General features: G+C 39.5%; 121 protein-coding genes, 2 tRNA genes and 6 pseudogenes (1 of these 129 only partly in view). 76 read left to right on the top strand and 53 right to left on the bottom strand.

The features are described 5' to 3' along the window. Positions 1-209 precede the first annotated feature (209 nt). On the bottom strand, positions 210-2,204 hold the full coding sequence (locus tag NG743_RS25535) for an AAA-like domain-containing protein (RefSeq protein ID WP_257121140.1): 1,995 nt from the start codon (positions 2,202-2,204) through the stop codon (positions 210-212). A gap of 328 nt (positions 2,205-2,532) precedes the next feature. Between NG743_RS25535 and NG743_RS25530 the strand changes: the two genes are divergently transcribed. From NG743_RS25530 to NG743_RS25520, 3 genes are all read left to right on the top strand, one after another. After that, on the top strand, positions 2,533-3,420 hold the full coding sequence (locus NG743_RS25530; RefSeq protein WP_168634808.1) for an IS982 family transposase: 888 nt from the start codon (positions 2,533-2,535) through the stop codon (positions 3,418-3,420). 823 nt (positions 3,421-4,243) lie between these two features. Beyond that, complete coding sequence (locus tag NG743_RS25525; RefSeq protein WP_193963680.1) at positions 4,244-5,587, top strand: LLM class flavin-dependent oxidoreductase; 1,344 nt, start codon at positions 4,244-4,246, stop codon at positions 5,585-5,587. A 245-nt stretch (positions 5,588-5,832) separates the two neighbouring features. Next, on the top strand, positions 5,833-7,197 hold the full coding sequence (locus tag NG743_RS25520; RefSeq protein WP_027401261.1) for an LLM class flavin-dependent oxidoreductase: 1,365 nt from the start codon (positions 5,833-5,835) through the stop codon (positions 7,195-7,197). A gap of 269 nt (positions 7,198-7,466) precedes the next feature. Here NG743_RS25520 and NG743_RS25515 read toward each other — a convergent pair whose 3' ends face one another. After that, positions 7,467-7,589: a histone H1 gene (locus tag NG743_RS25515; RefSeq protein WP_027400631.1), complete on the bottom strand. Its 123-nt coding sequence runs from the start codon at positions 7,587-7,589 to the stop codon at positions 7,467-7,469. A gap of 131 nt (positions 7,590-7,720) precedes the next feature. On the opposite strand from NG743_RS25515, the gene NG743_RS25510 reads away from it, so the two are divergent. From NG743_RS25510 to NG743_RS27030, 4 genes are all read left to right on the top strand, one after another. Further along, positions 7,721-9,196, top strand: a complete 1,476-nt coding sequence (locus NG743_RS25510) for an RNA-guided endonuclease InsQ/TnpB family protein (protein WP_052149947.1) — start codon at positions 7,721-7,723, stop codon at positions 9,194-9,196. A 103-nt stretch (positions 9,197-9,299) separates the two neighbouring features. Continuing rightward, positions 9,300-10,838 carry an amidohydrolase family protein gene (locus NG743_RS25505; RefSeq protein WP_257121139.1) on the top strand — a complete coding sequence of 513 codons (1,539 nt, stop codon included), beginning with the start codon at positions 9,300-9,302 and terminating at the stop codon, positions 10,836-10,838. Positions 10,839-10,999: 161 nt separating this feature from the next. Beyond that, entirely contained in the window at positions 11,000-11,662 is a 663-nt protein-coding gene (locus tag NG743_RS25500) for a carboxylesterase family protein (RefSeq protein ID WP_257121138.1), read from the top strand. A gap of 237 nt (positions 11,663-11,899) precedes the next feature. Next, positions 11,900-12,166, top strand: a complete 267-nt coding sequence (locus tag NG743_RS27030) for an aldo/keto reductase (protein WP_228044050.1) — start codon at positions 11,900-11,902, stop codon at positions 12,164-12,166. Here NG743_RS27030 and NG743_RS25490 read toward each other — a convergent pair. Further along, entirely contained in the window at positions 12,105-13,580 is a 1,476-nt protein-coding gene (locus NG743_RS25490) for an RNA-guided endonuclease InsQ/TnpB family protein (protein WP_052149947.1), read from the bottom strand. The genes NG743_RS27030 and NG743_RS25490 overlap by 62 nt on opposite strands. 131 nt (positions 13,581-13,711) lie before the next feature. On the opposite strand from NG743_RS25490, the gene NG743_RS25485 reads away from it, so the two are divergent. From NG743_RS25485 to iscB, 4 genes are all read left to right on the top strand, one after another. Beyond that, positions 13,712-13,834 carry a histone H1 gene (locus NG743_RS25485; protein WP_027400631.1) on the top strand — a complete coding sequence of 41 codons (123 nt, stop codon included), beginning with the start codon at positions 13,712-13,714 and terminating at the stop codon, positions 13,832-13,834. Positions 13,835-14,125: 291 nt separating this feature from the next. Then, complete coding sequence (locus NG743_RS25480) at positions 14,126-14,413, top strand: type II toxin-antitoxin system TacA family antitoxin (protein WP_027401264.1); 288 nt, start codon at positions 14,126-14,128, stop codon at positions 14,411-14,413. Beyond that, positions 14,413-14,922, top strand: coding sequence for a GNAT family N-acetyltransferase (locus NG743_RS25475; protein ID WP_257121136.1), 510 nt, complete (start codon positions 14,413-14,415; stop codon positions 14,920-14,922). The genes NG743_RS25480 and NG743_RS25475 overlap by 1 nt, the downstream gene beginning before the upstream one ends. A gap of 270 nt (positions 14,923-15,192) precedes the next feature. Continuing rightward, positions 15,193-16,488 (top strand): RNA-guided endonuclease IscB, encoded by a 1,296-nt coding sequence (iscB, locus tag NG743_RS25470; protein ID WP_257121135.1) that lies wholly within the window; start codon positions 15,193-15,195, stop codon positions 16,486-16,488. A gap of 203 nt (positions 16,489-16,691) precedes the next feature. Here the strand turns inward: iscB and NG743_RS25465 are convergent, their stop codons facing one another. From NG743_RS25465 to NG743_RS25435, 7 genes are all read right to left on the bottom strand, one after another. After that, positions 16,692-17,090, bottom strand: a complete 399-nt coding sequence (locus tag NG743_RS25465) for a helix-turn-helix domain-containing protein (RefSeq protein WP_193964778.1) — start codon at positions 17,088-17,090, stop codon at positions 16,692-16,694. A gap of 12 nt (positions 17,091-17,102) precedes the next feature. Further along, on the bottom strand, positions 17,103-17,402 hold the full coding sequence (locus NG743_RS25460; protein ID WP_027401267.1) for a type II toxin-antitoxin system HigB family toxin: 300 nt from the start codon (positions 17,400-17,402) through the stop codon (positions 17,103-17,105). Between the two features lie 150 nt (positions 17,403-17,552). Further along, positions 17,553-18,002 carry an HNH endonuclease gene (locus NG743_RS25455; RefSeq protein WP_051424234.1) on the bottom strand — a complete coding sequence of 150 codons (450 nt, stop codon included), beginning with the start codon at positions 18,000-18,002 and terminating at the stop codon, positions 17,553-17,555. Next, the gene (locus tag NG743_RS25450) at positions 18,003-18,212 is read right to left on the bottom strand and encodes a hypothetical protein (protein ID WP_257121134.1); all 210 of its coding nucleotides are present in this window, start codon (positions 18,210-18,212) and stop codon (positions 18,003-18,005) included. 43 nt (positions 18,213-18,255) lie between these two features. After that, on the bottom strand, positions 18,256-18,708 hold the full coding sequence (locus NG743_RS25445) for a PIN domain-containing protein (protein WP_027401269.1): 453 nt from the start codon (positions 18,706-18,708) through the stop codon (positions 18,256-18,258). After that, positions 18,705-18,989, bottom strand: a complete 285-nt coding sequence (locus tag NG743_RS25440; protein ID WP_027401270.1) for a hypothetical protein — start codon at positions 18,987-18,989, stop codon at positions 18,705-18,707. The genes NG743_RS25445 and NG743_RS25440 overlap by 4 nt, the downstream gene beginning before the upstream one ends. Positions 18,990-19,156: 167 nt before the next feature. Next, on the bottom strand, positions 19,157-19,936 hold the full coding sequence (locus NG743_RS25435) for a sulfite exporter TauE/SafE family protein (RefSeq protein WP_027401271.1): 780 nt from the start codon (positions 19,934-19,936) through the stop codon (positions 19,157-19,159). Positions 19,937-20,189: 253 nt separating this feature from the next. On the opposite strand from NG743_RS25435, the gene NG743_RS25430 reads away from it, so the two are divergent. The 3 genes from NG743_RS25430 (at position 20,190) to NG743_RS25420 (ending at position 22,164) form a co-directional block, all read left to right on the top strand. After that, the gene (locus tag NG743_RS25430) at positions 20,190-20,861 is read left to right on the top strand and encodes a glutathione S-transferase family protein (protein WP_257121132.1); all 672 of its coding nucleotides are present in this window, start codon (positions 20,190-20,192) and stop codon (positions 20,859-20,861) included. A gap of 92 nt (positions 20,862-20,953) precedes the next feature. Further along, positions 20,954-21,913 carry a sulfurtransferase gene (locus NG743_RS25425; protein ID WP_027401273.1) on the top strand — a complete coding sequence of 320 codons (960 nt, stop codon included), beginning with the start codon at positions 20,954-20,956 and terminating at the stop codon, positions 21,911-21,913. A 95-nt stretch (positions 21,914-22,008) separates the two neighbouring features. After that, on the top strand, positions 22,009-22,164 hold the full coding sequence (locus NG743_RS25420) for a hypothetical protein (protein ID WP_193963285.1): 156 nt from the start codon (positions 22,009-22,011) through the stop codon (positions 22,162-22,164). A gap of 37 nt (positions 22,165-22,201) precedes the next feature. On the opposite strand, the gene NG743_RS25415 is transcribed toward NG743_RS25420, so the two are convergent. Next, positions 22,202-22,357 carry a hypothetical protein gene (locus NG743_RS25415; protein WP_257121131.1) on the bottom strand — a complete coding sequence of 52 codons (156 nt, stop codon included), beginning with the start codon at positions 22,355-22,357 and terminating at the stop codon, positions 22,202-22,204. 13 nt (positions 22,358-22,370) lie between these two features. Then, positions 22,371-24,134, bottom strand: coding sequence for a group II intron reverse transcriptase/maturase (locus tag NG743_RS25410; RefSeq protein WP_257120998.1), 1,764 nt, complete (start codon positions 24,132-24,134; stop codon positions 22,371-22,373). A 742-nt stretch (positions 24,135-24,876) separates the two neighbouring features. On the opposite strand from NG743_RS25410, the gene NG743_RS25405 reads away from it, so the two are divergent. The 4 genes from NG743_RS25405 to NG743_RS25390 all read left to right on the top strand — a co-directional run bounded on the left by NG743_RS25405 (position 24,877) and on the right by NG743_RS25390 (position 29,229). Next, positions 24,877-25,734, top strand: coding sequence for a formylglycine-generating enzyme family protein (locus NG743_RS25405; protein ID WP_257121130.1), 858 nt, complete (start codon positions 24,877-24,879; stop codon positions 25,732-25,734). A gap of 132 nt (positions 25,735-25,866) precedes the next feature. Continuing rightward, a complete protein-coding gene (locus NG743_RS25400; RefSeq protein WP_257121129.1) occupies positions 25,867-28,206 on the top strand; it encodes an arylsulfatase in 2,340 nt (779 codons plus the stop codon). A gap of 3 nt (positions 28,207-28,209) precedes the next feature. After that, complete coding sequence (locus NG743_RS25395) at positions 28,210-28,344, top strand: hypothetical protein (protein ID WP_255549976.1); 135 nt, start codon at positions 28,210-28,212, stop codon at positions 28,342-28,344. A 6-nt stretch (positions 28,345-28,350) separates the two neighbouring features. After that, a complete protein-coding gene (locus NG743_RS25390) occupies positions 28,351-29,229 on the top strand; it encodes a bile acid:sodium symporter family protein (protein ID WP_027401276.1) in 879 nt (292 codons plus the stop codon). A gap of 52 nt (positions 29,230-29,281) precedes the next feature. On the opposite strand, the gene NG743_RS25385 is transcribed toward NG743_RS25390, so the two are convergent. Next, positions 29,282-29,355: transfer RNA gene (locus NG743_RS25385), tRNA-Arg, on the bottom strand. 164 nt (positions 29,356-29,519) lie between these two features. Here NG743_RS25385 and NG743_RS25380 point away from each other — a divergent pair. The 6 genes and pseudogenes from NG743_RS25380 (at position 29,520) to sir (ending at position 35,264) form a co-directional block, all read left to right on the top strand. Continuing rightward, positions 29,520-30,377 (top strand): annotated as a pseudogene (locus NG743_RS25380) (hypothetical protein). Positions 30,378-30,395: 18 nt separating this feature from the next. After that, a complete protein-coding gene (locus NG743_RS25375) occupies positions 30,396-31,451 on the top strand; it encodes a hypothetical protein (RefSeq protein ID WP_027401277.1) in 1,056 nt (351 codons plus the stop codon). Between the two features lie 543 nt (positions 31,452-31,994). Next, the gene (locus NG743_RS25370) at positions 31,995-32,273 is read left to right on the top strand and encodes a hypothetical protein (protein WP_035081351.1); all 279 of its coding nucleotides are present in this window, start codon (positions 31,995-31,997) and stop codon (positions 32,271-32,273) included. Next, positions 32,263-32,694: a type II toxin-antitoxin system VapC family toxin gene (locus tag NG743_RS25365; protein WP_027401278.1), complete on the top strand. Its 432-nt coding sequence runs from the start codon at positions 32,263-32,265 to the stop codon at positions 32,692-32,694. Before NG743_RS25370 ends, NG743_RS25365 begins: the two co-directional genes overlap by 11 nt. 233 nt (positions 32,695-32,927) lie before the next feature. Beyond that, positions 32,928-33,107: pseudogene (locus NG743_RS25360) on the top strand (IS4 family transposase); the annotation flags it as partial. A gap of 243 nt (positions 33,108-33,350) precedes the next feature. Beyond that, positions 33,351-35,264, top strand: a complete 1,914-nt coding sequence (gene sir, locus NG743_RS25355; RefSeq protein WP_027401279.1) for a sulfite reductase, ferredoxin dependent — start codon at positions 33,351-33,353, stop codon at positions 35,262-35,264. Between the two features lie 94 nt (positions 35,265-35,358). Here the strand turns inward: sir and NG743_RS25350 are convergent, their stop codons facing one another. Both NG743_RS25350 and pyrF read right to left on the bottom strand, forming a co-directional pair. Then, on the bottom strand, positions 35,359-36,000 hold the full coding sequence (locus NG743_RS25350) for a hypothetical protein (protein WP_257121128.1): 642 nt from the start codon (positions 35,998-36,000) through the stop codon (positions 35,359-35,361). A 212-nt stretch (positions 36,001-36,212) separates the two neighbouring features. Further along, entirely contained in the window at positions 36,213-36,926 is a 714-nt protein-coding gene (pyrF, locus tag NG743_RS25345) for an orotidine-5'-phosphate decarboxylase (protein WP_193962864.1), read from the bottom strand. Between pyrF and NG743_RS25340 the strand changes: the two genes are divergently transcribed. After that, the gene (locus NG743_RS25340; protein WP_257121127.1) at positions 36,920-37,189 is read left to right on the top strand and encodes a hypothetical protein; all 270 of its coding nucleotides are present in this window, start codon (positions 36,920-36,922) and stop codon (positions 37,187-37,189) included. The genes pyrF and NG743_RS25340 overlap by 7 nt on opposite strands. On the opposite strand, the gene tyrS is transcribed toward NG743_RS25340, so the two are convergent. After that, positions 37,175-38,374, bottom strand: coding sequence for a tyrosine--tRNA ligase (tyrS, locus tag NG743_RS25335; RefSeq protein WP_027401281.1), 1,200 nt, complete (start codon positions 38,372-38,374; stop codon positions 37,175-37,177). The genes NG743_RS25340 and tyrS overlap by 15 nt on opposite strands. 173 nt (positions 38,375-38,547) lie before the next feature. On the opposite strand from tyrS, the gene NG743_RS25330 reads away from it, so the two are divergent. Next, entirely contained in the window at positions 38,548-40,470 is a 1,923-nt protein-coding gene (locus NG743_RS25330) for a transglycosylase domain-containing protein (protein WP_027401282.1), read from the top strand. Positions 40,471-40,590: 120 nt separating this feature from the next. On the opposite strand, the gene NG743_RS25325 is transcribed toward NG743_RS25330, so the two are convergent. Next, on the bottom strand, positions 40,591-40,914 hold the full coding sequence (locus tag NG743_RS25325) for a DUF1825 family protein (protein ID WP_027401283.1): 324 nt from the start codon (positions 40,912-40,914) through the stop codon (positions 40,591-40,593). Between the two features lie 349 nt (positions 40,915-41,263). Here NG743_RS25325 and NG743_RS25320 point away from each other — a divergent pair, with 349 nt between their 5' ends. Then, on the top strand, positions 41,264-41,635 hold the full coding sequence (locus tag NG743_RS25320; RefSeq protein ID WP_257122179.1) for an NINE protein: 372 nt from the start codon (positions 41,264-41,266) through the stop codon (positions 41,633-41,635). A 127-nt stretch (positions 41,636-41,762) separates the two neighbouring features. On the opposite strand, the pseudogene NG743_RS25315 reads toward NG743_RS25320, so the two are convergent. Continuing rightward, positions 41,763-41,948, bottom strand: a pseudogene (locus NG743_RS25315) (transposase); the annotation flags it as partial. A 204-nt stretch (positions 41,949-42,152) separates the two neighbouring features. Here NG743_RS25315 and NG743_RS25310 point away from each other — a divergent pair. Together NG743_RS25310 and NG743_RS25305 are read left to right on the top strand one after the other, a co-directional pair. Then, positions 42,153-43,358: an RNA-guided endonuclease InsQ/TnpB family protein gene (locus NG743_RS25310; RefSeq protein WP_193962866.1), complete on the top strand. Its 1,206-nt coding sequence runs from the start codon at positions 42,153-42,155 to the stop codon at positions 43,356-43,358. A gap of 51 nt (positions 43,359-43,409) precedes the next feature. After that, a complete protein-coding gene (locus NG743_RS25305) occupies positions 43,410-43,943 on the top strand; it encodes a ComEA family DNA-binding protein (protein WP_193962861.1) in 534 nt (177 codons plus the stop codon). Between the two features lie 45 nt (positions 43,944-43,988). Here the strand turns inward: NG743_RS25305 and lepB are convergent, their stop codons facing one another. The 7 genes and pseudogenes from lepB to NG743_RS25270 form a co-directional block, all read right to left on the bottom strand. Next, entirely contained in the window at positions 43,989-44,561 is a 573-nt protein-coding gene (gene lepB, locus NG743_RS25300) for a signal peptidase I (protein ID WP_027401287.1), read from the bottom strand. Positions 44,562-44,806: 245 nt separating this feature from the next. Beyond that, positions 44,807-45,313: a nucleotide exchange factor GrpE gene (locus NG743_RS25295; RefSeq protein ID WP_027401288.1), complete on the bottom strand. Its 507-nt coding sequence runs from the start codon at positions 45,311-45,313 to the stop codon at positions 44,807-44,809. A 783-nt stretch (positions 45,314-46,096) separates the two neighbouring features. Further along, complete coding sequence (locus NG743_RS25290) at positions 46,097-46,585, bottom strand: LysM peptidoglycan-binding domain-containing protein (protein ID WP_257121125.1); 489 nt, start codon at positions 46,583-46,585, stop codon at positions 46,097-46,099. A gap of 227 nt (positions 46,586-46,812) precedes the next feature. Further along, a complete protein-coding gene (locus NG743_RS25285) occupies positions 46,813-46,989 on the bottom strand; it encodes a hypothetical protein (RefSeq protein WP_160170596.1) in 177 nt (58 codons plus the stop codon). A gap of 109 nt (positions 46,990-47,098) precedes the next feature. Further along, positions 47,099-47,500 (bottom strand): annotated as a pseudogene (locus NG743_RS25280) (TerD family protein). Between the two features lie 252 nt (positions 47,501-47,752). Continuing rightward, positions 47,753-48,223, bottom strand: coding sequence for a zinc ribbon domain-containing protein (locus NG743_RS25275; RefSeq protein ID WP_257121122.1), 471 nt, complete (start codon positions 48,221-48,223; stop codon positions 47,753-47,755). Between the two features lie 3 nt (positions 48,224-48,226). After that, positions 48,227-49,228, bottom strand: a complete 1,002-nt coding sequence (locus NG743_RS25270) for an RNA-guided endonuclease InsQ/TnpB family protein (protein ID WP_257121121.1) — start codon at positions 49,226-49,228, stop codon at positions 48,227-48,229. A gap of 131 nt (positions 49,229-49,359) precedes the next feature. Here NG743_RS25270 and NG743_RS25265 point away from each other — a divergent pair, with 131 nt between their 5' ends. Beyond that, positions 49,360-49,482 (top strand): histone H1, encoded by a 123-nt coding sequence (locus NG743_RS25265; protein WP_027400631.1) that lies wholly within the window; start codon positions 49,360-49,362, stop codon positions 49,480-49,482. Between the two features lie 340 nt (positions 49,483-49,822). On the opposite strand, the gene NG743_RS25260 is transcribed toward NG743_RS25265, so the two are convergent. Beyond that, on the bottom strand, positions 49,823-49,966 hold the full coding sequence (locus NG743_RS25260) for a hypothetical protein (RefSeq protein WP_193963973.1): 144 nt from the start codon (positions 49,964-49,966) through the stop codon (positions 49,823-49,825). On the opposite strand from NG743_RS25260, the gene psbB reads away from it, so the two are divergent. The 5 genes from psbB to NG743_RS25235 all read left to right on the top strand — a co-directional run bounded on the left by psbB (position 49,966) and on the right by NG743_RS25235 (position 54,800). Beyond that, the gene (gene psbB / locus NG743_RS25255) at positions 49,966-51,492 is read left to right on the top strand and encodes a photosystem II chlorophyll-binding protein CP47 (protein ID WP_027401292.1); all 1,527 of its coding nucleotides are present in this window, start codon (positions 49,966-49,968) and stop codon (positions 51,490-51,492) included. The two genes, NG743_RS25260 and psbB, sit on opposite strands and share 1 nt — an antisense overlap. A 97-nt stretch (positions 51,493-51,589) precedes the next feature. Then, complete coding sequence (locus NG743_RS25250; protein WP_027401293.1) at positions 51,590-51,694, top strand: photosystem II reaction center protein T; 105 nt, start codon at positions 51,590-51,592, stop codon at positions 51,692-51,694. Positions 51,695-52,039: 345 nt separating this feature from the next. After that, a complete protein-coding gene (locus tag NG743_RS25245; RefSeq protein ID WP_027401294.1) occupies positions 52,040-53,095 on the top strand; it encodes a 30S ribosomal protein S1 in 1,056 nt (351 codons plus the stop codon). Between the two features lie 236 nt (positions 53,096-53,331). Next, on the top strand, positions 53,332-54,063 hold the full coding sequence (locus NG743_RS25240) for an HAD family hydrolase (RefSeq protein WP_257121120.1): 732 nt from the start codon (positions 53,332-53,334) through the stop codon (positions 54,061-54,063). A gap of 71 nt (positions 54,064-54,134) precedes the next feature. Further along, on the top strand, positions 54,135-54,800 hold the full coding sequence (locus tag NG743_RS25235; protein ID WP_027401296.1) for a nitroreductase family protein: 666 nt from the start codon (positions 54,135-54,137) through the stop codon (positions 54,798-54,800). An 87-nt stretch (positions 54,801-54,887) separates the two neighbouring features. On the opposite strand, the gene NG743_RS25230 is transcribed toward NG743_RS25235, so the two are convergent. After that, entirely contained in the window at positions 54,888-55,025 is a 138-nt protein-coding gene (locus NG743_RS25230) for a hypothetical protein (protein ID WP_168465765.1), read from the bottom strand. A gap of 61 nt (positions 55,026-55,086) precedes the next feature. Between NG743_RS25230 and NG743_RS25225 the strand changes: the two genes are divergently transcribed. The 6 genes from NG743_RS25225 to NG743_RS25200 all read left to right on the top strand — a co-directional run bounded on the left by NG743_RS25225 (position 55,087) and on the right by NG743_RS25200 (position 60,987). Continuing rightward, complete coding sequence (locus tag NG743_RS25225) at positions 55,087-55,515, top strand: RNA-guided endonuclease InsQ/TnpB family protein (RefSeq protein ID WP_027401297.1); 429 nt, start codon at positions 55,087-55,089, stop codon at positions 55,513-55,515. A gap of 764 nt (positions 55,516-56,279) precedes the next feature. Further along, a complete protein-coding gene (locus NG743_RS25220) occupies positions 56,280-56,780 on the top strand; it encodes a DUF2231 domain-containing protein (protein WP_027401298.1) in 501 nt (166 codons plus the stop codon). Next, entirely contained in the window at positions 56,777-57,388 is a 612-nt protein-coding gene (locus NG743_RS25215; protein ID WP_027401299.1) for a DUF2231 domain-containing protein, read from the top strand. Before NG743_RS25220 ends, NG743_RS25215 begins: the two co-directional genes overlap by 4 nt. A 75-nt stretch (positions 57,389-57,463) precedes the next feature. Next, positions 57,464-58,390, top strand: a complete 927-nt coding sequence (locus tag NG743_RS25210) for a cytochrome c oxidase subunit II (protein WP_193964020.1) — start codon at positions 57,464-57,466, stop codon at positions 58,388-58,390. A 163-nt stretch (positions 58,391-58,553) separates the two neighbouring features. After that, positions 58,554-60,206 carry a cytochrome c oxidase subunit I gene (ctaD, locus tag NG743_RS25205; protein WP_027401301.1) on the top strand — a complete coding sequence of 551 codons (1,653 nt, stop codon included), beginning with the start codon at positions 58,554-58,556 and terminating at the stop codon, positions 60,204-60,206. Positions 60,207-60,390: 184 nt separating this feature from the next. Beyond that, positions 60,391-60,987: a cytochrome c oxidase subunit 3 gene (locus NG743_RS25200; RefSeq protein ID WP_257121118.1), complete on the top strand. Its 597-nt coding sequence runs from the start codon at positions 60,391-60,393 to the stop codon at positions 60,985-60,987. A gap of 91 nt (positions 60,988-61,078) precedes the next feature. On the opposite strand, the gene NG743_RS25195 is transcribed toward NG743_RS25200, so the two are convergent. Further along, positions 61,079-61,351, bottom strand: coding sequence for a type II toxin-antitoxin system RelE family toxin (locus tag NG743_RS25195; RefSeq protein ID WP_257121117.1), 273 nt, complete (start codon positions 61,349-61,351; stop codon positions 61,079-61,081). Further along, the gene (locus NG743_RS25190; RefSeq protein WP_027401304.1) at positions 61,348-61,551 is read right to left on the bottom strand and encodes a RelB antitoxin-like protein; all 204 of its coding nucleotides are present in this window, start codon (positions 61,549-61,551) and stop codon (positions 61,348-61,350) included. The genes NG743_RS25195 and NG743_RS25190 overlap by 4 nt, the downstream gene beginning before the upstream one ends. Positions 61,552-61,902: 351 nt before the next feature. Here NG743_RS25190 and NG743_RS25185 point away from each other — a divergent pair, with 351 nt between their 5' ends. Next, complete coding sequence (locus tag NG743_RS25185; RefSeq protein ID WP_257121116.1) at positions 61,903-63,270, top strand: tellurite resistance TerB family protein; 1,368 nt, start codon at positions 61,903-61,905, stop codon at positions 63,268-63,270. Between the two features lie 109 nt (positions 63,271-63,379). Further along, positions 63,380-63,829 carry a hypothetical protein gene (locus tag NG743_RS25180; protein WP_152540413.1) on the top strand — a complete coding sequence of 150 codons (450 nt, stop codon included), beginning with the start codon at positions 63,380-63,382 and terminating at the stop codon, positions 63,827-63,829. 141 nt (positions 63,830-63,970) lie between these two features. On the opposite strand, the gene NG743_RS25175 is transcribed toward NG743_RS25180, so the two are convergent. Both NG743_RS25175 and NG743_RS25170 read right to left on the bottom strand, forming a co-directional pair. Next, positions 63,971-64,111 (bottom strand): hypothetical protein, encoded by a 141-nt coding sequence (locus NG743_RS25175; protein WP_257121115.1) that lies wholly within the window; start codon positions 64,109-64,111, stop codon positions 63,971-63,973. A 19-nt stretch (positions 64,112-64,130) separates the two neighbouring features. Continuing rightward, on the bottom strand, positions 64,131-64,997 hold the full coding sequence (locus NG743_RS25170; protein WP_193962210.1) for a shikimate dehydrogenase: 867 nt from the start codon (positions 64,995-64,997) through the stop codon (positions 64,131-64,133). Between the two features lie 98 nt (positions 64,998-65,095). On the opposite strand from NG743_RS25170, the gene NG743_RS25165 reads away from it, so the two are divergent. After that, on the top strand, positions 65,096-65,998 hold the full coding sequence (locus NG743_RS25165; RefSeq protein ID WP_257121113.1) for an alpha/beta fold hydrolase: 903 nt from the start codon (positions 65,096-65,098) through the stop codon (positions 65,996-65,998). Positions 65,999-66,124: 126 nt separating this feature from the next. On the opposite strand, the gene NG743_RS25160 is transcribed toward NG743_RS25165, so the two are convergent. Together NG743_RS25160 and NG743_RS25155 are read right to left on the bottom strand one after the other, a co-directional pair. Next, positions 66,125-68,848 (bottom strand): cation-translocating P-type ATPase, encoded by a 2,724-nt coding sequence (locus tag NG743_RS25160; protein WP_027401309.1) that lies wholly within the window; start codon positions 68,846-68,848, stop codon positions 66,125-66,127. Between the two features lie 362 nt (positions 68,849-69,210). Beyond that, positions 69,211-70,170 carry an IS110 family RNA-guided transposase gene (locus tag NG743_RS25155; RefSeq protein WP_193965010.1) on the bottom strand — a complete coding sequence of 320 codons (960 nt, stop codon included), beginning with the start codon at positions 70,168-70,170 and terminating at the stop codon, positions 69,211-69,213. Positions 70,171-71,044: 874 nt separating this feature from the next. On the opposite strand from NG743_RS25155, the gene NG743_RS25150 reads away from it, so the two are divergent. Beyond that, positions 71,045-71,506, top strand: a complete 462-nt coding sequence (locus NG743_RS25150) for a pyridoxamine 5'-phosphate oxidase family protein (protein ID WP_027401310.1) — start codon at positions 71,045-71,047, stop codon at positions 71,504-71,506. A gap of 40 nt (positions 71,507-71,546) precedes the next feature. Here the strand turns inward: NG743_RS25150 and ilvA are convergent, their stop codons facing one another. Beyond that, the gene (gene ilvA / locus NG743_RS25145) at positions 71,547-73,058 is read right to left on the bottom strand and encodes a threonine ammonia-lyase, biosynthetic (RefSeq protein ID WP_193962212.1); all 1,512 of its coding nucleotides are present in this window, start codon (positions 73,056-73,058) and stop codon (positions 71,547-71,549) included. 204 nt (positions 73,059-73,262) lie between these two features. Between ilvA and NG743_RS25140 the strand changes: the two genes are divergently transcribed. Then, positions 73,263-74,279, top strand: a complete 1,017-nt coding sequence (locus NG743_RS25140; protein ID WP_027401312.1) for a sulfate/molybdate ABC transporter ATP-binding protein — start codon at positions 73,263-73,265, stop codon at positions 74,277-74,279. A 54-nt stretch (positions 74,280-74,333) separates the two neighbouring features. On the opposite strand, the gene NG743_RS25135 is transcribed toward NG743_RS25140, so the two are convergent. Beyond that, the gene (locus NG743_RS25135; protein WP_027401313.1) at positions 74,334-75,329 is read right to left on the bottom strand and encodes a protochlorophyllide reductase; all 996 of its coding nucleotides are present in this window, start codon (positions 75,327-75,329) and stop codon (positions 74,334-74,336) included. Between the two features lie 445 nt (positions 75,330-75,774). Here NG743_RS25135 and NG743_RS25130 point away from each other — a divergent pair. Further along, a pseudogene (locus NG743_RS25130) lies at positions 75,775-76,037 on the top strand (WecB/TagA/CpsF family glycosyltransferase); the annotation flags it as partial. 109 nt (positions 76,038-76,146) lie between these two features. On the opposite strand, the gene NG743_RS25125 reads toward NG743_RS25130, so the two are convergent. Continuing rightward, entirely contained in the window at positions 76,147-76,422 is a 276-nt protein-coding gene (locus NG743_RS25125) for a type II toxin-antitoxin system RelE family toxin (RefSeq protein WP_027401315.1), read from the bottom strand. After that, a complete protein-coding gene (locus NG743_RS25120) occupies positions 76,415-76,666 on the bottom strand; it encodes a type II toxin-antitoxin system Phd/YefM family antitoxin (RefSeq protein ID WP_027401316.1) in 252 nt (83 codons plus the stop codon). The genes NG743_RS25125 and NG743_RS25120 overlap by 8 nt, the downstream gene beginning before the upstream one ends. Before the next feature lie 1,391 nt (positions 76,667-78,057). On the opposite strand from NG743_RS25120, the gene NG743_RS25115 reads away from it, so the two are divergent. The 11 genes from NG743_RS25115 to NG743_RS25065 all read left to right on the top strand — a co-directional run bounded on the left by NG743_RS25115 (position 78,058) and on the right by NG743_RS25065 (position 84,262). After that, complete coding sequence (locus NG743_RS25115; protein WP_257121110.1) at positions 78,058-78,837, top strand: AbrB/MazE/SpoVT family DNA-binding domain-containing protein; 780 nt, start codon at positions 78,058-78,060, stop codon at positions 78,835-78,837. Further along, positions 78,791-79,183: a type II toxin-antitoxin system PemK/MazF family toxin gene (locus tag NG743_RS25110; RefSeq protein WP_051424235.1), complete on the top strand. Its 393-nt coding sequence runs from the start codon at positions 78,791-78,793 to the stop codon at positions 79,181-79,183. Before NG743_RS25115 ends, NG743_RS25110 begins: the two co-directional genes overlap by 47 nt. A gap of 227 nt (positions 79,184-79,410) precedes the next feature. Then, a complete protein-coding gene (locus NG743_RS25105; RefSeq protein ID WP_027401318.1) occupies positions 79,411-79,701 on the top strand; it encodes a hypothetical protein in 291 nt (96 codons plus the stop codon). Continuing rightward, complete coding sequence (locus tag NG743_RS25100; protein ID WP_027401319.1) at positions 79,698-80,138, top strand: type II toxin-antitoxin system VapC family toxin; 441 nt, start codon at positions 79,698-79,700, stop codon at positions 80,136-80,138. The genes NG743_RS25105 and NG743_RS25100 overlap by 4 nt, the downstream gene beginning before the upstream one ends. Before the next feature lie 167 nt (positions 80,139-80,305). After that, on the top strand, positions 80,306-80,608 hold the full coding sequence (locus NG743_RS25095; RefSeq protein WP_035081365.1) for a hypothetical protein: 303 nt from the start codon (positions 80,306-80,308) through the stop codon (positions 80,606-80,608). A gap of 12 nt (positions 80,609-80,620) precedes the next feature. Next, positions 80,621-81,022 carry a type II toxin-antitoxin system tRNA(fMet)-specific endonuclease VapC gene (gene vapC / locus NG743_RS25090; RefSeq protein WP_027401320.1) on the top strand — a complete coding sequence of 134 codons (402 nt, stop codon included), beginning with the start codon at positions 80,621-80,623 and terminating at the stop codon, positions 81,020-81,022. A gap of 387 nt (positions 81,023-81,409) precedes the next feature. Next, a complete protein-coding gene (locus NG743_RS25085; protein WP_027401321.1) occupies positions 81,410-81,739 on the top strand; it encodes a hypothetical protein in 330 nt (109 codons plus the stop codon). Between the two features lie 6 nt (positions 81,740-81,745). After that, positions 81,746-82,195 carry a type II toxin-antitoxin system VapC family toxin gene (locus NG743_RS25080; RefSeq protein WP_027401322.1) on the top strand — a complete coding sequence of 150 codons (450 nt, stop codon included), beginning with the start codon at positions 81,746-81,748 and terminating at the stop codon, positions 82,193-82,195. Further along, a complete protein-coding gene (locus tag NG743_RS25075; RefSeq protein ID WP_257121108.1) occupies positions 82,180-82,632 on the top strand; it encodes a hypothetical protein in 453 nt (150 codons plus the stop codon). Before NG743_RS25080 ends, NG743_RS25075 begins: the two co-directional genes overlap by 16 nt. Positions 82,633-82,978: 346 nt before the next feature. Continuing rightward, complete coding sequence (locus tag NG743_RS25070; protein ID WP_027401326.1) at positions 82,979-83,788, top strand: DUF3800 domain-containing protein; 810 nt, start codon at positions 82,979-82,981, stop codon at positions 83,786-83,788. Between the two features lie 204 nt (positions 83,789-83,992). Then, entirely contained in the window at positions 83,993-84,262 is a 270-nt protein-coding gene (locus NG743_RS25065) for a hypothetical protein (protein WP_257121107.1), read from the top strand. Positions 84,263-84,359: 97 nt separating this feature from the next. Here NG743_RS25065 and NG743_RS25060 read toward each other — a convergent pair whose 3' ends face one another. Both NG743_RS25060 and NG743_RS25055 read right to left on the bottom strand, forming a co-directional pair. Beyond that, positions 84,360-85,103 (bottom strand): hypothetical protein, encoded by a 744-nt coding sequence (locus NG743_RS25060; protein WP_193962214.1) that lies wholly within the window; start codon positions 85,101-85,103, stop codon positions 84,360-84,362. Positions 85,104-86,040: 937 nt separating this feature from the next. Then, a complete protein-coding gene (locus NG743_RS25055; protein WP_257121106.1) occupies positions 86,041-87,084 on the bottom strand; it encodes a Re/Si-specific NAD(P)(+) transhydrogenase subunit alpha in 1,044 nt (347 codons plus the stop codon). A 641-nt stretch (positions 87,085-87,725) separates the two neighbouring features. Here NG743_RS25055 and NG743_RS25050 point away from each other — a divergent pair. The 14 genes from NG743_RS25050 to NG743_RS24985 all read left to right on the top strand — a co-directional run bounded on the left by NG743_RS25050 (position 87,726) and on the right by NG743_RS24985 (position 97,545). Next, complete coding sequence (locus NG743_RS25050; RefSeq protein WP_027401332.1) at positions 87,726-88,232, top strand: DUF2808 domain-containing protein; 507 nt, start codon at positions 87,726-87,728, stop codon at positions 88,230-88,232. Continuing rightward, entirely contained in the window at positions 88,204-88,377 is a 174-nt protein-coding gene (locus NG743_RS25045; protein ID WP_257121105.1) for a hypothetical protein, read from the top strand. Before NG743_RS25050 ends, NG743_RS25045 begins: the two co-directional genes overlap by 29 nt. Positions 88,378-88,469: 92 nt before the next feature. Continuing rightward, the gene (gene rpmH, locus NG743_RS25040) at positions 88,470-88,604 is read left to right on the top strand and encodes a 50S ribosomal protein L34 (RefSeq protein ID WP_015209090.1); all 135 of its coding nucleotides are present in this window, start codon (positions 88,470-88,472) and stop codon (positions 88,602-88,604) included. A 30-nt stretch (positions 88,605-88,634) separates the two neighbouring features. Beyond that, positions 88,635-89,024: a ribonuclease P protein component gene (rnpA, locus tag NG743_RS25035; protein WP_027401333.1), complete on the top strand. Its 390-nt coding sequence runs from the start codon at positions 88,635-88,637 to the stop codon at positions 89,022-89,024. Beyond that, the gene (locus NG743_RS25030) at positions 89,011-89,397 is read left to right on the top strand and encodes a PH domain-containing protein (protein WP_027401334.1); all 387 of its coding nucleotides are present in this window, start codon (positions 89,011-89,013) and stop codon (positions 89,395-89,397) included. Before rnpA ends, NG743_RS25030 begins: the two co-directional genes overlap by 14 nt. A gap of 438 nt (positions 89,398-89,835) precedes the next feature. Beyond that, positions 89,836-90,981: a membrane protein insertase YidC gene (gene yidC, locus NG743_RS25025; RefSeq protein ID WP_027401335.1), complete on the top strand. Its 1,146-nt coding sequence runs from the start codon at positions 89,836-89,838 to the stop codon at positions 90,979-90,981. 2 nt (positions 90,982-90,983) lie between these two features. Next, the gene (locus NG743_RS25020) at positions 90,984-91,499 is read left to right on the top strand and encodes a Jag family protein (RefSeq protein WP_027401336.1); all 516 of its coding nucleotides are present in this window, start codon (positions 90,984-90,986) and stop codon (positions 91,497-91,499) included. 128 nt (positions 91,500-91,627) lie between these two features. Continuing rightward, complete coding sequence (locus tag NG743_RS25015) at positions 91,628-92,131, top strand: YceD family protein (protein ID WP_039199522.1); 504 nt, start codon at positions 91,628-91,630, stop codon at positions 92,129-92,131. Between the two features lie 294 nt (positions 92,132-92,425). Next, positions 92,426-92,725: a type II toxin-antitoxin system HigB family toxin gene (locus NG743_RS25010; protein ID WP_193962582.1), complete on the top strand. Its 300-nt coding sequence runs from the start codon at positions 92,426-92,428 to the stop codon at positions 92,723-92,725. Then, the gene (locus tag NG743_RS25005) at positions 92,709-93,110 is read left to right on the top strand and encodes a helix-turn-helix domain-containing protein (RefSeq protein ID WP_193962581.1); all 402 of its coding nucleotides are present in this window, start codon (positions 92,709-92,711) and stop codon (positions 93,108-93,110) included. The genes NG743_RS25010 and NG743_RS25005 overlap by 17 nt, the downstream gene beginning before the upstream one ends. Positions 93,111-93,684: 574 nt before the next feature. Next, positions 93,685-95,841 (top strand): polyribonucleotide nucleotidyltransferase, encoded by a 2,157-nt coding sequence (locus tag NG743_RS25000; protein WP_027401340.1) that lies wholly within the window; start codon positions 93,685-93,687, stop codon positions 95,839-95,841. A gap of 198 nt (positions 95,842-96,039) precedes the next feature. Beyond that, positions 96,040-96,372 (top strand): hypothetical protein, encoded by a 333-nt coding sequence (locus tag NG743_RS24995; protein ID WP_027401341.1) that lies wholly within the window; start codon positions 96,040-96,042, stop codon positions 96,370-96,372. Beyond that, positions 96,336-96,737: a hypothetical protein gene (locus NG743_RS24990; protein ID WP_027401342.1), complete on the top strand. Its 402-nt coding sequence runs from the start codon at positions 96,336-96,338 to the stop codon at positions 96,735-96,737. The genes NG743_RS24995 and NG743_RS24990 overlap by 37 nt, the downstream gene beginning before the upstream one ends. Before the next feature lie 634 nt (positions 96,738-97,371). Then, on the top strand, positions 97,372-97,545 hold the full coding sequence (locus NG743_RS24985; RefSeq protein ID WP_168465616.1) for an Asl3888 family RNA-binding protein: 174 nt from the start codon (positions 97,372-97,374) through the stop codon (positions 97,543-97,545). 236 nt (positions 97,546-97,781) lie between these two features. Here the strand turns inward: NG743_RS24985 and argH are convergent, their stop codons facing one another. The 8 genes from argH to trmD form a co-directional block, all read right to left on the bottom strand. After that, positions 97,782-99,170: an argininosuccinate lyase gene (gene argH, locus NG743_RS24980; RefSeq protein WP_027401343.1), complete on the bottom strand. Its 1,389-nt coding sequence runs from the start codon at positions 99,168-99,170 to the stop codon at positions 97,782-97,784. Positions 99,171-99,499: 329 nt separating this feature from the next. Further along, a complete protein-coding gene (locus tag NG743_RS24975) occupies positions 99,500-99,712 on the bottom strand; it encodes a hypothetical protein (protein WP_027401344.1) in 213 nt (70 codons plus the stop codon). Between the two features lie 501 nt (positions 99,713-100,213). Further along, positions 100,214-101,023: a nickel pincer cofactor biosynthesis protein LarB gene (larB, locus tag NG743_RS24970; protein WP_193962580.1), complete on the bottom strand. Its 810-nt coding sequence runs from the start codon at positions 101,021-101,023 to the stop codon at positions 100,214-100,216. Positions 101,024-101,080: 57 nt separating this feature from the next. Continuing rightward, positions 101,081-102,865, bottom strand: coding sequence for an ABC transporter substrate-binding protein (locus tag NG743_RS24965; protein ID WP_027401346.1), 1,785 nt, complete (start codon positions 102,863-102,865; stop codon positions 101,081-101,083). Positions 102,866-102,888: 23 nt separating this feature from the next. Continuing rightward, on the bottom strand, positions 102,889-103,251 hold the full coding sequence (locus tag NG743_RS24960; RefSeq protein WP_236630480.1) for a hypothetical protein: 363 nt from the start codon (positions 103,249-103,251) through the stop codon (positions 102,889-102,891). A 49-nt stretch (positions 103,252-103,300) separates the two neighbouring features. Continuing rightward, positions 103,301-103,846 carry a hypothetical protein gene (locus NG743_RS24955; protein WP_257121103.1) on the bottom strand — a complete coding sequence of 182 codons (546 nt, stop codon included), beginning with the start codon at positions 103,844-103,846 and terminating at the stop codon, positions 103,301-103,303. Positions 103,847-103,868: 22 nt separating this feature from the next. After that, a complete protein-coding gene (gene ispF, locus NG743_RS24950) occupies positions 103,869-104,351 on the bottom strand; it encodes a 2-C-methyl-D-erythritol 2,4-cyclodiphosphate synthase (RefSeq protein ID WP_027401348.1) in 483 nt (160 codons plus the stop codon). 132 nt (positions 104,352-104,483) lie between these two features. After that, positions 104,484-105,191 carry a tRNA (guanosine(37)-N1)-methyltransferase TrmD gene (gene trmD, locus NG743_RS24945; protein WP_027401349.1) on the bottom strand — a complete coding sequence of 236 codons (708 nt, stop codon included), beginning with the start codon at positions 105,189-105,191 and terminating at the stop codon, positions 104,484-104,486. 626 nt (positions 105,192-105,817) lie between these two features. On the opposite strand from trmD, the gene NG743_RS24940 reads away from it, so the two are divergent. Continuing rightward, positions 105,818-106,681, top strand: coding sequence for a cyanophycinase (locus tag NG743_RS24940; protein WP_027401350.1), 864 nt, complete (start codon positions 105,818-105,820; stop codon positions 106,679-106,681). Between the two features lie 178 nt (positions 106,682-106,859). Further along, positions 106,860-109,556, top strand: a complete 2,697-nt coding sequence (cphA, locus tag NG743_RS24935) for a cyanophycin synthetase (protein WP_257122178.1) — start codon at positions 106,860-106,862, stop codon at positions 109,554-109,556. A gap of 639 nt (positions 109,557-110,195) precedes the next feature. Here the strand turns inward: cphA and NG743_RS24930 are convergent. Then, positions 110,196-110,624, bottom strand: a complete 429-nt coding sequence (locus NG743_RS24930; protein ID WP_053538779.1) for a type II toxin-antitoxin system VapC family toxin — start codon at positions 110,622-110,624, stop codon at positions 110,196-110,198. Next, a complete protein-coding gene (locus NG743_RS24925; RefSeq protein ID WP_257121102.1) occupies positions 110,621-110,869 on the bottom strand; it encodes a FitA-like ribbon-helix-helix domain-containing protein in 249 nt (82 codons plus the stop codon). Before NG743_RS24925 ends, NG743_RS24930 begins: the two co-directional genes overlap by 4 nt. A gap of 154 nt (positions 110,870-111,023) precedes the next feature. Here NG743_RS24925 and NG743_RS24920 point away from each other — a divergent pair. Further along, a pseudogene (locus NG743_RS24920) lies at positions 111,024-111,407 on the top strand (ISL3 family transposase); the annotation flags it as partial. Between the two features lie 59 nt (positions 111,408-111,466). On the opposite strand, the gene NG743_RS24915 reads toward NG743_RS24920, so the two are convergent. Both NG743_RS24915 and NG743_RS24910 read right to left on the bottom strand, forming a co-directional pair. After that, positions 111,467-111,551 (bottom strand) — tRNA-Ser (locus tag NG743_RS24915). A 58-nt stretch (positions 111,552-111,609) separates the two neighbouring features. Further along, positions 111,610-112,539, bottom strand: coding sequence for a TIGR04168 family protein (locus NG743_RS24910; RefSeq protein ID WP_027401354.1), 930 nt, complete (start codon positions 112,537-112,539; stop codon positions 111,610-111,612). 325 nt (positions 112,540-112,864) lie between these two features. Between NG743_RS24910 and nadA the strand changes: the two genes are divergently transcribed. Beyond that, on the top strand, positions 112,865-113,827 hold the full coding sequence (gene nadA / locus NG743_RS24905; protein ID WP_027401355.1) for a quinolinate synthase NadA: 963 nt from the start codon (positions 112,865-112,867) through the stop codon (positions 113,825-113,827). A 304-nt stretch (positions 113,828-114,131) separates the two neighbouring features. Here the strand turns inward: nadA and NG743_RS24900 are convergent, their stop codons facing one another. Both NG743_RS24900 and NG743_RS24895 read right to left on the bottom strand, forming a co-directional pair. Continuing rightward, on the bottom strand, positions 114,132-115,022 hold the full coding sequence (locus tag NG743_RS24900; RefSeq protein WP_193963948.1) for a hypothetical protein: 891 nt from the start codon (positions 115,020-115,022) through the stop codon (positions 114,132-114,134). 227 nt (positions 115,023-115,249) lie between these two features. After that, on the bottom strand, positions 115,250-115,343 hold the 3' end of the coding sequence (locus NG743_RS24895; protein WP_257121101.1) for an SGNH/GDSL hydrolase family protein. 1,040 nt of this gene lie beyond the right edge of the window; only the last 94 of its 1,134 coding nucleotides appear in the window; its start codon lies beyond the right edge, outside the window — the gene reads right to left on this strand; the stop codon is at positions 115,250-115,252.

The raw sequence follows: 115,343 nt of genomic DNA, 5'->3' as shown, positions 1-115,343 counted from the left end.
TAAGCAGATCGCCTTCATGATATCATTGGAGCTAAGAAAAATAATATTGCTTCAATTGGTGTGACTTATGGTTATGGAAGCTAGGGAGGAATTGGAAACTCATAAAGCTGATTTAATTGCTGATTGTCCAGATGAGATTCCTACATTATTGCCTTTTATATAAACAATAAAGTAGGAGGCTTTTCGCGTTGCAATAAAATATCCTACTACTATAAAAACTCTTCCAAATCTTTCTCTATTTTGCTCATACAAATACGAAAGTAGGCAAATTCTTCATCTGTAATGTCTTTTGCGTGTGCATCTACTCTGGATTGATTTATAAAATCTAATCCTTTAAATGTTTCTCGCTTTGAATTAGAAAAAATATTTTTGAAGACATCCCATTCTTTGCTAATAATTTTAGCTAAATCCAGGAAATATATTTCACTGTGATTAGGGTTGAATAAGTCATTATAATCTGACCCCGCAAGTTCAGACTTTCTCTTACCCCCGAAGATATCTAGAATAATTTGCTTGGCATCATCTGAACCTTTCACTGCTTTCAGTTGCATTCTGACAATTTTTCTTAGTTTTATTTCTACTAAATTCCTTCTTTCCGATATCTCTTGCCACTTCTCGGAAAGCGTTTTAGTAAGTTTTTTATATTTACTTTTTTGAAGGAGATATTCTTGGATAGAATCTATTTTGAAGTCATATCCAGAGGTACTTTTCTGAATTAAACCATAGCCTAGAAGATGTTCTGTAAAAGAATGATTGTGTTCTGCGAATTCGTTAAAGGTTGTATTATCACCATTGGCAAGAAAAGTTAGCATTTCAAATTCGTCTGGATAAAATTCTGTAAGAACAACCAGAATCATATCAAGATAGTTACTATTATTACGAATAAACTTATTTTTTGCATTCTGGTATAATAGCCTATCAACTCTAACTGGTCTATCTAAACTAGCTAATTCTTTACTTAAAAGACTACAAACGTGACGAATGAGAAATGGATGGCCACCAAAGTCTTCAGTTAATTTTGCATAGACTGTTTCATCAAAGTTGAGTCCCATTCCACTACCCAACCTGTTAACCATTTCCTTAGTGTCTTTGAAATCAAAACCAGGTATATACAAAGGAGTAAAATGATTAAAGATAGGATTATCTATTTTTTCTATTTTAGGTCTTTCAATACAGGATGGATTTGTACCAACAATTAAATATGAGATCAAATTCTCTCCTTTCTGGAAAATAGACCTCAATGTCTGCCAAAAAAGAACAAAATCAATTCCTTGACTCCAGTGTAAAGCAGGAGATGTTACCAGAGAAATATTTTCGATTTCATCAAAAATGAGGAATAGTGGCCAATTTACTTGTTTTCTACATCTTTTAAAAAAAGTTTCAGCATGAATTGATGCGTTTTTTTCAGTGAAGTCACTTTCTTGTGGAAGCTTAACATTTAAACCGAGTTTATCTTTAGTTGCTTTGCAAACATAATATAAAGATTCAAACCATCTTCTTTGATTGAAAGCAGTGTTCTGACAGTCTATAAATATTGAAGTAATATCTTCTCTACCCAAAGATCGTTCAATACCATAGATTACAGACGTTTTTCCGGTTTTTCTTAAACCAAATAAACCCGAATTTTCCCCACTTTTGTATCTATTAATTATTGTTTGAATTAAATCATTTCTTCCAAAAAAATATATGTCTTTTCTTAGTGGTGATTGAAACGCAAAAAGGTCTCTACTGTAGAAATATTTACGAAATCTGTTTCTAATGAAGAATGTGTCTAAATTGCCTTGTAATTCATTGTAATTGAAAGGAATAATAATTTGCGATTCTGGTTCATTTTTAGTTAGATTTGGTAAAGAGGTTTCAATATCAGGATCTTTGCTCACTAAAATTCCACAAATCTTTTCTAATCTTAATGCTGAAAACCTCTCACTTATCTTATCAAATACATCTAAAGTTCTAGCTTGTAAGGTTGTATAAGGACTGAAAACAACAACAATCTCTTTATTAAGGTTAAATAAATCTGTGTAAATAGATGTTGGTTCTACCACAATAAATTCATATTCGCTACTATAACCTAGAAACAGCCTATCACCATTATTAGTTAGAAAAAATTCATTACTTAGAACTTTCAAGATTCCTTGAATTTCTTGAGAAAATCTTGATGAGGAAAACATTGGGTGAATTCCTGGGGATGTTTTTATACTCATAAATTTCTGATCCCAAAACTTTATTTTTGCTATTTACAAAACAGGGATCTACCACTTCCTTTATAGAATCGAATAACAACCTGAGTTCGATGTAAGAAAACCAGCTAAAAATGAGTATTCAAAAGGGTTAGAGGCTTTTCTGGAAAGAGCCTATGTTCTCAATAAGCCTTAATTATTGAGAATTAATAGGAACCAGCTTAGATTTAAGTAAATTCTCATAACAAAATCTAAATTTATATTACGAATACTATTTGAATACAAACTCAAAGTACCTCAGATTAGGGACAATAGAAGAGGTTTAATTAAAGAAAATTAGTGATTATAACTCATGGAATTAGAAACTATTTTCTGTGAAATTGATGATTTTTGTACCTATTTTGAGCCAATATTTCAAGCTCAACTTATCCCATCCCAAATAAAAAAAAGAATTAGACCCAGCCGATTATGTCTAAGTGAAATTATGACAATAATTGTGTATTTTCATCGCTCTAGTTACCGCAATTTTAAAGATTATTACCTGAAACATATCTTCAAATATTGCCAAGGTGAATTTCCCAATTTAGTGAGTTATCAAAGATTTGTTGAATTAATGCCAAATGCTTTAATTCCCTTAATGTATTATCTGAATACACGAAAAGGACTCAATACAGGTATAAGTTTTATTGATAGTACCTCTATTCCCATTTGTCATTCTAAAAGAGCCAAGACAAATAAGGTCTTTAAAGATTTAGCTGGCTGGGGGAAAAGTTCTATTTGTTGGTATTTTGGGTTTAAACTTCATTTGATTATTAATGATCAAGGAGAGTTACTTGCGTTTCAAATTACTCCTGGAAATACAGATGACCGAAAACCTGTTCCCACTTTGACTAAGAACTTATTTGGGAAAATATTTGGAGACAAAGGATATATTTCTCAAAAACTCTGGCTTGAACTTTGGTCTAATGGACTCAAATTAATCACTCCTTTCAAGAAAAATATGCGGAATAAGCTCTTGTCCCTGGAGGAGAAATTAATGCTCCGAAAACGCTCTTTAATTGAAACTGTTAATGACCAACTCAAAAATATTTCACAACTTGCTCATTCTCGACATCGAAGTGTTACTAATTTCATGGTTAATGTTGTTGCTGCAATAATAGCTTATACTTGGCAACCTAAAAAACCTTCTTTAAGATTTGATGAAAATGAAATTGAAACCTTACCAGTTTTATTAGCTTAATTACCAATTAAATATCAATATTACCTAATAGTAAATACATTTCAAAAAATTAATTTTTTGAGAACTTTTTGGCGTGGGCTTTAATTCTCAATAACCAATACTTATTGACAGAACTATTGCTGTTACGTACTTTTAGACTTTTTATTTACATCGAACTCAGGTAATAACAAGTATACCGATTTATAGCCTTTATTGCTTACGGAGAATGATTAATAAGGTTTTAATATTCCCTACAAACCTTTAATACTCCCACAGCATAATGGGAGAGGTAGAAGCCAGAATAGTTACTTTAATAACATAACATAAACTTTTGCTAAGAGTCATATGTAATACATAAAGAATTAATCAGTAACTAATTTACCAGTATAAAATATTAAGTAATGTATATTTTTTGACTTAATTTTATTTGATATATTTTGCAGAAGGCTTTTAAATATAGCTTATTCTACAACATTTTAGCCAATTTACCAGGGTGAGATAGTAAATTTGTTCATCGCCCACCCTAGAGTCATCAAATACTTAGAATATCTAACAATTAGCTGGCAATAAATTTAGTTCACCATATTTTTTCTAAAAAGGTACTTGCTTTTTCATGAGAGTTATGAGATTCTACTATTAATCTACGATAAATCAGTCGAGATACAGTAGTTTTATCGGCAACCCACCACTAACGCTAATGCCTACAACTATGGCTAAGGAGTTGAAAAAGCTTTCCAAATCAATAAATATGCGGTAGTCACATTGATATATATGACAACTGCCAGACCAGAAAATTTTTATCATCCTATATTCATTTAGTAAAAAATATTACTTTGAGTCTAATATGAGCAAACAACAAAAACAACTAAGACTAGGTGCATTTTTACCCGGAGCAGGTCAGCACGTAGCAGCTTGGCGACATCCTCAAGCACAGAGTAATGGCGCTCTTAACCTTGAGCATTATAAACAGATAGCCCAGACAGCCGAGCGCGGTAAATTTGACGCATTTTTTCTCGCTGACGGTTTAGCCTTACAACAACGCCGTGGTGCGGAAGGACGCACAGCCTTCGGTGGAGACTTTGAACCTGTCACCCTCTTCTCAGCCTTGTCTGCGGTGACAGAACGCATTGGTTTTATCGCCACAGCCTCTACCACCTATGAAGATCCGTATATTCTCGCACGCAAATTTGCTTCCTTAGATCATATTTCTGGAGGGCGAGCGGGCTGGAATGTAGTCACAACTGGTAGTAGTGAAACAGCCGGTAATTTCGGTTTAGAAAACCATCCTATTCACGCAGATCGTTATATTCGCGCCCACGAATTTATTGATGTAGTCAAAGGTTTGTGGGATAGCTGGGAAGACGACGCTTTTGTCCGTGATAAGGAAACAGCTTTTTATTACGACCCCAATAAAATACATGAACTTAACCATAAAGGCAGATTTTTTTCCGTGCGTGGACCATTGAACATCGCCCGTCCGCCCCAAGGATATCCTGTAATTGTGCAAGCAGGTTCTTCTGAAGATGGTAAAGAATTGGCGGGTAGGACTGCGGAAGTTATATTTACTGCTCAACAAACTCTAGAAGATGCTCAAGCCTTCTATGCAGATGTTAAAGGTAGATTAGCAAAATATGGACGCACACCAGACCAACTCAAGGTTATGCCCGGAGTCTTTCCCGTAGTTGGTATCACAGAGGCAGAGGCAAAAGCCAAGTATCAGGAACTACAGGATTTAATTCATCCTCAAGTTGGTTTGGCTCTATTACAGGGACTTATAGGCACGGATCTTTCCTCTTATCCCCTTGATGAACCACTGCCAGATTTACCAGAAACCAATGATAACAAAAGCCGCCAAGCATTATTAATTGATATTGCTCGCAAACACAATTTTACCATTCGGGAACTTTATCAATGGATTGCGGGAGCGCGTGGTCATTGGACAATTATCGGTACACCAGTACAAATTGCAGATCAACTAGAAAGCTGGTTTCTCAATGATGCTGCTGATGGCTTCAATATTATGCCACCTTATCTTCCTGGTGGACTCGATGACTTTGTTGACTTAGTAATTCCTGAGTTACAACGGCGGGGATTATTTCGCAATGAGTATGAAGGAACAACTCTGCGGGAAAATCTGGGTTTATCTCGTCCGGTTAATCAATATCAAAAGGTATTAGCAGCAGTCTAAGTAATTGCCATTACACAAAAATTTCAGGACTTACGCAAAATATCTCTCAAAACCTCATTTCTCTGTGAACTCTGTGCCTCTGTGGTATGGCTAACGCCACGCTCCGCGAACGTTTTTCAGTGACTTGTGCGTAAGTCCTAAATTTATTACTTTCGGTTCTTCAGAAGAAAACTGAATTGATTGAACCACGAAGGAACGTTCGCGTAGCGTTCCGAAGGAATAGGACACGAAGGAAGAAAAAATATATGAGCGCAAAACGTAAGTTTCGGTTAGGTGCATTTATTCAAGCTACTGGACATCATATTTCTGCATGGCGACATCCCAATACACAAATAGATGCAGGTCTGAATTTTGAGCATTATAAAGAAATTACTCAAACTGCGGAACGTGGATTATTTGATGCAGTATTTCTAGCAGATAGTCCAGGAATTTGGGGTGGTTCTCCTGAAACTCAGATTCGTAACGGTAAAATTGCTCATTTTGAACCTGTGACGCTTTTTTCGGCTTTATCCTCCGTCACCAAAAACATCGGTTTTATTTCCACTGCTTCCACTACCTACGAAGATCCTTACACATTGGCACGGAAGTTTGCTTCCTTGGATCACTTGAGTAATGGCCGTGCAGGGTGGAATGTAGTCACCACAGGGAATGAAAATGCGGCGGCTAATTTCGGACTGGAACATCATCCAGAACACAGCCAACGCTATGAACGGGCTGAAGAGTTTGTGGAAGTGGTGCAAGGATTGTGGGATAGTTGGGAAGATGATGCCTTCATTCGTGATCGAGAATCTGGTGTTTATTTCGATGCCGACAAACTGCACACATTGAATCATAAGGGCAAACATTTTTCTGTTAGGGGTCCTTTAAATGTTAGCCGTCCACCCCAAGGTTATCCAGTCATTGTTCAAGCTGGTGCTTCTGAACCAGGGAGAGATTTAGCTGCTCGTACTGCTGAGGTAATTTTTACAGCTAATCAAACTTTAGCTGATGCTCAAGCATTCTATACAGATGTCAAAGGAAGGTTAGCAAAATATGGACGTTCCCCAGATGATCTTAAAATCATGCCTGGTGCTTTCCCCATCATTGGACGAACTGAAGAAGAAGCTCAAGAGAAATACGAGTTTTTGCAATCTTTAATTCATCCCGATGTAGCTTGGGGAATCCTCAAAAATTATTACAAAGGTGTGGATTTATCACAATACTCTTTTGATGATTTAGCACCGGAATTACCCAGCGATACTAACAATAATAAGAGTCGCTTGAAACTGGTGACAGACTTAGCTAATCGCGGTGGTTTTACCCTACGTCAGTTGTATCTATCTTTGGCGACTGCACGGGGTCATCGGACTATTTTGGGTACTCCTGAAACCATTGCTGACCAATTAGAAGAATGGTTTATCAATGGTGCTGCTGATGGTTTCAATATTATGCCTCCTATTCTGCCTACAGGGTTGGATGAGTTTGTAAATTTAGTTGTTCCTGTTCTGCAAAAACGTGGACTATTCCGTACTAAATACGAGGGTAGCACGTTGCGTGAAAATCTTGGTTTACGTCGTCCAGTTAATCGTTTTGCTATTAAACAGGAAAACAAAACATTGGTGCTGGCGTAAATAAAAAAGTATGGTGTGTCAGCACAGACGTTAAAAGCCTACCGGGCTTTTTCGGGAAGTTATGCTTGTCAAAAATGATTCAGCCAGCAATGGTATAGGTCATCTGAACAAGAATCTTACAGCAGTTTTCAAGAATTTAGACCACCAGGGGATCGCGGGAAGGCTGGGAGCCGCGTCTCTTTAGAGCGCGGGGGAAAGCCTACCCGTGCGGTTTTAACCGCTGCCAATATTCTCGATCATGATGCGGGTCATTAAATCTTTTCAACATTTTATTTCTCTCTAACTAATCTTTTTAAGGCTGACGAAAGACTCATTCCCCAACCTTGGGCGATATCCTCAAGTTTCTTTCTTTCAGTTTCATCTAGGTACACCGCTAGAGGTTTTTTCTTCATATACAATATTGGGTTGACATTACTGTAATACTGCCATATAATAGTTATATCGTCAATCACATCAACAAAATAAACCTGTGCAAATACGCTGGAGATTCAAGCTACAACCATCTATTGGGCAACAAGCCTTAATGTCTGAGTGGCTTGTTACTTTACGGAAACACAGAAATTATTGTTTGGCAGAACGTCAGCGCGGATTTGAAACTAATAACCAGAAATCAGACGAGTCAGTAATTTACCAATATGGTGCATTTTCAGACTTAGATACTCGTATTGAATATGGCTCTTATTGCCCTTTGACCTGCCCCGTCGTTAAGCATGGTGTAATGTCCTCTGGGTTAACAAAAAATAGTAAGAAGCATGGTTTAACCTGGGGTAGTGCGACTGATATTCAAGGCAAGAGAACAACTGAACTACGTTCTGAGTCTGAATGGTATAGCCGAATTAATTCAGATGTTTTACAAGGCAATTTAGCTAAATTAGATATTGCTTATAACGGATTTTTTCAACACAAAAGGGGTTTCCCTGCGTTTCGTAAAGCAGCCAACTTTAAAACATTTCAATTCAAGCCAGGACAAGTAAAATTAACTGTTAATCGTGAATCTAATCAGCCCCGATGCTATTCCCATGCCTACTTTCCTGGACTGGGGACTATGCGCTATTTTGATAGTCGGACTATTCCAATAGATGCTGATATTAGAACGGTGACAGTGATTAAAGAAGCTGACGGCTGGTACATGAGTGTATTACTCGAGTTACCTGAATCCCTACCTGAAGTTACAGAAATTGAAACCGTCAAATCAGCAGTAGGTATTGATGTAGGAATTAATAAATTAATTTCTTTGTCGGATGGTTCGTTTATTGAAAATCCTCAATTTGCAACTAATAAAAAAGTCCGCCGTCAATTAAGAATCAGACAGCGCCGAGTTAACCGCAAAATCAAGGGTTCTAATAATCGCAAAAAAGCAGGGAAAATAGTTGCCAAGCTACATAAAAAGATTGCAGATAAGCGAAATGATCATCAATGGAAAGCAGCCAATAAAGTTGTTAACACCGCTGAGGCAATTGTCCAAGAGGATCTAAATGTTAAGGCTATGAAGTCCCGTTGCCAACCCAAAAAGCAGCAAGGACGATTTATGGCTAATGGTCAGGCTGCAAAACGTGGATTAAATCGCTCTATTTCTGATGCCAGTTGGGGCGAATTATTTTCTAAGATTGCTTGGCTGGCATTGAAGTCTGGTAAGCCAGTATTATCCGTTAATTCTAAATTTACTTCTCAAGAATGTTCGGCTTGTCATCATATTAGTAAAGCTAATAGAGATGGCGAAAAGTTCATTTGTGAAAACTGTGGTCATATTGACCATGCTGATACTCAGGCTTCTCGGACAATTTTACGAAGAGCTAATTTGAAATTCGTCAGCAACAGACGTAAAAAGCCGACGCACCAATCGTTAGTGCCTACTCCTGGACTGGGAGAAAGTAACGCCCTTTTATGCAACGATGCCGCCAGAAATGGCAAACGGCATCAGGCGGGGAACCGTACATCTAAGGTAATACCTGAAAAGCGGATATTATTCGAGCAGTTGTGTTTGCAATTATTCGATTAAGAATCCCCGTGTCTTTAGACCGGGGAGTGTCAAACTCTTAAATCTCTCCGCGCCTTGAGCGTCTCTGCGTGAAACAAAATCTTGTAACCTTTTTAAGGAAAATATGACTAAATATAGCAAATTGAAAAGCTCCCCATCCGCCGCAGTCAGAGCCAATCTGGATTATCCTGTCATTGATACTGATGTTCACACTAATGACTTTACTCCTGCCCTTGAGGATTATATTGCTCACTACGGCGGTGTGAAACTGGTAGATGAATTACGCAAGGCTGAATCCTCCCGTCTCAATCCCAAGAGTGAAGGTAAGGACTGGTATCAACAAACTCCAGAAGAACGCCAATATAATCGGACATTGCGATCGCCTTGGTGGGCTAGAGTAACTCGTAATACCTTAGATTTGGCTACCTATACCCTCCCTGCACTCCTCTATGAACGTCAAGCAGAGCAAGGATCAGATTATTCGGTGTTATTTCCCAATAATGCCTTAGCTGCGGCTGGTGCAAGTAAAGAGAATCGGCAATTATTGCAACGGGCGATTAATCACTATCATGCTGATATTTACCGCCCATATAGCGATCGCTTAACTGTGGTAGCTGGTATCCCCATGACTACTCCTCAAGAAGCAATTGAGGAGTTAGAATTTGCAGTAAAAACACTGGGACTAAAAGTTGCAAATATTCCTGGTGGTGTAAAAAGACCAATTAAAGCGATCGCAGATAAATACCCAGCCGATCAATTCCCAGAAATTGGCAAATATGCCTCTTACATTGACTTTTTCGGTCTAGATAGTGAATACGACTATGATCCCTTCTGGGCTAAAGCCGTCGAATTAGGCGTACCTCTCACCACTCATTACGGTAGCCAAGGATGGACTGGACGCTCCTCCATTAGTAACTACATGAACAACCACATCGGTCACTTTGCCGATGGTTCACAAGCGTTTGCCAAAGCCTTGTTTTTTGGTGGTGTAACTAGACGCTTCCCACAATTGCGTGTTGGGATGCTAGAAGGTGGTGCAGATTGGGGCGCTCACGTCTACATTCATTTAGTGGATCGTTTCTCCAAACGGAGTTTAGAAGGACTGCAAAACTACAACCCAGATTTAGCTAATGCTGATGAGTTGTTTGAGTTGTTTGCACAGTATGGTGGGGAAATTACTCAAGGACATTCCCTCAGCAAAGAAGAGTTAACTAAGAGTGTATTGGGAGCTTCCTTCAACCGTCACAGTCGTTCACCTGTGGGTAGTGAATTGGAAGATTTTGGTGCAGCAGGTATTCAGTCAATTGAAGATATCCGCGATCTTTGGGTGAACAGTTTCTTCTTTGGTTCTGAATCTGATGATCGTACCATTGCAGCCGCATTCAACGACAAAGCCAACCCCTTGGGAGTCAAGCTTAACGCCATTTACTCCTCCGATGTTGGTCACTGGGATGTACCCGATCTCACCGCACCTTTAGCTGAAAGCTGGGATTTGGTCAGAGAAGGGGTGATTTCTGAAGCTGACTTCAAAGCTTATGTATTCGGCAATCCTCATAAATTCTACACCCAAGCTAACCCCGATTTCTTCAAAGATACAGCAGTAGAATCCAAACTACCTAAGACCGAATCTCAAACTGAGAACAAAACGTTGGTAGGTGTGTAAATGACTTTGTGAGTAGCTATAGAGACGTTATATATAACGTCTCTACATCAAATAAATGAAGAAAACGAACCACAGAGGCGCAGAGGACGCGGAGAAATTAAGAAGAGAGAAGATTAGTTGTTGTCAAATATTTGTAAACGCACATTTGAGGATTTAAAACTATGCCAGTTGAACAAAGATCCCACGATACCAGCAATGGTTCATTACCTTATATTTTTTCCCCAGCTAATACCAACAAACCCGCTCCTCTCGTATTATTTCTACATGGTGCAAAGGACAGAGGAACAGATATTAATGTTTTACTAAAATGGGGTTTCCCTCTTTTTGTAGATTCATCAGCATCCTTACCTTACTTCTTTGTTGCACCTCAACTTCCTGAAGGACAGACTTGGGTAGATAGAGTAGATGATGTAATTACTTTACTTGATCATATCATTGCCACCCAACCTATAGATCCATCCAGTGTGATCATATCTGGATTCAGCTTGGGAACTGCTGGAGCTTGGCATATCGCCGCTTCCTATCCTGGACGCTTTGCTGGTTTGGTAGCTACATCAGGTCGTGTACCCCAAATATTAGAAGCAACCCAATTAGCTGCACTCAAAGAAATTTCTATCCAAATATTCCAAGGTGCAAAAGACGAAAAACTTTCAATTGAGAGTACACAAAATGTTGTTAATACCCTCCGTGAAGCAGGAGCAAAAGTAGATTTTACCATATTCCCTGAAGGCGATCATTTCATTGCTGATGAAGTTTACAGTAACCCGACATTGCAACAATGGTTGGTTTCACAAAGCCTTCGTCAAGCTGCTGTAGTAAGTTGAATCAGAGAATAATAAGCCAATTTTATGTGAGGCTGCACAGAATTATAAAATCAATAAATTTATCCCTCTTTATCCGCGTTAATTTGCGTTTATCTGCGGTCAATTATTATTGATATCTTATTTTATGCAGTTTCAGATTAATTTGGTACATATATTTTAGACCATACTCTTGCATCTCTATTCCTTTGCGCCTCTGCGCCTGGAGCGTGAGATAAAAATTCTACAACTAATATTTTCATGACATTACCAACAACTAAACTTGGTCAAACCGGACTCACTGTTTCCCGGCTCGTTCTCGGGACAATGACCTTCGGACTACAAACCGACGAAGAAACGTCTATAAAAATCCTCGATACCGCAGCCGAAGCAGGAATCAACTTTCTCGATACAGCCGATGTTTATCCTCTTGTTGACACTCCCCGGTCTAAAGACACGGGGATTCTTAATCGAATAATTGCAAACACAACTGCTCGAATAATATCCGCTTTTCAGGTATTACCTTAGATGTACGGTTCCCCGCCTGATGCCGTTTGCCATTTCTGGCGGCATCGTTGCATAAAAGGGCGTTACTTTCTCCCAGTCCAGGAGTAGGCACTAACGATTGGTGCGTCGGCTTTTTACGTCTGTTGCTGACGAATTTCAAATTAGCTCTTCGTAAAATTGTCCGAGAAGCCTGAGTATCAGCATGGTCAATATGACCACAGTTTTCACAAATGAACTTTTCGCCATCTCTATTAGCTTTACTAATATGATGACAAGCCGAACATTCTTGAGAAGTAAATTTAGAATTAACGGATAATACTGGCTTACCAGACTTCAATGCCAGCCAAGCAATCTTAGAAAATAATTCGCCCCAACTGGCATCAGAAATAGAGCGATTTAATCCACGTTTTGCAGCCTGACCATTAGCCATAAATCGTCCTTGCTGCTTTTTGGGTTGGCAACGGGACTTCATAGCCTTAACATTTAGATCCTCTTGGACAATTGCCTCAGCGGTGTTAACAACTTTATTGGCTGCTTTCCATTGATGATCATTTCGCTTATCTGCAATCTTTTTATGTAGCTTGGCAACTATTTTCCCTGCTTTTTTGCGATTATTAGAACCCTTGATTTTGCGGTTAACTCGGCGCTGTCTGATTCTTAATTGACGGCGGACTTTTTTATTAGTTGCAAATTGAGGATTTTCAATAAACGAACCATCCGACAAAGAAATTAATTTATTAATTCCTACATCAATACCTACTGCTGATTTGACGGTTTCAATTTCTGTAACTTCAGGTAGGGATTCAGGTAACTCGAGTAATACACTCATGTACCAGCCGTCAGCTTCTTTAATCACTGTCACCGTTCTAATATCAGCATCTATTGGAATAGTCCGACTATCAAAATAGCGCATAGTCCCCAGTCCAGGAAAGTAGGCATGGGAATAGCATCGGGGCTGATTAGATTCACGATTAACAGTTAATTTTACTTGTCCTGGCTTGAATTGAAATGTTTTAAAGTTGGCTGCTTTACGAAACGCAGGGAAACCCCTTTTGTGTTGAAAAAATCCGTTATAAGCAATATCTAATTTAGCTAAATTGCCTTGTAAAACATCTGAATTAATTCGGCTATACCATTCAGACTCAGAACGTAGTTCAGTTGTTCTCTTGCCTTGAATATCAGTCGCACTACCCCAGGTTAAACCATGCTTCTTACTATTTTTTGTTAACCCAGAGGACATTACACCATGCTTAACGACGGGGCAGGTCAAAGGGCAATAAGAGCCATATTCAATACGAGTATCTAAGTCTGAAAATGCACCATATTGGTAAATTACTGACTCGTCTGATTTCTGGTTATTAGTTTCAAATCCGCGCTGACGTTCTGCCAAACAATAATTTCTGTGTTTCCGTAAAGTAACAAGCCACTCAGACATTAAGGCTTGTTGCCCAATAGATGGTTGTAGCTTGAATCTCCAGCGTATTTGCACAGGTTTATTTTGTTGATGTGATTGACGATATAACTATTATATGGCAGTATTACAGTAATGTCAACCCAATATTGTATATGAAGAAAAAACCTCTAGCGGTGTACCTAGATGAAACTGAAAGAAAGAAACTTGAGGATATCGCCCAAGGTTGGGGAATGAGTCTTTCGTCAGCCTTAAAAAGATTAGTTAGAGAGAAATAAAATGTTGAAAAGATTTAATGACCCGCATCATGATCGAGAATATTGGAAGCGGTTAAAACCGCACGGGTAGGCTTTCCCCCGCGCTCTAAAGAGACGCGGCTCCCAGCCTTCCCGCGATCCCCTGGTGGATTTTTACCAGTATCAGCTATAGCAGGTGACAGTTGACAGAGTTAAAGAGATTTTAGTGTAAGACTTTTTAGAATACAAAAATATGGATTCCGCAATTGTTTGACATACGGCATATTGCCGTATATAATTATAGTTTAAAAGTCCATCTAACACTATATTGATATGGATGTTGCACCTATTCCAAAACAGATAGCGAGACTTGAAGCTCGTATGACTCCAGAAACTAAAGCTTTGTTGCAGAAAGCAGCGGATCTGGAAGGACGCACTTTAACTGATTTTGTGATTGCGAGTGTTCAGGCAGAGGCTTTGCGAGTCATTGAACGACACCAAACCCTCAAGCTGAGTATGGGCGATGCTGAAGCTTTTGTGGATGCTTTACTCAATCCTCCCCAGCCGAATGATGCTCTGAAAGCAGCGGCATTAAGATATAAACAAGTAATTACAGTGTAATGGTTCTCAAGATCGAGCTTCTAGATAGTAGTAGGCATATCCGCACTGAATTTTGCTGTGGGAAAGATAGTTTAGATAATTATCTATATAAACAAGCATCTCAGGATCTCAAAAAAAGAGTTGCAACTGTATTTGTTTTGATTGATGAGCCTGATTCCCATGTTTTAGCTTACTACACGCTCTCTGCATATACTGTTGATATTACAGTTCTGGATGAGGCTTTTGCGAAACGATTACCTCGTTATCCATATCTACCAGCTACGCTGTTAGGTCGTCTTGCTGTTGATAATAGACAAAAAGGGCAAGGATTTGGTGAGCTAATGTTGGTGGATGCTCTGAAAAGGGCGTTTAATGCCTCTAGACAGGTTGGTTCTCTAGCTGTGATAGCTGAAGCCTTAGATGAGGAGGTTGTAAATTTTTATATCAAGTATGGATTTAAGGAATTTAAGCAAAATTCGATGAAACTTTATATTCCCATGCAATCAGTTGAAGAGCTTGTTCAGGATTAGAACTTAAATACAAGTTGTCAACCACCCATCACTTCCCTTCGGGTAAGTGAGGGCTTGTAAAAGCCTAGTTGACCAGACTCAGTTCTTAACCGAACTACGTTAGAGGTAAGAGTTAAAGACCTACCAGAGGATGCGTAGCTAGTTCCCTGCTCTAGAACTTAAAAGTTAAACAGGCTTAAGGGTTAAACCAGTGCTTTTAAGATAGTTACCGACCTCTAACATTGTCGAAGCTAACATTACCCGCAAGGAGGCTCTTTGGAGCAAAATATTATGTCCAAAGTATTTGTTTTAGACACTGAAAAAAGACCACTAGACCCAATTAATCCAGCACAGGCTAGACAACTATTAAGAAACAAAAAAGCAGCAATATTTAGACAGTTTCCGTTCACAATTATTCTCAAAAAATCCTGTCCTGACTCCCCAGTATCGTCCCTAAGACTAAAGATTGATCCTGGTGCAAAATTCACGGGAATGGCATTAATTAATGATGCAACTGGCGAAGTAGTATTTGCTGCTGAATTAAAACATAGAGGCTTTGCAATTAGAGATGCTTTAACTTCTAGAAGTCAATTAAGACGTTCTAGACGTGCCAGAAAAACTCGTTACAGACAACCAAGATTCTTAAACAGAAACTTCCCAGAAGGATGGTTAGCACCGAGCTTACAAAGTCGGGTTGAGAATATTAAAACTTGGGTTGAAAGATTGCGTAAACTCGCACCAATTAGGGCAATTAGTCAAGAATTAGTCAGGTTTGATATGCAGTTAATGGCTAATCCTGATATTCAAGGTAAGGAATATCAACAGGGAACTTTAGCTGGTTACGAAAGCAGAGAATACTTACTAGAAAAGTGGGGTAGACAATGTGCCTACTGTGGAGTGAAAGACGTTCCTTTTCAAGTAGAGCATATTCATCCACGAGCCAAGGGTGGTAGTAATTCAATTACAAATCTCACTTTAAGTTGTGAAAAATGTAACACTAAAAAAGGCACGAAAGACATCAAAGATTTTCTCAAAAAAGACCCTTCAAAGTTAGAAAAAATCTTGAAGCAAGCTAAAAGACCACTGGCTGATGCAGCAGCAGTAAACACAACTCGCTTGGCATTACTATTCGTTGTCAAAGCGACTGGATTACCTGTAGAAACAGGTTCAGGAGGGTTAACAAAGTTCAATAGAAGTCAGCAAAATCTGGAGAAAACGCACTGGATTGATGCAGCTTGTGTTGGTCAGTCAACTCCAATTCTCAATATCAAAGGCGTTAAGCCATTGCTAATTACAGCTAATGGTCACGGCACTAGACAATCTTGCCGAACTGACAAGTACGGTTTTCCTTCTAGATATGTCCCCAGGTTCAAATTTGTTAATGGTTTTCAAACCGGAGACATTGTGAAAGCTGTTGTCACAAAAGGTAAAAAGATTGGGGCATATATCGGACGAGTAGCGGTGAGGACTAGCGGTAGTTTCAATATCTCAACAATATCTGGACTGATTCAAGGTATCTCTTACAAATACTGTAAATCAATTCACAAAAAGGACGGTTACGAATATGGAAAATCAAAGATTTGTTAATTGCTCAACTGTCCCTTTCATTGTTTGTGCTGGCGCACAAAATTACTCAAGGGACGTTTCACAATTAACCCTCCATTCCTCCCATCACCAAACTGAGTACAGTTTTGGTGGGGGTCTCCTGGAGGTTTAGATGAAATAATGAACTACGGAGAGATAAAGGACACCTTATTTATCCAGAGAGAAGCTAATAGCGAGTTTTACTATTAAATAAACAATGCTGGAGAAACATTAAAAAATTCTCCTAAAGCTTTTGCTTGAGCTTTACTAATTGCTCTTTTCCTATTCACTACCTCAAAAACCACACCTTTAGAACCAATAATTCCTACTAAATCAGATTGTTTAATTCCCCTAGCATCCATTAAATGTTCTAATATTGCATGGGGTGATGATGGTTCAATAGGGTAGTGTTTAGTTTCAAATTCTTCAATGAGAGTGACTAATAATTGTAAGATGGCAGTTTGTTCTGGTGTACGTTGTTGTTCAGCCATTAATTTTTCCACAGTTTCTAATGCTTGATCATATTCTGCTTCGGTTGTGATAACTTTGGGTTGATATTCTACTAATAATTGACTGTAGGTGGTTTTATCTAAGGAAATGGTCATGGTTAACTCCTGTTAAAAGAAAGGGTCATTTTTCCATTTTTCTTTATCATACTCAGCATGGGTTAAAAAATATTTGTAGTAGACTGTTTGGATTGCATAATCAATACTAACAATTAAACGATAAGAATTACCTTTGATGTTGAATACAATAAAATTGCCTACTGCATTTGCTGTGGGATAAAATTGTCTAAGTTCATTAAAATTTTGCCATGATGCAGATTTTATCATTCGATACCAGGAGTTAACCGATTCTACTGCATCTGGGTATTTATCAGCATCAGCACGTAAATTACGAATGCTGATTAGGTGCATATTTTGTTTTTTATCTGGAAATACAAATGTTGATTTTATATATGTTCTCATTTAGAAAACGATTTGTCAATATTATCCAAATCCCCAACTTCTGAGTATTAATTCATAGTTTATTGATCTCATCAAATAAAATGATGAAAAAGGTGCAACTCACAGACTAGCAAGATGTGGGTTGTTTTCACGAAGGTTTTGTAGTTGGACTCCATTCAGTTTAACTGCTGCATACTTAAAAAGCCAATCATAAAGATTGAGTACACGAGAATCTAAAAGTAACGGTTTAGAGCTAAAACCTGAACGCAGACCTTGACGCACTTCATTAATAGTTAGTCCCTCATTAATCAAAAATGGCAGAATATCAATCAAATTTTGCTCACTATCTTGCGGTTGGAAACTCTGTTTTGGATCTGCTTTACGCAGTGAACATGAAACACAAGCAAGAGCTAAATTATCAGATGTTGTTGCACCACCAGCCACAACCGGAATAATATGATCTATATGAAATGTTGCAGCTTGTCCTGCTTGAGACAAACAACAATATTCACACCTATCTTTTGCACACTGGATAACTAATTGACGTAGCGAATTTGGAATTTTCCCCATTTATCCTGCCCGCATGATACGCTGAGAACGCAAAGAAAGCAAAGATAAAAATTCCGCCAAATCAACTAAACCTCCTGCTTCATTTCTTTCTGCTACACTCAATTCTTCCCCAGCATCTTGACGATCTAATAAACATTGTAACCGCGCTTGCACAGCTTCAGGAAGTTGGAAATAAGTTAAATTAACGGGTATCTCAATTACATCAGTCATATAATATTTCCCTACAGTTTAGAAAAATCTTCTACAATGTTATTCAGTTTATGTGAATATTTTGCCATAAATCAGCAGTAACAAACCTTGATAAATGACCAACATTAGTTGTGGCAATCAGAAAATCTGCAACATTTAAAGTTACAGCTTGAGCTACTAAAATTATATCTCCATCAATGGTTTTATCTCCTGCTGTTGGTTGTCCTTGTTGTCGAGCTTGCGCCCAAAAAAAAGCAGCTTGACGCATTACAGTTGTTGTAATTGGTAGATATTCTACCAGTTGAGTTAATTCATCTAAACGAGCAATACCTTTAAATTTATTGGCTCTTAATAATTCTCGTCGCACTTCATAATCAGCAATTTCAGGAATGATAACTCTACTACCTGAAAAAATTAGCATTTGTAGCCATTTAGCGCAAGCAAGGCTTTCATCTGACAATTTTGGATTTGTGATTAAACCTATAGGTCCAGCATCTAATAAAATAACTCGATTCACCAACTGACACCTTTTAATTCTTGCGGAAATAATTGACGATTAGATAACCGGTTTTCATCTAAAGCATTAATTAAATATTCTCCTGTTTCTTGCTGTTCTTGTTCATCACTTTCATCTATCCAAGACTGAAGCACATTAACTATTTTCAATTGTTTTTCTTTTTGCAGAATAGATTTTTGGATAAGTTCCAATGTATAAGTTTCCACAGAAAGTCCTTGCTGTTGTGATTCCTGTATTAAATACTGTTCTAATTCTGGTGGTAAACTGAGGGTTAGTGTCATAAATCTATTGTGAGTCACTTTATATATATATTATAAACCTGGAAAAACAAAAAATTAACTCCAATTTTAATTTTACATGATTTGTTATCATCCTCAAAGCCGATATGAAAAGCCAGAATGCTTATCAGGACGATAACTCCAATCATAGCTGACGATAGTTATCAATTTTATCCCCGAATAAAAAAGTAAGTAGTCATACTAAAACCAACAACAATCACAAATATCCGCACAAAGCGAGGGTCTAATCTCCGCGCATAATGAGCGCACAAATAACCACCAAGAGAACCACCCACAGCCATTAAAATAGCTTGATACCAAGCAATTAAACCAGCGAACATAAAAGGAAAAATAGCGATACCGTTAATACAACTACCAAGAAAAGATTTAAAAGCATTCATAGTGTGAATATTTTTAATACCTAAAAAACTTAAAGTTGCTAACATTAAAATTCCTAAACCTGCACCAAAGAAACCACCATAGATAGATATTGCTAATTGTGCAATCACGAGAATTAATAAAGGTGGAGATTGAGATTCTGATGATTTCTTGCTTTGAAATTGTAACCACATTTTCAAGGGTTCGCTAAATGTAAATATCAGCGTTGCTGAAAGTAACAGATAAGGAAGTAGCTGTTTAAACATATCCGCTGATGTATATAGCAAAATAACAGAGCCAATTCCCCCACCAATTAAACTGGTAATACATAGTATCAAAAGCTGTCGTCGCGGGATGTGCAAATTGTGACGATATGCTCCTGCACTGGCCATAGCTGCAATCCATAAAGCAGTATTATTTGTGGCATTAGCTGTAATTGGCGATATACCAGTAAATATCAAGGTGGGAAATGTAATAAAACTACCACCACCCGCTACAGCATTAAGCGATCCGGCAATGAACGCGGTACTGAAGAGAAGCAAGCTATGGACAAGTGTTAAATTGTTGGGCATTTTGGCTCTGCATTTTGAGAAGAATGTTTGCTAAAAGACTTGTTTTTTAGTAAAAACTATGGAATACTTCTAAATATAATACGCTAATTCGACCAATAAACCGTAGTTAATTAAAAACCCTGGTAGTTTGCCAGTTAAAAAATGTAAGTTGTAGGAGTGAAATTGCTTCACTTCTATCTTTGGCTGTCATTCAACTTGTAATTTTTGCAATTAACCAAAAATTCAAACAAATCTCAATCAAGGAAGGAACTAAATGAGTAACATTCAACTTTATTACACTAAAGGTTCTACTTTCTCCCAAAGAACCCGTGTAGTGTTGCTAGAAAAGGGAATTGATTTTACACCCATTGAAATTGATTTACAGAATAAACCAGAAGCTTTTACCCAAGTTTCTCGCTATGGTAAAGTTCCAGCCATCAAACATGGAGATGTGGAAATATATGAATCTACAATTATCAATGAATATTTAGAGGAAGTATTTTCCAAACCAGCTTTGTTACCTCATGATCCTGCTAAAAAAGCAGTTGCCAGAATTTGGATTGACTATGCTAATACTCGTTTAGTCCCAGCCTTTAATAAATTGCTGCGTGGTAAAGATACACAGGAACAAGAACTGGGACGGAGAGAGTTTTTAGAGTCTCTTTTGTATATTGAGGAAGAAGGATTAGGTAAGCTATCTGGCAATGGTCCTTACTGGTTAGGAGAAAATCTGAGTTTAGTTGATATTAGCTTCTATCCTTGGTTTGAAAGATTACCAGTTTTAGAAAAATTCCGTAATTTTACATTGCCATCAGAAACACCCCATTTGCATCAATGGTGGGAGAATTTACGACAACGGGAATCCATTCAACAAGTTGCTAATCCTACAGAATTTTATGCAGAAAGATTTGCTAAAATTCTTGGTTTAACAGTCATAACGGCGTAAAATGCAGTTTTTGAAATTACTTTAATATTACTGTTAATTAAAGTAAGTTCACTAATAATGAATAGTTTGATTAAATACAAAGAAGGGTAAAAATGACGTTTAAAAGTTTCTCTTTCAAAAGTTTAAAAAAACCTAAGTTATTTGCTTTGGTGACAGTATTTTTTGCCTTTGTAGTAAGTATTCCCTTATTACCTTTGCCAGTATTATCAGCTAATTCTGGTGCTAACATTCAGTTTGTTTCGCCAAATTGGGTAGCTGAAAACGCCAAAGATCCCAACCTCAGAATTTTAGATGTGCGTAATTTTCCTCTCGACTATATAGAAGGACATCTTCCCAATGCTGTAAACATTGCTGATATGGCTTTTAGAGGTCCAAAAGAAGGATTACCAGTACAATATTGGGACAATCAAAAACTAGGCGAAATATTTGCCAATTCAGGAGTAACAAATAATAGTCGTGTACTCGTATATTCAGATGGTAGAGATGTTTTAGGTGCGACAATGGTTGCTTATTTACTAGAACGTTCTGGATTGAAAGATATTGCCGTATTAGATGGTGGTTATACTGGTTATAAAACTGATCAAGTTGTCACAAAAGAATTTCCTAAATACTCAGTCAGTAAATTCACAGTTCGGGATAACCCTTCAGTGCGTGTGAGTTTAAATGATGTGAGAAAATTTATTGGTAAGCCAGGAGTTACCTTTATTGATCCTAGACCAGAAAAATTGTTCCGGGGTGAAGAAAATATTTGGATACGCAATGGACATATTCCTGGTGCGCGGAATATTCCTTGGGTAACATTTACAGATGCTAAAAATCCTCACAAATTAAAGTCATTAGATGAGATTAAGAAAATTCTGGCAGATAAAAAGATTACTCCTGGAAACGACATTATTGTTTCTTGTAGTACAGGACGGGAAGCTACATTACAATATGTGGTTTTAAAGCATCTGCTTAATTATCCCAAAGTCAGAATCTATGAAGGTTCTTGGACAGAATATAGCACTCATAAAGATTTACCAGTGGCTACAGGAGAAGAGAAAATAAGTTAGAAGAAGACAAGTTAAAAGTCTTTTAACATGAACTCATAATCAATGTTAATTTCTGCCTCTTTTCCACAAAATTTTGAAAAATAAATCCATGAGCTATGCAAGTAATTTTGCTAATCACTGCTGCAATTTTCATCTTTAGTCCAGTATATGTATTTGCTGCTAATAATCTTGATCAAGATAACTTGGTCAGTTGTAGAAGTAGTAAAGACGAACCTCCCAGTGATTCTAAAAGCGATAGCTCAGGAGCTTAATACGGTGTAAAATGCGGTTTTTAATATTGCTACTAATTCAAGTAGTTACACTCATATCGCTATTCACCAATTCACCAGCATTTGCCGTTAATACTTGCCCTCCAGGAATGGTAATGATTTCTGGAGGGGTAGAGTCGAGGGGAATGTTGCCACTCCACCCCTCTCTTCCGAAACCGTGCTTGCGATTATTCACCGCACACGGCTACTCAATGTGCAATCCTATTGTCATTAACAGACTTCTGACTACCATCAAGGGCAGTTTTTTCATCATGGCAATGTCGATGTAATAGTTGAAGATTAACCCACTCGTCTTTTCCTCCAATGGATTGTGGGATTTTATGGTCAACTTCCATTACATCTTGTTCGCGAAAGTATAATCCGCACGCCCGACATTTACCCTGTTGTTGTTTTAACAATATTGCCTTTCTATTTGGCAATTCAGGATGTCTGCCTAGTCTTGTACTCCAATAAACCAAATCGCCATCATAGGGACTTTTACCACTTTTAACTAGCACATATCTATTGCTACTACTAGCAAATTCTGTGTGCGAGATTAATCGTATAAGGTTATCTCCATTTTTTGTAACAAAGACCAATTTTCTGTTACCAATGGGTCGCCAGTATATGCGATGGGCTTTCTTGGCGTTTCCAGTCCGGCGTTTTCCCCATCTCCGAAGTTTTAGATATACCAAATTATCTTGTTTGGAGAAGTCTCCCGATGTTCCACTATCTGAGGCTTTATAATAAGCACTCCATCCCCTAATTACGGGATTGAGGTCTTTAATAAGTGCCGATTGTGGCGATAATCTGTGCAATTTAATGATGTCAGCAATTTCTCGCTGATGTGTCTTAATTGCTTTCTTTGATGGGGTAATGAGTGTGTCAAAACCCAATTTTCTACCGTGGTTATCTTCATCACTTCGATATTTACCCCTTGGGAATTGCTGAATATGATGACCGAGAAAGTCAAATCCAGCAATACCATCTTCACTCTTATTGGGTTCGAGTGTGTGAGCAACACGGGTTTTGGAGGGCTTTAACTGTAAGCCAATACCAGCTAACCATTCAGAAATTACAGCCATACACCCGGAAATTACGGACTTGTTTTCGTGCAAAAGTACGAAATCATCGGCGTATCGGATGACACCAATAGAACGGCGTTTCTCCATTCTACTTAGCTTTTTGAAGGTTAAGTTTTCAACGTAATCCTTAACAACCGTTTCTAATCCGTGCAAGGCGATATTCGCTAAAAGTGGTGATAAAATTCCGCCTTGTGGCGTACCACTTGATGTAGCTGTAAATACTCCCTTGTCTATCACCCCAGATTTCAACCAGGCTTTTATTTGTCGCCTGAGTGATGGAAAGGTGTTCACTTTTCGGAGTAATTCGTGATGATTAATACAATCAAAGCACTTGGCTACGTCCGCATCTAATACGTATTTAGCCTTTGTTTGTATACAATTTTTAATGTGCTTGATTGCGTCTTGGCACGACCTGCCAGGTCTAAAGCCGTAGCTTCCCGGCTCGAAGAGGGCTTCCCACTCTGGTTCGAGTACCGCTTTGACTACAGCTTGGAGGGCGCGGCTTTCAATTGTGGGTATTGATAAGGGGCGTTTTTCGTTGCTCCCAGGCTTAGGTATCCATATCCTACGTGTAGGTTTGGATTTTCCTGTAAGCTTTAATTGCCCTGCTAGTTTAAGACGCGCTGCTGGGGATAATGATTTTATACCATCCACTCCTGCGGTCTTTTTTCCTTGGTTTTCAACTGTTACCCGTCGAACCGCTAGTATCCTATTAGACCAAGATCTCATTAACGTTTTCTGGAGTTTGCGGAGTCGTTTGACATCACCACAGCGTGAAGCAGCATAGATGCGTTTTTGCAACTTGAAAATGTATTTCTCAGCTTTTCGCCAATTAATCGTCTTCCATCCCTCTGTATTCGATATCGAATCAGATTTAGGCTTATTCATTGCTACTTGTACCTCTAGCTTTTTGGCACATTGCGGTTCACGTCAGCATATCCCGGACATTACTCCATCCGTTTTCAGGCTTTGACCGTTAATTCGGTCTGGGCATTAGCTTCTTAAACCATCCTTTCCTCAGTAAAATTTGTAGCCTGACCGCTTACCTGTTAATCGACCGTAACGGGAATTTACATGAGGGTTACTTCGTTCCTGATATCCATTGGTTAGAGACTTTAGGGTATGCCTTTCCACCGGGGGTCTAGGTAGTGCGCTAACTCGGTACGTAGATACTGTTAGACCTTACCCAAGCCGGATATTCCCAACCCAGGGTGTGACCGAATCACAAGCTTATATCCCCTGGCTATTTTTAACGGTGGCTCAACGACATTTAGCCTGCTCTACCCCACGATTCTCCAGCACAATTGTGTTGGCTCGCTTATAGACCTCTTGCTTGCGGAGGATGTTTTCAGCAATTGCCATCTTTATCCGCTTTCGTCCCCGCTTTACGGATTTGATAGTCAGTCTCTTCCGTAGGGGCTACCAGTTTTCTGGTAATTTACGTGCTTTCAGCCCCGCACCAGGGCGGTAAGATTTGGTTTTCTAGGTTACTCACCTCACTTACATGGATATCAAGTTATCATCGGTGGAGGATAAAAGTGCGAACTCAACCCAATAAGAGTTACTCTACCGAAGCCTGGAATCCCCCCAACATCTGGGTTTCTCCAGAACGAATCGCACTACATTCAAAATGGGAGCGGATGATTCTGGTTTTGTAGAAGAGCGAGGGGCTGAGAATGTAACAGTTAGTTCCTTCTGCATTGATAAATATGAGGTGACAAACGCCCAATTTGCTGAGTTTGTCAAAGCCACAAAGTATGTAACAGTTGCAGAACGTCCGTTATCAAAAGAACAGTTTCCCGACTTACCAGAGGAGCAGAGATTACCAGGTTCACTGGTATTTCAAATGCCAAAACAAGGCGTTAAGCAAGTTCAGCTTCTCAGTTGGTGGCATTGGACACCCGGTGCTAATTGGCAGCATCCTTTTGGGACTGATAGCAGCATTACGGAGAAAGAAAACTATCCAGTGGTGCATATTGCTTACGAAGATGCTCTAGCCTACGCAAAATGGGCAGGAAAATCATTACCAACAGAAGCACAGTGGGAATATGCCGCTCGTGGTGGGTTGGATGGAGCAGTTTATACCTGGGGTAATGAATATTCTGCCAAAAAAGCCAATACTTGGCAGGGAATCTTTCCCTTTTTTAATACCAAAACTGATGGTTATGTAGGAACGGCAAAAGTAGGCTCTTTTCCAGCCAATGGTTATGGACTTTACGACATGACCGGCAACGTTTGGGAATGGACTTCCGACTGGTTCAGCATAGGACAGGATAACAAAGCCCACAATGTCAACCCCACTGGACCAAATAAAAGTTTTGACCCCAAAAAACCCACAGAAACTGCTCTCCATGTCATCAAAGGCGGCTCTTACCTATGTGCGCCAAACTATTGTAGCCGCTACCGTCCAGCAGCACGAGAATCAGAATCTCCCGATACCGGAACAACCCATATCGGCTTTCGATTAGTGAAGAACTTACAAGACTAACGCAAAATATCTCTCTAACCCTCTTTCCTCCGTGTCCTCTGTGCCTCTGTGGTTCGTTAAAAGTTAAAAGATTAAGCCTCACGCAAAGACGCAAAGGCGCAAAGTTGCAGATTTTTTATACAAGGTTATTGTATGTCACATTCAATTATACAGGTGCTGTCTCTATCTTTCCTCATCACATGGTTGATGGTAACAAGCCCCGCCCTAGCAGATACAGGAAAAGTATTACCGATTAATCCACCGTCTTTTAAAGGTAAAATCGGTATAACTTACAAAGAGTCAACACCGGATTTTCCCGCACCAATTAAAGCCCCGGAAAAAGCCCCCAATGTACTATTAGTATTATTGGATGATGTAGGTTTTGGGCAAGCGAGTACATTTGGTGGTGCTATAGAAACTCCGAATTTGACTCATTTGGCTGAAAAAGGATTACGTTACAACCAATTCCACACTACAGCCCTTTGTTCACCTACCAGAGCAGCTTTATTAACTGGACGCAATCATCATTCAGTGGGTACAGGTGTAGTTGCAGAGTTAGCATCAGGCTTTCCCGGTTACACAACTATTTTACCCAAGAGCGCTGCTACTGTAGCGGAAGTATTACGGCAGAATGGTTATAACACAGCAGCTTTCGGTAAATGGCACAATACACCAGATTATGAAACCAGTGCGGCTGGTCCATTTGACCGCTGGCCGACAGGGTTGGGATTTGAGTATTTTTACGGTTTCTTAGGTGGTGATACTAACCAATGGAGTCCGGCTTTGGTAGAAAATACCCAGCGGATTGCACCACCAACCAATAATCCTGATTACCATTTGACTCCAGATTTAGTAGATCATGCGATCGCCTGGATTCATTCTCAACAGTCTATAGCCCCCGATAAGCCTTTCTTTACCTATTTGGCTACCGGTGCTACCCATGCACCTCATCACGCCCCCAAAGTCTGGATAGACAAGTATCAAGGCAAATTTGATCAAGGCTGGGATAAATTACGAGCAGAAACCTTTGCGCGTCAGAAACAACTGGGTGTAATTCCTGCTAATGCCCAACTTACTCCCCGTCCCAAAGAATTACCAGCGTGGGATTCCTTATCTCCAGATGATCAAAAAATCTATGCCCATGAAATGGAAGTATTTGCGGGATTTTTAGCATATACAGACCATGAAGTAGGAAGATTAATTAATGCCATTGACCAAATCGGGGAATTAGACAATACCTTAGTTTTCTACATTGTTGGTGATAACGGTGCTAGTGCAGAAGGTGGTTTAGCAGGTAGCGTCAATGAATTAAAAGTTTTTAATAAAGTACCCGAAAGTCGAGAACAACTATTAGCTTCTTTAAATGACTTAGGTAGTCCCAAAACCTTTAATCATTATCATGCAGCTTGGGCATGGGCAGGTACAACACCCTTTCAATGGACAAAACAAATAGCCTCTCACTTTGGTGGCACTCGTAACCCCTTAATTATTGCATGGGGCGATCGCATTAAAGATCAAGGCGGACTTCGTAGCCAATTCCATCATGTTATTGATATTACGCCAACTATTTTTGAAGCTGTGGGAATTACTGCACCTACTAAAGTTAACGGGGTAAAACAACAGAAACTAGAAGGTACTAGCCTAGTTTACACATTTGATAGTTCTGATGCTCCTTCTGAGCGTAAAACCCAGTATTTCGAGATGTTCGGAAACCGCGCTATTTATGATGAGGGATGGGTAGCTGCGGCTCGTCATCCTCGATTACCTTGGCAAGGTACAATTAATGCTGACTTCGAGAAAGATCCTTGGGAACTATACAACATTGAGGAAGATTTCAGCGAAGCGAATAATCTAGCAACTGAAAATCCAGAAAAACTGCAAAAACTGCAAAAACTGTTTTTATCAGAAGCCCGTAAACACAAAGTTCTACCATTAGATGATCGCCTTTCTGAACGTTTTGATGTTCAAAGTCGTCCTTCCCCGGCCGCAGGACGCACAACTTTTACTTACTATTCTAGTGGAGTCAGTATTCCCGAAGGTAGCGCCCCAAGTTTAAAAAATAGATCATTTAGTATTACCGCTGATGTGGAAATTCCCGAAAGTGGTGCAGAAGGTGTTCTCTTAACTCAAGGTGGACGTTTTGCTGGTTGGGGATTTTTCCTCGAAGATAGTAAACCAACTTACGTTTACAACTTTGTAAATTCGGAACGCTACATTATTCAATCTCCTGAAAAATTACCCCCAGGTAAATCAACAATCAGATTTAATTTTGATTATGACGGTGGTGAAGTTGGTGCTGGTGGAAATGGGAAGTTATTTATTAATGATCAACAGGTAGCTGAGGGTCGGATTGAAAAAACTTTACCCTACCGTTTGGCTTTAAATGAAACTTTTGATGTTGGTAGAGATACAGGTACTCCGATTGTGGAAACTTATCAAGTACCGTTTGCATTCACAGGTAATTTACAGAAAGTTACTTTGAATTTGAAGTAATTTTTGTCTCACGCAAATGTAGGTTGGGTTGTTCGCGTCAGCGTTGCGGAGCAATGGAACGAAACCCAACGTTTACCGACGTTTGTTGGGTTGCGCTATCGCTTAACCCAACCTACAGATTTATTGAAAGTGAAATAAAAAATTATGAACGAAATTATCCCTATCCTTGACAAAATTGCATTTTTGGCTTTTGTTGTTGCTACTATGTTTGGTACAGGTTTAAAGTTAACTTTACAGCAGATTTGGCAACCTCTTCGTAATATCCGTTTGGTTTTTTTATCGCTATTAACAAATTTTGTTCTAGTGCCACTTTTTGTATATTTGTTGCTGCAAGTAATACCTGTTAATGAACCTGTGAAAGATGGTTTTATTATCATGGCATTAGCATCAGGTCCTCCAGCATTACCTAAACTTGCCCAAATAGTGAAGGGGAATTTAGCTTTTTCTACAGGGTTGATGATGATGTTAATGTTCGGCACTATTTTTTATATGCCGATTGTATTACCATTAGTTTTGCAAGGTGTAGAAGTCAATTCTTGGGATATTGCTAAACCTTTAATATTAATGATGCTAACACCATTGGGAATTGGATTATTAATTAAGGCAAAATATCAAGATATCGCTTTAAATCTCCAAACAATTACTTTCAAAATATCTAATTTTGGATTGCTTTTAGGTTTAGGAGTGAGGTTGATAGTACACTTCAATGAAATTCTTGTTTTATTGAAAACTGGAGTGATCTTTATTTGTGCTATTTTTATTATCTTCTCTTTTACTGTGGGTTATTTGTTGGGTGGTCCTGGTATTGATACTCAAAGAGTTTTAGGAGTAGGAACTGCACAACGTAATTTTGCCGCAGCATTGTTAATAGGTACGAGCAATTTTGATAATCCGAATGTGATCAGTGTGATTATGGTGACGAGTTTATTAATGATGGTTTCAGTTCTAATTTTGGGTAAAAATCTAACAGAATTAGATCAAGAAGAAGGTATGGGTGCGGAAATAAAGCAGCTTGAAGTTTAGTAATGACATTAAAATGATTGTATCCCTCGCAGTTGCAAGGGTTTTAAGTTAATGGGTACGACAGGACTCGAACCTGTGACCGTCCGCTTAGAAGGCGGATGCTCTATCCAACTGAGCTACGTACCCATGAAACCTTTACCATTATATCTAAAATTGTCTAAATAGGCAAGAGGAAATTAAAAGTTTCCTAGTTTCGTAATAAACTGCAAGTGATATTGATCTGCCATCTGCTATATTTTATTCAATGTGCAAAAAATATTACATTCAGAGCATTTACTTAGTTAGTCTCTATGAGTAGATATTACGATAATTCATCTGCCGTTAAGTCCCTATCAACTACTCAAAATCTTGTTTTAGCTGGTGTTAGCTGGGCTTTCTTAGCATTGTTATACTTTTTGTTGTTTAGTACCAAAATCCCCGACCCAGTGCAAAGAGGAATAGAAGTCCACGCTCAGTGGTATGTAATTGGCACAAATATTTTTAAAGCTGTGGCTTATTTGGTCGCAAGTCTCTTATGCTGGAGGAACTAGCGGAGTACCCAAATGGTTAGTAGTGGAAAAGTCTGGCTGTCAATCGGGTTAGGAATGTTTGCCTATTTTATAGGTGGACTCGTTTTCGGCTATACAGAAATCGTCCTAAAACAAGATCCAGATGTATCTATTGCTGATATATTTTTTGTCCTCACATATTTATGTTTAGGGAATGGTATGGCTTTAGCCTTGGTTTCTCGCCGAATTAACCTGGAAGCACGGCAGTGGCTAATTGTGGCGGCAGTTGGAGCATTAGGCAGTTTTCTAGCTTGGTTGATTTCTCAAAAGGAAAAAGCATCAACTGAACAAATTGCCTTTTTGCTGAATTTGTTTTACATAGTTAGCGATGTGGCGTTACTAATGATTGCCACAACTATGCTACTGGCTTTTTGGGTAGGTACAGTCTCCTTGTCTTGGCGAATGACTGCCGCAGCCGCATTTTCGCTCTACATTGCAGATATGTGGTTTAAATTCGCTCAAAGACCGGATTATCAAAGTGGAGACATACTAGAAGTATTCTGGGTGTTTAGTGGAGTGTTATTCGGTCTGGGTGCTGTCCTAGAATATGACGCATCATTGAGTCTTAAACGCCGAGACCGTGGACGCAAACGAACTTAACAAATTTTGGTGTCTACCGTGAGAAAATTAACAGATTCTGACAAACAAGAAATTCTCAAGCTATATCGAGAAACTGCCGAAACAACCTCGACTTTGGCAGAACGCTATGGTGTGAGTAATTCCACAATTAGCCGACTGCTCAAAAGTACCTTACCAGAAGAAGAGTATGAATTTCTCGTTTCTTTAAAACGTGCTGCTAGAACCCCTGAAGGCAGAGCGCAGGTAAGTTATGAGCAGTTACCGCTGTTGAATCAACCACCATTGACAGTGGAAATTTCTAGCACTGCTGATACGGTGGAGAGGTTATCTGATCTAGAACTAGAACAGCCGACAATAGCAGCAGAACCAGAACCAGAACTAAAACCAGAACCAGAACCAGAACCAGAACCAGAACCAGAAGGTGATTCTGATTTTACTCACCCTATTCCAGTTATTAGACGGGTAAAAACACGCTCCTCAGCCGTGGAAAAACCCAAACTTCCCGTTATTAAGGAAACTCCTGTTGTCAAAGAATTAGAAATTGTCAGACACAAGCCGACAGAAACACCAATTGTCCCCAAATCTAAGATAGATGTAGAATCTCCATATTCACAGCCCAATTTGTTTGCGGAAATCTTGGATGAGGATTTGCTGGATGAACCTGATGATTTGGATGACGATTTAGATGATGATTTGTATGAGGATGAGGAGGATTTTGAGGACGAAGACTATGAAGCCCCAAAACCCCTAGTTACCAGACGCGGAAATGGGGAAGTATCTGTTCAGGTTTTACCATTGTCGGTTGCCCATTTACCAAAAACTTGCTATTTGGTAATTGATCGCTCTGCGGAGTTAATTACCCGTCCACTCAAGGACTTTGGTGATTTGGGTCTGATTCCGAGTCTGGAAAATCAACAGAAAACACTGCCGATTTTTGATAATCATCGTGTGGCTAAACGCTTTTCTACTAAGCGCGATCGCGTGATTAAAGTCCCCGATAGTCAAATGCTCCATAAGGCTAGTAGCCATTTACAAGCTAAGGGGATTACCAGACTGTTAATTGATGGTCAAGTCTACTCTTTGTCTCTAGTCTAAAGGTCATGCAGGTACTTGCTGGTTAGAGTAGTTCACTACTCTAACCACTAGCTCATAAAAATAATGCAAAACGACTAGTACCGCAAGGCGGAAGTCAAAAGTCAAAAGTCAAAAGTCAAAATGAAGACAGTATAGGCTTTTGGAGGATTTAGAATTCCTTGAGGGGGAGATAATGAGTAGTCGAAAATCGTCCCTTTTTATTCTCAATCAGGGTGAGTGGTTATTATTTTTGGCTCTTGCAGATTGGTTATAACCCGCTTCTATTAAATGGGGAATCACAAAAATAATTTCTAATTTTGAAATATAGATGTGATAAAGGTTTGAACTTTTTATTAATAACAAAATATGGCGAACATTTTAAAACATTAATAAATCGGGTTCTACTGTTCCTTTGTATCTTTGGAATCTAGAACAAATTGACGCACCCAAGCAAATCGAACGAGTATTAAAAGCAATGAATTATGAATCTTGAAATAAATTTCAGGCTCAAAGCGAAAACCTGTTTTAACAGGTTATAATTTAATAGATGTTATAGAGGTTATTATGTCTAACTTATCCTTAGAACACAATCAACTTAAACAAACCCTTAAAGAAGCAATAATAGAGATTTTTTCTGAAAATAAAGAGGAATTTTCAGCTATACTTACAGAAATAATTAAAGATATTGCCTTATCAAAATCTTTTGAACCAAGAGAATTAACAGATAGAGAAAAAATAGAAGATCCATTATTAAGTGTTATTGGTATTCTTTCAGGAGAACCAATATCAACAGATAATATTGATGAAGAACTATATGGTTTGGGTGATCATAATGAAATATAAGTCTATTTTTATTGATACTTGGGGATGGTTAGCTTTAGGACATCGTAGAGATAATTATCATCAATCCGTCAAAGAACTCTATTGTCAATTAAAACAACAAAAAACTTTGATATATACCAGTGATTATGTTTTAGATGAATTAATTTCTTTATTATTTAAAAGAGAAAACTTTCAGGAGGCTACAACTTTTATTGAAGGTATCATGCAATCCGCCGAATTAGGTAATTTGCAAATTGAACAGGTGACAACTGATAAATTTCAACTAGCTTATGAATTAAGAAAAAAATTAAACGATAAACCTTATATATCATTTACAGATTTAACTTCTATGATAATTATGGAACAATTAAAAATTCAATATATTCTGACTCAAGATGATCATTTTCTACAATGTGGTATGGGATTTATTAAAATTTTGTAATAAGCGCAAGTAAGTCAATGAATTCATCCCCAAGACCAAAGACATCTTTCAGGTATTATGGGATTACCAAAAAATAAATTACCCAATTTTGTGGGATGGGCATCCTGCCTGTCCTTGGTAATTAGCGGGCAAGACTTGTGCTGAGCTTGTCGTTCGCGTAGCGTGGCGTTAGCCATAGTATGCCCGCACCACAAGAAACTTTTGGGGATTTTTTTAATTGGAAGTCCCTATGTGAAAATGTAGCGGCAGTTTTACAAGCTCAGAGTGCCTGTCTAAGTCATTGGTTGCCCTATTTGAGTCATTGATACTGCAAAGCCCGCAGCCACGTGGAGCGCTTAAACCACTTCATCCACAATCCCAAAATCAACGCCGAAACCTTCTATTTCCCATTGTTAGAGCAGTTTCTGACAGCATAGGAGGGAATATCAAGGACGTTGACACTCGATACCAGCGTGTTATGGTATGAGTATATTAAATATTAATCTCAGTGTCAACTAAAATGATAAGCTACATCATGAATCAAGCTGGCCTCTCACCATGTTAAAATTAAAATATTATTCATAATTCCGACCGATTTTTCGGGGTTTGCATCCGTCTCTTACCCCTTTTACCTGCTTCAACTTACGCCTTATTTTTTGACACAAGTATCTACTGTAATGGTTAACTCTGCTGCTTCTCCTGTAACTAATCGTAAGCCTTCTAAAGTTGAAGGTATCAAAGAAAATAGTAATTTTTTGCGTGAACCTGTGGCGACGGAAATCCTCCAAGACACCACCCACTTTACTGAAGACGCAATTCAGATTCTCAAGTTTCACGGTTCTTATCAACAGGATAACCGTGATAACCGCGTCAAGGGTCAGGAAAAAGATTACCAAATGATGCTGCGGACAAAAAATCCCGGCGGGTTAGTACCCCCAGAGCTATATTTGGCTTTGGATAAATTGGCTGATGAATATGGTAATCATACCCTCAGAGCTACTACTCGCCAAGGCTTTCAACTACATGGTATCCTGAAAAAGAACCTGAAAGCGGCGATCGCTACAATTGTCGAAAATCTCGGTTCAACTTTGGGCGCTTGTGGTGACATTAACCGCAACGTCATGGCTCCGCCAGCCCCCTTTAAAAATCGCTCAGAATATCAGTATGCTTGGGAATATGCCCAAAATATCGCTGATTTACTTTCTCCCCAAACCGGTGCTTATTACGAAATTTGGTTAGACGGGGAAAAAGCCGTTAGCGCCGAAGAACATCCAGATGTTAAAGCAGCCCGACACAGCAACGGTAATGGTACTATTGTTCATGATTCCGTAGAACCTATCTATGGAACTCACTATATGCCTCGCAAATTTAAAATTTGCGTCACAGTTCCGGGAGATAATTCTGTTGATTTATATTCCCAAGATTTGACTTTGGTAGTGATTACCAATAAAAAAGGCACATTAGCAGGATTTAATATTTTTGCTGGTGGTGGTTTGGGGAGAACTCATAATAAGGAAGAAACCTTTGCTAGAGCGGCTGATCCTATCGGTTATGTAGCCAAAGCTGATGTATATAATCTTGTAAAAGCTATAGTTGCGACACAACGAGATTATGGCGATCGCACCGACAGACGACACGCGAGATTAAAATACTTAATTAATGATTGGGGTGTAGATAAATTCCGCACTCAAGTAGAAGAATACCTTGGCAAAAAACTCGAACCATTTAAACCCCTAATCCAGTTTAAATATAAGGACTTTTTGGGCTGGAATGAACAGGGAGACGGTAAACTCTTCTTAGGTATTTCTATTGATAACGGGCGTGTCAAAGATGATGGCACATTTCAACTCAAAACCGCCCTGCGGACAATTGTTGAACAATTTAACCTGCCAATTCGCCTCACAGGTAATCAAAACCTGCTGTTTTACGACATCGCACCAGAAGACAAAGCAGCCATTCAAGAGATTTTGGATAACTGCGGCGTTGTTGCTGACCCTGATCAAATAGCACCATTAACCCGCTATGCTATGGCTTGTCCGGCTTTACCTACCTGTGGTTTAGCAATCACGGAATCAGAACGAGCAATACCGGGTATTTTAGAGAGAATTAGGGCTTTATTAGATAAACTGGGGTTACAAAATCAACATTTTGTGGTCAGAATGACTGGTTGCCCTAACGGTTGCGCTCGTCCTTATATGGCAGAATTGGGTTTAGTGGGTAGTGCGCCAGAATCCTATCAAGTTTGGTTGGGTGGTTCACCACATCAAACCCGGTTAGCACAACCTTTTACAGAAAAATTGCACCATGATGATATTGAAAGTTTCCTAGAACCGATTTTTGTCTTCTTTAAAAAGTTCCGCACACCAAAAGAAAGTTTTGGGGATTTTTGCGACAGATTGGGTTTTGATGCGATTCGGGAATTTGTGGCTGAATACACCCCAGGAGACTCTACCAGCAGTGGTAAATCCCGTCACCGTGTCAGTCTGCGGGATGATTTTTACGCTCAACTCAAGGAAACGGCGGAAAAACAAGAACGACCGATGACTGATTTGGTACATGAGGCTTTGGAGAAGTATTTCCAAACTCTTTAACAATCTCAGCGGCTAAAGCCGCTGAGATTCTTTATCCTATCGGTAGGGATTTAGCTTAAGTTGACACCAATAAGCACTGCTAAATCCCTACACATCAAACGCCTGAATCCTGATTGGGCGCAAGCCCTGCGCCCCTACTCCTGAATTTTCCTGTGTCAATTGTTTGACAATCTCGTAACCACAGTTTAACACTTTGAGCGATCGCACTATTACTACTATCCCTGGGTGGTGCAATAGGTGGTTTGACTGGATAACTACTAGTTTGGGAAAACATCATTACCACAGTCCAGCCAATATTAGTTTTTGTTAAAAATAGCCGATGGAATTCTTGTAATTCTACAGCTTTTTTATGAATATATTTCCGTTCTAATGTAGTAAAAAAAACCTGTCTTACACCCTCCATATTATACTTGTCTCCATTATCAATACCTGGATTTAATGGTAAAGATTTAAACTCTGGTTTACCCGCAGCCAATATATAGGAAAAAGTATCAACACTCCGTTTAAGACGACGAGAACGTTGAATCACCCGGTTAGTATAGCTAGGTAAATCCAGCATCATCTGCGTTGTTAAAGTTTCCAACCTTTGCTCAGAACAGGAATTACTAATTTCGGGATTTATAGGTTGAGAAGGAATATTTTTAGCAATTACTGGGGAGTGAAAATAACTACAGATTATCAACCACGAAAACCACAAAGCAGTGGAGAAATATACCTTTTTTTGAGGGTCTAGCATTGCTCATTAGTGTCAACTGAAAGTAAAACCTATATCCCGCAAGGAACTCAAGTTCCTTGCTAATAGCGAAAGTTGTCTTTTGATGACTAAATATTTGGAAAATTTATTAGTCCGTTTTAACGGACTTGAGCTATGAGACAGGGAATTTATTCCCTGGCGTGTCTATTGAGCATTACTAAACCGTTTCTACCCCCTACAGACTCCTTTGTTCATCACACTGTTTTTAACTCCTCAACAATCTGATTCCAGGCTAACTCAGGTTCAGCCGCCGCTGTAATGGGACGACCGATAACTAGATAATCTGCACCGGCTGTGATAGCTTGGGAGGGAGTGAGCGATCGCTTTTGATCTCCTTTCTCAGCCCAAATTGGTCGTATTCCTGGACAAACCAGTAAAAAATCCTTTTCACAACTTGTTCTTAATTGTTGGACCTCTTGGGGAGAACAAACGACCCCATTTAAACCAGAATTTTGAGCCAATAGTGCCATTTCTAAAGCAAATTCTGGCAATTCGAGGGGAATTTTTAAATCAAACGCCAATTGTCGCGCCGAAATACTGGTTAACAACGTAATAGCGATTAATTTCGGTGGTTTTGTTCCCGCTTTTTCCGCCCCAATTTGCACAGCTTCCGCCGCCGCTTTTAAAGCATCTTTACCACAAGTTGCGTGAATTGTCAATAAATCCACCCCATAACTAGCCGCAGCCCGACAAGCACCAGCAACAGTATTGGGGATATCGTGAAATTTCAAATCGAGGAAAATCCGCTTTTCTTGAGATTTGAGGATATCCAGAATCTTGGGACCTGTGCTAGTAAACAACTCCAAACCAACTTTCCAGAAAGTGACTTGAGGAAGTTTATCAACAAGAGCGATCGCACTATCTAAATCTGGTACATCTAAAGGAACAATAATTTTGTCAGTTGTCATTGGTCATTGGTCATTGGTCATTGGGAAGCATCTTCTTTCTGTCACCTGTCACCTGTCACCTGTCACCTGTCACCTGTCACCTGTCACCTGTCACCTGTCACCTGTCACCTGTCACCTGTCACCTGTCACCTGTCACCTGTCACCTGTCACCTGTCACCTGTCACCTGTCACCTGTCACCTGTCACCTGTCACCTGTCACCTGTCACCTGTCACCTGTCACCTGTCACCTGTCACCTGTTCTCTGTTCCCTATCCTGCCACTAAACGCACAAACTTATTTTTACCAACTTGTAAAACTTTACCGTTTAATTCGCTAGGTTGTGAAAAAGAGGTATCAATATCAGTAATTTTATTTCCATCTAGGCGCACACCACCTTCTTGGATTTTGCGTTTTCCTTCGCCACCGCTTTTACATAAACCGGTAGCACCAAGAATAAAAGCTAATTTAGCAGGAAATTGAGGAATAGCAGCCAGAGAAAATTCCGGTAACGTTCCCTCCTTACCACCACTTTTCGCAGCTTCCTTCGCCTCATTAGCCACCTGTTCACCATGATACTGACAGACAATTTCCCAAGCTAAAAATTCTTGGGCGTGGCGCGGGTTTTCTGGCAAACTATCCAAAGGTAAATCCGTCAGCAATTCAAAATACTGTGACAGTAAATTATCCGGTACACCTTGAAATTTTTGATACTTTTGGGAAGGATGTTCCCCCAACCCCACATAATTACCTAAAGACTTAGACATCTTTTGGACACCATCAGTACCAATAAGAATTGGCAATAACAATCCAAACTGAGGCTTCAGACCAAAATGGCGTTGTAAATCTCGTCCCACAGCAATGTTAAATTTTTGATCAGTCCCTCCCAGTTCTACATCAGCCTCCACAGCCACAGAATCATAACCTTGCATCAGTGGATACAGGAACTCATGAAGAAAAATCGGACTCTCTTGTTTATAACGTTCCGCAAAACCTTCCTTGGCTAACATCTGTCCTACGGTCATCGTTGAAAGTAACTCCAAAGTTTTCCCCAAATCTAGACGAGAAAGCCATTCTGAGTTATAACGTACCTCAAGTCTACCAGGTGTATCAAAATCTAAAATAGGACGGACTTGGTCAAGATAAGTTTGGGCATTTTGTGCTACATCAGCTTCTGTCAACTGACGACGCACCTCAGATTTACCAGTAGGATCACCAATGCGGGCTGTAAAATCACCAATAATGAGAACTGCTGTGTGACCAGCATCTTGAAACGCCCGTAACTTTCGTACAGGTATGCTGTGACCAAAATGAATATCTGCTCCCGTAGGGTCAATACCCAGTTTAATTCTTAAAGGGCGGTCAGAATTGAGTAATCGCTTTTCCAAACTTTCCGTATCATTATCACCAACATGGGGTTGCGGAAAAATTTCTGCCACACCACGATGCAACCAAGAGAAATTTTGCGTCATACTAAGAAATTCACTATTAACTATACTTTCCACACTAAAAGTTAAGTTTATTATGTTCACAAACCAATTATTTGTCCTTTCTTCTGCCAGATTACTATAATTGCAAAAAATTAACTGCCTTTTTCCATTTAATGAATTACATTTAAATTTACAAGTGAGGAAGTGAGATCGCCGTGTCGTCTAGGACTTTTGCAAACAAACAACCACAAGAGCAGGCTTCATCTGGATTTGAGTTCTTTAAGGGAGTAGGTCAGATAACTGGCGGTACTTTGCTATCTATAACACTCCTAACAAGCTCTATTGTTGCGGGAACACTAGTAGGTTTAGCCATTAGTTTCCGTAATTTACCAGATGTTAGACAAATAAAAAACTTTTTCCCCTCGGAAACAACTTACATATACGATATAAAAGGCAAACTTTTAACTGGTATCCACGGGGAAGCTAACCGAGAAGTAGTACCCCTCAATAAAGTTTCCCCCAACCTCAAACGCGCCGTCTTAGCCAGTGAAGATGGTCACTTTTACGATCATCATGGGATTAACCCCACTGGTGTTGGTCGTGCCATAGTAGTTAATATGGTAGCGGGAGGTGTGAAAGAAGGTGGTTCTACCATCACCATGCAATTAGTTAAAAACCTATTTTTATCTCAAAAACGGGCTTTTACGCGGAAATTGGCAGAAGCTGTCCTAGCAATTCGTTTAGAGCAAATCCTCAGTAAAGACGAAATTCTAGAAATGTACCTCAATCAAGTTTATTGGGGTCATAACAATTACGGTGTGCAAACAGCAGCCCGCAGTTATTTTAATAAATCAGCAGAATATTTAACTTTGGGTGAATCAGCTATGATGGCAGGTTTAATCCAAGCTCCAGAAGAGTTTAGCCCTTTTGCGAGTATGAAACTTGCCAAACAGAAACAAAAAGAAGTTCTGGGGCGGATGGTAGAGTTAAATTGGATCACCAAAAAAGAATATGATGATGCCCTGAAACAACCAATTAAACTGGGTAAGATCAGGTCTTTTCAGGGTAGTGCCTCACCTTACATCACCAATACTGTAGCTCAAGAGCTGGCGAAGAAATTTGGTCGTGATTCCTTGCTTAAAGGCGGAATGCGCGTCCAAACCACTGTTGATGCTAAATTCCAAACAATGGCTGAAGAAACCGTCAAAGAATGGCACGAAAAGCTTCAGTCCCAAGGGTTATCTAAGAATCAAATGGCGCTAGTGTCAATTGACCCTCGCACTCACTTCGTGAAAGCCCTTGTCGGTGGTGTAGATTATAAACTCAGTGAATTTAACCGAGCCACCCAAGCCCAACGCCAACCAGGTTCGGCTTTTAAACCTTTTGTTTATTATGCCGCCTTTGCTACTGGTAAATATACACCTGATACCACAGTCATAGATGCTCCAGTTAGTTATCAAGATGGTAATGGTTGGTACTATCCAAAAAACTACGATGGTAGTTTCGCTGGAGCAATGTCAATTCGCACAGCCCTTGCCCAGTCTCGCAACATTCCGGTGATTAAACTTGGTAAAACGGTGGGGATGAATAAAGTCATTGAAACCTGCCGGAATTTGGGCATTATGAGTCCAATGGAACCAGTTACTTCTCTACCTTTGGGAGCTATTGGTGTTACTCCCTTAGAAATGACTAGTGCTTATGCTACATTGGCTAATTATGGTTGGCAGTCACCACCCACAGTAATTGTTCGTATTACCGATAGTGCTGGTAATGTGATTCTCGATAATACACCCAAACCAAAACAAGTTTTAGATCCTTGGGCTTCAGCAGCTACTATTGATATTATGACTTCAGTAATGACTGAAGGTACAGGTAAAAATGCTGCAATAGGTCGCCCTGCTGCTGGTAAGACAGGAACTACATCCTCAGAAAAGGATATTTGGTTTATCGGTACTGTACCGCAGTTAACTACTGCTGTGTGGGTAGGGAGAGACGATAGCAAACAACTGGCACGTGGAGCAACTGGTGGGGTCATGGTAGCCCCTATATGGCGGGACTTTATGACAAAGGCGCTCAAGGGTGTACCTGTAGAAAAGTTTAAGTCTACTTCTCAGTTTCCACGTCCTAAATCAAATTAAGAGGGAACAGGGAACAGGGAACAGGGAACAGGGAACAGGGAACAGGGAACAGGGAACAGGGAACAGGGAACAGTCAAAAGTTCTCTATCCTCCCCTACTGTCACTGCTTCCAGTTCTCAGTCATTTTGTTTTTTCCAATTCCGCTTTCATCCTTTCTAAGGTCACGTTCATTTGCTCAAACATTTGTTGTGGAGTTACGCCAAACTGACCTAGTTGAGTTTTTAGTTGCTGCATGGTCATTTGTGCCATGAAATCCTCTGATAGCTCGAAACGCTTCATGAAGACGCGGTATCTATCCATCATGGATTCCATTTGCTCAATAAACAGCTTCTTGCCCTCGCGGTCAAATTTGCCGTAGTTGTTGCCAAGTTGAACCAGTGCTTGATAGTCTTCAAACAATTGCTTGGCTTCTTGCTGCACTATTTCAGAGTCGAAGAATCCCATTTTGCTTTTCTTTAACTTAATGCTATTAGTTGAGTAGCTCCGAATTTTGCCTCTATGTCTTATTTTATTGTAGAAGATTCATCTGGGGAAACTACTTCGGTTAAAGTAGGGGTTTTTACCCGAATTTCACTACTTGACTTCAAGTATAGAGTTCGTTGACACTCTCCGGTCTAAAGACGCGGAGATTATTTTTTGTAGGTTGGATGAAGCAACAGCGCAACCCGACGTATTTGTTGGGTCATGGCTAACGCTTCCCGTCAGGGATACGTACCTCAACCCAACCTACTACTAATCTATGTAACTTGACCCATTAGTTGACGAATTGAGTAGAACGGTTATAGATAAAATGATATTCACTAAACGAAAAAGCCGTACTATTGCTGCTATTCTAGCATTTTCCGGCACATTAACGATTTCGGGTTTACATAAATTTTACTTGGGACAGCCACTTTGGGGAATTCTATATGTTTTGTTGTCTTGGACACCTATTCCCAAGGTGGCTTGTGCTATTGAAGGGGTTTGGTATTTAACTCAAGAGGAAGAAACTTTTGATCGATATTTTAATTTGGGTGAGTCGGTAACGAGAGTACCACCACCAGTTGGTAATCAAGTGGAATCGGTTGCTAATGCTTTGCGTGAGTTAGAAGCACTCCGTCAAGATGGATTAATTTCTGAGTATGAGTTTGAGCAAAAACGTCGTCAGATGTTGGATCAGATTTAGCTATCCCGACAGAAGCCCCACGTCTCACTCTTAGGAGCGTGGGATGAATGGCGCGTGAGTCGACGACAGTTCCCTGACTAATGTGCGTAGCACGAAGGAAGGGAACAGGTCGGAAATGAACACTTTCTTATTCTTCCGGTGAATTTTGGTTTTCAATATATTTTCGTAATGTTGAGATAGTTACCCCGCCACAACTAGCAACAAAATAAGACCCGTTCCAAAAAACATCTTTCCAGTAAATTTTTGCTAAATGTTCTGAGAACTCTTGGCGTAATTTCCTGGAAGAAACTGATTTAAGATTATTTATGGTTCTTCAGTACTTGTTATGCTAAAGTGAGAAGTTGAGAGAAGGGAACAGGGAACTCTTAACTCTTAACAGGGAACTCTTAACTGGGAACAGGAAGAGAGTTTTGAGTGATTTTACTTTTCTTCACATACCTTTAAATTTTTCTGTTCACCTACTTAATTGGTGTATACTGAAATAGTAACACCAACATCAGGAAAAGGCAATAAGCAGGTGCGGATATCATACCAATACCGAATGAAACCGACAAAAGAGCAAGCAAAAAAGATTGATGAAACGCTAGAAAAATTGCGTTATCAATACAATTATTTGCTGGCTCAACGGTTTAATTGGTATGAACAAAACCGTTCTCCTATTAATAGATGTTCTCTTGTTGTTTGTCATTTACCAGAATTAAAAGAACAACCTAATTATTACAGTCAAAAAGCATCATTGACTCAACTTAAAAAAGACCGTCCTTGGTACAAAGAAATCCATTCTCAAGTGCTACAGGAAGTTTCTAAAAAAGTTGAATTAGCTTTTGATAGATGGTTGAAAGGTGATAGTAACGGCAAAAAATCTGGCAGACCTAGATTTAAAGGTGCGGGGCAATACAAAACATTTACGTTTCCTCAATTCAAGCAACATCACTTTGTTAACAATAAGATTACACTGTCAAAAATAGGAGATATAAAGGTAATTGTTCATCGTCAAATACCCGATGGATTTGATATTAAAACTGTGTCTGTCACTAAAAAAGCGGACGGGTATTATGTCACTCTAAGCCTTGATGATAAAACAGTTCCAGTGGTGAAACCCGATTTTAATGCTAATAATATTGTTGGTATTGATGTCGGACTAATTGATTTTATTGTCACCTCAGACGACGAAAGAATTGCATCTCCTAAGTTTTTACGTAAAGCTGAACGCAAATTAAAATCTGCACAGCGTCGCGTCTCTCGTAGGAAAAAAGGATCTAATCGTCGTAAAAAAGCTATTAAAAAACTGGGTATTCAACACAAGAAAGTATCAGATACCCGCAAAGATTTTCACTTTAAAACAGCAAATAATCTCCTCAAAAAGTCCGATGTTATTGCTGTGGAAAAGTTGAACATAAAAGGACTTACTAGAACAAGATTGGCTAAAAGTGTTAATGATGCTGGTTGGGGACAGTTCATCACCATACTTTCAAACAAAGCCGAAAATGCTGGTTTGAAAGTGATAGCTGTAAATCCCAACGGCACGAGCCAAGAATGTTCTATCTGTGGTAACAAAGTTAAAAAGCCGCTATCCCAAAGAATGCACAATTGTCTTGTATGTCATACGAGTTTGTGCAGGGATATAAATGCGGCTATAAACATCAAGAACCGTGGGACACACGGTCTTAAAGCTCAATCAATGTCCGGATTAGGAGTCGTTGAGAAGCCCACACTCACCTGAAAGGGAGTGTGTGGAGTATGTCACGTGATTGGTAAAAGGATCAGGTTAAGAATGAGTAAGTGGTTACCTTTAAATCTGAAATTGCAAAGGCTTCGCGCTAAGTTGATGAATGATCCCTATTATCGTTTGCAGTCCTGGGAAGAGGTGCAAATGGCGGCTGAGTTGGGTTTGGGTGTTGATGCTAATCAGGCGACTGTGGATGATTGGCTGCGTTTACCTGGGTTGTCAATTCACCAAGGGCGATCGCTTGTGGAACTTTCTCGCGCTGGTGTGGTATTCTACTGTATTGAAGATGTGGCGGCGGCTTTGGGTTTGCCAGTACAACGGTTAGAACCATTAAAACCTTTGCTGAATTTTAATTATTATGATCAGAATTCCCTGGATAAACCTCAGCCGATTAATCCTAATACTGCTTCGGTAGAAAGTCTTGCCAAAATCCCTTTTATAGATTTATCTTTAGCACAGATAGTTGTGGAAAACCGTACGGCTGCTGGTTCTTACCGGAGTTTAGCAGATTTTCAACAACGTTTAGAATTATCTGGGGATGCGATCGCTCAATTGATGTATTATTTACGCTTTTCGTAGGGGCGCAGGGCCTGCGCCCTTTGTCAGTGGTCAGTGGTCAGTGGACTAAATTAAGCCGATGCGGTCCAGAGGCCAAAAGCGGAACGTGGCGCGACCGATGACGTTTTGACTGGGGACAAAACCCCAATAGCGAGAATCATTACTATCATTCCGATTGTCTCCCATGACGAAAAATGCGCCTTCTGGGACTTTGATTTCTGGAAATGGGCTGTTTGGTGGTTCGGCAATGTAGTCTTCTGTTAAGGCTGTACCGTTGAGGTAAACTTTGCCTTGGGCGATACTAATTATTGCGCCTGGTTCACCAATTACTCGTTTGATAAAGGCTTGGTTTTGAGAATATCCACGTCTTTGTAGTTCTGGTGGTGAGTTAAAAACGATGATATCGCCGATTTTGGGAGGATGAAGGCGGTATGATACTTTTTCTACAACTAAGCGATCGCCTGTGTGCAAGGTAGGATACATTGATTCTGAGGGAATCAGGCGTGGTTCAGCAATAAATGTCCGAATTAGAAGTGCTAAACACAGGGCAATAGTTATTAAAACTAAATTTTCCTGCCAACTACTCCAGATTTTTGTTTGTGAAGAAGTATCTTTAATATCACTTTTGTGAGGAGTCATAGTTAACAGTGTAAGTAGGAGTTAAAAGAGGCAGGGGGAGTGGGGGAGTGGGGGGAGTGGGGGAAGTGGGGGGAGTGGGGGAAGTGGGGGGAGTGGGGGAAGTGGGGGGAGTGGGGGAAGTGGGGGGAGTGGGGGGAGTGGGGGAGAAAGAATTTTCCCAATTACTAATTACCAATTACCCATTACCAATTACCAATTACTAATTACCAATTACCCATTACCAATTACCAATTACCAATTACCCATTACCCATTACCCATTCCATTACCATTATCTGATTTAGCAGTAATGACTTCTGTGGGACGGAGAACTTTTTCACCTAAATGAAATCCGCGACGGACAATTTTAGTAATTGTTTGGTCTGGGATATCTGTTCTTTCTTCCCGGTCAATGACGCGACATAAGTTAAAATCTGGTTCTGTTCCTTTTTGTAATTCTATAGGTAAAAGTTGGTGCTTTCCTAAAACACCGAGAAACTTGCGATTAACTGCACCTATGGATCTGGGTAGACGTTCTATAAATTCTGGACTAGGACTAGGATTGTTTTCTAGATAGTCTAATAAAGCTTCTAAGGCATCAGCAACTTCTAAAAGTTCCAAGAATAAATCTTCTGTTTGGGCTGTAGTTTTAATTTGCTGTTCTCTCAAAGACTGCTGTAATAACACATTGTCTTTTTGCAGAACGCCGAGTTTTTGTACGAGTAATTCTCGTAATTCTACGCTAATCAGATAGTTGGGGGATAGATCAGGCACGGGAAATCTCTTTAGATAGCACAGCTAGAATTTTGTTAGCCTAAGTGTTGATTTGGGAATGAGGATGATTACGCAAAATTTGACTCAGAGCGATCGCTCTTTGTAATTGTCCACCCATTTGATAAGCTTTAATTAACCACATTTGGGCTTGAATATAATTTTGGCTATTACGCTCTTGACAACCTTGACAGTAATCTTCTAAATATTTTATAAGAAGATAGGCTAAAAACCCCGGAATTGATCCCTAAAAATCCCCAAAATTTTTAGGGATCAATGTCTTGTCAGCCGGGGATGAAAGCTGTAAGAGGGGATTTATCACTGGGGGATAAATTGATCATATTTGATGTTATCATCGCAGATGACAGGAAAGGTAATCAACCTGTATAAAAACCTAACTGGGGGACAACGTACCTTGAAACCAAAACTCTGTAACCATTTCAATCCTGTTAAGTAGGTTGGCGTTGAAAATTGTCGTTATGGCAAGGCAAAAGGCAAGAGGCAAGAGTGAAGAGGGTTTGGGCGATTTTACGTTTCTTTACACAGTTTGGTTTTATTGTGTTCACCTACTTAGACATAAAAAGATACATATCAATTTCCACCCTTATTGATTCTATTGTCAATAATCTCGGTCGAAAAATCCTATTTTACAAGAAAGACTGGGAAGTTTGAAAGCCCCTGAGAAACAGAAACTCCAGTTCCGTCTTTCGTGCTACAGACAGGGGATGAAAAACGACTCGTGCGTGCAAAACCCGAAGGGTGGAAAAGTAGTGACCTCAACTATCTTCATGGGCTTTTCCTTTGACAGCTACTAGGAATTTTCAACACCTGATCTATATCTAACTGATTTTCCCGTTTTTGTAATTCAGGATTAGCGGCAACGATTAATTGCCAATCAGTAGATTTACTACAAAATTTTCCTGCAATACTACTAAGGGTATCTCCTGATTTTACGGTATAAGTGGCTAGTGGTGGGGCTGGTTTAGGAATTACAGGAGTAATTACAGGAGGAGTGAGATTAGTAGTAACTGTAGGTTTAGGAACTGTTGCAGTATATATAGCCGTTTGCAGGGCAAAAAAACTACCTGCTGCACCAATAGTAATGCCTATTATCAGCATGAAAATGGCAATACTTGTTGTCCAAGATTTCGGACGCTGGGGTAATTCTGCCAAGGAACGGATTAGAGAAACATCAGTGTCACAATGAGGACAACTGTTGCTCTCAATTCCTTTATACCCACAAACCGGACAGTCAATTTTAGTTTTGGTGTTCATCGTGTAAGTCCCGTGATAATGTTATTACTGGGTAATTCTTGATTTAACCAATGTTATACATCTGGTTGTAATTCCCGCCATAAACGATCTGCTTCATTACTATCATCACCTGTAGCTGCATTCAACATCCGAGAGATTTTGTCAAACATGGCATTAGTTTGGCTTGGTGCAACGGCTTTGGCTTGTTGGATGGCGAGAATACAACCTTGTACTATAGCTGTACCTCATCAGTCTTTTCTAGTTTCCTGACTGTGATACTCCATTGACGAGAGATTATTAGTATTAATAGCAAATTGTAATTCTTGACTCAAGTTTCGCAATCTTTCTTGCTGAAGTTGGGGAATCATAAAACCGCAGAAGTTAATCATGCGATCGCACTCATTCACCGCCAAAATCATACACATGAAAATAATTTGTAATTAAGTTTTAGATTTATGTTGACGAATAGCTTTATTCATGGAAATAATTTGTCCTACATGAAAAGAAGGAGGCATTAAACTATGAATCCGATGATCAAGTCCATCGTGCATGACATCCTGTCATGCCGCTATACTCTTTCCCAGAGAGGTTATATCTAGCTAATTCTTTATTATTAGCTGCATTCACCAATCTAACAAAAGCATTGTCAACTTGAGTAAAATCTTGTTTACGAGCAATACAATCGTAAATATTGATGACGAAGACTAATTTAGCTTAATCAGCAGGAATGGGAGGTAAATCAATAATGATTACTTCGTCATCACCAGTGCCAGTTAAATTGTCTCCTGTATGGACGATTGATCCTGATAAATGTTGAAGATTACCAAAGTAGATGATGTTTTCTTTGTCTGTTAATTTACCATTAGCATCCAAGCAAACTACAGAGGCATCTAGATCATGGTCATGACCACCACCAAAACTTCTAAAAAACGTCACAGCCCAGTTAAATTTTGTATGCTGCCATGAAAGACATCATAATTAATACTTATTTCAGCATATAGATATTAAAAAGGCAAGTCACATTTTGGAAATATCCGCAAACACTTAAGAATAGCAAGTCCAAAATAAAATCTGTAGTTTCTCGATGAGCGATAGCGAAGAGCTGCTGCAAGCAGTTCGCCGGATAAAACCCCAATTTAGTTTTATGCTGGAATATTGACACTCCCCGGTCTAAAGACACGGGGATTCTTAATCGAATAATTGCAAACACAACTGCTCGAATAATATCCGCTTTTCAGGTATTACCTTAGATGTACGGTTCCCCGCCTGATGCCGTTTGCCATTTCTGGCGGCATCGTTGCATAAAAGGGCGTTACTTTCTCCCAGTCCAGGAGTAGGCACTAACGATTGGTGCGTCGGCTTTTTACGTCTGTTGCTGACGAATTTCAAATTAGCTCTTCGTAAAATTGTCCGAGAAGCCTGAGTATCAGCATGGTCAATATGACCACAGTTTTCACAAATGAACTTTTCGCCATCTCTATTAGCTTTACTAATATGATGACAAGCCGAACATTCTTGAGAAGTAAATTTAGAATTAACGGATAATACTGGCTTACCAGACTTCAATGCCAGCCAAGCAATCTTAGAAAATAATTCGCCCCAACTTGCATCAGAAATAGAGCGATTTAATCCACGTTTTGCAGATTGACCATTAGCCATAAATCATCCTTGCTGCCTTTTGGGTTGGCAGCGGGACTTCATAGCCTTAACATTTAGATCCTCTTGGACAATTGCCTCAGCGGTGTTAACAACTTTATTGGCTGCTTTCCATTGATGATCATTTCGCTTATCTGCAATCTTTTTATGTAGCTTGGCAACTATTTTCCCGGCTTTTTTGCGATTATTAGAACCCTTGATTTTGCGGTTAACTCGGCGCTGTCTGATTCTTAATTGACGGCGGACTTTTTTATTAGTTGCAAATTGAGGATTTTCAATAAACGAACCATCCGACAAAGAAATTAATTTATTAATTCCTACATCAATACCTACTGCTGATTTGACGGTTTCAATTTCTGTAACTTCAGGTAGGGATTCAGGTAACTCGAGTAATACACTCATGTACCAGCCGTCAGCTTCTTTAATCACTGTCACCGTTCTAATATCAGCATCTATTGGAATAGTACGACTATCAAAATAGCGCATAGTCCCCAGTCCAGGAAAGTAGGCATGGGAATAGCATCGGGGCTGATTAGATTCACGATTAACAGTTAATTTTACTTGTCCTGGCTTGAATTGAAATGTTTTAAAGTTGGCTGCTTTACGAAACGCAGGGAAACCCCTTTTGTGTTGAAAAAATCCGTTATAAGCAATATCTAATTTAGCTAAATTGCCTTGTAAAACATCTGAATTAATTCGGCTATACCATTCAGACTCAGAACGTAGTTCAGTTGTTCTCTTGCCTTGAATATCAGTCGCACTACCCCAGGTTAAACCATGCTTCTTACTATTTTTTGTTAACCCAGAGGACATTACACCATGCTTAACGACGGGGCAGGTCAAAGGGCAATAAGAGCCATATTCAATACGAGTATCTAAGTCTGAAAATGCACCATATTGGTAAATTACTGACTCGTCTGATTTCTGGTTATTAGTTTCAAATCCGCGCTGACGTTCTGCCAAACAATAATTTCTGTGTTTCCGTAAAGTAACAAGCCACTCAGACATTAAGGCTTGTTGCCCAATAGATGGTTGTAGCTTGAATCTCCAGCGTATTTGCACAGGTTTATTTTGTTGATGTGATTGACGATATAACTATTATATGGCAGTATTACAGTAATGTCAACCCAATATTGTATATGAAGAAAAAACCTCTAGCGGTGTACCTAGATGAAACTGAAAGAAAGAAACTTGAGGATATCGCCCAAGGTTGGGGAATGAGTCTTTCGTCAGCCTTAAAAAGATTAGTTAGAGAGAAATAAAATGTTGAAAAGATTTAATGACCCGCATCATGATCGAGAATATTGGAAGCGGTTAAAACCGCACGGGTAGGCTTTCCCCCGCGCTCTAAAGAGACGCGGCTCCCAGCCTTCCCGCGATCCCCTGGTGGATTAAAAAAAACTTCAGTTTTCCAGATAGATCCGGTTATAACCAACATTTCTGGTGACTGGTAGCCATATTTAAACCACAACTTACGTAACTCCAGCGATGGAAACGCTTGCAAAGCGTTCCATCAATAGTTACACTTTTAAAAATATCCTCGTTTTTGTTTAGCAATTACCTAAACACTCAAACAGTCAGTTCTTGACAAAAGAACTCAAACTATGGTAGTGCGTCAGTATTGCCAAACTCAAAATCAGCAATAAAAAAACTCAGAGATTTCTCGGCTTGACGGTTTCCGTCATTTGTGAACCTCCGTAAGAAAATTGCTTTGTAAACATAACTATCCAGGAGGCTTGTAGTCAATGGGACTACCTTGGTATCGAGTACATACAGTCGTTCTCAACGATCCAGGTCGGCTGATTTCTGTACACTTAATGCACACAGCTTTAGTAGCTGGCTGGGCAGGTTCAATGGCACTGTACGAACTAGCCGTTTATAACCCTAGTGATCCAGTTCTCAACCCCATGTGGCGACAAGGGATGTTCGTACTTCCCTTCATGGCACGTTTAGGCGTAACCGAATCTTGGGGCGGTTGGAGTGTAACTGGTGGCACAGCAGTAGACCCCGGTTTCTGGTCATTTGAAGGCGTTGCTGCTGCTCACATCGTTCTTTCTGGTTTATTATTCTTGGCTGCTGTTTGGCACTGGGTTTTCTGGGATTTGGAACTTTTTAGAGATCCTCGCACCGGTGAACCTGCACTAGACTTGCCAAAAATGTTTGGTATTCACCTGTTCTTATCCGGTTTACTTTGTTTTGGTTTTGGTGCGTTCCACCAGACTGGACTATTTGGTCCAGGAATGTGGGTATCTGATGCCTATGGACTGACGGGCAGTATTCAGCCAGTAGCTCCTGAATGGGGTCCGGCTGGATTTAACCCCTATAATCCAGGTGGTATAGTCGCTCACCACATTGCGGCTGGTATTGTCGGTATTGTTGCAGGTTTATTCCACCTCACAGTTAGACCTCCTGAAAGGCTCTACAAAGCCCTACGGATGGGTAATATTGAAACCGTACTTTCCAGTAGTATCGCTGCTGTATTCTTCGCTGCTTTCGTAGTAGCTGGAACTATGTGGTATGGTAACGCTGCTACCCCAATCGAACTGTTTGGTCCTACCCGTTACCAGTGGGATCAAGACTACTTCCGTCAAGAAATTCAGCGTCGTGTGCAAACAAGCGTTGCTGAAGGTACTTCTTTGAAAGAAGCTTGGTCGCAGATTCCTGAAAAACTGGCTTTCTACGATTATGTTGGTAATAGCCCCGCTAAAGGTGGTCTATTCCGTACAGGGGCAATGGTGAAAGGTGATGGTATTGCTGAATCTTGGCAAGGTCACGCTGTGTTCACGGATGCCGAAGGACGAGAATTAACAGTTCGTCGTCTACCTAACTTCTTTGAAACCTTCCCAGTCATTTTGACTGATAAAGATGGGGTTGTCCGTGCTGACATCCCCTTCCGTCGGGCAGAGTCTAGATACAGCTTTGAACAAACTGGCGTAAAAGTCAGCTTCTACGGTGGGAACCTGAATGGTCAAACCTTTACAGATCCCGCTGATGTGAAGAAGTACGCCCGCAAAGCTCAAGGTGGAGAAATATTTGAATTTGACAAAGAAACCTTGAACTCTGACGGTGTATTCCGAACATCTCCCAGAGGTTGGTTTACCTTTGGTCATGCTGTATTTGCTCTACTATTCTTCTTTGGTCACCTGTGGCACGGTTCACGGACAATCTACCGTGATGTATTTGCTGGTGTGGAAATTGAAGAAGAACAGGTTGAGTGGGGTCTGTTCCAGAAGCTGGGTGACAAAACAACTCGCCGGAGAAAGGAAGCTTAAAACTTGGATGAGGTGTGAAGTAGATTTTTCTACTTCATGCTTTTTCTGTGGTTTGTTAAACTAAAATTACTGGCTCAACAGACAGGATCTGAAAAATATGGAAAGTGTTGCTTACATCTTGATTTTAACCCTAGCAATAGGTGTACTCTTTTTTGCGATCGCCTTCCGCGAACCCCCCCGGTTTGAGAAAAAAGAGAAATAGGTTATATATTCCCAATTCACTAGGGAATATATGCTAACAATATCCGTTGTTACTATCATTAGTAACAACGGATATTTTAGTTTCGGTATTAAAAATCAGATATCCCCCATTCCCTATTCCCCATTCCCTATTCCCCATTCCCCATTCCCCATTCCCTATTCCCCATTCCCTATTCACCGCCATATATGATATAATTTTATGTCTGGAAGTTGATATGTGTTAAGACTAGCTATTCTAAGCTAGGATAAGACAGCAATGTAAGTGGAAATTGTCCTCCCACTACTTACATATAAACTGAATTTATGACAAAACCTTTACGGAGACTAGACCCAGGAACACATTAGCATGGTCAATCAGAACTTAACCGCTACAGAAATTGGATTTACCCACGAAGATTTCGCTGCTCTACTTGATAAATACGACTATCACTTCAGCCCTGGTGATGTCGTACCGGGTACAGTTTTCAGTATAGAGCCGCGCGGCGCTCTGATTGACATAGGTGCGAAAACCGCAGCATATATACCCATACAAGAAATGTCTATTAACCGGGTCGATGCCCCGGAAGAAGTCTTACAATCAAACGAAACACGGGAATTTTTCATCCTTACAGATGAAAATGAAGATGGTCAGCTCACCCTTTCAATTCGTCGGATTGAGTATATGCGGGCTTGGGAGCGGGTTCGGCAGTTGCAAGCAGAAGATGCTACTGTCCGTTCTGGCGTTTTCGCAACCAACCGTGGTGGTGCATTAGTGCGAATTGAAGGACTGCGTGGCTTTATCCCCGGTTCTCATATTAGCACTCGCAAACCCAAGGAAGATTTGGTAGGCGAAGAACTGCCCTTGAAATTCTTAGAAGTAGATGAAGAGCGTAACCGCCTAGTTCTCTCCCATCGTCGAGCGCTGGTTGAGCGGAAGATGAACCGTTTGGAAGTGGGCGAAGTAGTTATTGGTACTGTTCGCGGTATCAAACCTTACGGTGCTTTCATTGACATTGGTGGCGTGAGTGGACTACTACATATTTCTGAGATTTCCCACGAGCATATTGATACTCCTCATAGTGTATTCAATGTTAATGATGAAGTGAAAGTAATGATCATTGACTTGGATGCAGAAAGGGGACGGATTTCACTGTCTACTAAACAGTTAGAACCCGAACCTGGTGACATGATCAAGAACCGTGATTTGGTTTATGATAAGGCCGAAGAAATGGCAGCTAAGTATCGGGAACAATTGCTTGCCAAACAGCAAGGCATTACTACACCTGTGGAAGCTACAGATGTGGAAGCTACAGATGTGGAAGCCGTAGCTGAAGAAGTTGCACCTATGGAAGCTGTGATTGAGGAAGAAATTCCCCCAGCCACAGAGATTGAAGAAGAGATCCCCGCAGCTATTGAATCATAGATTGATAATTGTCAGCAATTCTCACTTTGAAACGATTTTGCGCCATTTCAGCGATACACGGATTCGCTAAAAATTGTAAACCCCTGTTACCACAAGGGTTACAATGTCATCAAACCTTAAAATGAGAATTGCTGGATAATTGTCAGTGATGACAACTCAAATTGTTAAAGTGTATTATAAGGAGGGAAACCCCTCTTTTTTTTACTTACCATCTAAAATGAATGGGGTGAGCTATTTTGGCAACTATTAAATGTAAAAACATTGCGTTTTCTAATATTGAAGCAATTTTATTTGATAAAAACGGTACTTTAGAAGATTCTGAGTCACATTTAAGAACATTGGGACAAAAAGCGGCACGGATGATAGACGCACAAATTCCTGGAATTGGCGAACCTTTATTAATGGCTTTTGGTATTAATGGCAATTTCTTAGATCTAGCAGGTTTAATATCAGTAGCGAGTCGTAGAGAAACAGAAGTTGCAGCAGCCGCTTACATTGCAGAAACTGGTAGGGGATGGTTTGAATCTTTAAAAATCGCTCGTCAAGCTTTAGAAGAAGCTGAACAATATGTTGGTAAAACTCCTTCACCTTTATTTGTGGGTAGTTTGGAGATATTAAAGTCCTTGTCAGTAGCGGGCTTAAAATTGGGAATCCTGTCAGCAGCAACGACTCAAGAGGTCAAAAAATTTGTCACTACTCACCAATTAAGCGATTATTTGCAACTGGAAAAGGGAGTTGATGATGGTCCGAGTAAACCAGATCCGACGCTGTTTTTAGAAGCTTGCCAAGCCTTGGGAGTATCACCAGCGGCGACTTTAATGGTAGGTGATTCTATAGGTGATATGCAAATGGCGCGTCATGCTAAGGCTGCCGGCTGTATTGGGATTACTTGGATTGCTAGGGCAGATAATGTTCAAGGTGCAGACGTGGTGATTAATCAACTTGATGAAATTCAGGTGATTGCTTGACAGTCCATCAATTGAACTGCGTGCAAAAAAGCGTTACCCTAAGCGCATAGGATAAAACAGAGGAAAATACCGTGACTTCAAATACCCAAATCAAAGCATTAGACGTACCTACTGCCATAGGACAACGTCGTTCCATCAAAACCTTTAAACAAGATCCCATCTCCCCAGAACTACTTAAGCAACTGGTAGAATTAACCGTAGCTGCACCCAGTAGTTTTAACGTCCAATCGTGGAGAATAGTTTTAGTGCAGGACAAAGCCCAAAAAGAAGCATTATGTGCAGCTTCTTGGAAGCAACAACAAATTATTCAAGCACCTGTTACCTTTGTTTTCGCGGCTGACGCTGCTGCGGGAGGAAAAGATTTAACACCCATTTTAGAGCAAGGTGCAGCCACTGGGGCTTGGAATGAGGGAACAGTTAATTATTTTAGAGGTGCGATTCCCCAATTTCAAGCTAGTTTAGGAGACAAGCGCCGGGAATACGCCATTAAAGATGCCATGATAGCTGCTACGAATTTAGTGTTAGCAGCGGAAAGTTTGGGTTTATCCACCTGCTTTATGAATGGTTGGATTGAGGAACAGGTCAAAGCTATAATTGGTGCAGAAAATGACCCAGATATAGGTATTGCTGTTTTAGTACCTGTAGGTTATGCGGCTGAACCCCGCTTAAATCCCGGTCGGCTACCATTATCTGTGAATGTTTCTGTAGATAGACTGGATAATCCCTATCAAGGCTAATTAGGGATTTGGGGGTAGAAACAGCTTGATAATTTCTACCCATAACTATCCATATATTACTGTTTATCCGAGTCTTCAATAAGTTGATCAACAAAATCCCTCAACCGTTGCTGCTGTGTCAGGGACGGTTTTAATTTTTTCCCTGACTCCAGGTAAAACCTTAAATTGCAAGGGTGATTTATCGGAGGCTACTTGATTTTGTGGTTTAAATTTAATCCGAGGCATTGCCAAATCTTAATATGTCTGATATACTAGATATCATAGCACAACATTGAAGGTCGAATCAATGCTTTTATCATTCAAAACTGCGCTAATTCCAAATAACGGACAGATTACAGCTTTTCGCAAGGATTCTATTCACAAATTAACCTACTATCTAGCTAAAAACCACAGCATAATTAAGATAGAAGATTTGCACGTTAAGGCATTTTTGAAGAACCACAAATTAGCAGGTGCAATTGCAGATTGTGGGATGTATGAATTTCAAAGGCAATTAGAGTACAAAACTGAGAAGTTTGGCAGTGAATTAATCCTTGTAGATAGATTCTTTCCTAGTTCGCAAATATGCTCTAACTGCGGTAATCATCGTCATAAAATGCCATTAAAAAGCCGCGTTTATGTTTGTCCTGATTGTGGACATACAGAGGATCGTGACCTCAACGCAGCTAAGAATATTGACCGATGGTTTGTGGATATTTTTATCCCTGTAGCGTAGCGGTTCTTTTTAGGAACTACGGTCAGAAACGGTAAGTTCTACCGAGATTGCCTGTGGAGTGGAAAAACCTCTTAGAAGTCATTCTAAGACCACGATGAAGCAGGAAATAAACACTAAGATTATCGCTGTCCAGATGTGTCTAGACTTTGGTAATTTTGGGTAAGTTTTATAGAACGGATTTAGGTTAGATAAATACAAATATCAGTTGACGGCGATTTTTGGATCAGTGAATTGCATTTTGTCTCACGCAGAGGCGCAGAGGCACAGAGAGAGAATATTGCACAGAATCATCTTTCTTTGTCTGTGTTAATCTGCGTTTAATTATTCTTGAAATCTTATTCAACCCAGATCATACCTACTGTAAAAACTATATATTTCGGTCTTTTAAATTACAAAGTGATAATTTGTAATTGTACATCAATAAACATAAAAATATTTGGTTTTGATTTAAAAATATTGTAATAGAGCCAAGATCAAAATCTGTTGTTGTCTCTCTCATTAATTCTAGAAGTTCTGCTTTTAGTTTTTTGGACAATTCATAAAAATTTACATCTAGTAAATTCAACCTCTAACAGTGATTTAGTTTAGCTACATCCATAATTGCTGTTGTCACGATGAGGAAATAACTTGACCAAAAGTAATTGGCTATTTGGTTATACATTGCAGCGAACTCACAGCAGATTTATCAAATAATTTATTGATGTTAGTGAGTATCTAGCAATTATTCAAGTTTGGCTAAGGAGTAGTAAGTCTAGGAGAATTTAATGCTGGATTTTTTCACTTCATTGAATGAGCATAATTTACCATATCCAGATCCTTTACATCCTATCGTGGTTCACTTTGTAATTGCGATGGTTCTATTTTCTGTTTTTTGTGATGTCGCTGGGTATTTAACTGGGAAAACTACCTTATTTGAGGTGAGTTGGTGGAATATGTGTATTGCCACAGTAGCTATTTTTGTGGCGATTATTTTTGGCCAATTTGAAGCTGGTTTAGCGAAACCCTACGAACTGGCTAAATCAGTATTAAATGTTCATACTCTTATCGGTTGGTCACTTTCAGGTATTATTGCTGCAATTACAGCTTGGCGTTATGTGTTGCGAAGTCGTAACTCAAAAAAACTCCCATTTCATTACATAGCTGTGGCAGTTTTATTAACAGTGCTGGTTGGGTTTCAAGTATATCTTGGTGATGAACTTGTATGGGTGTATGGCTTACATACTGTACCTGTTGTGGAAGCGGTAAAGGATGGAATCTTGCCATGAATTCAGAATTATTAGACCAAATTAGTCACCAAATGGGTGCAAATGGTTTACCTTATGCCATTCCGATTCATCCTAATTTGGTACATCTTACATTAGGTTTATTCATCATTGCCATTATCTTTGATCTTTTAGGTGTATTTTTTCCTGTGGAAAAATGGTTGTTCAAGTTTTTGGGAATTAAGGTTGAACGTTCTCAATTATTTGATGTGGGTTGGTACAACATTTTTGCTGCGGCTGTGATTACATTTTTTACGGTTGGTGCAGGTTTTTATGAAATGTTGTTGGCAGCCCCACCAACAGATATCAAAAGTCCTTGGGGAATGCTGGCAATGCCGACAATGATGTGGCATGGTGTGGGCGGTGTATTGCTATTAGCGATGATTGTCGGTATGACCTTTTGGAGAGGTTGGCAACGTTACGTTATTGGCAAATACGAAGAGAGAGAAGTTCAAATTTCTTACTTGGTTGTCGGTGTAATTATTATGTTGCTAATGTATTTTCACGGCACATTAGGAGCGCACTTGGCAGCAGATTTTGGTGTTCACAATACAGCCGATAAATTACTAAGAGCCGGAAAAGACATCAATCAAATATTTGGTAATCGGTAATGGGTGATTAGTAATTGGTAATCGGTAAAAATTCTTAGCTAACGACCGACCACTGACAACTAACAACTGACCATTATGAAAATTCGGCAATTTCTCAACTTTTTGACCATAGTTACTGGGGCAGTTGCGGTAACTCTTTCTAGTCTATGGATTGGTAAACAGGCTTATTCTTGGCTTCCTCCCCAAGGGGCTGCTGAATCTCATCTAATTGATGATTTATTTAGCTTTTTGGTAACATTAGGATCTTTGATTTTCCTGGGAGTAACTGCTACTCTTTTCTATTCTATTTGTTTCCACCGGGCGAAAGCCAATGATTTAGGCGATGGTCCGCATATTGAAGGTAACGTTACTTTAGAAGTGGTTTGGACGGCAATCCCAATTATGTTGGTGTTATGGATTGCGGGTTATAGTTACCAAGTTTACGAAGAAATGGGCATCCAGGGACCTTCTCATCAGATCCATTTACATAATCCGATGAAGACAGAAACCGCTGATGCTGCACTGGGTGAAGCTTCAGCAGTCTCAGCAGGTGAGAATTTAGAACACATTGATGTATTAGCTAAACAGTGGGCTTGGGTGTTTCATTATCCCCAAAGCAATGTTACCAGTACAGAATTGCATTTACCGCAGGGTAGCCGTATCCGTCTCAATCTCCATTCGGAAGATGTACTTCACGGCTTTTATATCCCCGCTTTCCGCCTCAAACAAGACATTATTCCTGGTAACGACCTCGACTTTGAATTTACCCCCATTCGCCCCGGTGCCTATGATTTGACTGACTCTCAGTATAGCGGTACATACTTTGCCACTATGCGAGCCAAGGTCGTTGTGGAATCACCTAGCAACTATCAGCAGTGGTTAAGCAAAGCTGCGAGTCAAACACCCAGCCCAGCCCCTAACCAAGCAGCTTCCGAATATGCCCTAAAAATAGAAAACGGCATTGACAGCGGTTGGAAAACTGTTGAACCGGCAGCACCTCCATTAGTCAATTTCCCAGGTTAACTTTGTAATTTTTCTTTGCTACTGACAACTAACCACTAAGTAGGTTGGCGTTGAAAATTGTCGTTATAGCAAGGCAAAAGGCAAGAGTAAAGAAGTTTTCAGCGATTTTAAATTTCTTTACACAGTTTGGTTTTATTGTGTTCACCTACTTAATAACTGACAAATGGCTAACATCCCCATTCATATCACTGGTGAATCACATCACCACGAACCGCCCCAAACCTGGAGAACCTACTTCAGTTTTAGTACAGATCATAAGGTTATCGGTATTCAATACCTCGTTACCTCTTTTATTTTCTTCCTAGTTGGCGGTATCTTCGCTATGATTTTGCGCGGGGAACTCATCACCCCCGAAGCTGATTTAATAGACCGCACAGTCTACAACGGAATGTTCACCATGCACGGAACAGTGATGCTGTTTCTGTGGACGTTTCCCTCTCTTGTTGGTATGGCTAACTACCTCGTTCCCTTGATGATTGGGGCGCGAGATATGGCATTTCCCCGCCTCAACGCCGTCGCCTTTTGGATGGTTCCTGTGGTGGGTATTCTCCTCATGTCCAGCTTCTTTGTCCCCGGTGGACCTGCTCAATCTGGTTGGTGGGCATATCCCCCCGTCAGTACGCAAAACCCCACGGGAAACTTGATTAATGGTCAAGTTCTTTGGTTATTAGCGGTGGCTATTTCCGGTGTCTCCTCGATTATGGGTGCGGTGAATTTTGTCACTACTATTGTGAAAATGCGATCGCCGGGCATGGGTTTCTTTAGAATGCCTCTCTTTGTTTGGGCAGTATTTAGCGCCCAAATTATCCAATTATTTGGACTGCCAGCTTTAACAGCCGGGGCGGTCATGCTACTTCTTGATATTACAGTGGGAACTGCCTTTTTTGATCCTACTAAAGGCGGAAACCCGGTGATGTTCCAGCATTATTTCTGGTTCTATTCTCACCCCGCAGTTTATGTGATCATTTTGCCTATTTTCGGGATTTTCTCAGAAATCTTCCCGGTTTATTCTCGCAAACCTTTATTTGGTTATAAAGTCGTTGCCATTTCTTCCATGTTAATCGCTGTAGTTAGCGGCATTGTTTGGGTACACCATATGTATGTCAGTGGTACTCCCGGTTGGCTACGGTTGTTTTTCATGGTGACAACCATGTTTGTTTCTATTCCCACAGGGATTAAGGTATTTGCTTGGGTGGCAACTATTTGGGGCGGTAAAATTCGCCTCACTACACCCATGTTATTTGCTTTGGGTGGTTTGGTAATGTTTGTTTTTGCTGGCATTACAGGAATTATGCTTTCTTCTGTTCCTGTAGATGTTCATGTTAATAATACCTATTTTGTTGTCGGGCATTTCCATTATGTTCTCTATGGAACTGTAACTATGGGAATGTATGCCGCTATCTATCATTGGTTTCCTAAAATGACGGGCAGAATGTTCCACGAAGGTTGGGGCAAAATCCATTTTTGGTTAGCATTTATCGGCACAAATTTGAATTTCTTACCCATGCACCCTTTAGGTTTGCAAGGAATGTTACGCCGGGCGGCTTCCTATGCACCTGAGTTAATTGGTTGGAATATTGTTGCTAGTTTGGGTTCTTTTCTGTTAGGAATGTCTACTCTTCCTTTCATCTTCAATATGTTAATTTCTTGGATGGATGGAGAAAAAGCTCCTGCTAATCCTTGGCGGGCAATTGGTTTGGAATGGACTGTTTCTTCTCCTCCTCCTGTTGAGAATTTTGAGGAAATTCCAATTGTTACTTGTGAGCCTTATGGTTATGGTAAGTCTGAATTAATGGCATCTTCTGAACATGAGTAATGGGTAATATAGCGATTCTATTTGATGTGTAAATTTGATTTTTTTTTATAACGAACCGCAGAGACGCAGAGGGCGCAGAGGAAGAGAAGGAAGAGAATTTTTTACGTCTTATTTAGAATCGCTATAGTTTTTCTCGTTACTTTTTTCTTAATTACTAGTTTCCTGGTTTTGGAGTTTTTTAACAATGGATAGTTCTGTTTCTCCTGATGATTTGGATCATGTTAGTCATGAGCATGATGAAGAAGGCAATAAAATGTTTGGTTTTATTGTGTTTCTGTTATCTGAAAGTGTCATTTTCTTGAGTTTCTTTGCTGGCTATATTATCTACAAAACTTCTACTGTTAATTGGTTACCAACTGGTGTTTCTGGTTTGGAAATAAAAGAACCTAGCATTAATACTGTTGTTTTGGTTGCTAGTAGTTTTGTGATTTATTTCGCCGAAAAAGCCCTGGAAAGACATGACTTAAAAACCTATCGTCTATTGTTGTTTTTAACAATGGCTATGGGTGGTTATTTCCTTTTTGGCCAAGCTGTGGAATGGAGTCAACTGGAATTTGGCTTTACTTCTGGTACTTTTGGCGGAATGTTTTATCTCTTAACTGGTTTTCACGGTTTGCACGTTTTTACGGGTATTCTATTACAGTTAATTGTCTTGTTGCGTTCTTTCGTTCCTGGTAATTTTGATAATGGTCATTTTGGCATAAATGCCACTTCTTTGTTTTGGCACTTTGTTGATGTTATCTGGATTGTTTTGTTTCTACTTATCTACGTTTGGCAGTAGATATTTTATTAGCAAAAAATCAATAAATCATGTAGGGGTTTAGCATTGCTAAACCCTTATTCATGTATTTGTATCATTATTGCAAAATTATCTATTTAGGAAAGTAGCGATAAATTTCTTTTCGGTGTAAAACTCTTTCAAAAATTAATGTTTCACCATCAAAAATAATACCAAGACGATAATCACCTATACGAATCCGATAAGCATTATCATATCCCTGAAGCTTTTTGATATTTGTGATTTCTGCAAAACTTGATATTTCAATTATTTCTGCAAAAGCAAATTTCTTAATAGACTCATAATAGGGTGTACTTTTGAGTGCTTTCAAATCTTTAATAAAACTGGGTAGATACTGGATATTCACTCTTTTTCTAATTCCGCTAAAGCTTCATCAATATTTAATGGTTTCTCATTTTCTACTTCTTTCATAGCTAGAATAAGTCCTTCATCTTCTATCGCTTCTAGCAACCGTAAATAGTCTTGAAAATCCACGACCACTTTTTTGATATTACCTTCAATATCAGTAATCAATTCTTGAGCGAAGGGATATTGATTAGCTTGCATTTTGTTTATATAGGATTAGTATTTTACTATTTACATTTAATGTAACATATTTTTATCAGGCTGAATTTGAGTCGTTCTTTCATTCCTGGTAATTACGATAATGGTTACTTTGGTGTTAATTCAACTTTGTTATTGAATACTTACTACGAGCTTATTTTTTTGTGTCTATTGGCAGCAATAACAGTCAGAAGGCGATATATAGTAAATTTACGAACATAGCTACAACTTATACTCAGTATTTTTTTGTAAAAATAAGTAAATTTACTTTTGTTAATTACTTATAAGTATGTATTTTATATAAAAGGTTTTTAGCATTCACTAAACTAATTACTTTATCTTCACTACTCTTTTATGCCAGTGATTCTTCCTTTTATACTTCAGACAGTCCTACCTGTCCTCAGTACCATTTTTGCCCTTTTAGTTCCTGTACTGTCTGCTGTTCTAAATTTTACCATCACTCGTATCCCCAAAATTCCTTCCTATATTCGACTCATTCTCATTTTATATTCAGATATTGATTCATCTGCTAAAGAACGCAAAATATTAATGGGTGGACTACTGGTAATCAGCAGTATTTTGACTTTCATGGCTTATTCTCTTATACCTTTTACGGGTATACCTTTAATCGGTGCTATTACTACCCCTATTGCTGCCTCTTTGTCTATTGTAGTAGCTTTGTCACTTTTAGATATAATTTTTAGCCTTAACAAAGGCTATTACATAAACAAGCTGCAAGAGAGAAATTTTGCAGGAATTAGCGACATAGAAACTGATATTAAAGACTTGAAAGCTGTTTTCGGAAAGTCTTGGCAAAAACTTACAGATACTATTAATAATGCCAGTCAGAAAATCTATGAAGAAGGAAATAAACAGGGAATAAACTTTAATGACAAATCTTTTCAAGGCTATGTTAATCATGAATTAGAAGGCTTGAAATTGTACTTCAATAATAAGTCCGTTACTTACTCTCTAGATACTACTGCTGATTTATTAAAGGACAATAATAGTGATGATTGGACAAAAGAGGCACTTTCTTTTAGTACAGGTGCAGCTATAGGAACTGTGGCAGGTGTGGGAGCTTCAACTGCTGCTTCATCAGTATTTGTCCATGCTAGTTTATTGACAACAATACAAGGCATTTTTGGAATGTCCACAGGTGGTATTGTTGTCGGCGCATCCCAATACGCATTACTTACGGTTGCTGGTCCTGTTGGTTTGGGAGTATTAGCAACTGTAGGGATTTATAGCAATTTGATGAATTGGAAAAATAAGGATGAAGCTGCCAAAATGAGTAAATTTGTATCAGAAGTTATCATAGCGGCTTTGCCAATGGCTTGGGTTGATGGTCACTTAGCACCAGAAGAAGAAGATACTATAGATAGATTAATGAGTACCTCTGGTATTAGAAAACAAGAGCGAGATTTAATTAGAAAAGTTATACATCAACGTCAGAGTTTTGAAGACATTATCCGAAGCAGTATACTTTTTGATGAAGAACATCGAGATAAAACTTGCCGTCAAAGTGATAATGAGCGAGTAAAACATCGTCTTATGTTATGTGTAGCTTGGCAAATTGCTATTGCTGATGGGAAAGCTGAGTTTTCAGAATTGGAACTTCATAACCGTATGGCATATAAGTTAGGTGTTTCATGGGATGAAGTTCAAGAAATTCGTAGGGTAATTAACCCTTTTTTAGCACTACCTGAAAGCCATAATTGAGCAAGCGATCACTATTGTCTATGATGGTTAAATTCATGAAAGTCTTAAACAAGAAAACAAGACTACACTGAGTGCGATAATTTCAAATATAACAACTAAGGAAATGGTTATGAAATTTTACAAATTTGCATCAAATTTTAGTGTGATCCTAGCACTAATAATCGTTATGTTTGGCGGGATAGAATTGAGTTTTATAACACCTGTTTCTGCCCAAAAACTTATTAATCCTGGTACTGCTGATGATGAATATAGACCAATCAAAAGAATGGTCTTTAATTACCTAATTCAAGATTTTAAAAAGGATCGTATTTATTTAGGAAAAAGTGCCAAGGTTAAAGTTTCACCATTAATAATGAGTGGTGATTGGTTACTAGCTAGTTATTTGATTGTTAGTCGAGAAAATCCAAATGGTTGGGCAGGGCAATTACTATTTCAAAAAACAAAAAAAGGTTGGTTTCATAAAGGTGAAGGTAACTATATTCAAGATGTTCAGACCCTTATAGATTTTGGTGTTCCTCGTGAAAATGCAGAAGGTTTAGCAGAAGGAGCAGATATCTAAATTATCAGAAAAAGTTGGATGGAGTTTTAGGATGGAGTTTTAGAATGATGTTTCTTTGAATAAACCTATTATGTTACTCTGTGAAAAAACTTTCCTGTTCTCAATATCTATAACTTTTTTCCAACTTTTTAGGTTTTAAAATTAATTAGGAAAATTAATGTTAACATTGCGAGGTGGTATTTCATCTGCTGTCAAAGTCACAACTTTACCATCTCGCAAAATACTAATTGATTCTCCTAACCTACGATGTCTTTCTATTGCATTCGCAATAGCAAATTTCACACCAGCATCTATTTTCCTGCTATATCCCCAGGTGATTTTGCAATGCTTGACGCATTTCGTTGACGGGAACAGTATCTTGTTGTAACCAGATTTTTAAGGCTGCTGCACCCTGTTGGACTAGCATTTCTAAACCATCAATAATAATTGCTCCTTGTTTTTCGGCTAGATGCAAAAATTTTGTGGGTTTAGGGGTGTAAATTAAATCATAGACAATGGCATCACCAGGCAAATAACTAATTTCTTGGCTACTCAATGGCGATTCTTCAATATGGGGATACATTCCCATAGGGGTCGTATTTACTAATAAGTTAGCTTGATGAAGTAGGTTTGGTAATTCTGTCCATTCATGCACCTGAAATTTATCTGCAAAGGGTGAATTTTGCCAACTTTGATGAAATGCCTGTAATTTCTGTAAATTCCGCCCGACAACATGAATTTCTGCCAAACCGAGTTGAATACAACCAGCAACAACAGCCCTCGCTGCACCACCATTTCCTAAAATTACCGCTCTTTTCTGACTCCAATCTTGATGATATGTTGTTTGTAATGGGGCAATAAATCCTTCCACGTCTGTATTTGTCCCCACCCATTTATCACCTCGACGAGTGACAGTGTTCACTGCACCGATAGCTTGGGCGATAGGGGAAATTTCGGATAATAACGGTAATATTGCTTGTTTATGGGGAATTGTAATGCTAAACCCTACCATACCAATACTAGCAAAACCTGCGATCGCTCTCTCCAAATTCTCCGGTGCAATGGGAAAAGGCAAATACACATAATCTAATCCCAGTTTAGTTAAAGCCGCATTGTGCATCAATGGTGACAGAGAATGTGACACAGGATGTCCAATGACTCCCAAAAGTTGTGTTTTTCCAGTAATCATTTTTATTTTTATTAGTTGTCAGTTGTTAGTGGTCAGTTGTCCGTTGTTAAATAATTTAATTTACAATTATTCACAGTAACTTAATATTTCTTGGCAATATGCAAACAAGTATCACTCCTTCTACAAATCCGATTCCTGGTCAATATTGGCAATGGCGCGGACACAACGTATACTATGTCCAAGTAGGTGCAGTACAATCCCAACGTCCACCCTTGCTATTGGTACATGGTTTTGGTGCTTCCACAGACCATTGGCGCAAGAATATCACAGAATTGAGTGCAGATTTCCAAGTATTTGCCATTGACCTCTTAGGATTTGGGCGTTCCGCAAAACCTAATTTACAGTATAGCGGTGACTTGTGGTGCGACCAACTCCATGATTTTATTAGTGAAATCATTGGTCAGAAGACCATTTTAGCAGGTAATTCTTTAGGTGGTTACGCTTGTTTATGCGTTGCTTCCCAACGTCCTGACAGTGCGGCAGGTGTAGTATTACTGAATAGTGCAGGTCCATTTTCCCAACCAGAAAATCAAATTCAACCTTCTATAAATCCTCTGCAAAAACTTCTAGGAAAAACTGTTACATGGTTTTTTAAACAACGTTTAGCGCAATCTTTGTTATTTCAATATACCCGCCAAAAGTGGGTAATTCGCCGCACATTAGAAAAAGTTTATCTTGATAAAACGGCAATTACAGATCAATTAGTAGCAGAAATTCAGCGTCCGGCTTTTGATAAAGGGGCATTAGATGTATTTGTTTCTGTTTTTAGCAGTCCTCAAGGTCCGAAAGTTGACATCTTACTCAAACAATTAACTTCTCCTTTATTGTTATTATGGGGAGAAGCAGATCCTTGGATGAAAGCGCGAGAACGGTCACAAAAGTTTCATGAATATTATCCCCAATTAACAGAATATTTTCTCACAGCCGGTCATTGTCCCCATGACGAAATTCCTGAACAAGTAAATTCACATTTACGTGATTGGGTAATTAGTTTAAGCTAATCAGATCCCTGACTTCTTAGAGAAGTCGGGGATTTGACTCTTGCAATGTTCATAAATTAAATAGGATTGCTAGATAAAATTGGTATTACACTAAAGAGACATTAGCCATAACTAAACTGTATTGGCTTAAAACTGAGAATCTAAGCGATTTGCAAAGATTGCTACTAAAATCATAGGTAAGCCAACAACCAGACAAATTAACCATTGATTCCATGCCAATGGGGCTGTATAAAATAATTTATTCATTAAACCCCATTGGCTAAAAATTATCTGCAAAATAATAGTGCTGGCAATTCCCACATATATTGCCTTTTGATCGCCAATTTCTCGATTAATTCCGCGAATTTTATCAACAATAGCAATACCTAATTGGGTAATACTTAACAGGTAAAAAATTCTGCCTACTACTAAAGCTTGAATCGCCATTGTCCTGGCAACAGCAACATCTCCAGTTGTTTGTTTTATCCATTCAAATACGCCAAAAATTAAAATCCAGTTAAAGATAGAAATGAGGACAATACGTTTAACTAAATTAGGAGAAAGTAATTTTTCATTGGGGTTACGTGGGGGTTGTTGCATTACTTGATCAGACTTGGGTTCAAAAGCTAAAGGAACTGTCATAGCAATGGAATTCACCATATTTAACCACAGAACTTGTAAAGAGAGAATTGGTAAATCTCTGGCTAACAAAACGCTAATTAAAATCGTCATAGATTCACCTCCATTCACAGGGAGAATAAAGGCGATCGCTTTCAACAAATTACTGTAAACTGTTCTTCCTTCCTCAACCGCAGCTTCTATAGAGGCAAAGTTATCGTCTGTCAAAATCATATCAGCGGCTTCTTTGGCTACTTCCGTACCCGCCCCACCCATTGCAATACCAATATCCGCTTTTCTTAACGCTGGTGCATCATTGACACCATCCCCCGTCATGGCGACTATTTCACCTTTAGATTGCAGTGCTTCCACAATTCGCAATTTCTGTTCTGGTGCTACACGGGCAAATACTACCCCATCTTCGATCGCTGTAGCCAGTTCTGGTTTGTCCATTTTCGCCAGTTCTGCACCTGTAAAAGCCCTCACTTCCCGATGATGATTAAAACCCATGCGAGAGGCGATCGCTGCCGCCGTCACAGCATGATCACCTGTAATCATTTTCACCCGAATACCAGCTTGTTGACAGGCTTGCACCGCCTTGATAGCCTCAGCACGGGGTGGATCTATCATCCCCTGTAAACCTAAGAAAATCAAATCATTCTCGATATCTGGATGATCCAATGAATCTTGATTCTCAGAAACTGGTTTTTTCGCAAAAGCTAACACCCGTAAACCTTGATGCGCCATTGTATCAACTTGCTGATTTACAGTTTCTGCATTCACAGGAGAAAGTTTCCCAGAGGAATTTAACATCTGTTGACAACGCTTGAGAATCGCCTCTACTGAACCCTTAACGTAAATAATTCGTTCTTGTTGTTCAATTTCATGGAGAGTTGTCATGTACTGATACTCTGATTCAAAGGGGATGACATCAAGCCTAGATATAGTTGCTTGTAAATTATTATGGGTTAACCCGACTTTATTCGCAGCAGTTATTAATGCGCCCTCGGTAGGATCACCAACTACTATCCATTGTCCATTTTTATCTTCTAAGTGGGAATCATTGCACAACAAACCAGCTTGTAAACATTCTGCTAGAGGAGGAATATCATGAATATCTACAGGATTTTCGTCTAGCAAAATTTCCCCGCTTGGTGCATAGCCTGTACCCGTGACTGTATAATGTTGATTACCTGCATAGATGCCTTGTACTGTCATCTGGTTTTCAGTCAAAGTCCCAGTTTTATCAGAACAAATCACTGTAGCACCTCCCAGGGTTTCCACTGCGGGTAACTTGCGAACAATGGCGTGACGGCTGGCCATGCGGTAAACACCAATGGCTAAGGTGACAGTAACTACAGCAGGTAATCCTTCAGGAATGGCACTCACAGCAAAAGCTACCGCAGGTTCAAACATTTCTACCCAGGTGTTACCGTATCCCAAGCCGACGGCAAATGTTAAAGATGCAATTCCTAAAATAATATAAAGTAGGGTGCGACTAAATTTGTCAAACTTCCGGGTTAAAGGGGTTTTGAGGATGTTTCCCTGTTCCATTAATTGAGAAATACGCCCGGTTTCTGTGGCTGTACCAATAGCAACGACAATACCTTTACCAGTGCCAAAAGTGACAAAACTGCCAGCATAAGCCATATTAGTGCGTTCTGCTAGAACTGCATCTGCTTGTACTGGTTGGGTATTTTTTTCTACAGCGACCGATTCTCCTGTTAATCCTGATTCGTTGATTTGTAAATTCCGTGTTTGTACAAGTCGTAAATCGGCTGGTACTTTATCACCTGATGTTAATAGTACGATATCACCGGGGATTAATTCAGTAGAAGGAACTTGGAGTTTATTTCTGTTACGGATAATAGTGGTGTTAGTTTTAACTGAAGATGCTAAGGCAGCGATCGCACTTTCTGCTTTTGATTCTTGCACAAAACCAATAATAGCATTAATTAAAGTTACACCCCAAATTACTCCGGTATTTACCCATTGTCCCAAAAATGCTTTAACCGCACCAGCAATTAATAAAATATAAAGTAGCGGTTGATGAAATTGCAATAAAAACCTTAGTAAAGCACTCTTTCCGCGTTTTGCTTTCAGTTCATTAGTTCCAAAACTTTCTTTGCGTTTTGCTACTTCAGTAGTAGTTAAACCTGTTTCGATATTACTGTTTAAATATTGACTTACTTCCTGTACAGGTAAGTTATGCCATTTATATTCTGTTAATTGATTTGTAGATGATGCCGTCATAATTTTTTGCTCCAAAATCTTAAGTAGGTGAACTGAAAAATTTAAAGTTATGTGAAGAAAAGTAAAATCGCCCAAAACTCTCTTCCTGTTCCCTTGCCCCAACGACAATTTTAACGCCAACCTACTTACCCTGATAGGATAATTTTATAGTTCAGTTAGTTTACAATACTGTTCGGTTAAGGTTAAAAAATGAAAATATGTAGCGACTGTCTTGATTGTCAAGCGATCGTTAAGGAAAAATTTAAAGTCTAGGAAAAAAGTCAGAAAATAGAGGAGAAAAACAGAACAGAACAAAACAGGTAAATTATAGATTGCCATAAATTACCAAACTAGATTGGAGGTATAAAAACGACAGTAGAACTTTATGCAGAAATTGGTTGTGAGTCTTGAGAAATAGACCAAGGAAGATGATCTCGAATCATCGCATTTAAAATAACTAACATTTTATGAACGCAAGCAGTAATGGCCAATTTTTTGGGTTTACCACGTTCAACCAAGCGCTCATAAAAAGTTTTGATAACAGGATTATGACGCATGGCAACAACAGCACCCATATAAAGAATGGCACGAACATGGGCGCGACCACCATTAATCATGCGCTTACCTTTGTGCTGACCACTATCATGATTAATTGGTGCAACACCAACTAAGCGAGAGATTTGTTTGGCAGTTAATTGACCTAATTCTGGTAAGTCAGAAACTAAAGTGGTAGAAATTACTTGACCAACGCCAGGAGTAGTTTTGAGTAGATTGACTTTATCAATCCATTGTTGATTATTTTGGGTCAACGTCTCAATTTCTTGATTGAGTTGTTGAAGATGTTGCTCAAGATAATCAATATGGGATTCAATATCTGTCAAAGCTTTACCACGAGCGCGGTCACGGCGATTCTTTTCCGCTGTAGACATTTCTACTAATTGTCTTCGGCGACTAATTAATTCGCCTAATTGACGTGACATTTCACTTTCGATTGCTAACACCTCCGGTTTCATTGCTTCACCGAAATGCGCCAAAATCTGTGCATCAATGGCATCGGTTTTGGCTAACTTACCTGTAGCTTTAGCAAAGTCTCTTCCCTGACGAGGATTGATTAATGCTACTGGTAAAAGAGCCGCTTGCAATTGAATGATTAATTCTGTTTCTAGTCCTCCTGTTGCTTCCAGTACGATTAGGTTTAAATCGTTAGATTGAAGTTGCTTAACTAGATTAGCTATTTCTGTTTCAGTATTAGCAAATTGAAATGCTTTACCCATTGGACGGATATAAACATCAAGTGTTGCTTTACTTACGTCAATGCCTACCCATTGGGAGATATAATCCATTTTTAACTCTCCAATTTCAATTACTTCTTTTTAATTTGTTTTGTTTTTATTCATCCCCTTGATTTCACTCATCCTTGCACGATACGGGCTATATTATCTATGTCTTTGTTCATAGTTTTTACCCCAGGCGACTGTTCGAGTTCTGTCATGGAGATTGTTGTGGTGATCCTTGCTACAAAGCGGTCTTTTCTGACCCAGGTTGGGACGGTCTACCACTTCTTCTAACATACCTCTAAGATACAAGGTTGGGTTGAGAAAACCCAACATCTTCAAGGATTTTTTGTTTTTATACAATAGGTTATTTAAGTAGAAAATTTCGTTAACCGAACAGTATTGAGTTAGTTTATTATTGTTTCAGATGTCTTCATCTATTAAAAATCTTACTTGCATCTTCTTTAAAATTAAACTCTTTTAGAGTGGTTATCCTATCTGCATTAATTATAAAAATTAACCTCCATTTACTTATTGAATATTCAAAATATATCCCTTTTGCATGAGACATATAGGACTCCGGTTTGATTCTGTGAATTTTCCTGCGTAGGAAGGCAAGAGGCAATCATGCAAGAGGCAAGAGGATTTCAGAATATGAAGGTGTACCGAGTTTTGTATGGCTACGCCACGCAAGCTATCAAAAATCAAATAGGAGTCCTATACTATATAAGATACATTATTTATATTTGACATGAATTTTTATTCCCCTATTTTTGATATAGCATCTATATTTTATTAACATCTTCTTGAAGATATATTTATTTAGTTATAAATTTGTCATAGCAGATTCTAATAATTCCCCCTTTAGACTCACGTATATAAATCGAAAAACCTTAACACTAAAAATATCACTAATGTTTATAAAACTAGAATTCTAGAAATAATGACACAATCTTTAGACACAAAACCACAAGTGCAGGAATTGCGTAAATTGCTTGAAGGTCTTGAATGTGGGATGTTAACCACAATTGATGATGATGGCAGTTTACATAGTCGTCCCATGTCAATGTGGAATGAAATTGATAATGATGCCACACTCTGGTTTTTTACCCCAGCTAATTCTCATAAAGTCGTAGAAATTCAACATCATCAACAGGTGAATGTGAGTTTTTCCGCACCTAATCAAGAACGATTTGTTTCCATATTAGGAACAGCCCAGTTAACAAGAGAACGTCAGGAAATTCAATCAAAATGGCAGCCAGGATTAGAAATTTGGTTTCCTAAAGGCATAGATGAACCCAATATTGCTTTATTAAAAATAAAAGTTAATAAAGTAGATTATTGGGAAAGTTCATCTAGCTTTATGCCGCAAACTATTAGTTTTTTGGAACTCTCACATCGTTAAATATCCCCGACTTCTTGAAGAAGTCGGGAATATATCAAAATCATCCTAAAAATAACTTATATGCCGGATTATCACTTTCATTCCAATAGTGATAACCAAGATTATCTAAAAATGATTGCCATTCTGCTGTTTCATGGGGAGGAACTTGCATCCCTACCACAATCCGCCCATAGTCTGCACCATTATTGCGATAATGAAATAAACTAATGTTCCAATCAGGAGACATAGAAGTTACAAACTGCATTAATGCCCCTGGACGTTCGGAAAATTCAAAACGATAAAGGAGTTCATTTTCTGCTAAAGGAGAATGTCCCCCTACCATGTGACGTAAATGCAGTTTGGTTAATTCATCATCTGTTAAATCTATGGTTTTTAAACCGTGAGATTCAAAATTTTCGACCATTTTCGCAGCGTCAGCACGATTTTCTATTTGCACACCTACGAAAATATGCGCTTCTTTTGCGTTAGCAATGCGATAGTTAAATTCTGTCAGGTTGCGTTTACCAATACAGTCACAAAACTTTCTTAAACTACCCCTTTCTTCGGGAATTCTAACTGCAAAAATAGCTTCTCGACGTTCGCCAAATTCTGCCCGTTCTGCCACAAAACGTAACCGGTCAAAATTCATGTTAGCACCACAAGCAACGGCGATGAGGGTTTGATTTTCAATTTGTTCTCGTTCTGCATAGAGTTTTGCACCAGCGATCGCTAATGCCCCCGCAGGTTCTAAAATAGAGCGAGTATCCTCAAACACATCTTTAATTGCCGCACAGGTAGCATCTGTATCCACTAAAATAATTTCATCCACATATTGTTGACATAGGCGAAAGGTTTCTTCTCCCACTTCCCGTACCGCTACACCGTCCGCAAATAAACCCACCTGAGACAATCGTACCCGTTCGCCAGCTTGCAATGATTGATACATAGCGTTAGCATCTACAGGTTCAACACCAATAATTTTAATATCGGGACGTAACCGTTTAACATAAGCTGCAATCCCGGAAATTAAGCCACCACCACCAATAGCCACAAAAATAGCGTGAATAGGTTGCTGATATTGGCGGAGGATTTCCATACCAATTGTTCCCTGACCTGCGATAACATCAGGATCATCAAATGGATGTATAAAAGTCAACCCCTTTTCTGCTTCTAATTGTCGGGCGTGGGCGTAAGCATCATCATAATTATTGCCATGTAATACAACTTCTCCTCCCCGGGCTTTGACTGCATTGATTTTCACCTGGGGCGTAATTACGGGCATAACAATGATGGCTTTTGTTCCTAAACGACTGGCAGCTAAAGCCACACCTTGGGCATGATTCCCCGCAGAAGCCGCAATGACACCCTGTTTAAGTAGGTCTGGTGTGAGATTGACCATTTTGTTATATGCACCCCGCAGTTTGAAGGAGAAAACCGATTGCATATCTTCCCGTTTGAGGAGGAGTTTGTTATGAATGCGGTTGGAAAGATTTGGGGCATATTCCAATGGTGTTTCTTGGGCTACATCATAGACGCGGGCGGTGAGGATTTGTACCAGGTAGTCGCAATACATATCAAGGGGGGGATTGGGGTTGGTTGTTAATTCTACCGCTTGTTGGGTCTTTGGGGTAATGGTTTTGGGTATGAAATACTGTTTGGTTAAATGTGAACTTAATTCATGAATTTTAATGATACAACTGCCAATATTTATGATATAAATATAAAGTACGGTATTCCTACTTAAAAACCGTAGATTATTTGCAGAGGTGTAGCACCAGTGGGCATAGTAGTTGAAAACGTCTCTAAACAATTTGGTAGTTTCCAAGCGGTTGAACAGGTAAACTTGGAAATTCAGAGTGGTTCGCTGGTGGCTTTACTAGGTCCATCGGGATCTGGTAAGTCTACCTTGTTACGGTTAATCGCTGGTTTAGAAATACCAGATACAGGTAAAATCATTTTAACGGGCAAAGATGCCACTTTTCAAAGTGTCCAAGAAAGAAATATTGGGTTTGTGTTTCAGCACTATGCCCTATTTAAACATTTAACTGTCCGTAAAAATATCGCCTTTGGCTTAGAAATTCGTAAAGCCCCCAAAAAGAAAATTGAGGGAAAAGTAGAACAGTTACTAGAACTGGTACAATTAGGTGGATTAGGCGATCGCTATCCTTCCCAACTTTCCGGCGGACAAAGACAACGGGTAGCCCTAGCTAGAGCATTGGCTGTAGAACCCAACGTCCTCTTATTAGATGAACCATTTGGAGCGCTTGATGCCAAAGTTCGTAAAGACTTACGAGCTTGGTTACGTCGTCTCCATGACGAAGTTCATGTCACCACAGTTTTCGTCACCCATGACCAAGAAGAAGCAATGGAAGTTTCTGATGAAATTGTCGTCATGAATAAAGGCAAAGTAGAACAGGTAGGAACACCCGCACAAATTTATGATCATCCCGCATCTGCATTTGTGATGAGTTTTATCGGTCCGGTGAACGTATTACCCAGTTCTGCAAAAATCTTCCAAAGTAGTGGTTTTGAATCAACAAACCCAGAAACATTTTTGCGTCCCCAAGATATCATCATTGAAACAGTTGGTAATGGCACAACAGCACAAGCTATTGTCAGCAGAATCATTCATTTAGGCTGGGAAATTCAAGTTGAATTAACCTTAGATGATGGACAAATGATGACAGCCCACTTAACACGGGAACGGTTCGATGAATTAAAATTAGAACCACAAAAAAAGGTTTATGTTAAACCGAAAGATGCGAAATCTTTTCCACTTTATTATTCAATTTAGGCAAGAGGCAAGAGGGAACAGGGGAAAAATTTCCCCCTTACCAATGACAACTGACTAAATTAGAGATTTTGCTTTTTCAGATTCTTTTCCTAATCCTACCAAGTCATAGCTAAGATTCCACATCCGCCTACCTTTTTCGTCATCTCTTGCTTGGGGGGAAACTTTTTGCACAAAAGATGTTCTACCTTCTTTTTGACGATTTCCCCAACTCCAATAAATACCAGATTGTTTGTATTCAGAATCAGCAACTACCATTGCCACCCGCTCTCCTGATAATTCCTCAGTCACAAATCCCCCAGTGATATACTTTTGGAAAAGGGGGAAAATTTTCTGGAATAGAGGATAGTGATTGCGGAATAAAGCCGTAGTTGCCACACAACCAGGATAGAGAGAACTAAAAGTAATTCCAGTGGATTCATGAAACCGGTTATGTAGTTCGCGCATCGTCAGAACATTACATACCTTACTATCTTTGTAGGCTTTGACTGGTTCAAATTCCTTACCGTTAATCATGCAAATGGGATTTTGGAAACCTGCGGCAAAACCTTCAAAATTACCCAAATCTGGACGAGGAGGAATTTTTCCACCTAATTCATCTGGGTTGTGGGTAACAGTACCCAAAATTACCAATCGTTTATCAGTTGCAGGTGATTTTTGCAAATCTGCCAACATCAAATTACAGAGGAGAAAATGTCCTAAGTGATTTGTGGTAACGGTTAATTCATATCCTTCAGGAGAAAATAAAGGTTCTTTAATTAAAGGCATATAAATGGCAGCGTTGCAAACCAAAGCTTCTACGGTTCTGCCACTGGCTCGGAAATTATTTACAAATTGTCGAACACTTTCTAAAGAGCCTAAATCAATTTGCATAAGTGTGTAGCTATTTGTGGGGATTCCCACACTTTGAGCAGCTTTTTCAGCTTTAATTAAATCACGACAAGCCATAATAACGTGCCAGTTTCCTTTATCTACGAGAGCTTTTGCTGCTTGCAAACCAACTCCCGAAGAAGCACCTGTAATGATTGCCGTTGACTTACGATTTTGTTCCATTTGTTCAGACTCCTTTGATGATAGTTTAATTACAAAACAGTCTACATGATCTCATGATCTCATGGTTTTAAAGGTTCTTGAGATTGAAATTATTAACCCCCACTAAATCCTTGATAAAAGTTTCAGTCCCCTTGCGGGGATTAAATATACTAAACACAGCTAAAAATAGACCTTGACAAGACGAGAAGAACCATATATATGTAATAGTTTAGCTTTCGCTTTACCCATACCTATAGAATCAAATGATTAAGTCATTTTGAGCATATCCCAATCTGACAGAACAGGGATATCCTCTTTTTCTTAGGTTTTAGGTAGGTCAATAAATATGAATATGCGATCGCCTGCTTTTAAGCCTTCTAAAACCTCAGTTTCGTTATCAATATTCGCGCCAATTGTGATAAAACTCACGAAGAATTGTTAGAGACGGGGGGATGTTATGCTAATGGCTTTAGGATGTCCAAAACAAGAGTTATGGATGAACCAACACAAAGACAAAATTCAGGCTGTGATGATTGGTTTGGGGGGGCGTTTTCTGTCTTTGCAGAAAGTCATAAAAGAGCGCCTTATTGGATACGTCATTTAGGATGTGAGTGGTTATATCGTTTGATTCAAGAACCATTGAGACTATTTAATCGCTACAGTACAACTATCCCAACCTTTATGTGGTTAGCTTTAAAGCAAATCTCAAATAAATTTGCATCTAAGTAGGTTTTTGACTTTTTGACTTTTTTATAATTATACTATAGCGATCGCACCTCTTCAACTTCCCAAACAGCGATACCTTTGGTAAACTTTGCTAACAGGTAACTAAACGAAGTTACAAATTTTTATAAACTTCATCATCATTGCGTTTACCAACCCGAAAAACATCAACTAATTTATTATCATCATTAATGGTGTACAAAATTCTATATTCACCCTGATCAATACGATAACCTCCTTGATAACCTTTTAAAGCTGCATAGTCTTGAGGACGAGGATTACCCTGAAGTGATAGTATTTTAGAAACAACTTGTTTATATTGTTTTGGTTGTAAGTCTAATAAGTCTTTTTCCGCAGTTTTCGCAATCCTCAATGTATATCTTTCACTCATTGGGGCGTTTTGCTATTATTTCTTCTATGGTGGTAAATCCTTCATTTTCTTCAATTGCACGTCTCAATTTAGCAGAATCTATAGCATCTTCTATAGCCTCTAATAGTTTTAAATCTTCAATACTAATTATCGCTACCGCAGCTTTACCATGACGCTGAATTAAAATTCTTTCTCCACGATATTCTGCACGGTTCATAATATCGGGAAAGTTAGCACGCGCTTCACTTGCACTGATGACAGACATAGCACCTCATAAAATTTATAGGGTTACATAAGATTATAGATTATTTGTTTGTTTTTGGCAAATTGTACAAAATTTAAGTTTGTGCGCGATTCCTAGGTCGCGCTTCGCTATCGCACTCCTCCAACTTCCCCAAACAGCGAATTGACAAGTCAGCGCTTGCGCTATCGCATCCTTCAACTCCCCAACATACCTTTTTTAACGAACCACAGAGACACAGAGGACACAGAGAAAGAGCGATCGCACCTCCTCAACTTCCCCAAACAGCGATTCCTAGGTCGCGCTTCGCTATCGCACCCCCTCAACTCCCCAACATCGTTTTTTAACGAACCACAGAGACACAGAGGACACAGAGAAAGAGCGATCGCACCTCCTCAACTTCCCCAAACAGCGATTCCTAGGTCGCGCTTCGCTATCGCACCCCCTCAACTCCCAAACATACCTTTTTTAACGAACCACAGAGACACAGAGGACACAGAGAAAGAGCGATCGCACCTCCTCAACTTCCCCAAACAGCGATTCCTAGGTCGCGCTTCGCTATCGCACCCCCTCAACTCCCAAACATACCTTTTTTAACGAACCACAGAGACACAGAGGACACAGAGAAAGAGCGATCGCACCTCCTCAACTTCCCCAAACAGCGATTCCTAGGTCGCGCTTCGCTATCGCACCCCCTCAACTCCCCAACATACCTTTTTTAACGAACCACAGAGACACAGAGGACACAGAGAAAGAGCGATCGCACCTCCTCAACTTCCCCAAACAGCGATTCCTAGGTCGCGCTTCGCTATCGCACCCCCTCAACTCCCCAACATACCTTTTTTAACGAACCACAGAGACACAGAGGACACAGAGAAAGAGCGATCGCACCTCCTCAACTTCCCCAAACAGCGATTCCTAGGTCGCGCTTCGCTATCGCACCCCCTCAACTCCCCAACATACCTTTTTTAACGAACCACAGAGACACAGAGGACACAGAGAAAGAGCGATCGCACCTCCTCAACTTCCCCAAACAGCGATTCCTAGGTCGCGCTTCGCTATCGCACCCCCTCAACTCCCAAACAGTGATCGCATCCCCTCAACTTCTCTTTTTAACGAACCAAAGAGACACAGTGTATTGCACTCATCACTAAAATCATTACGTTTCAGCAAAGACTGCTCACATCTAATTACGTTTTTACTGTACTTCTTCACAGAGTAAATTACAGTATGCTATCGGTGAAGTTTGTTAGCTATAAAGCCAAACTCATTCAGAAAATTAGTGTTATCACTTGCTGTTATTAATTATACTGGTTAATTTAGTAATCTTGATAGTCAAAGGTCTTGTTATTTTTCGTCAGAGAAGCTAAGGTAGAGTTAAAATATAATGCGCTTTATAAGCTTAGGTGTTGCAAATGGGTATCCTAGAGGCTATCAAACCTGGTTATTTTGAAGAATTTCGGCTTGAAGAAGCTCAATTATTCTTAGAGCAGTGTTTAGCCTGTGATTCTTCCAATGCTGAATTTTATGAATTTCTTGGAAATATTGCACAACGTCAAGGCATAAACATAGATCAGGTAAAATATAAGCTCTCTGAGGCTCTTCAAGAATTTATAATTTTGTTTGAGCTTCAAGAACAGCTTGTTATTACAGGTTCACAAATCAAGGAGCTTACTAAACGTATTCCTGCTCCTGATTCTGAAAATAAATCAAAGCGTAGTTACGCACTTGAAGAAAAATTCTTGGACATGGCTTTTCAGAAGTTTGTCGAAAGAGTTTCTGAAATTAATTATGTTCACTCCAGAATCGTAGAGAATTACTGGAACTATCTTCCTGAGAAGCTTCAGGATTTGATTTTGTTTGGTTATATCCAAGAATTATTGGCTCAAGGAAAATATTCTTTATCTGAACTTGGCATTTCTCAAGCTGTTTGCAAAAAACACGAAGATTCGTTTTTGCAATTCAAGAGTTATCTTCTTAATGTATTGAGTGATTCTGATGTTGGTGTACGGTTACCTCGGTTAATAGATAAATATGAGCAAATAGTTTCTAATACCTCTGAAAATAATCCTACCCAGCAGAAAAAAACACCATGTAAGAGGTATAATTTGGAAGAGTTCTTAGTAAAAATAACTCCTCTAAATTCTCATGGTGAAAGTGACTGGGGTGAAGCAATTGGTAACGAAGTTTGGTAGTAAGGTATATGTGCCGGAGCGCGGCGACATTGTATGGCTAAATTTCAGCCCTCAAGTAGGACATGAACAAGCTGGTCATCGCCGTGCTTTAATTATTTCTCCTATGGTATATAATGATTTTGGTCTTGCCTTAGTCTGCCCAATAACTCGCGCTATAAAAAATTATCCTTTTGAATTTCCTGTACCTGACGGTATAAATACTACTGGCGTTGTTTTAGCAGATCATCTTAAAAGCGTTGATTGGAAAGCAAGAAAAGCTGAATTTATTGAAAAAGTTTCAGTTGAATTTGTTACTGAAGTCATTAGTATATTATCTATGATAATTCCCTATCCTCAGCAAGATTAAAAGTGTTGTAATGACTGAGGATAAAAGCAATTAGTAAAATACTAATATCGCATCCCTCCAACTTCCCCAAACAGCGATTCCTAGGTCGCGCTTCGCTATCGCACCCCTCCAACATCCCAAACAGCGATACCTTCGGTGTTTAAATCGGTTTTTAAATCTGATATACTTTTAATAGATCAAGTTAATCATAAGTTTTACTTGATATTAATTAACTAGAATCTAAGAATATGAAACAATATAAAACTATACAGCTACAATTGAAACCAGAAATAGAAGATCGTCTGATTACCCAAGCTAATAAACAAGGTTTATCAATTGAATCTTATCTTGAATCTTTAATTGAAGATAGTTTGAAAAATCAAGATGAAAAATCTTTTTCTCAAGTAACGGATGATGAAGATTGGGAAACAGCACTAATGAATTTAATCAATAGTCCTGCTTTTGCTGTAGCACCACCACTTTCAGATGCAGCTATTAGTAGAGATAGTATTTATACCAGAGAAGATGAAATGTTATGAAATATCTGGTAGATACTAATATTTTACTGCGTTTGGTACAAAAAAATAGTCCGATGCACCTTGATACTCAAAGGGCAATTTTAACGCTCAAAAAGCAAGGTAATTTTTTATGTATTATTCCACAAAATATAATTGAATTTTGGGCTGTTGCTACAAGACCACTTGATAAAAATGGCTTAGGTTTATCTATCACTCAAGCTGAAGAAGAAAGCGAAAAACTTAAAAAGATATTTATATTGGAATTGGATACACCACAAATTTTTACTAAGTGGGAATCTCTGGTTATTAAACATCAAGTGATGGGAAAACAGGTGCATGATGCACGTTTAGCTGCGGCTATGGTAGTTCATAATATTACACATTTATTGACATTTAATGTTGATGATTTTAAACGGTTTTCGGATATTGTAGTTGTTGATCCACGTAGTATTGTTTAATCATGGCGATCGCATCCCCTCAAACTTCCCAAATGGCGATTCCTGCGGAGCGCTTCGCTATCGCACCCTCTCCAACTTCCCAAACAGCGATACTTTGGGTAAGTTACACTTGCTAATTCTGATCTGATATACTGATAATATGTAAAAATCATCAAATGTAGTATTTTATGATTAATAATCACCAACTCATCACAGAAACATCCTCAACGACACCCTGGAACGATTTATTATTAGAAATTGCCCAAACTCCAGAAGAATACATACCAGAAATATTAGAAATTATCCGTTTATTTCGTCAAAATTTGATCAATAAACCAACAACTTCGATAAACACAGAAAAACACAAATTAAACTGGCAAGAATTTATTAATCAAACAGCAGGAAGTTGTGCTGATGATCCAATTATTCTGGATGATTTAGGAATTGATGATAGCTTAGATAACAGTTTAGAAGAAATGATTAATTCTTAGGAATACAAACTGATGAAATATTTATTAGATAGTAATGTTTGTATTCAATATCTTAATCAAAGATCAGAAAAGATTATTCAGCGTCTTCAAGATTTATCCGATATAGATATAGTCGTTTGTTCTATTGTCAAAGCTGAGTTATTTTATGGTGCAATGAGAACTCATAATCCTGCAAAAACTCTGCAAAAGCAGCAGGAATTTTTAGGGAGGTTTGTTTCTTTGTATTTTGATGATCAATGTGCTTTAATTTATGGCGAAATTCGTAGTAAATTGGCTGCTAAAGGTACTCCTATCGGTAATAATGATTTACATATTGCTGCTATTGCAATGGCTAATAATTTAACTTTAATTACTCACAATACTAGAGAATTTAGTAGAATTGATAATTTAAAATTAGAAGATTGGGAGATTTAGTAAATAGCAATAACTTCGGTAAGCTACGCTATCGCATCCCCTCAACTTCCCAAACATTCTTTTTTTAACGAACCACAGAGACACAGAGAAAGAGCGATCGCACCCCCTCCAACTTCCCAAACATCCTTTTTTAACGAACCACAGAGACACAGAGGACACAGAGAAAGAGAGATCGCACTCCCTCAACTTCCCAAAAGCGATTCCTGCGGAGCGCTTCGCTATCGCACCCCTTCAACTTCCCCAAACAGCGAACTGACAAGTCAGTGCTTGCGCTATCGCACCCTTCAACTTCCCAAACAGCAGTTATCACATTTTATAAATTTCAAACATTGCTTATTCTGATCCGATATACTGGTAATATGTAAAAATAATCAAATCTAGAATTTTATGATTAACAATCACCAATCCATTACAGCTAAATCATCAGCAAAACCCCGCAATGATTTATTAGTAGAAATTGAACATACTCCAGAAGAATATATACCAGAATTACTACAAATTGTCCGGTTATTTCGTCAAAGTGTGACGATGAAACAGACATCTTTAAAGAACTGGGAAAATTCTATTAAGGAAATTGATGAAAGTGATGCAATTAAAAAAGAACATAGAAAAACCAATATTAAAAGATTATTCGAGTCATGGAATGAATCAGATGATCAACAAGAACAACAAGAAACTTTAGAAATTATTGAATCAATGAATGGTATTTCAATTTAAAATACAATGAGTAAGGTTATTATTTTAGATTCTGCACCTGTGGGATTAATTACTAATCCTAAAGGAAATCCTCTATCTGTGCAATGTCAAGAATGGTTTTATAGTCTTTTTGAAAGAGGTTATGAAGTCATTTTACCAGAAATTATAGATTATGAAATTAGACGGGAATTATTAAGAGCAAATAAGTTATCAGGAATTAGAAAACTGAATCAACTTAAATCAGAAATTATTTATCTTCCTATTACCACAGAAGTAATGTTAAAAGCAGCAGAATTATGGGCTGAGGTGAGAAATAAAGGTAAATCTACAGCAGATAATAAGGCTTTAGATGGTGATGTTATTTTAGCTGCTCAATCTATTTTAGTTGCTAATTATGGAAATGAGGTAATTATTGCCACAAGTAATAAAAAGCATCTTTCTCTTTTTATTGATGCTAGAGAATGGCAAGAAATTTAAACGGTGAGAGCGATCGCATCCCCTCAAACTTCCCAAACAGCGATCGCACCCCCTCAACCTCCCAACATCCTTTTTTAACGAACCACAGAGACACAGAGGACACAGAGAAAGAGAGATCGCACCCCCTCAACTCCCAAACAGCGATCGCACCCCTCAACTCCCAAACAGCGATCGCACTCTTCAACCTCCCCAATAGCGATCGCACTCCCTCAACCTCCCCAAACAGCGATCGCACCCCTCCAACTTCCCAAACAGCGATCGCACCCCCTCAACTCCAAACAGCAATCGCACCCCTCCAACTTCCCAAACAGCGATCGCACCCCCTCAACTCCCCAAACAGCGATCGCACTCCCTCAACTCTCCAAACAGCGCACCCCTCCAACTTCCCAAAAGCGATCACACTCCCTCACTCCCCAAACAGCGATCGCACCCCTTAACCTTCCAAACAGCGATCGCACCCCCTCAACTCCAAACAGCAATCGCACCCCCTCAATCTCCCAAACAGTGATCGCACCCCCTCAACCTCCCAAACAGTGATCGCACCCCCTCAACTTCCCAATATCCTTTTTTAACGAACCACAGAGACACAGAGAACACAGAGAAAGAGCGATCGCACCCCTCCAACTTCCCAACATCCTTTTTTAACGAACCACGAAGAAGCGAAGAACACGAAGGAATAGAAGAAGAGAAAGCGAATTTTATATTTTCTAGTCAAGTATCCCTTTTTGCCGTTAAATTATGTAATACTATTAGGAAATTTATTAAATTTAACAAAATTAGAAAATGAATCAACAAGATAATATTGAATTTGCTATATATATTGATGAATCTGGTAGTGCAAAACCAAATCCTAAAGATGAATGTCCTGTTTTTGCTATGGGTGGAGTTTTAATTAAAAGAAGTGATGAACAAATTATTAATCAATTGGTACTAGATTTTAAAAATCGTTGGAATATTAGTCAAGAACAACCTTTACATGGTAACGAAATACGCTCTAAGAAAAAAGGATTTGCTTGGTTAGGTAAATTATCTAAGGTTGAACAGCAGCAATTTTTGGAAGATTTGACACAAACTATAATTAGTTGTCCTATACTTGTTCATGCTTGTGTTATCTCTCGTCAAGGATATCTCAATCGTTACTTAGAAAAGTATGGTGAAAATACTTGGGAAATGATGAAAAGTGCGTTTTCTATTTTAATAGAACGTAGTGCTAAATATGCAGCTATTAATAATGGTAGTTTAATGGTTTATTTTGAAGCAGCAGGTAAAAATGAAGATAATCTGCTAAAACAATATTTTTACGATTTAAGAGCTAAAGGTCAACCTTTTAATATTACGACATCTGATAAATATTCACCTTTATCTGCTGATGATTTATCAAAATTATTAAGAGGAATAGACAGCAAAACAAAAGCTAGTTGTGTTATGCAAATTGCTGATTTATGTTTGTATCCAGTTGTGCGTAGTAAAGATAGTCCTGATAATCAAGCATTTCTAGCCCTTAAAAATGCTAATTTACTTGTGGATTGTAGGTTACAACAGGATCAAGTTACTACTTTAGGAATTAAGTATTATTGCTTTGATAGCCCATAAAAACAACAAAACCGCTACGTAAGCGGTTTATGATGCGGCAGTCATACGACTACCCCCAGGCTATGCCTACCTTTATATTATCTTCTGATTTGTTAATTGTCAATATCTGATTGAGGTTTTTATGGTTTTGGTAGAGCGATCGCACCCCTTCAACTCCCCAAACAGCGATACCTTCGGTAAGCTACGCTATCGCACTCCATCAACGTGCCAAAGAGCGATCGCACTCCCTCAACTCCCCAAACAGCGATCGCACCCCTCCAAACTTCCCAAACAGCGATCGCATCCCTTCAACTCCCCAAAAGCGATCGCACTCCCTCAACTCCCCAAATAGCGATCGCATCCCCTCAACTCCCAAACAGCGATCGCACCCCTCCAACTTCCCAAAAGCGATCGCACCCCTCCAACTTCCCAAACAGCGATCGCATCCCTTCAAATCCCCAAACAGCGATCGCACCCCCTCAACTCCCCAAATAGCGATCGCACTCTCTCAACTTCCCAATATCCTTTTTTAACAAACCACGAAGAAGCGAAGAGCGCGAAGTTAAGAAAGAAGAGAAGAGAGATAAAAACATTATTCTACCAGTTTAGCAGCTATTGATTTACCAATATTATGGTAGTATTCATTACGTATAGCTCTAGGAAATTTAGCCATTACAAACACAGTTTGACTATTGCTACCAATAAAGAAATCTTCTAGAGAATCTTCTGAAGGTTTTATAAATTCAACATCTGTTATTTGTCTCCAATAATATTCATATCCCATACCGTAGAACACAACGGCTTTAGGTTGATGTTCTGTGATTCTTTGACTAATATGATTCATTCGTTTTTCAAGACAATACTTTGTATAAGTATCTCTATCTGATAAAAAAGGAAGTTTAGAATGTTTAGCATATATCCAATTATTAATAGATGGTGAAGGTAAAGGCAATAATTCTAATAAACAAGTTTCTTTATTTTTCCTACCTAATTCCTTTATTTGATAGTCACGAATATCCTCTTTATTAATATTCTCTTTTCCTTTAGCAGTTAATACCATACGCATTATTGCCCTCCATACTGGTACATCCAATTTTGCACCTGTTTGAAAACCTTGCGGCCATCCCATCTCTATATGATATTCAGCAATATCGTCTATTTCTCTCTGCTCCCTTTTTCCCCATAAATTGATTCTTTGATCAGTATCTTTAAAGCTTCCATCTCCTGCTTCTTCCATACCAATAAACCAATATTTTCCTTCATAATTACCATATCCATAAAATTTCTCAATTCTTTTTTCTAAAAGTTCATCATTTAATAATTGTTGACTGTCCATAATTATGTAATACTCCTGAGATAAAGATATTTGACAAGTAAAATATATTGTAGTACAAGTAAACTATAGTGTCAAGCAAAAAAACTTATTATAACCATTTGATATTACCTAGATCATGACACTTGACAAGTAAAAACGACTATAGTATAAATGTTCTAGTATTTCCAATTAAAGAAAAATAATCAGGAGTTAATATGGGTGTAGGTTGGTGGTCTAAAGCGGAAGTTGTCACAACTGAACCGGAAAAAGTCAAAGAGTTAATTTTGCAAATTACAAATGAGGGGGAAACTACAGGGGTTTATAACATAGAAATAAAAGGCAATTCTATTTTTTTCGATTCAGATGCTTATGGGCGTTATGGTATAGAGTGGGAAGAGGGTTTTTTTGATACTTATGACTCACTTTTATTTGCAAGATTATGTGAGGAATATACAGGAGCATTAATTTGTTTTGAGGCTGTCAACCCAGGTGAGATGTGTAACTATTATTGTTCATCAATTTGGATGAAACCTGAAGGGGTAGTTAAACCGAAAACGGAGGATGAGGATGATGATGATCAATATGAAAGTGAGGAAAATGAAACTTTTTATATAATAAGTCATGTACTCTGGTGGGAAGATTTGGATTGTTCAAAATCCTATGATGATTATGAACCTGCATTTCAGAGATATTTTAATACTGAACTTATTACTTTATGGTCTCCTACATTTGACTACATAGAAAAACATAGAGAGGAAATGCCAAATCTCTATGCGGCTTATATAAAAGCTAAAGAAGATGGATTTGATGATTGGGTAATACCCTCGTGGATTAAAGAAAAAGCAATTACTTATGAAGTTGCTCAACAAATAGGAGAATTATATAGTGATGATCAAGATGCTGTAATTCAAGATTGTTTTAATAATATGGAGAAGCAAATTTCTGATCAATCGTATTTTTACGATGGAATCAACAGTTGCATTAATGAAGTAACGTTCTTTGCATACAGTTGGCTGGCGTGTACTGGCATGGATGAGGGTAAATTAATTGGTCCGATAATTGTTACCCCGTTCCAAATAATATCTTTACCTGCTTCTGTACAAGCGCAGTTTCCACCTTGTTCTGCGGCTAAGTCTACTATTACTGAACCGGGTTTCATTTGCGCTACCATTTCTTCTGTCACCAGTCTGGGGGCTTGTCTTCCTGGTACTTGGGCGGTGGTAATGACGATATCGGAGTTTTTGACGTGGCTGGCTACTAGTTCTTGGGTACGCTTTTTACTGTCTTCTGAAATTTCTTTGGCGTAACCACCGGCTGCGACGGTTTCTTCTTCGAGTTTGACTTCGACGAATTTCGCCCCTAAGCTTTGCACTTCTTCTTTGACGGCTGGGCGGATGTCAAAGGCTTCTACTACTGCTCCTAGCCTTCTTGCGGTGGCGATCGCTTGCAATCCTGCCACACCTGCCCCCATAATAAATACTTTGGCGGGAGCAATTGTCCCTGCCGCAGTCGTCAACATGGGAAAATATTTCGGTAATGCCGCCGCCGCAATCAATACGGCTTTATAGCCCGCCAGAGAAGCCTGGGAAGACAAGGCATCCATGCTTTGCGCTCTGGTGGTACGGGGGATTAATTCCATACTCAAAGCTGTAATTTGCCGATTTGCTAATTGTTGGGCAATTACGGGATTTCCCAGAGGATTGAGGAAGCTAATTAATACAGAACCGGATTTAAGTAACTCAATTTCTGTCCGGCCATCTTCTCTGGTTTGGGGTGGGCTAACTTTGAGTAAAATATCTGCTTCACTCCATAATTGAGCAGAATTGCCGATAATTTTAGCACCTGCTGCTTCATAGTCAGCATCGCTGAAAAATGCTTTTTCTCCCGCCCCTGCTTCTACAAAAACTTCTAAACCTTGTTTGACTAATTTGGCTACGGTGTCGGGAATTAAAGCTACACGCCGTTCACAAACTTCTATTTCTTTCGCAACTGCTATTTTCATGCCATCTCCTAGAAATAAATCCTTAACATCACCCCTTGACTATTAATTAAGCTGTCGGGATGATTAACCATGAATTACCTTTGTAGATAGAACTTTCAACCTTTTTGTTTTTCCTATCCTTGGGCTTTATTCACAATCTCAACTTGACAATATGCAAATATCATCCTTGCAAAATAGCTATAAGTAGAATTAGTTATCGCACATCCTATGCCGATATCTACATTTTGTATATTGTTCTTCAGATTATTTTATATTTGGGAAAAATCTCACCCTGAAAGTTTTATGTATTTAAAATATACTTGTGTACTAAAATATTTATAATTAGCAATAAAAATTATTCTTTAGCAATACAAAACTATATAATCTGGATTTTATCTCTTGTCGGGCGCGTCAGCCCCGGTAAACACCTACTCGATAATTTATTCCCAAAGCCAAAAACAACACAATTTCCCTTATTCATCTTATCGCAGGTTGGTACGGCGCGTAAGTCCTATAATCTTAGTTTCAGGAATGGAAATTTTCACTGACTGAAAAGGCACTTTTATCTTTCACCAACGTCAATTGTCAAGCATATAGTAGTAAAGTTTAGTTACAAATACTGATACTTCGTGACAAACTACCAACTAGAGGAAACCTAATTTATGAAACGCCTACTTTCTGCCTTAGCCGTGACTAGCTGCTTATTAGCGGGTTTACCAGCGATAACTTTAGCCCAGAATGGTTTAACACTTTTTAGTGGGGTCAAAAGTGAAAATCAGTTACCCTTTCGGTTAGATTTTGGCGGACAAACCAGCAACACAGATCGTTATATACTCAGGGTTCCTGCCAAACAAATGAAACTAGCAGTAGCTCAATTTACCATTACTTATCCTGATTATTACAAGGGAACTTTCGATCCCAAAAGTGTTGAAGTCATAGTTAAAGGTAAAAAAGTCCCCCTATCTGAGGTCAAATGGGATAAAGAAGGTGGTGTGATTCAAATATTTCCTGAAGAACCAGTTCCCGCCGGTCGCAAAGTCGAGTTAGTCTTATCCAATGTACAGAATCCAGCTTTTGGGGGAGTTTACTATTTCAAATGTCAAGTTCTTTCCCCCGGTGATGTCCCATTACTGCGCTATCTTGGTACGTGGATTATCAGTATTAACTAAAAAGGCAAGAGGCAAGAGGCAAGGGGCAAGAGGCAACGGACAACGGACAACGGACAACGGACAACGGACAACGGACAACGGACAACGGACAACGGACAACGGACAACGGACAACGGACAACGGACAACTGACAACTGACAACTGACAACTCCATCCAGAAATATGTTTTTATTGCCTGTAAAGTGGTAAAATATCAGATTGTGACTTTTTATGAAAATCGCCTAAGAGGAGAACCGTATGCAAAGAACACTGGGCGGCACTTGCCGTAAGAGAAAAAGAACATCTGGATTCCGTGCCAGAATGCGAACACCAGACGGTAGAAACGTGATTAGTGCCAGAAGAAGAAAAGGGCGGCATCGTCTGAGCGTTTAGGGTAACAAAATTCAGCAATTAAGAACTGTTGTGGCTTTGCCCAAAGCATATCGGCTCAAATCCCGTCAGGATTTTCAGGCAGTTTTCCGAGAAGGAATTCGGCGACATAGTTCTCATTTCACACTGAGAGCTTTAAAACCTACTCTTGCGACAGAACCTTCTTTGGATGCTGCCCCCCCTAGCACAAAAATTGGTATTGCCATTAGTACAAAAGTCAGTAAACGCGCCGTTGTTCGCAACAAAATCAAAAGGCAAATAACAGCAGCATTACATCAACTATTGCCTAAATTACTCCCAGGATGGCGGCTAGTATTAATTGTGAAACCAACAACAACAGAATCTGAGTGCGAAACCCAGAAATTTCTGCAAGAATTAGAGCAGTTGTTGGCACAAACTGAGGTATTAAATGGGTATTCGTGAAGAAGTTTATTATGAGGGTGGTCCCCACATTGGGGATTTGATTTTTAACCTGCTAATTGGGCTAACAGTAGTGGGTATACCCTTAGCTGTGGGAGCAATAGTCAGAGCAGTGTGGCTACGCTTCCGCATCACAGATCGAAGGATATGTGTAACTGGTGGTTGGATGGGACGCGATCGCTATGATGTAATTTATTCAGAAGTAGTGAAAGTTGTCAAAGTTCCCCGTGCCATCGGTCTATGGGGAGATATGGCAGTTACCCTCAAAAATGGTACTCTCATCGAAATGCGGGCTGTTCCCAATTTTCGGGAAGTCTATGACTACATTAATGAAAAAATTGCTGCTAAAAATCCCCAATATAGCAATCCTAAATGAGTCACTTGATTTTGGATTTACGTTAGCGAAGCGTACGCAGCGCAGCGAGTATTTTAGATTTTGGATTGAGTTTACCCTAAAGTGTATAGCTGGAAAATTTTGGATTTGGGATTTACGTGAGCGAAGCGTACGCAGCGCAGCGAGTATTTTTCCATCCTTCAGGACGGGGCTTGTACCAAATTTTTTGCATCTAAAATCTAAAATCTAAAATTCCCGGTCATTTTTCCAGAGCGTTAACATTCACATTTTTAGATCATGTGCGGCTATCCTTAACTTCCATAGCTTGTGGATAGTCGCAGCAATGCTTAACAAAAACCTCTACAATATAGAGCAAAAGCTTGGAAGAGAACCGCCTCTAGTCAGAGGATAGGATCAACTGAGTATCCCACTCCCAACCGGGGTGGGAGTGTCAAAGTACCGCAGGTTGAATTCAGAATAATGGATTTTGGTATCGGGTTTCTCTCGAACAACGTGATGTTGCCAATCATAGACCTTTTCTATGGTTTTGTCCCTAGCTATGGGTTGGCGATAGTAGCCTTAACATTGATTATCCGCTTTGCACTCTACCCCCTGAGTGCTGGCTCTATCCGCAGTATGCGGCGGATGCGAGTTGTGCAGCCTGTGATGCAAAAGCGTATGGCAGAAATTAAAGAACGCTATAAAGATGATCAGCAAAAGCAACAAGAGGAAATGCTCAAGGTCCAAAGTGAATTTGGTAATCCCTTAGCAGGATGTCTACCTTTACTGTTGCAAATGCCAGTATTACTAGCACTGTTTGCAACTTTGCGGGGTTCGCCTTTTTCTGGTGTTAACTATTCCGTTAACCTGCAAATCTTCCCTCAAGAAGAGATTGAGCGCATTCAACCCCAAGCATTTGCCACTCCTCCACAAAATATCTACATTGCTGACGGTGATCACACTCCCATTTCTGCGATCTTACCAGGAGGCGATAAGTTAACAGTGGGAGAAAAAACTAAGATTCAATATCAAACCGTAGAAGGCAAACCATTTGATTTGCTTCTCAAGGAACACCCAGAAGCTCAGTTAACACCCACCTGGAAAGTCACCAAAGGCGCAGAGAGGGTGAAAATTGATGCCGAAGGCAATGTAGAGGCTCTAGAACCCGGAGACGTGACCATTCAAGGCACAATTCCCGGACTAGCAGCAGAAAAAGGATTTCTCTTTATTGATGCTTTAGGTCGAGTAGGTGCTATTGATCCCGATAACACAGTCCATTGGGATATTGTGGCGATGATTGTCTTCTTTGGTATCAGCCTTTATGTCAGCCAAATGCTGTCTGGGCAAAATTCCAGCGGTGGCAACCCTCAGCAAGATACAGTCAATAAAATTACCCCTGTCATCTTTTCTGGGATGTTCCTATTCTTTCCTCTGCCGGCTGGGGTACTTATGTATATGGTAATTGGTAACGTTTTCCAAACTATCCAAACATATATCCTCTCCCGTGAACCTCTACCAGAAGAAATTCAGAAAATCGTAGATTCACAAGAAAAAGAAGCCCAAACCATCGAAGTAAAAGCGTTGCCATTTGAACCCAAAAGTTCTAAGAAAAAGGCTACCGGTTGATTATGAGCGACATTTCTATGCAGAGTAGTGAACAATGGCTACAAAATTTGCTACTTTTAACTGGTGTATCTACTCAAGTACGGGCTAATTTAGAACCTAAGCCATCTTCAGGACAAGATACACCAACAGGAGAAAGCTACTGGTTAACAATAGATCAAACCAACTTAACATCAGAACAAATTAGGATTTTAATTGGTGCTGGTGGTTCGGTGCTAGATAGTATTCAGTATCTAGCAAATTCCGTTCTCAACTTAAATCAACCAGAAGAAAATCAGACAGCTTACACAATTGAATTGAATGGTTATCGGGTGAGGCGAGAAGCCGAAATCCGCACTTTAGCTGAAACTGCTGCCGCAGAAGTCCGTTTTTCTGGAAGAGAGGTAGAACTTCAATCTCTCAGTTCCTCAGAACGCCGACAAATCCACACTTTATTGCAGGAATTTTCGGATTTAGAAACCTTCAGTCGCGGCAAAGAACCTCATCGTCATTTAGTTGTTCGTCAAGCAGTCACACCATAATTAGGTAATAGGGAACGGGGAACAGGGAACAGGAAACAGGGAACAGACAAAAATATTACCAATTACCAGTTACCAATTACCCATTACCCATTACCAATGATCAATTTTGATGGTATTTCACAAATCCTATGGACGCTATTTTTATTCCGCAGCTATCTAAAGCCCCGGAGCGGACAGAGGAAATTCAAGTTCAAGAGTTTCTGCCTGGACTAGAAACATTGACACCCGTTCGCGGAGTTATCCAGGTTAAACATCAGGGTAACTATTTAGAAGTTTCATCTCAGGCAGAAACAATTGTTACCTGTACTTGCAACCGCTGTTTGCAGCAGTATAACCATCGTTTGGTTCTTGATACTCAGGAAGTCATTTGGTTAGATGAAACTGCTAATCAAACGGAAGATTTGCCTTTAGAAATGGAAGTTGCTGTCGAAGATTTACTGGAAACTTTAGCACCTGATGGTCATTTTGATCCCAGTGAATGGCTTTATCAGCAAATGTGTTTAGCGTTACCTCAGCGTCAATTATGTAACCTTAATTGTCCAGGTATTCTAAATACTGCTGTTTCTGAACCACCTATTGATAGCCGTTGGGCTTTATTAGATGCTTTGAAAAAACAACTTCCAGATAATTAGTAAATTTACTATTTGGTGCGTTATGGCTTAATTCTTTATGGCTGGGTAAAAGCTGTTAATACTCTCTCAAGCTCCTCAAGGATTTTTTATCTTTGTGGAGTTTTTAATTACAGAAAAATGAACCACGAAGACACGAAGAACACTAAGGGAAGAGGGTTTTAGAGGTATTTTACGTAATTCCTAATTAGGGCTTGACAACTTACTCTCTTTTTGAAAGAATTAGATAAAAGAAGTGAGAGTCGAAACCAATGATTTACATAAATCAGAAAAAGTTAAAAGCAAAACCCAAAATATATGCACTTAATTTCAATTCGCAACCTCCGCGAAGAAGCAGCTAAGTATCCCAATATCAAAAAACAAATTGAAAGTTGGTATACAACTGTTAAAAAATCCGAATGGCAAAGTTTGGATGATGTTCAAAAAACTTACCGAGATGCTGAAGCTGTTGGTAATTTTACTGTTTTTAATATTAAAGGTAATGATTATCGTTTAATTGTCGGGATTAATTATGAAACAAAAAAGGTTCACTACAAATATTTGCTAACTCACGCAGAATATAATAAAAATAAATGGAAAAATGACCCTTACTTTTGACCGAAATACTTATAGTCAATTACTAGCAGAAATCGCTCCTCAAGTAATTGAAACTGAAGCGGAGTATGAACGACTTTTAAAAGTTGCAGAATTTCTAACTTTTAAAAAAAATCTTACTCCAGAGGAGCGAATTCTAGACAAATTGATTGTCAAACTCATTGAAGATTATGAAGAAGAAAATTATCCAATGGATGAATCTACACCTCATGAAATATTGCTACATCTTATGGAATCTAGTGGAATTCGTCAAGCTGACTTAGTACGTATTCTTGGTTCTAGCAGTGGTGTGGTTTCAGAGGTTGTCAACGGTAAACGTTCAATTAGTAAAGCACAAGCAAAAGCCTTGGGAGAATATTTTAAAGTGTCTCCTAGTTTATTTATTTAGAGGTTGTTTGAAAAGTCTAAATTCATACATAGGGTTTGCTGAATAAGTAACCAAAGCAAACCTAGATGCCACACAGTTTGAAAAATGGTGGTTTGGGAGATTGGTTTCCAAATTCACCCCCTGATTTTTCATGGAAATGCAAGGATTTTGAGGCTCTAAATGCCATAGCCTTGCACTTTTTTGTTTTCAAAATCCGCGAACCCCTTATTGAGAAGCGGTTATAGCTATCAATTCGCCCGTGTGCGTTTCCCCCTTCGGTCTGAAGACGCGAAGCTCCCAACGCTACCGCGTTCCTCTTGTGGAATTTATACGGATTGCTTTGCGTTTTTGCACCTATGCTTTTTAATGACAAGGTAAATATCATACTGTTATTTGCGGTTTAATTGAATGATGAACCATTATTAAATCGTTCTCAAAAATAGAACTGAGATCACAAACCCAGATATGAAGCCTGTTGTACGGCTAAATGAGAAAATTTTGTTTTATGTTTGTTCATTACAGAAGCCGTCTAGACTGCATAAATGTTAGGATTGCCACAGAGTGAGAATCGCGTAAGAGAAGGAAAAAAAACTGAATGGCAGAATTTGAAAAGTCAATATCCTTTGATGGACGGGATATTCGACTGACGGTTGGCCTACTAGCCCCCCAAGCAGGTGGGTCGGTTTTGATACAATCAGGAGATACAACTGTTTTAGTAACGGCTACAAGGTCAGCAGCGCGGGAAGGCATTGATTTTTTGCCACTGACCGTAGATTACGAAGAAAGATTGTATGCAGCAGGAAGAATTCCAGGGGGGATTATGCGCCGGGAAGGTCGTCCACCGGAAAAGGCAATTCTTGCCAGTCGTCTGATTGACCGCCCACTCCGTCCTTTATTCCCTTCATGGTTGCGGGATGATTTGCAAGTTGTGGCAATAACTATGTCAATGGATGAGCAAGTCCCCCCTGATGTGTTAGCAGTCACAGGTGCTTCAATTGCTACTCTCATTGCCCAAATTCCTTTTAATGGACCAATGGCCGCAGTGCGAGTAGGCTTGGTTGGTGATGATTTTATTATTAACCCTACCTATGCGGAAATTGAAGCGGGAGATTTGGATTTAATCGTTGCCGGTTCCCCAGATGGGGTAATTATGGTGGAAGCGGGTGCAAATCAATTGCCAGAGCAAGATATTATTGAAGCGATTGATTTTGGCTACGAAGCGGTTCGGGATTTAATTCAAGCTCAGTTAGATTTGCTGGATGAACTAGGTCTAAAACTTGTGCAAGAAACGCCACCAGAAGTAGATAAGACATTAGAAAACTATATCCGCGATCGCGCTAGTGATGAGATCAAAAAAATCTTGGCGCAATTTGAGTTAACTAAAACTGATCGTGATATTGCTTTAGATGCAGTAAAAGATAATATCTCTGCTGAAATCAAAGCCTTACCAGAAGAAGACCCCATTCGCATCGCTGCCACAGCCGACTCCAAAGCCCTTGGTAATACCTTCAAGAGCATTACCAAATACTTCATGCGTCGTCAAATTGTCGAAGATAACGTGCGCGTTGATGGTCGTAAGCTTGATGAAGTTCGTCCTATCTCTTGTCGAGTTGGGATTATACCCAAAAGAGTACATGGTAGCGGTTTATTTAACCGGGGACTGACTCAGGTGCTATCAATGTGTACCCTTGGTACTCCTGGAGATGCCCAAAATCTGAACGACGACTTGCAACTAGAACAAACTAAACGTTACCTGCATCACTATAACTTCCCTCCCTTCTCCGTCGGCGAAACCAAACCATTACGCGCCCCTGGTAGACGGGAAATCGGACATGGTGCATTAGCAGAACGGGCATTATTACCTGTATTACCGCCAAAAGACAAGTTCCCCTACGTAATTCGCGTAGTTTCGGAAGTGCTTTCTTCCAACGGTTCAACTTCAATGGGTTCAGTTTGTGGTTCTAGTTTATCCCTCATGGATGCAGGTGTACCCATTACCAAACCTGTGAGCGGTGCGGCAATGGGCTTGATTAAGGAAGGGGACGAAGTACGAATCCTCACCGATATCCAGGGCATTGAAGACTTTTTGGGTGACATGGACTTCAAAGTTGCTGGTACAGATACTGGAATTACAGCTTTGCAAATGGATATGAAAATATCTGGTTTGTCTTTAGAAGTAATTGCCCAAGCTGTCAACCAAGCCAAACCTGCCCGGTTACACATTCTGGAAAAAATGCTCCAGACTATTGACACCCCCAGGGAAGAAACTTCACCCTTTGCCCCACGTCTGTTAACAATTAAGATTGATCCTGACATGATTGGTCTGGTGATTGGACCTGGTGGTAAAACCATTAAGGGTATCACTGAAGAAACAGGTGCAAAGATTGACATCCAAGATGATGGTACTGTCACCATTTCCGCAGTTGATGAAAACCGAGCTAAGAGAGCGCGGAATATCGTTCAGGGCATGACTCGTAAACTCCATGAAGGGGATGTTTACATCGGTCGTGTGACACGGGTTATACCCATTGGCGCTTTTGTGGAGTTCTTGCCCGGTAAAGAAGGCATGATTCACATTTCTCAACTCGCTGACTATCGCGTTGGTAAGGTTGAAGATGAGGTAGCTGTTGGTGATGAGGTGATTGTCAAAGTGCGAGAAATTGACAATAAGGGTCGAATTAACCTAACACGCTTGGGTATTCATCCAGATCAAGCCGCAGCAGCACGAGAAGCAGCAGCGGTAAACCATTAAATCGCTGGTTGGATTTTAGATTTTAGATTACAGATCAATCGCAAATCTAAAATCCGCGATGCCTTGCTAGTAGGCATCGTTACGGTGATTTTGGTAGTAAGTTAGTTATATAAAACCAATACAAAAAAAGCTAACAAATGCTAACAACTTATTTGGCAACGGGTAAGTTTATGTCGTAATTATCAAGAGGTAAAAATCATGGTGACAGTATCAATTAAAGATGAATACATTGAAGTTTTATCTGCACTAGGAGATTTACAAGAATCAATGGATTTGGCTCTTAAACAATATACTCTTGATAAGATAGCCTTAAAAATTGCTGAACTTCGTCAACGAGATATTAAGTATCAAGAAAAATATCAGCTAGATTATTCTACTTTTTGTCAGCAAATATATGAAGATGAAGACTTTATCAAACAAGTAGAAAATTTAGTCAGTAAAACATGGGAAATTGATTTAGCTGATTGGGAATTTTGTCATCAAGGAGTTGAAGATTGGATACAAAAATTACAGACTATTTTACTGACATAGTAAAAATCGCTAAAGTTAATTTTCAGCAGGTTAATTATATAATAGACACAACTCCAAAACGCGCCATCCTGCGTTTAGAAGGACAGTATGGAGAATATCGGATTTTGATTACAGAATTGTTCAGTGATGAACTGAGAAAATATAGATATTATGTTTTGCGAGGTGATTGGGTTGAAGCAGGTTTTGATAATAGCCCAGATCCTCGAGCCATTCGCCTAAAATATGGTCGTATTGGTAAAGAATACGCGAATGAATATATTCCTCACTTACATCGAGATGATAAAAATCAGCTATTTTTAACTGAAGAAATGACAGTTGTAGATTTTGCTGATTGGGTAAAAACTAATATTGATATTTCTCTCTGATTTAATCTGAATATTTAGTAAATTGCTGAAAAGTCTCAAGTCCAAGGATAGAAACGGCGATTCTTAACGCTTTCCGCCGTAAAATGCCCGCAGAATGGAATTGTGTGTCTATATAGGGCTTGCTGAAAAAGTTGTCTGTGATAGCGCAGCGTGACGTAAGTCATGGGCTAGGAGTCAGGAGTCAGGAGGAAGAATTAGAAGAAGAGAAGAATAGTATTAAATCTGGTAAAGTGATAGGCTTTTGCTAATTTCAACCCTTATTCCTTGCACTTCTTTCACCTTTTTTACCTTCAAACTCTTGATATATCTCAGTTCTAGGTTTATTCACCCCTGTATAAATATAGATTGTGCTTACTAATTTTCGCTTATACAAGCCTCGTTTGTGTATAATTAAATCGAGCTACCTATTGTAAATTGAATTGAATTCAGAAAATCACAGAAGTTCATGACCAATACCAATTACCAACCTAAATTCTGGTTGACATTAGACTTTTTAGTGCGATATAATGGTATGCTATTTAAAGTGTATTGATTGCTGCACTAGGCTAAAAAAGTATATCAATAATATCGGTAGCTAATATGGCCTAAGTAATGCCTAGATGCCAATTTTTTGTTGTTTATTAATGAGGTGAATATGGCAAAGCGCCGTAACCCGAAAAAAGAAAAGGCGCTACGAAACCAGGCCTACGCCAGAAAGTTTCGTAAACGGACCACCACAGGTAGAATGGGCAGAAGATTCCAACAAAGACCGCCCAAGAGTGAAGAGGAAGAAGGAACAGGAGCAGCAGCAATGGATGCTGCTGATTAATGTAGCTGGTTAAATTTGACTCTTTCATATTTTGAATTTTTAGGGTGTACACCAGTACACCCTTACTTGTGTTAGTGGTCAGTTGTCAGTTGTCAGTTGGAAGAAAGAATGGAATTTCTCCCCTGTTCCCTGTTCCCTGTTCCCTGTTCCCTGTTCCCTGTTCCCTGTTCCCTGTTCCCTGTTCCCTGTTCCCTGTTCCCTGTTCCCTGTTCCCTGTTCCCTGTTCCCTGTTCCCTTTATTTCACACTGATTTGAGTCCGGGCGTTGATAAGGGCTTGTCTAACTTGGAGAAAGCCTGTACCTCCATAGCTGTTGCGGGCTGCAACCACTTGACGTGGGGTTATGGCTTCATAAATGTCGGCGGCAAATGCGGGATGGATTTGTTGCCATTCTTCTAGATGCAAATCTTTGAGCAGTTTACCAGCGGCAATACTGGTTTTGACGACTTTGCCGACAATGTTATAAGCTTCGCGGAAGGGTACACCCCTGGCGGCGAGATAATCTGCAACATCGGTAGCGTTAGCAAAGTCTTCTGTAACTGCTGTTGCTAATCGTTGGTGACGAAATTCTAAACCTTCTTGCAGTAAAATTGTCATTGCTTCTAAACAGGCTTTGACTGTGTTTACACTGTCAAATATGCCTTCTTTGTCTTCCTGGAGATCTTTGTTATAAGCCAGGGGTAAACCTTTCATAATTACTAACATGGCTTGCAGATGACCAAATACTCGCCCGGTTTTGCCGCGCACTAATTCAGGTACGTCGGGGTTTTTCTTTTGGGGCATAATGCTAGAACCTGTGGCACAGCTATCTTTGAGGGTGATGAAGCGAAATTCTTCTGATGCCCACAGGATTATTTCTTCGGAAAGACGGCTGAGGTGAACCATAATAATACTAGCAGCACAGAGAAATTCTATGGCGAAGTCCCGATCGCTCACTCCGTCCAAGCTGTTAGCATAAACATTGTCAAAATGTAATAAATTGGCTGTATAGTGGCGGTCAATGGGGAAAGTTGTTCCCGCTAAAGCACCACAACCCAAGGGGGAGATATTCACTCGGCTGTAAACGTCTTCTAAGCGTTCCCAGTCCCGTTGTGCCATTTGAAAGTATGCCAGTAAATGGTGCGCTAAACTCACTGGTTGGGCGCGTTGCAGGTGAGTATAACCAGGAATCAAGGTTTCAACATTTTTTTCGGCTATATCAACTAATACTGTTTGCCAGTTCCGTAATTGTTGGCGAATTTGTTGAATTTGATCACGTAGGTATAATCTAGTGTCTGTACCTACTTGGTCATTGCGAGAACGGGCTGTGTGGAGTTTTTTACCTACATCTCCGACAATTTCCGTGAGGCGCTTTTCTACGGCAAAATGCACATCTTCGGCATCAACACCGGGTTGAAATTGCCCTTGACGATATTCTTGACGAACTTGTTCTAAACCGTTAAACAGTGCTTCCCCTTCTTCGTGGGAAATTATACCTGTATGTGCCAACATTTTGGCATGAGCTTGAGAACCAGTAATGTCATATTCGATAAGTTCAATGTCAAAACTGATACTAGCATTGAAACGAGCGATCGCTGGATGTAGCGCGGACTCAAACCGCTGACTCCAAGTTTGTTTTTCGGTCATAAATCTGAAGGGAAAGGAAGAAATTTGTAGATATTAGATTTTGAATCATACGCCTTATGTGAGTTAAAAATTTTGTTGTTTCATAAGCGAAATTACAAGGTTTTCAGTATCTAACTCAAGTTGCTAGTTATCTCGTTGAGGCTGGTAATGGGTAATTGGTAATAGGTAATTGCTAGTAAAAGCTCTGGTTTCATCCTGTTCATCCTTTAATCCTGGATATTACCTCGACTTCGCTCGATAACCACCTAATTCTGACAATTTACCTAACTGGCAACTTATATTATCTAAATAACTAATCCAAAATCTAAAATCTAAAATCTAAAATCACTTTAACCGTAACTAGTAAAACCTTTGAACAGATAACCAACAATTATACCAATCAACAATGCCCAAATTTGCCCAGTTTTGACAAAGTGATTCCAAGAGGCTTGTACTTGACCTAAAAGGTCTGGGTCTCTAACATTACCAAGATCAGCCAGAAGAGTAATATGTTCCTGTAAATTTCCTAGCAGTGGCAATAGTGAATCATTCAAGTGTTCCATAATTCTTTCACCAAAAGGTTTATCACCTGTTATCAAGATTTGAAGTAACTAATCAAATAAAAAGCTACCGCAATTATAAGAATACCCAGTAAGTGGGAAACTCAGTGGCTTTAGCCCTGAGAGGGAAACGGCACGAGCGGTTTTAACCGCCTTGAATATTTTTTCATTACCGCCTTGGAGTTAAGAAATTCGGGGTACCTTTGTGATGTACTTTCAACGGGACAATTACCGATTCAAAATTCCCAACTCTGTACGCATAATGTTTTGCACGCGATGTGCCTCCCATTTCTGGGGTAATGTTAGCTTCGACCAGTTATAAGAGCTTTTTAGACTTGCAACACTGTTTCAGTGACCTTAAAACTGTTTAATTGCAAATGACAGAGCGGGGAACTAGCTTCGCATTCCAGGGTGTCGTGACTCAAATAACGGCTACGATGAGAGTAAACTCAGGGTGGTCTGGTCAGCACGGCTTGCTTAATTACTCTTGCAAGCCCAGTCCCTTTAGGGCTGGGTTACTGACACTTTACTACGTTCTGCCGCTAAACGTAATTTTTCTGAAGTTCGTAAAATTTGCCCAGCTAAAACCGCTGCACCAAAGCCATTATCTATATTAACTACACCTATACCAGCAGCACAAGAGTTAAGCATTGTTAATAGAGGTGCCAAACCAGAAAAGCTTGCACCATAGCCAATACTGGTAGGAACAGCGATTACGGGACAATCTGCCAAACCCGCTACAACACTGGGCAAAGCCCCTTCCATGCCCGCGACAACGATTAATACCGATGCTGATTCTAATACATGACGGTTGCTTAATAACCGATGAATTCCCGCCACACCTACATCCCAGAGGCGCTGTACATAAAAACCCGAAAGTTCCGCAGTGACAGCGGCTTCTTCAGCAACGGCTAAATCGGCAGTACCAGCGGAAAGAATGCCAATTTTACCGGGAAATCTGACTTCAATCACAGGGGGAACAATGGCACAAATTCGGGCTTGTTCGTAGTATTGGATACCTCTAACTTTTGGTTGTAATGCGGAATATACTTTTGGCTCAATGCGGGTAGCCATAACTACGGAAGTCCGGTGGCGCATGACTTCCATAATTTGAGCAATTTGTTCAGGTGTTTTACCTGGTCCCCAAATTACCTCCGGGAACCCGGTTCTTAATTGACGATGATGATCTATTTTAGCAAATTCACCTACGGATTGATAGGCTAAGTCTTTGAGGGAGTCGAAGGCTATATCTGGGGTTATTTTACCATTGGCGACGGCTTCTAAGAGCGATCGCAAATTTTCTGGTTGTGTCATGCAATTTTGGATTTTGGATTTTAGATTTTGGATTTCCCTTATTCAGTCAACAGTCAACTATTTCGTAACTTTAATTTCATGAATATTCCAAAAAGCACCACCAAGAGCAGAATATTGGATACCTTGAAACCGATTTCTGATTGCTGATAGAGAATAGGAATTAACCAAGTAAATGAAAGGTAAATACTCCTGTGTTAATTGTTGACTTTCGCCATAAATTTCCTTCAATTTAGCCTCATCAAACTCCTGTGCGCCTTGAATATAAAGTTCATTAATTTTCTTTTCCCAGTCAGCAACTTCCCAACCTTCAATCGGTTTTTGTCCAGCTTGTGGTTTTTGATTAAACATATGTAGTCCCCCTTCAGGAGACCACACATTAGCACCATCATTTGGTTCTAAACCCCCTGTCAAACCTATTAAACAAGCATCCCAATCTAAAGTGTTAGAAAGTTTATCTATAAAAGTATTCCAAGCCAATGGTGTAAAATCTACTTGAATACCAATTTTACTTAAATCCTGTTTAATTTGCGAACCCATTGATTCCCGAATTTTATTCCCCGCATTAGTTAATAATGCAAATCTCACCTCATTACCTTGATTATCTACTAAGAGATTTTTTTCATTATATTGAAATCCAGCTTTTAGTAGTAATTCTTTGGCTTTTTCAGGATTATAGTTATAAACCTTCAAGCCTTTTTCCGGTGATAAGAAATAAGGACTTTGAACAGAAATAGGAGAATTTTGGGGTGTACCTAAACCACGAAAAGTATTATTTAACATGGTTTGTCTATCAATAGCATAGGCTAATGCTTGCCGAAATTGCACATTATTAAACCATTTAGATTTAATTGGATCAACTAATGGTTGATTTTGTCTTTTTCCCTTATTTAAGTTAAAGGAAATAAAGGAAGTGCTAGAACTAGGACCCCCATTATATATTTTAAAATTCCCTTGTTTTTCCTGAACTTTTAATAAAGAAAAATAATCAGGGGAAACACCAATAGAATCTAAATCACCGGAACGAAATTGGAGTAAGGAAGTATCTGTTGACTCCACAATTTGCCAAATTATTCGTTCAATATAAGGTTGGGGTTTACCTTGAGCATCTTTACGCCAATAATAGGGGTTACGGCGAAAAATTATCCGTTGACTCGTATCATATCTTTCCAGTTTATAAGGACCATTAACAATAATTTCTTCAGGAGGAGTATCCACACCCCATTTATTCAGAAATTCCACTTTACCATCTTTATTTTTTGTTTTGACTGATTTCTCTAAAATATGAGCAGGTAAAATAGATGCTCCTGTATTCAGTAAAAAAGGTCTAAATGGTTCAGGGACACTAAATTCCACTCTTCTATTATCTATTTTTCTGACAGTTGGTAATTTGCGATCTTTCCCGACTCTTAAAACATCTCTAGTATCTGTAGGGATGTTTTCATTTAAATAAATATCATTATAGGTAAATACGACATCATCAACTGTTAATGGTTGTCCATCTGACCATTTTAAACCTTCACGCATGGTAAAGGTAATTTTGGTTTTATCTGGTGATATTTCCCATGATTGAGCTAATGCTCCTTCTATTTTACCGTTAATGGGATTTTGAGTTAATAATCCTTCATAGGTGTAACCAAAAATATTTGGTGATTCGGAACTCAGCGCAGCATTAAATGTTTTTGGATCACTCAAAATGCTTGTTACTAATTGGGGTACTTGAGCCGCATTTGTTTTTAATTTGGTTGGGTTACAAGCGGTAAGTCCTATTGCTGTAAAAGCAATAATAGTTATTAATAAAAAAAGGCGTTTTGTGGAATTGAGTATCTTTTTAGTTAATGTCATAGTTTTAATAATTAAACAGTTATCTAAGTTGATGAACGAGAATTAAACCAATTGAGAAAATCCTGCGTGATTGCAAAGTATTTAATTCCAGTATTGCGTAAAGCATTATTGGTAATGATAGTTTCTTGTAATTGTTGACTTAATAAGGGAGCATAATTAGAAGTTTTATCACGGTCAATTTCTGTGATTTTTAGTTCTAGTTCTCGTTTAAATTTCAATTTTTCTTGTTTTTCTAACTTGTAAACAGACACAGCTTCAATATAACAAATATTTGGTATAAATATCTTAACTGAATTAGGCGGATTATACAGCAAATCTTCTGCTTGCGAATCCTGTCCTTTCGCAATAGACATAAAAAAGTTAGTTTCTATATAAAGTATGGTCACTCTAATCTTCCTGATAATTAACTATAAATTTTCACAAAATAATGTATTTCTATTCATCATTTTGTGAATAGGTCTCTCCATGTTTTAAATTTGTTAGGATACCTATTTTTTCTAATTCTTGATATCCAGGTGGTATTTTTGATTTCCACTGATAAGCTAAGTCTCTCAGCCAAGATTCTATTAGGGTTTTTAGATAGAACTTAAATATTCTTTTTTCGCTGAATCTTGAGTCATAATGGCTGAGAATATCTCCTGCATTTAATGATATCAATGGCTCAGAGAATACGCCATTAATAGACTTGAAAACATTAATTTTTGTTAAATTTGCTAAAATAACAAATCGCGGGTTTTCTTGAGAGTTTCGTAAATATAGGTTGCTAACTTTTGATAAATTATTTTCATAATTTTCCAGAATTTCTTGCGTTGTGATATCTACTAATAATGCAATTTGCTGATTTTGATCTAAGACAATAATATCTGGAGAAGATAGTTGAAATAAACTTTCTATTTTCTCTGGTGAATCAAATTGATTATTCCAAATACTAGAAATAAGTCTGATTTTAATTAGTTCTTCTGGTTTGTCTAAACTAAACATTCTCTTATTCTCCTATTAGTTATCAATCATCTGCCACTAACAAAACTACAGCATAAGCACAAATCCCTTCTTCTCTCCCCGTTGGTCCGAGTTTTTCATTGGTTGTAGCTTTGATACCAATTTGATTTGGTTCTACTTCTAAAACTGCTGCTAATTTATCTCGCATTTTAGAAATATGCGGTTTTAATTTGGGACGTTCAGCGACAACAACAGAATCAATATTGCCAATTTTCCAACCTTGATCACGAATTAGTTGATGGACTTGATGTAATAATACTAAACTATCAGCCCCAGCCCATTGGGGATCTGTCGGGGGAAAATAATGACCAATATCTCCCAAAGATAAGGCTCCCAGCATCGCATCCATAATAGCATGAGTAAGCACATCAGCGTCACTATGTCCTAACAAGCCGAGTTCGTAGGGAATGTGAATACCGCCTAAAATCAAATTGCGATCGCCCACCAATCTGTGTATATCGTAGCCATTACCGATTCTGATATTCATAGTTAGTTGTCCTTTGTCAGTTGCACAAGAATATTTCTCCCCTTTTACTCCCCCCACTCCCCCAACTCCCCCCACTTCCCCAACTCCCCCCACTCCCCCCACTCCCCCAACTCCCCCCACTCCCCCCACTCCCTACTCCCCTCCTCCCTGTTCCCTCTCTTTTTCCCAAAGTTTCAGCAAATCGGGACGACGGGAAGCTGTGCGCTGAATTTGTTGTTGAAAACGCCAACGAGCGATCGCTGCATGATTACCACTTAGTAGCACATCTGGGACTTGCCAACCACGAAAATTTGCCGGACGAGTGTACTGGGGAAAATCCAACAAATATTCCTCAAAACTTTCCGTCTTCAGCGATTCCTCCTTACCCACAGTTCCCGGAAGCAGACGCACCACACCATTGATCAAAACCATCGAAGGAATTTCTCCCCCTGTCAGGATAAAATCCCCCAAAGAAATCTCCCGATTCACCAAATTTAGCACCCTGTCATCTACCCCTTCATAATGACCACAGATCACAACCAACTGGTCGTAATTCGTGGCTAATTCGCGCAGCAAGGGCTGGTTCATTGGTTGTCCCTGGGGACTCATCAAAATCACATCTCGACGGGGTAAAATCGGCAAAGACTCCACAGCCGCAAAAATCGGTTCTGGCTTCATCAACATTCCCACACCACCACCATAGGGTTGATCATCCACCTTATGGTGCTTATCCGTAGTGAAATCTCTAGGATTAACTAAATGCACTTGAGCAATCTGTTTAGCTAAAGCCTTAGCCAACAAACCAGAATTGAGGATTGATGTAAAACAGTCAGGAAAAAGTGTAACTATATCAAAACGCACAGTAATTCGGATTCGATAGAACTAATTTTAAGGGTAGATACTTAGCCAATACCATAACTGATAACCTAGCATGGATTCAGGACTCAGAAGTCAGGAGTCAGGAGTATGGCTAACGCCACGCTGCGCTATCAGGAGGTAGGGGCGCAGGGACTGCGCCCATTCAGGAGTTCAGGAGTCAGGAGAAGAAATAATAAAGAAGGAAGTTTCTCTCTTCTTACCTCTTGCCTTTTTTGTCAGTCATAGAAAAACTAAAAATCTACCAACAGTGCCTAAAAATACCAAGATTCTTAATTTCTTAGTGAGATCAAAAGTTTTTCTAATTACTTAATTTATGTTTAAATATTGTCACTACTAAATTTAAATTAATAATCCCACCAAAGTTAACAACTTCCGGGATACATCCAACCAGCCTCAGAAGTAAGAGTGTCAAGACCGACTAAATCCTAAGTCCAGAAGGGAATTATAGTTAATTTAGCACTATGAAAGCCATCTGGAAAAAGTAGATAGGTAAAAAACAAGATGTTGGCCATGAGAACGACGGACATGAGAAAATTGAGGCATCGTGTGCGTCAAGCAGTGTCCTCTCATCAAACCTGAAGTTGTTGACTCCCTCAAGCAGAAACACAATGCCGCAGTTAGAAGTTAAATCGCTGGAAATGAGGACACCCCAAGCTACTAAAACCGCCGTACTAGTTATCGGAGGCGCAGAAGATAAAGTTCATGGACGTGAAATTCTAAGAACTTTTTTTGTTCGTGCTGGTGGTAACAAGGCGTATATTACAATAATTCCATCAGCCTCCCGTGAGCCTGCCATTATCGCTGGTAGGTACGTTCGCATTTTTGAAGAAATGGGTGCGGAAAAGGTTGAGATATTAGACATTCGGGAACGGGAACAATGCGAAAATCCTGAGATTAAAGCATCCCTCGAAGCCTGTAGTGGTGTCTTCTTAACCGGAGGAGACCAACTGCGCCTTTGTGGAGTCCTGTCCGACACACCAGCAATGGAAATTATCCGCCAGCGGGTGAGAGCCGGACAACTGACTTTGGCAGGAACAAGTGCTGGAGCAGCCGTGATGGGACATCACATGATCGCAGGTGGTGGTAGTGGTGAAACACCCAATCGTTCCCTAGTGGACATGGCAACAGGCTTAGGATTCATTCCTGAAGTTGTCGTTGACCAACATTTCCATAACCGGAATCGGATGGGACGACTTGTTAGTGCGATCGCCGCTCACCCAGATAGATTAGGCATTGGGATAGATGAAGATACCTGTGCCGTATTTGAACGCGATGGTTGGCTACAAGTTATGGGCAAAGGCAGTGTCACTATTGTTGATCCTACCGAACTTACCCACACTAATGAACCCAATGTTAGTGCTAACCAACCCCTGACAGTACATAATTTAAGACTACATATCCTTAGTTACGGAGATCGCTTCCATCTTTACCAACGTACTGTTTTACCTGCTGTGCATCGCATCTCTAGCTGACGATGTAGAAGATATAGAGCATATCAGGTAACACTGATTTGACCGCATCTTGATTTCTTCTTCTAGAGTTTAGATCAATTCCATCTAAGAAGGAAAAACTGCTTCAAATGCCAAATTTAGCGGTCAATTCCAGCAAAAAACTAGAATTTTGGTTACGAATCTCCATCTACCTATTCCCATGAGAATCCTCAAGATCCAGACCTTACGCGGCCCAAATTACTGGAGCATTCGACGGCATAAACTGATCGTTATGCGCCTAGACTTAGACAAACTTGCCGAAACCCCCTCAAATGAAATACCTGGCTTTTATGAAGGACTAGTAGAGGCACTGCCAAGTCTAGAGGGTCACTACTGCTCCCCAGGCTGTCGTGGTGGTTTTCTAATGCGGGTGCGAGAAGGCACCATGATGGGTCATATAGTGGAACACGTAGCCTTAGAACTCCAGGAATTAGCGGGAATGCACGTAGGTTTCGGTCGCACCCGTGAAACCGTCACACCTGGTATTTACCAAGTAGTGATTGAGTACCTAAACGAAGAGGCGGGTCGCTATGCAGCCCGGTCAGCAGTCAGGCTATGTCAAAGTATTATTGACCGGGGACGTTATCCCAAAGCCGAACTAGAGCAAGACGTTCAAGACCTCAAAGACTTTTGGCGTGATGCTTCACTAGGACCTTCCACAGAAGCCATTATCAAAGAAGCGGAGAAAAAAGGTATTCCTTGGATGCCTTTACCAGCTAGATTCTTAATCCAATTGGGCTATGGTATCCACCAAAAACGGATTCAAGCCACAATGACCAATAACACAGGCATTCTTGGTGTAGAACTAGCCGGTGATAAAGAAGCTACTAAACGAATTCTCGATGCCAACGGCGTACCAGTCCCCAGAGGTACAGTCATCAATTTCTTTGATGATTTAGAAGAAGCCATTGAATATGTTGGTGGTTATCCCATCGTGATTAAGCCTTTAGACGGTAATCATGGACGAGGAATCACCATTGATATCCGCAACTGGGAAGACGCAGAAGCAGCTTATGAAATGGCTCGACAAGTCTCTCGCTCAATCATTGTTGAGCGATACTATGTGGGAAGAGATCATCGAGTATTAGTAGTTAATGGCAAAGTAGTTGCTGTAGCAGAGAGAATTCCTGCTCATGTCGTGGGTAATGGCAAATCTACAATTACAGAACTAATTGAAGAAACAAACCTTGACCCTAAACGTGGTGACGGACATGATAACGTCTTGACTAAAATCGAACTAGACCGTACCAGCTATCAACTTCTAGATAGACAAGGGTACACCATCAACAGTGTGCCACCCCAGGGAGCAATTTGTTACTTAAGAGCTACAGCTAACTTAAGTACAGGTGGTAGTGCTGTAGATCGCACAGACGAAATTCACCCAGAAAATCGCTGGTTAGCACAACGGATAGTCAGAATTATCGGCTTAGATGTAGCTGGTATAGATATCGTGACTTCAGATATTAGCCGTCCCTTAAGAGAATTAGACGGTGTAATTGTTGAAGTCAATGCTGCCCCTGGTTTCCGAATGCACGTTGCCCCCAGCATTGGCATCCCCCGCAATGTCGCCGGCGCAGTCATGGATATGCTGTTCCCCAACGAACAATCTAGCCGCATTCCTATACTTTCAGTTACAGGTACGAATGGTAAAACCACCACAACTCGCCTGTTAGCTCATATTTATAAGCAAACTGGTAAGGTTGTCGGCTACACAACTACAGATGGTACTTATATCGGTGATTTCTTAGTAGAATCGGGAGATAATACAGGTCCTCAAAGCGCCCATGTTATCCTTCAAGATCCGACCGTAGAAGTAGCCGTATTGGAATCGGCTCGCGGTGGCATTCTCCGCTCTGGGTTGGGTTTTGAAAATGCTAATGTAGGTGTAGTATTAAATGTGTCCGCTGACCATTTAGGCATCGGTGATATAGATACTATTGAGCAATTAGCCCATCTCAAAAGCGTAGTTGCTGAAGCTGTTTTCCCTGATGGTTATACGGTACTCAATGCCGATGATCACCGGGTTGCTGCTATGGCAGAAAAAACTAAGGCGAACATTGCCTACTTTACCATGAATCCAGACTCAGATCTGGTACGGAAACATATCCAACAAGGTGGAGTAGCCGCAGTCTATGAACATGGTTATCTGTCCATTGTCAAAGGTGATTGGACGCACCGCATCGAAAGGGCAGAAAATATCCCCTTGACAATGGGTGCAAGAGCGCCATTTATGATTGCTAATGCTTTAGCCGCTAGTTTGGCAGCTTTTGTTCAGGATGTCACCATTGAGCAAATTCGCGCTGGTTTAAGAGGCTTTCGTGCTTCCGTAAGTCAGACCCCAGGACGGATGAATTTGTTTAATTTGGGTAAATACCATGCTTTGGTAGATTATGCCCACAATGCTGCTAGTTACGAGGCTTTGGGGTCATTTGTCCGTAATTGGACAACGGGACAGCGCATTGGTGTAATTGGTGGTCCGGGCGATCGCCGTGACGAAGACTTTGTTACTCTAGGTAGATTATCAGCAAATATCTTTGACTACATCATTGTTAAAGAAGATGATGATACTAGGGGTAGACCTCGTGGTTCAGCTTCAGATTTGATTGTCGAAGGCATTACCCAAGTGAAGCCTAATTACCGCTTTGAATCAATTTTGGATGAAACCACAGCTATTAACAAAGCCTTAGATATGGCTACTGATGGTAGTTTGGTAGTAGTTTTGCCAGAAAGCGTCAACCGGGCGATTAAGTTAATTAAGATGCGGGGAGTACAGGAAGAAATTCAGCCTCAGCAATCAGTTAACAATGATTCCCAAAATGGGATAGCACCTTCTTCTGTTGTTAATACACTGATTTAGGAGCATCTCTTGTTTGTAAATTGCCCTCAGACTAATTCATAATTTAAGCCTGGGGGTTAATTAATATTAGTTAAGACTTAGCAGACATCTTTAAGAATAAAATGGGTGCGGCTCTTTTAGGAAGACGAAATACTACATTCGTATTACACGGCTCTAACCTAACTATATCTACATTTTTCTTTTCTAACCTAAAAACTGGAATTAAGCTCGCAGAAAAATTAAACAAAAATCCCTTTTTCAGAATGTAACACGATACTACAAAAAAGATATGATCTCGATTTTGAAATTTGAGCGAACCCCTTTTCAGAATGTTTAAAAATTACAATCCTTACCCTGTATGAACTCTAGGCTTTATGCCAGAATTGAAATTGTCTTCTCAAAAGAGCCGCACCCGAATAAAATAGCAGGAGTCAGGAGTTAAGCGACTTATCAAGCCCACCTTCCGCACCCTCTGGTGTCACAATCGGTAATTTCGGATCTTTGAATACCTTAAAGGATAATTTTTATACAAAAATTGGGAAATTTCAGATAGCGATAGCGAAGCGCTGCTGCAAGCAGTTCGCCAGTCCCAAATCTCCAAACGACCAATTGTCGTTGTGTGACAGTTTAGGGTGCGGAAGGTGGGATCAAGGTAGTTATCTATACTGATTCATATTTCCAAGGATTAATAATAGAAATACCACATCCTTCAAAATCAGAAACATTGCGTGTTGCTATGGTTGCTTTATGAGTGTAACAAATAGCAGCAATTTGAGCATCAGCTTGAGAAATAGGAGTCCCATTTTGTCGTCGTTGGGATGCAATATGGGCAAATGCTACAGCAGCATTTTGATCAAAAGCAAGAACGCGTCCAGCGAAATCTTCAGAAAACATCAGTTGTGCTGCTTGACTAAGTTCTTTTCGTCGTTTTCCTTCAGGGAGTAAAGCAATACCATAGAGAATTTCCGCTTGAGTAATTGTTGTAGTAAACATACTCATCAAAGGTTTTTCAGCTACCCATTCACGAACTATTTCCGACTTTTGAGTCTTCATTAATTCTGAGATGACATTTGTATCCAAAATAATCATTCTTCAAATATTGATACGTTGCGGATAGGTTCTCTAGCTATTTCTGGTAATTCAAAATCGCCCAAATTTGTAAACCGTTGTTCAATCAAAGTTGCTAGATTTAAGGGATGTTTAGTATTTTCGATGAGAACAAGACGGAGAATTTCTCTCACTTCTTCTTCTAGGGAACGTCCATGTTTTTCGGCTCGTTTTTGCAACTGATATTTGATGTCATCATCAATGTTAGAGATGGTGATATTAGTCATAAATAATGGAGATAATTTTGATTATACCTATTATAGTCAATAATCCCGAAAATTTTTGATTTTTACCTTTAAAGATGCACACAGTTACATATAGTACGCATTTAATAGTAGTTAACAGCCTCGATATTCTCTACTTTGTGAGTTAAAATCTTCTCAAGAAGAATCCAGATTAAATGAACAACAAAAAGAAAGATTAGATAATGTTCAAGAAGTTTCCCCTATTCTGGCAAAAATGCACGCCCTCAAAGAAGAGTTTCGAGACATATTTGAATCTACTAAGCCTTGGGGTGAAAACATAATAAATTTATTAGATTGGATGCATGATGGAATGAAGTATTTTCCCAAAAGTATAGGAACAATAATTAGATGGTTTGGTGAAGTCGTAGGTTATTTTGACGATAGAACTACCAGTGGTACTGTAGAAGGAATTAATAATAAACTCAAATTAATCAAAAGACTTGGATATGGATTTCGTAACTTTAGTAATTTTAGATTACGTAGTTTATTAAACTGGCACTTTAGTATTAATTCTCCATAAAAGTGACGCAAGAGCCATAATATAGATATTGGTTATTTTATGACAGAGAAATTATTCAATGGAGAGGGGGAGATTCGAACTCCCGGAAGCTTTCACCTCATCCGATTTCAAGTCGGACGCATTCGACCACTCTGCCACCTCTCCAGATTATTTGCCAGAATTGTGGAATACAAAAACTGACAAATAAAATCATAACACATAATTACAGAATTGGCACTACTGAAACTGAAGAATTATAAAAAACTTCCTCAGTAGCGATGTGGTAGTCCTGATCCACCCAAACTAGAGAAGCTTTTGTTACCAAACCATCCTGCAAAGAAACCAGAGAAAAATTCCGTAACTTCATCCCGTCTTGTTGAATAATCCGGGGGACGGTGGCAGCGTTTAGGTAAATAGTTCCTTCTGGACTTCTAAACACAGCCTTGCGTTGCAACTTTTTAGTATGGCGCAGTGTGCGGTGCATATGACCAAAAGCGACAAGGGAAACAGTTTTCTTGAGGTTGAGACTTTGAGAAATTGCTTCCGCTAAATCAGGATCACCAAAATCACCACCGATAGGATGCCAATCTTTGCCACAAGGGTCCTCAGCGCGATCGCCTAAACCGCTTGGTCCATTGTGTCCGAGAAAAATAATATGATCACAAGTAACACTTTTTACTACCTTAACAATTTTATCTGCGGACTCCTCCAAACTAGAGACACCATAGCGTTCTTGACACATTTGGGCAAATCGCCATTCGGGTCCTCCCCAGGTAAAAGGACGACCACCCACCACAGTTAAGTTCCACTGAGGAAAATCTAACTTACCATAACCGACTTGGGCAGAACCTAATAAATCTAGCTGTTCCTGTACCCAGTCTTCCTTGGTGCGGTCATAAGGACATTTTTTGCGTCCCCATTCAGTCGCCGAGTACCAGGCATCGTGATTGCCCATTACGGCTGCTTTGGGAAGGTCTAGGGAGGCGATCGCTTTTACCACCTCCACCGACTCATTCCCGAAATCACCGACAAATAGCGCCAAGTCAACACCGAGATGCTGGAGTGCTATGCCGTCCTCTACTTCCCATTGGTCGTGAACATCGCCAATTACAGCAATTTTGATAGGTTTTGATTGATTTTTCTGACTGGTCATGCCACTTTAAAAAGCCGTATATCTCCAGGATATGAAACTCCACCGGATTTGGACATAAATTGCTAGAATCAATCCCTCACTCTTTTTGGTAAAAACTACTATAATTGAATTTACAAGTTCAGAGGAAACAGGGAAAACTCATGTTTAGAAACATGAGATTAAAATAAGGATACCGTTTTTTCGGGCTACCCATCTTGTAAAAACATCTTTATTCTTGACTAAGCTTTAAACTGGTGCAAATGAGCATTTCTTATCTGTTCCCTGTTCCCTATTCCCTGTTCCCTTGCTTTGTAATCTTAATTGTACAAAAAAGCAGTTTTTAATTGTGTTTACAACTACACTTACTCAACCAAAATCAGGTATTTTACCCTTAGATCTATTTGCCGCCATTGCGGATCTCAAAACAGAACTGAATGCAGTGATATTAGCCCACTACTATCAAGATCCTGATATTCAAGATATTGCCGATTTCATTGGCGATTCCTTGCAATTAGCCAAAGCCGCAGCCAATACCAAAGCCGATGTCATTGTCTTTGCTGGTGTTCACTTCATGGCGGAAACAGCCAAAATCCTCAACCCTGATAAATTGGTGTTATTACCAGATATTAATGCAGGATGTTCTTTAGCAGATAGTTGTCCTCCCCAGGAATTTGCAGCTTTTAAAGCCGCACACCCAGACCATTTGATAATTTCTTATATTAACTGCTCGGCGGAAATTAAAGCCATGAGCGATATCATCTGTACCAGTTCCAACGCTGTGAAAATTGTCCAGCAAATACCCCAGGAACAGCCAATTATTTTTGCTCCAGATCGCAACTTGGGACGGTATGTAAGGTCACAAACAGGACGGGAGATGCTGTTATGGCAAGGTAGCTGTATTGTTCATGAAACCTTTTCCGAAAAGAAAATAGTCCAGTTAAAAATTACACATCCTCATGCAGAAGCGATCGCTCACCCCGAATGTGAAACCAGCGTCCTCCGCCATGCCAGTTATATTGGCTCTACAGCCGCCTTACTCAATTATTGTCAAACCAGCCCTAGTCAAGAATTCATCGTGGCTACAGAGCCAGGAATCATTCACCAGATGCAAAAACTAGCGCCTGACAAACATTTTATTCCCGCACCCCCCCAAAGTGATTGTAACTGTAACGAATGTCCATTTATGCGGCTAAACACCCTAGAAAAACTGTATCTAGCCATGAAAAACCGCACCCCAGAAATTACCCTACCAGAAGAAGTCCGCATAGCCGCACTCCGACCCATGCAAAGAATGTTAGAAATGAGCTAATTAGGGTTTGCTGAAAAAGTTGTCTGTGAGGGCTAGGAGTCACCGAGTCAGGAAGAAGAATTAGAAGAAGAGAAGAATAATCTTGAATTTGGTCAAGTGATAGGGTTTTGGTAGTTTCAACGCTTATTCCTTGCACTTGTTTCACCTTTTTTACCTTCAAACTCTTGATATATCTCAGTTCTAGGTTTATTCAGCAGACCCTAATTAGGAGTCAGGAGTCAGGAGGAGGAAGGAAGAAGAAGGAGGAATAGAAAAAATACATCCTGTTCATCCTTAAATCCTGGACATCCTGATTCTGACATTGTTAAGATTTACTCTTCTGAGCTTCTTTCTGGGCAGCCTCACTAAACTTTTTATACAACTTAGTTCTAATTTGTGCTTCCTGATAACGGCTGTGGCTAGGTGTAACCTGACCCATTAAATCAGAAGCCCGTTGCCAAGTAGCAGCTAATTCCAACCACTGAGTTGAAGTTGTAGCCGTTGTACCAGTCACAGTCGCCTGGTTAGCCAGTCTCACAGATGCGGCAAACGGATCATCCAATGGGATAGAAAGACTTTGGCTAACAGGACGATTCGATGATTCTGGCGGTCTTTGGTTGACTGTTTGAGAAGATTGAGAACCCACTAATGGCAACAGCTTCTTTAATGGATTACTTAACCGAAAATCTAGCAACCAAGCCAGTAAAATTACTGAAGATAAACCAGCAACCCATATAAATAGAGTTTTGACAGAAATTTTGCCCTGATTTCGATTCTTCAGCAAAGATTGGGGTTTTGCTAAAATAGGTTTTCTTGATTTGGTATAAACTTCAGTTAACTCTGGAATTAACCGCTTTAACAAATTTGGTTGGTGTACAGTAATTTCCCGTGACCACAGTAACTGACCATCAGTATCGCGGTTAATTTCCTCCAACCATAGTAATTGCTCTTCTCGAACAATTCGACTATTAATATTAACTCGGCGAATATGATGTGGTGCAAGTGAGTCCAAAATTTCTTGAATTTTTGGTACTAGGACAGATTGCTCCAGTTGCTCTACTGTAGCTGCTTCACACAAGATTTGTAATATGCCAGTCACAAAAACTGCTCTAGTTCTGACACCAGACACAACTAGCCTTTCATTTAAAACTTGAATAATTGCCGCCACGCTCCCCTGGTGAGCTTGCCAAGCGATATCATTTATCCGATCTGCCATTTGATATTTAGTGATAGCTATCACACCCTGATCTGTAAAATAATATAACTTAAGTTACTAATTATCTAAATTTAGGCAGGGAAAAAGGTCATTGGTCACTGGTCAACTACTCCTGCCTCTTGCCCCTTGCCTCTTGCCCCTTGCCCCTTGCCCCTTGCCTGTTCCCTCTTGCCTCTTACCCATTTTCAACTAGCAACTTACGTTAATATACATTCAATTTGCATATATCAATTGTAAATTTGAGCAACTCTATATTCTATTTGCTCAAGTGCAAATTGCCACACTTGATATCCTGCTAAAGATAAATGTAATCCATCTGTA

The sequence above is a fragment of the Dolichospermum heterosporum TAC447 genome (assembly GCF_024584745.1).
Taxonomy (GTDB): domain Bacteria; phylum Cyanobacteriota; class Cyanobacteriia; order Cyanobacteriales; family Nostocaceae; genus Dolichospermum; species Dolichospermum heterosporum.
The sequence above is the reverse complement of the archived record's forward strand: the minus strand, read 5'-3'. Positions and strand labels throughout refer to the sequence as shown.

Coding starts and splice junctions, on each gene's coding strand:
- NG743_RS25150 (WP_027401310.1), top strand. CDS start 71,045: ATGACACAATCTTTAGACACAAAACCACAAGTGCAGGAATTGCGTAAA.
- NG743_RS25365 (WP_027401278.1), top strand. CDS start 32,263: ATGAAATATAAGTCTATTTTTATTGATACTTGGGGATGGTTAGCTTTA.
- ctaD (WP_027401301.1), top strand. CDS start 58,554: ATGGCTAACATCCCCATTCATATCACTGGTGAATCACATCACCACGAA.
- ilvA (WP_193962212.1), bottom strand. CDS start 73,058: ATGTATTGCGACTACCTGGTACAAATCCTCACCGCCCGCGTCTATGAT.
- NG743_RS25230 (WP_168465765.1), bottom strand. CDS start 55,025: ATGCCTCGGATTAAATTTAAACCACAAAATCAAGTAGCCTCCGATAAA.
- NG743_RS24940 (WP_027401350.1), top strand. CDS start 105,818: ATGCCGCAGTTAGAAGTTAAATCGCTGGAAATGAGGACACCCCAAGCT.
- NG743_RS25455 (WP_051424234.1), bottom strand. CDS start 18,002: ATGGGGAAAATTCCAAATTCGCTACGTCAATTAGTTATCCAGTGTGCA.
- NG743_RS25390 (WP_027401276.1), top strand. CDS start 28,351: ATGAACGAAATTATCCCTATCCTTGACAAAATTGCATTTTTGGCTTTT.
- NG743_RS25085 (WP_027401321.1), top strand. CDS start 81,410: ATGATTAACAATCACCAATCCATTACAGCTAAATCATCAGCAAAACCC.
- NG743_RS25030 (WP_027401334.1), top strand. CDS start 89,011: ATGGGTATTCGTGAAGAAGTTTATTATGAGGGTGGTCCCCACATTGGG.
- NG743_RS25155 (WP_193965010.1), bottom strand. CDS start 70,170: ATGGATTATATCTCCCAATGGGTAGGCATTGACGTAAGTAAAGCAACA.
- NG743_RS25160 (WP_027401309.1), bottom strand. CDS start 68,848: ATGACGGCATCATCTACAAATCAATTAACAGAATATAAATGGCATAAC.
- NG743_RS25120 (WP_027401316.1), bottom strand. CDS start 76,666: ATGTCTGTCATCAGTGCAAGTGAAGCGCGTGCTAACTTTCCCGATATT.
- NG743_RS24965 (WP_027401346.1), bottom strand. CDS start 102,865: ATGACATTAACTAAAAAGATACTCAATTCCACAAAACGCCTTTTTTTA.
- argH (WP_027401343.1), bottom strand. CDS start 99,170: ATGACCGAAAAACAAACTTGGAGTCAGCGGTTTGAGTCCGCGCTACAT.
- NG743_RS25075 (WP_257121108.1), top strand. CDS start 82,180: ATGGCAAGAAATTTAAACGGTGAGAGCGATCGCATCCCCTCAAACTTC.
- NG743_RS25010 (WP_193962582.1), top strand. CDS start 92,426: ATGCACTTAATTTCAATTCGCAACCTCCGCGAAGAAGCAGCTAAGTAT.
- NG743_RS24985 (WP_168465616.1), top strand. CDS start 97,372: ATGGCAAAGCGCCGTAACCCGAAAAAAGAAAAGGCGCTACGAAACCAG.
- NG743_RS24930 (WP_053538779.1), bottom strand. CDS start 110,624: ATGATTATTTTGGATACAAATGTCATCTCAGAATTAATGAAGACTCAA.
- NG743_RS25080 (WP_027401322.1), top strand. CDS start 81,746: ATGAGTAAGGTTATTATTTTAGATTCTGCACCTGTGGGATTAATTACT.
- pyrF (WP_193962864.1), bottom strand. CDS start 36,926: ATGACAACTGACAAAATTATTGTTCCTTTAGATGTACCAGATTTAGAT.
- iscB (WP_257121135.1), top strand. CDS start 15,193: ATGTCCAAAGTATTTGTTTTAGACACTGAAAAAAGACCACTAGACCCA.
- NG743_RS25480 (WP_027401264.1), top strand. CDS start 14,126: ATGGATGTTGCACCTATTCCAAAACAGATAGCGAGACTTGAAGCTCGT.
- NG743_RS25005 (WP_193962581.1), top strand. CDS start 92,709: ATGACCCTTACTTTTGACCGAAATACTTATAGTCAATTACTAGCAGAA.
- NG743_RS25165 (WP_257121113.1), top strand. CDS start 65,096: ATGCAAACAAGTATCACTCCTTCTACAAATCCGATTCCTGGTCAATAT.
- NG743_RS24995 (WP_027401341.1), top strand. CDS start 96,040: ATGGTGACAGTATCAATTAAAGATGAATACATTGAAGTTTTATCTGCA.
- NG743_RS25115 (WP_257121110.1), top strand. CDS start 78,058: ATGGGTATCCTAGAGGCTATCAAACCTGGTTATTTTGAAGAATTTCGG.
- NG743_RS25200 (WP_257121118.1), top strand. CDS start 60,391: ATGGATAGTTCTGTTTCTCCTGATGATTTGGATCATGTTAGTCATGAG.
- rpmH (WP_015209090.1), top strand. CDS start 88,470: ATGCAAAGAACACTGGGCGGCACTTGCCGTAAGAGAAAAAGAACATCT.
- NG743_RS25245 (WP_027401294.1), top strand. CDS start 52,040: ATGGTCAATCAGAACTTAACCGCTACAGAAATTGGATTTACCCACGAA.
- NG743_RS25475 (WP_257121136.1), top strand. CDS start 14,413: ATGGTTCTCAAGATCGAGCTTCTAGATAGTAGTAGGCATATCCGCACT.
- NG743_RS25210 (WP_193964020.1), top strand. CDS start 57,464: ATGAAAATTCGGCAATTTCTCAACTTTTTGACCATAGTTACTGGGGCA.
- NG743_RS25225 (WP_027401297.1), top strand. CDS start 55,087: ATGCTTTTATCATTCAAAACTGCGCTAATTCCAAATAACGGACAGATT.
- NG743_RS27030 (WP_228044050.1), top strand. CDS start 11,900: ATGACATTACCAACAACTAAACTTGGTCAAACCGGACTCACTGTTTCC.
- NG743_RS25100 (WP_027401319.1), top strand. CDS start 79,698: ATGAAATATCTGGTAGATACTAATATTTTACTGCGTTTGGTACAAAAA.
- NG743_RS25070 (WP_027401326.1), top strand. CDS start 82,979: ATGAATCAACAAGATAATATTGAATTTGCTATATATATTGATGAATCT.
- NG743_RS25220 (WP_027401298.1), top strand. CDS start 56,280: ATGCTGGATTTTTTCACTTCATTGAATGAGCATAATTTACCATATCCA.
- NG743_RS25500 (WP_257121138.1), top strand. CDS start 11,000: ATGCCAGTTGAACAAAGATCCCACGATACCAGCAATGGTTCATTACCT.
- psbB (WP_027401292.1), top strand. CDS start 49,966: ATGGGACTACCTTGGTATCGAGTACATACAGTCGTTCTCAACGATCCA.
- NG743_RS25520 (WP_027401261.1), top strand. CDS start 5,833: ATGAGCGCAAAACGTAAGTTTCGGTTAGGTGCATTTATTCAAGCTACT.
- NG743_RS25060 (WP_193962214.1), bottom strand. CDS start 85,103: ATGGACAGTCAACAATTATTAAATGATGAACTTTTAGAAAAAAGAATT.
- NG743_RS25285 (WP_160170596.1), bottom strand. CDS start 46,989: ATGTGTATGATTTTGGCGGTGAATGAGTGCGATCGCATGATTAACTTC.
- NG743_RS25485 (WP_027400631.1), top strand. CDS start 13,712: ATGAAGAAAAAACCTCTAGCGGTGTACCTAGATGAAACTGAAAGAAAG.
- NG743_RS25265 (WP_027400631.1), top strand. CDS start 49,360: ATGAAGAAAAAACCTCTAGCGGTGTACCTAGATGAAACTGAAAGAAAG.
- NG743_RS25015 (WP_039199522.1), top strand. CDS start 91,628: ATGGACGCTATTTTTATTCCGCAGCTATCTAAAGCCCCGGAGCGGACA.
- NG743_RS25370 (WP_035081351.1), top strand. CDS start 31,995: ATGTCTAACTTATCCTTAGAACACAATCAACTTAAACAAACCCTTAAA.
- NG743_RS25055 (WP_257121106.1), bottom strand. CDS start 87,084: ATGAAAATAGCAGTTGCGAAAGAAATAGAAGTTTGTGAACGGCGTGTA.
- NG743_RS25125 (WP_027401315.1), bottom strand. CDS start 76,422: ATGAGTGAAAGATATACATTGAGGATTGCGAAAACTGCGGAAAAAGAC.
- lepB (WP_027401287.1), bottom strand. CDS start 44,561: ATGACTCCTCACAAAAGTGATATTAAAGATACTTCTTCACAAACAAAA.
- NG743_RS25410 (WP_257120998.1), bottom strand. CDS start 24,134: ATGAATAAGCCTAAATCTGATTCGATATCGAATACAGAGGGATGGAAG.
- NG743_RS25460 (WP_027401267.1), bottom strand. CDS start 17,402: ATGCACCTAATCAGCATTCGTAATTTACGTGCTGATGCTGATAAATAC.
- NG743_RS25440 (WP_027401270.1), bottom strand. CDS start 18,989: ATGACACTAACCCTCAGTTTACCACCAGAATTAGAACAGTATTTAATA.
- NG743_RS25465 (WP_193964778.1), bottom strand. CDS start 17,090: ATGACCATTTCCTTAGATAAAACCACCTACAGTCAATTATTAGTAGAA.
- NG743_RS25105 (WP_027401318.1), top strand. CDS start 79,411: ATGAAACAATATAAAACTATACAGCTACAATTGAAACCAGAAATAGAA.
- NG743_RS25405 (WP_257121130.1), top strand. CDS start 24,877: ATGGGAGCGGATGATTCTGGTTTTGTAGAAGAGCGAGGGGCTGAGAAT.
- NG743_RS25350 (WP_257121128.1), bottom strand. CDS start 36,000: ATGCTAGACCCTCAAAAAAAGGTATATTTCTCCACTGCTTTGTGGTTT.
- NG743_RS24900 (WP_193963948.1), bottom strand. CDS start 115,022: ATGGCAGATCGGATAAATGATATCGCTTGGCAAGCTCACCAGGGGAGC.
- NG743_RS25250 (WP_027401293.1), top strand. CDS start 51,590: ATGGAAAGTGTTGCTTACATCTTGATTTTAACCCTAGCAATAGGTGTA.
- NG743_RS25430 (WP_257121132.1), top strand. CDS start 20,190: ATGAGTAACATTCAACTTTATTACACTAAAGGTTCTACTTTCTCCCAA.
- ispF (WP_027401348.1), bottom strand. CDS start 104,351: ATGAATATCAGAATCGGTAATGGCTACGATATACACAGATTGGTGGGC.
- NG743_RS25275 (WP_257121122.1), bottom strand. CDS start 48,223: ATGGCTAATGGTCAATCTGCAAAACGTGGATTAAATCGCTCTATTTCT.
- NG743_RS25000 (WP_027401340.1), top strand. CDS start 93,685: ATGGCAGAATTTGAAAAGTCAATATCCTTTGATGGACGGGATATTCGA.
- larB (WP_193962580.1), bottom strand. CDS start 101,023: ATGACACAACCAGAAAATTTGCGATCGCTCTTAGAAGCCGTCGCCAAT.
- NG743_RS25190 (WP_027401304.1), bottom strand. CDS start 61,551: ATGCAAGCTAATCAATATCCCTTCGCTCAAGAATTGATTACTGATATT.
- NG743_RS25505 (WP_257121139.1), top strand. CDS start 9,300: ATGACTAAATATAGCAAATTGAAAAGCTCCCCATCCGCCGCAGTCAGA.
- NG743_RS25510 (WP_052149947.1), top strand. CDS start 7,721: ATGTCTGAGTGGCTTGTTACTTTACGGAAACACAGAAATTATTGTTTG.
- NG743_RS25110 (WP_051424235.1), top strand. CDS start 78,791: ATGGTGAAAGTGACTGGGGTGAAGCAATTGGTAACGAAGTTTGGTAGT.
- NG743_RS25305 (WP_193962861.1), top strand. CDS start 43,410: ATGAGTAAGTGGTTACCTTTAAATCTGAAATTGCAAAGGCTTCGCGCT.
- yidC (WP_027401335.1), top strand. CDS start 89,836: ATGGATTTTGGTATCGGGTTTCTCTCGAACAACGTGATGTTGCCAATC.
- NG743_RS25050 (WP_027401332.1), top strand. CDS start 87,726: ATGAAACGCCTACTTTCTGCCTTAGCCGTGACTAGCTGCTTATTAGCG.
- NG743_RS25425 (WP_027401273.1), top strand. CDS start 20,954: ATGACGTTTAAAAGTTTCTCTTTCAAAAGTTTAAAAAAACCTAAGTTA.
- NG743_RS25525 (WP_193963680.1), top strand. CDS start 4,244: ATGAGCAAACAACAAAAACAACTAAGACTAGGTGCATTTTTACCCGGA.
- NG743_RS25170 (WP_193962210.1), bottom strand. CDS start 64,997: ATGATTACTGGAAAAACACAACTTTTGGGAGTCATTGGACATCCTGTG.
- cphA (WP_257122178.1), top strand. CDS start 106,860: ATGAGAATCCTCAAGATCCAGACCTTACGCGGCCCAAATTACTGGAGC.
- sir (WP_027401279.1), top strand. CDS start 33,351: ATGGTTAACTCTGCTGCTTCTCCTGTAACTAATCGTAAGCCTTCTAAA.
- NG743_RS25020 (WP_027401336.1), top strand. CDS start 90,984: ATGAGCGACATTTCTATGCAGAGTAGTGAACAATGGCTACAAAATTTG.
- NG743_RS25290 (WP_257121125.1), bottom strand. CDS start 46,585: ATGAACACCAAAACTAAAATTGACTGTCCGGTTTGTGGGTATAAAGGA.
- NG743_RS25135 (WP_027401313.1), bottom strand. CDS start 75,329: ATGGAACAAAATCGTAAGTCAACGGCAATCATTACAGGTGCTTCTTCG.
- NG743_RS24975 (WP_027401344.1), bottom strand. CDS start 99,712: ATGGAACACTTGAATGATTCACTATTGCCACTGCTAGGAAATTTACAG.
- NG743_RS25400 (WP_257121129.1), top strand. CDS start 25,867: ATGTCACATTCAATTATACAGGTGCTGTCTCTATCTTTCCTCATCACA.
- NG743_RS25095 (WP_035081365.1), top strand. CDS start 80,306: ATGATTAATAATCACCAACTCATCACAGAAACATCCTCAACGACACCC.
- NG743_RS25535 (WP_257121140.1), bottom strand. CDS start 2,204: ATGAGTATAAAAACATCCCCAGGAATTCACCCAATGTTTTCCTCATCA.
- NG743_RS25215 (WP_027401299.1), top strand. CDS start 56,777: ATGAATTCAGAATTATTAGACCAAATTAGTCACCAAATGGGTGCAAAT.
- NG743_RS25185 (WP_257121116.1), top strand. CDS start 61,903: ATGCCAGTGATTCTTCCTTTTATACTTCAGACAGTCCTACCTGTCCTC.
- NG743_RS25270 (WP_257121121.1), bottom strand. CDS start 49,228: ATGTCTGAGTGGCTTGTTACTTTACGGAAACACAGAAATTATTGTTTG.
- NG743_RS24955 (WP_257121103.1), bottom strand. CDS start 103,846: ATGTTTAGTTTAGACAAACCAGAAGAACTAATTAAAATCAGACTTATT.
- NG743_RS25180 (WP_152540413.1), top strand. CDS start 63,380: ATGAAATTTTACAAATTTGCATCAAATTTTAGTGTGATCCTAGCACTA.
- NG743_RS25325 (WP_027401283.1), bottom strand. CDS start 40,914: ATGGGATTCTTCGACTCTGAAATAGTGCAGCAAGAAGCCAAGCAATTG.
- NG743_RS25435 (WP_027401271.1), bottom strand. CDS start 19,936: ATGCCCAACAATTTAACACTTGTCCATAGCTTGCTTCTCTTCAGTACC.
- NG743_RS24910 (WP_027401354.1), bottom strand. CDS start 112,539: ATGACCAGTCAGAAAAATCAATCAAAACCTATCAAAATTGCTGTAATT.
- NG743_RS25490 (WP_052149947.1), bottom strand. CDS start 13,580: ATGTCTGAGTGGCTTGTTACTTTACGGAAACACAGAAATTATTGTTTG.
- NG743_RS25515 (WP_027400631.1), bottom strand. CDS start 7,589: ATGAAGAAAAAACCTCTAGCGGTGTACCTAGATGAAACTGAAAGAAAG.
- NG743_RS24925 (WP_257121102.1), bottom strand. CDS start 110,869: ATGACTAATATCACCATCTCTAACATTGATGATGACATCAAATATCAG.
- NG743_RS25450 (WP_257121134.1), bottom strand. CDS start 18,212: ATGACTGATGTAATTGAGATACCCGTTAATTTAACTTATTTCCAACTT.
- NG743_RS25530 (WP_168634808.1), top strand. CDS start 2,533: ATGGAATTAGAAACTATTTTCTGTGAAATTGATGATTTTTGTACCTAT.
- vapC (WP_027401320.1), top strand. CDS start 80,621: ATGAAATATTTATTAGATAGTAATGTTTGTATTCAATATCTTAATCAA.
- tyrS (WP_027401281.1), bottom strand. CDS start 38,374: ATGACGCAAAATTTCTCTTGGTTGCATCGTGGTGTGGCAGAAATTTTT.
- NG743_RS25420 (WP_193963285.1), top strand. CDS start 22,009: ATGCAAGTAATTTTGCTAATCACTGCTGCAATTTTCATCTTTAGTCCA.